At 42.6% G+C, this 115,343-nt stretch carries 74 protein-coding genes, 2 tRNA genes, 1 other RNA gene and 4 pseudogenes (2 of these 81 running past the window's edge); 10 read left to right on the plus strand and 71 right to left on the minus strand.

Translation table 11 applies throughout. The features are described 5' to 3' along the window. The 11 genes from gap to rsgA form a co-directional block, all read right to left on the minus strand. A protein-coding gene (gene gap, locus QM968_RS05685) for a type I glyceraldehyde-3-phosphate dehydrogenase (protein WP_009731746.1) crosses the window boundary here: on the minus strand, positions 1-722 show its 5' portion. The gene continues 289 nt to the left of window position 1, outside the view; 722 of the gene's 1,011 nt are visible here — the first part of the coding sequence; it begins with the start codon at positions 720-722; its stop codon lies off the left edge, out of view. Positions 723-1,008: 286 nt separating this feature from the next. Beyond that, entirely contained in the window at positions 1,009-3,090 is a 2,082-nt protein-coding gene (fusA, locus tag QM968_RS05690) for an elongation factor G (protein ID WP_009731747.1), read from the minus strand. 267 nt (positions 3,091-3,357) lie between these two features. Next, a complete protein-coding gene (rpsG, locus tag QM968_RS05695; RefSeq protein ID WP_003003105.1) occupies positions 3,358-3,828 on the minus strand; it encodes a 30S ribosomal protein S7 in 471 nt (156 codons plus the stop codon). A gap of 19 nt (positions 3,829-3,847) precedes the next feature. Further along, the gene (rpsL, locus tag QM968_RS05700; protein WP_001142332.1) at positions 3,848-4,261 is read right to left on the minus strand and encodes a 30S ribosomal protein S12; all 414 of its coding nucleotides are present in this window, start codon (positions 4,259-4,261) and stop codon (positions 3,848-3,850) included. A gap of 204 nt (positions 4,262-4,465) precedes the next feature. Then, positions 4,466-5,044, minus strand: a complete 579-nt coding sequence (locus tag QM968_RS05705; protein ID WP_414382898.1) for a hypothetical protein — start codon at positions 5,042-5,044, stop codon at positions 4,466-4,468. A 23-nt stretch (positions 5,045-5,067) separates the two neighbouring features. Continuing rightward, positions 5,068-5,883: a pur operon repressor gene (gene purR / locus QM968_RS05710; RefSeq protein ID WP_037613949.1), complete on the minus strand. Its 816-nt coding sequence runs from the start codon at positions 5,881-5,883 to the stop codon at positions 5,068-5,070. 132 nt (positions 5,884-6,015) lie between these two features. Continuing rightward, positions 6,016-6,963: a 3'-5' exoribonuclease YhaM family protein gene (locus QM968_RS05715; protein WP_315377232.1), complete on the minus strand. Its 948-nt coding sequence runs from the start codon at positions 6,961-6,963 to the stop codon at positions 6,016-6,018. Next, the gene (locus QM968_RS05720; RefSeq protein ID WP_414382900.1) at positions 6,950-8,200 is read right to left on the minus strand and encodes a DNA recombination protein RmuC; all 1,251 of its coding nucleotides are present in this window, start codon (positions 8,198-8,200) and stop codon (positions 6,950-6,952) included. The genes QM968_RS05715 and QM968_RS05720 overlap by 14 nt, the downstream gene beginning before the upstream one ends. Position 8,201: 1 nt before the next feature. Further along, on the minus strand, positions 8,202-8,834 hold the full coding sequence (locus QM968_RS05725) for a thiamine diphosphokinase (protein WP_414382902.1): 633 nt from the start codon (positions 8,832-8,834) through the stop codon (positions 8,202-8,204). Continuing rightward, positions 8,827-9,486 carry a ribulose-phosphate 3-epimerase gene (gene rpe, locus QM968_RS05730; RefSeq protein WP_414382904.1) on the minus strand — a complete coding sequence of 220 codons (660 nt, stop codon included), beginning with the start codon at positions 9,484-9,486 and terminating at the stop codon, positions 8,827-8,829. Before rpe ends, QM968_RS05725 begins: the two co-directional genes overlap by 8 nt. Positions 9,487-9,500: 14 nt before the next feature. Further along, complete coding sequence (gene rsgA / locus QM968_RS05735) at positions 9,501-10,379, minus strand: ribosome small subunit-dependent GTPase A (RefSeq protein WP_414326417.1); 879 nt, start codon at positions 10,377-10,379, stop codon at positions 9,501-9,503. A gap of 198 nt (positions 10,380-10,577) precedes the next feature. Here rsgA and QM968_RS05740 point away from each other — a divergent pair. Both QM968_RS05740 and QM968_RS05745 read left to right on the plus strand, forming a co-directional pair. Continuing rightward, positions 10,578-10,660, plus strand: a tRNA-Leu gene (locus QM968_RS05740). 4 nt (positions 10,661-10,664) lie between these two features. Beyond that, a tRNA-Ser gene (locus QM968_RS05745) sits at positions 10,665-10,753 on the plus strand. 446 nt (positions 10,754-11,199) lie between these two features. Here QM968_RS05745 and rsmA read toward each other — a convergent pair. The 32 genes from rsmA to QM968_RS05905 form a co-directional block, all read right to left on the minus strand. Continuing rightward, positions 11,200-12,075, minus strand: a complete 876-nt coding sequence (gene rsmA, locus QM968_RS05750; protein ID WP_061564432.1) for a 16S rRNA (adenine(1518)-N(6)/adenine(1519)-N(6))-dimethyltransferase RsmA — start codon at positions 12,073-12,075, stop codon at positions 11,200-11,202. 63 nt (positions 12,076-12,138) lie between these two features. Further along, complete coding sequence (locus tag QM968_RS05755) at positions 12,139-12,765, minus strand: DUF2185 domain-containing protein (protein ID WP_414382906.1); 627 nt, start codon at positions 12,763-12,765, stop codon at positions 12,139-12,141. A 20-nt stretch (positions 12,766-12,785) separates the two neighbouring features. After that, positions 12,786-13,346 (minus strand): ribonuclease M5, encoded by a 561-nt coding sequence (gene rnmV, locus QM968_RS05760; RefSeq protein WP_414382976.1) that lies wholly within the window; start codon positions 13,344-13,346, stop codon positions 12,786-12,788. 17 nt (positions 13,347-13,363) lie between these two features. Next, positions 13,364-13,837, minus strand: a complete 474-nt coding sequence (locus tag QM968_RS05765; RefSeq protein ID WP_414382908.1) for a hypothetical protein — start codon at positions 13,835-13,837, stop codon at positions 13,364-13,366. A 10-nt stretch (positions 13,838-13,847) separates the two neighbouring features. Continuing rightward, entirely contained in the window at positions 13,848-14,630 is a 783-nt protein-coding gene (locus tag QM968_RS05770; protein WP_414382910.1) for a TatD family hydrolase, read from the minus strand. A 125-nt stretch (positions 14,631-14,755) separates the two neighbouring features. Continuing rightward, complete coding sequence (gene rpmH / locus QM968_RS05775; RefSeq protein WP_003003086.1) at positions 14,756-14,890, minus strand: 50S ribosomal protein L34; 135 nt, start codon at positions 14,888-14,890, stop codon at positions 14,756-14,758. A gap of 147 nt (positions 14,891-15,037) precedes the next feature. Continuing rightward, complete coding sequence (locus tag QM968_RS05780) at positions 15,038-15,667, minus strand: HI_0552 family protein (protein WP_414382912.1); 630 nt, start codon at positions 15,665-15,667, stop codon at positions 15,038-15,040. A 76-nt stretch (positions 15,668-15,743) separates the two neighbouring features. After that, on the minus strand, positions 15,744-16,691 hold the full coding sequence (gene jag, locus QM968_RS05785; protein ID WP_009731760.1) for an RNA-binding cell elongation regulator Jag/EloR: 948 nt from the start codon (positions 16,689-16,691) through the stop codon (positions 15,744-15,746). A gap of 15 nt (positions 16,692-16,706) precedes the next feature. Then, complete coding sequence (locus QM968_RS05790; RefSeq protein ID WP_414382914.1) at positions 16,707-17,522, minus strand: YidC/Oxa1 family membrane protein insertase; 816 nt, start codon at positions 17,520-17,522, stop codon at positions 16,707-16,709. A 1-nt stretch (position 17,523) separates the two neighbouring features. Beyond that, the gene (gene rnpA / locus QM968_RS05795) at positions 17,524-17,865 is read right to left on the minus strand and encodes a ribonuclease P protein component (RefSeq protein ID WP_009731762.1); all 342 of its coding nucleotides are present in this window, start codon (positions 17,863-17,865) and stop codon (positions 17,524-17,526) included. A gap of 78 nt (positions 17,866-17,943) precedes the next feature. Next, positions 17,944-18,621, minus strand: coding sequence for a lysostaphin resistance A-like protein (locus QM968_RS05800; RefSeq protein ID WP_414382916.1), 678 nt, complete (start codon positions 18,619-18,621; stop codon positions 17,944-17,946). A gap of 83 nt (positions 18,622-18,704) precedes the next feature. Then, on the minus strand, positions 18,705-19,598 hold the full coding sequence (locus tag QM968_RS05805; protein WP_414326403.1) for a TDT family transporter: 894 nt from the start codon (positions 19,596-19,598) through the stop codon (positions 18,705-18,707). Positions 19,599-19,991: 393 nt separating this feature from the next. Beyond that, positions 19,992-20,216, minus strand: a complete 225-nt coding sequence (gene asp5, locus QM968_RS05810; protein WP_009731765.1) for an accessory Sec system protein Asp5 — start codon at positions 20,214-20,216, stop codon at positions 19,992-19,994. 1 nt (position 20,217) lies between these two features. Then, positions 20,218-20,409, minus strand: coding sequence for an accessory Sec system protein Asp4 (gene asp4, locus QM968_RS05815; protein WP_037613955.1), 192 nt, complete (start codon positions 20,407-20,409; stop codon positions 20,218-20,220). Beyond that, the gene (gene gtfB / locus QM968_RS05820) at positions 20,402-21,757 is read right to left on the minus strand and encodes an accessory Sec system glycosylation chaperone GtfB (protein ID WP_414382918.1); all 1,356 of its coding nucleotides are present in this window, start codon (positions 21,755-21,757) and stop codon (positions 20,402-20,404) included. Before gtfB ends, asp4 begins: the two co-directional genes overlap by 8 nt. Continuing rightward, positions 21,741-23,255, minus strand: coding sequence for an accessory Sec system glycosyltransferase GtfA (gene gtfA / locus QM968_RS05825; protein WP_414382920.1), 1,515 nt, complete (start codon positions 23,253-23,255; stop codon positions 21,741-21,743). Before gtfA ends, gtfB begins: the two co-directional genes overlap by 17 nt. 11 nt (positions 23,256-23,266) lie before the next feature. After that, positions 23,267-25,651 (minus strand): accessory Sec system translocase SecA2, encoded by a 2,385-nt coding sequence (gene secA2, locus QM968_RS05830; RefSeq protein WP_414382978.1) that lies wholly within the window; start codon positions 25,649-25,651, stop codon positions 23,267-23,269. A gap of 25 nt (positions 25,652-25,676) precedes the next feature. Beyond that, positions 25,677-26,147: an accessory Sec system protein Asp3 gene (gene asp3, locus QM968_RS05835; protein WP_009731770.1), complete on the minus strand. Its 471-nt coding sequence runs from the start codon at positions 26,145-26,147 to the stop codon at positions 25,677-25,679. Then, positions 26,144-27,688, minus strand: coding sequence for an accessory Sec system protein Asp2 (gene asp2, locus QM968_RS05840; protein ID WP_414382922.1), 1,545 nt, complete (start codon positions 27,686-27,688; stop codon positions 26,144-26,146). Before asp2 ends, asp3 begins: the two co-directional genes overlap by 4 nt. Next, positions 27,681-29,270 carry an accessory Sec system protein Asp1 gene (asp1, locus tag QM968_RS05845; protein ID WP_414382924.1) on the minus strand — a complete coding sequence of 530 codons (1,590 nt, stop codon included), beginning with the start codon at positions 29,268-29,270 and terminating at the stop codon, positions 27,681-27,683. The genes asp2 and asp1 overlap by 8 nt, the downstream gene beginning before the upstream one ends. Before the next feature lie 8 nt (positions 29,271-29,278). Then, positions 29,279-30,496: an accessory Sec system protein translocase subunit SecY2 gene (secY2, locus tag QM968_RS05850; RefSeq protein ID WP_009731773.1), complete on the minus strand. Its 1,218-nt coding sequence runs from the start codon at positions 30,494-30,496 to the stop codon at positions 29,279-29,281. Positions 30,497-30,723: 227 nt separating this feature from the next. Next, positions 30,724-31,725, minus strand: a complete 1,002-nt coding sequence (locus tag QM968_RS05855) for a sugar transferase (RefSeq protein ID WP_009731774.1) — start codon at positions 31,723-31,725, stop codon at positions 30,724-30,726. Between the two features lie 187 nt (positions 31,726-31,912). Then, entirely contained in the window at positions 31,913-37,675 is a 5,763-nt protein-coding gene (locus tag QM968_RS05860; RefSeq protein WP_414382926.1) for an accessory Sec-dependent serine-rich glycoprotein adhesin, read from the minus strand. Between the two features lie 196 nt (positions 37,676-37,871). Beyond that, positions 37,872-44,543: a KxYKxGKxW signal peptide domain-containing protein gene (locus QM968_RS05865; protein ID WP_414382928.1), complete on the minus strand. Its 6,672-nt coding sequence runs from the start codon at positions 44,541-44,543 to the stop codon at positions 37,872-37,874. 180 nt (positions 44,544-44,723) lie between these two features. Continuing rightward, a complete protein-coding gene (locus QM968_RS05870; protein WP_414382930.1) occupies positions 44,724-50,498 on the minus strand; it encodes an accessory Sec-dependent serine-rich glycoprotein adhesin in 5,775 nt (1,924 codons plus the stop codon). A gap of 237 nt (positions 50,499-50,735) precedes the next feature. Continuing rightward, positions 50,736-52,193 carry a glutamate--tRNA ligase gene (gene gltX, locus QM968_RS05875; RefSeq protein ID WP_070594326.1) on the minus strand — a complete coding sequence of 486 codons (1,458 nt, stop codon included), beginning with the start codon at positions 52,191-52,193 and terminating at the stop codon, positions 50,736-50,738. 434 nt (positions 52,194-52,627) lie between these two features. After that, positions 52,628-53,410, minus strand: a complete 783-nt coding sequence (locus QM968_RS05880) for an alpha/beta hydrolase (RefSeq protein WP_070594325.1) — start codon at positions 53,408-53,410, stop codon at positions 52,628-52,630. Between the two features lie 72 nt (positions 53,411-53,482). Beyond that, positions 53,483-55,144 (minus strand): ribonuclease J, encoded by a 1,662-nt coding sequence (locus QM968_RS05885; RefSeq protein WP_070594323.1) that lies wholly within the window; start codon positions 55,142-55,144, stop codon positions 53,483-53,485. Positions 55,145-55,349: 205 nt separating this feature from the next. Further along, positions 55,350-55,892 carry a hypothetical protein gene (locus QM968_RS05890; RefSeq protein WP_414382933.1) on the minus strand — a complete coding sequence of 181 codons (543 nt, stop codon included), beginning with the start codon at positions 55,890-55,892 and terminating at the stop codon, positions 55,350-55,352. A 913-nt stretch (positions 55,893-56,805) separates the two neighbouring features. After that, entirely contained in the window at positions 56,806-57,570 is a 765-nt protein-coding gene (locus tag QM968_RS05895; RefSeq protein WP_414382935.1) for an ABC transporter ATP-binding protein, read from the minus strand. Then, positions 57,567-58,433 carry an ABC transporter permease gene (locus QM968_RS05900; protein WP_009731788.1) on the minus strand — a complete coding sequence of 289 codons (867 nt, stop codon included), beginning with the start codon at positions 58,431-58,433 and terminating at the stop codon, positions 57,567-57,569. Before QM968_RS05900 ends, QM968_RS05895 begins: the two co-directional genes overlap by 4 nt. 154 nt (positions 58,434-58,587) lie before the next feature. Next, positions 58,588-61,200 (minus strand): GbpC/Spa domain-containing protein, encoded by a 2,613-nt coding sequence (locus QM968_RS05905; RefSeq protein ID WP_414382937.1) that lies wholly within the window; start codon positions 61,198-61,200, stop codon positions 58,588-58,590. A gap of 612 nt (positions 61,201-61,812) precedes the next feature. Between QM968_RS05905 and QM968_RS05910 the strand changes: the two genes are divergently transcribed. Next, the gene (locus QM968_RS05910) at positions 61,813-65,700 is read left to right on the plus strand and encodes a glycoside hydrolase family 66 protein (RefSeq protein WP_009731790.1); all 3,888 of its coding nucleotides are present in this window, start codon (positions 61,813-61,815) and stop codon (positions 65,698-65,700) included. 433 nt (positions 65,701-66,133) lie between these two features. On the opposite strand, the gene QM968_RS05915 is transcribed toward QM968_RS05910, so the two are convergent. The 6 genes from QM968_RS05915 to QM968_RS05940 form a co-directional block, all read right to left on the minus strand. Next, a complete protein-coding gene (locus tag QM968_RS05915) occupies positions 66,134-77,512 on the minus strand; it encodes a Spy0128 family protein (protein WP_414382939.1) in 11,379 nt (3,792 codons plus the stop codon). 237 nt (positions 77,513-77,749) lie between these two features. Next, positions 77,750-78,244, minus strand: a complete 495-nt coding sequence (locus QM968_RS05920; RefSeq protein ID WP_009731794.1) for a beta-class carbonic anhydrase — start codon at positions 78,242-78,244, stop codon at positions 77,750-77,752. Between the two features lie 134 nt (positions 78,245-78,378). Further along, the gene (gene radA, locus QM968_RS05925; protein ID WP_414382980.1) at positions 78,379-79,740 is read right to left on the minus strand and encodes a DNA repair protein RadA; all 1,362 of its coding nucleotides are present in this window, start codon (positions 79,738-79,740) and stop codon (positions 78,379-78,381) included. Positions 79,741-79,753: 13 nt separating this feature from the next. After that, entirely contained in the window at positions 79,754-80,269 is a 516-nt protein-coding gene (locus tag QM968_RS05930; protein ID WP_414382941.1) for a histidine phosphatase family protein, read from the minus strand. A gap of 18 nt (positions 80,270-80,287) precedes the next feature. Further along, positions 80,288-80,743 (minus strand): isochorismatase family protein, encoded by a 456-nt coding sequence (locus QM968_RS05935; protein WP_414382943.1) that lies wholly within the window; start codon positions 80,741-80,743, stop codon positions 80,288-80,290. Between the two features lie 9 nt (positions 80,744-80,752). Then, positions 80,753-81,199, minus strand: coding sequence for a dUTP diphosphatase (locus QM968_RS05940; RefSeq protein ID WP_414382982.1), 447 nt, complete (start codon positions 81,197-81,199; stop codon positions 80,753-80,755). A 426-nt stretch (positions 81,200-81,625) separates the two neighbouring features. On the opposite strand from QM968_RS05940, the pseudogene QM968_RS05945 reads away from it, so the two are divergent. The 3 genes and pseudogenes from QM968_RS05945 to QM968_RS05955 all read left to right on the plus strand — a co-directional run. After that, positions 81,626-83,230 (plus strand): annotated as a pseudogene (locus QM968_RS05945) (Ig-like domain-containing protein); the annotation flags it as partial. A gap of 48 nt (positions 83,231-83,278) precedes the next feature. Further along, positions 83,279-84,634: pseudogene (locus QM968_RS05950) on the plus strand (MSCRAMM family protein); the annotation flags it as partial. A gap of 9 nt (positions 84,635-84,643) precedes the next feature. Further along, positions 84,644-84,904, plus strand: a complete 261-nt coding sequence (locus tag QM968_RS05955) for an LPXTG cell wall anchor domain-containing protein (protein ID WP_414382984.1) — start codon at positions 84,644-84,646, stop codon at positions 84,902-84,904. A gap of 254 nt (positions 84,905-85,158) precedes the next feature. Here the strand turns inward: QM968_RS05955 and QM968_RS05960 are convergent, their stop codons facing one another. Continuing rightward, positions 85,159-85,848, minus strand: a complete 690-nt coding sequence (locus QM968_RS05960) for a gamma-glutamyl-gamma-aminobutyrate hydrolase family protein (RefSeq protein WP_003002057.1) — start codon at positions 85,846-85,848, stop codon at positions 85,159-85,161. Positions 85,849-85,999: 151 nt separating this feature from the next. Next, positions 86,000-90,568 carry a SpaA isopeptide-forming pilin-related protein gene (locus tag QM968_RS05965; RefSeq protein ID WP_414382945.1) on the minus strand — a complete coding sequence of 1,523 codons (4,569 nt, stop codon included), beginning with the start codon at positions 90,566-90,568 and terminating at the stop codon, positions 86,000-86,002. Positions 90,569-90,842: 274 nt separating this feature from the next. On the opposite strand from QM968_RS05965, the gene QM968_RS05970 reads away from it, so the two are divergent. After that, complete coding sequence (locus tag QM968_RS05970) at positions 90,843-91,859, plus strand: NAD(P)H-dependent glycerol-3-phosphate dehydrogenase (protein WP_009731800.1); 1,017 nt, start codon at positions 90,843-90,845, stop codon at positions 91,857-91,859. A 45-nt stretch (positions 91,860-91,904) separates the two neighbouring features. Beyond that, positions 91,905-92,813, plus strand: coding sequence for a UTP--glucose-1-phosphate uridylyltransferase GalU (gene galU, locus QM968_RS05975; RefSeq protein ID WP_414382947.1), 909 nt, complete (start codon positions 91,905-91,907; stop codon positions 92,811-92,813). An 89-nt stretch (positions 92,814-92,902) separates the two neighbouring features. Here the strand turns inward: galU and QM968_RS05980 are convergent, their stop codons facing one another. The 16 genes and pseudogenes from QM968_RS05980 to QM968_RS06055 all read right to left on the minus strand — a co-directional run bounded on the left by QM968_RS05980 (position 92,903) and on the right by QM968_RS06055 (position 111,020). Continuing rightward, positions 92,903-95,422, minus strand: a complete 2,520-nt coding sequence (locus QM968_RS05980) for a C69 family dipeptidase (RefSeq protein WP_414382949.1) — start codon at positions 95,420-95,422, stop codon at positions 92,903-92,905. Between the two features lie 353 nt (positions 95,423-95,775). Beyond that, positions 95,776-96,453 carry a rhomboid family intramembrane serine protease gene (locus QM968_RS05985; protein ID WP_009731803.1) on the minus strand — a complete coding sequence of 226 codons (678 nt, stop codon included), beginning with the start codon at positions 96,451-96,453 and terminating at the stop codon, positions 95,776-95,778. After that, a complete protein-coding gene (locus QM968_RS05990; protein ID WP_009731804.1) occupies positions 96,437-96,976 on the minus strand; it encodes a 5-formyltetrahydrofolate cyclo-ligase in 540 nt (179 codons plus the stop codon). The genes QM968_RS05985 and QM968_RS05990 overlap by 17 nt, the downstream gene beginning before the upstream one ends. A gap of 109 nt (positions 96,977-97,085) precedes the next feature. Continuing rightward, positions 97,086-98,219, minus strand: coding sequence for an N-acetyldiaminopimelate deacetylase (locus QM968_RS05995; protein ID WP_009731805.1), 1,134 nt, complete (start codon positions 98,217-98,219; stop codon positions 97,086-97,088). A 208-nt stretch (positions 98,220-98,427) separates the two neighbouring features. Further along, on the minus strand, positions 98,428-99,126 hold the full coding sequence (gene dapD, locus QM968_RS06000; RefSeq protein WP_009731806.1) for a 2,3,4,5-tetrahydropyridine-2,6-dicarboxylate N-acetyltransferase: 699 nt from the start codon (positions 99,124-99,126) through the stop codon (positions 98,428-98,430). A 65-nt stretch (positions 99,127-99,191) separates the two neighbouring features. Further along, the gene (locus tag QM968_RS06005; RefSeq protein WP_009731807.1) at positions 99,192-100,427 is read right to left on the minus strand and encodes a hypothetical protein; all 1,236 of its coding nucleotides are present in this window, start codon (positions 100,425-100,427) and stop codon (positions 99,192-99,194) included. Positions 100,428-100,476: 49 nt separating this feature from the next. Further along, a complete protein-coding gene (locus QM968_RS06010) occupies positions 100,477-101,436 on the minus strand; it encodes a hypothetical protein (RefSeq protein ID WP_414382952.1) in 960 nt (319 codons plus the stop codon). Beyond that, positions 101,400-102,089, minus strand: a complete 690-nt coding sequence (locus QM968_RS06015; protein ID WP_414326995.1) for a hypothetical protein — start codon at positions 102,087-102,089, stop codon at positions 101,400-101,402. The genes QM968_RS06010 and QM968_RS06015 overlap by 37 nt, the downstream gene beginning before the upstream one ends. 5 nt (positions 102,090-102,094) lie before the next feature. Next, the gene (locus QM968_RS06020) at positions 102,095-102,793 is read right to left on the minus strand and encodes a hypothetical protein (protein ID WP_009731810.1); all 699 of its coding nucleotides are present in this window, start codon (positions 102,791-102,793) and stop codon (positions 102,095-102,097) included. A 118-nt stretch (positions 102,794-102,911) separates the two neighbouring features. Further along, positions 102,912-103,997: a hypothetical protein gene (locus QM968_RS06025; protein ID WP_009731811.1), complete on the minus strand. Its 1,086-nt coding sequence runs from the start codon at positions 103,995-103,997 to the stop codon at positions 102,912-102,914. 114 nt (positions 103,998-104,111) lie between these two features. Further along, positions 104,112-105,461 carry a glucose-6-phosphate isomerase gene (locus QM968_RS06030; protein ID WP_009731812.1) on the minus strand — a complete coding sequence of 450 codons (1,350 nt, stop codon included), beginning with the start codon at positions 105,459-105,461 and terminating at the stop codon, positions 104,112-104,114. A gap of 653 nt (positions 105,462-106,114) precedes the next feature. Further along, an RNA gene (gene ffs / locus QM968_RS06035) (signal recognition particle sRNA small type) lies at positions 106,115-106,209 on the minus strand. Positions 106,210-106,248: 39 nt separating this feature from the next. After that, the gene (tadA, locus tag QM968_RS06040; RefSeq protein WP_003016809.1) at positions 106,249-106,758 is read right to left on the minus strand and encodes a tRNA adenosine(34) deaminase TadA; all 510 of its coding nucleotides are present in this window, start codon (positions 106,756-106,758) and stop codon (positions 106,249-106,251) included. Between the two features lie 302 nt (positions 106,759-107,060). Next, the gene (locus QM968_RS06045; RefSeq protein ID WP_414382955.1) at positions 107,061-108,638 is read right to left on the minus strand and encodes an ATP-binding cassette domain-containing protein; all 1,578 of its coding nucleotides are present in this window, start codon (positions 108,636-108,638) and stop codon (positions 107,061-107,063) included. A gap of 230 nt (positions 108,639-108,868) precedes the next feature. Then, positions 108,869-109,513, minus strand: a pseudogene (locus QM968_RS06050) (HAD family hydrolase). Between the two features lie 214 nt (positions 109,514-109,727). Continuing rightward, positions 109,728-111,020 carry an adenylosuccinate synthase gene (locus tag QM968_RS06055; protein WP_009731816.1) on the minus strand — a complete coding sequence of 431 codons (1,293 nt, stop codon included), beginning with the start codon at positions 111,018-111,020 and terminating at the stop codon, positions 109,728-109,730. Between the two features lie 375 nt (positions 111,021-111,395). Between QM968_RS06055 and hslO the strand changes: the two genes are divergently transcribed. Further along, complete coding sequence (gene hslO, locus QM968_RS06060; protein ID WP_009731817.1) at positions 111,396-112,268, plus strand: Hsp33 family molecular chaperone HslO; 873 nt, start codon at positions 111,396-111,398, stop codon at positions 112,266-112,268. Then, on the plus strand, positions 112,255-113,232 hold the full coding sequence (gene dusB / locus QM968_RS06065; protein ID WP_009731818.1) for a tRNA dihydrouridine synthase DusB: 978 nt from the start codon (positions 112,255-112,257) through the stop codon (positions 113,230-113,232). The genes hslO and dusB overlap by 14 nt, the downstream gene beginning before the upstream one ends. A gap of 122 nt (positions 113,233-113,354) precedes the next feature. Here dusB and QM968_RS06070 read toward each other — a convergent pair. The 4 genes and pseudogenes from QM968_RS06070 to QM968_RS06085 all read right to left on the minus strand — a co-directional run. Further along, a pseudogene (locus QM968_RS06070) lies at positions 113,355-113,733 on the minus strand (hypothetical protein). Between the two features lie 10 nt (positions 113,734-113,743). After that, the gene (locus QM968_RS06075) at positions 113,744-114,286 is read right to left on the minus strand and encodes a DUF3278 domain-containing protein (protein WP_009731821.1); all 543 of its coding nucleotides are present in this window, start codon (positions 114,284-114,286) and stop codon (positions 113,744-113,746) included. Between the two features lie 17 nt (positions 114,287-114,303). Continuing rightward, positions 114,304-114,498: a helix-turn-helix transcriptional regulator gene (locus QM968_RS06080; RefSeq protein ID WP_009731822.1), complete on the minus strand. Its 195-nt coding sequence runs from the start codon at positions 114,496-114,498 to the stop codon at positions 114,304-114,306. Between the two features lie 117 nt (positions 114,499-114,615). Next, positions 114,616-115,343 carry the 3' portion of an NUDIX domain-containing protein gene (locus QM968_RS06085; protein WP_414382958.1) on the minus strand. It continues 49 nt past the right edge of the window, so the window shows 728 of its 777 coding nt (coding positions 50-777); its start codon lies off the right edge, out of view — the gene reads right to left on this strand; its stop codon occupies positions 114,616-114,618.

Here is a 115,343-nt window from a genome sequence, read left to right on the forward strand (position 1 = left end):
CCAGTTGGAGTTGGAACGCGTTGTGCAGATCCATCCAATTTACCGTTCAATTCAGGGATAACCAAACCGATTGCTTTAGCAGCACCAGTTGAGTTAGGAACGATGTTAGCAGCACCAGCGCGTGCACGACGAAGGTCACCACCACGGTGTGGTCCGTCAAGGATCATTTGGTCACCAGTGTAAGCGTGGATAGTAGTCATCAATCCTTCAACAACACCGAAGTTATCTTGAAGAGCTTTAGCCATTGGTGCCAAGCAGTTTGTAGTACATGAAGCACCTGAGATAACTGTTTCAGTACCATCAAGAACATCGTGGTTAGTGTTGAATACGACTGTTTTAACGTCATTTCCACCAGGAGCAGTGATAACAACTTTCTTAGCTCCACCTGCATGCAAGTGTTTTTCAGCAGCTTCTTTCTTAGCAAAGAAACCAGTTGCTTCAAGAACGATTTCTACACCGTCGTTAGCCCAGTCGATTTGTTCTGGATCACGTTCAGCAGAAACTTTAACGAATTTACCGTTAACTTCGAATCCACCTTCTTTAACTTCCACAGTACCGTCGAAACGACCTTGAGTTGTGTCATATTTCAACAAATGTGCAAGCATAACTGGATCTGTAAGGTCGTTGATGCGAGTAACTTCAACACCTTCTACGTTTTGGATACGACGGAAAGCAAGACGACCGATACGACCGAAACCGTTAATACCAACTTTAACTACCATTCGTGATTTCCTCCTTATGAAAATCAAAAAATTTTTTGTGAAAAAAGTAACTTGACACAGCGCCAAACATCTTTTAACAGTCTCTATTATATACTTTATTGCATTAAAAAGCAACTATTTCCCCAAGAAAAGCACGATTTATCGCAGAGTATATCCTATTTTATTAAAGTTTTTCACAAAGTTCTCGGTCATAGAAAAAATCTTATTTTCATCCTCAAACCTAATTTAATCTTTAAAAAAACAAAAGCCCTTCCCTAACTGGGAGGAGCTTTTGAGTTTAGATGAATTATGCTTCACCTTTAGCTTTTTTAATGATTTCTTCTTGTACTGATTTCGGTACATCTTCGTAGTGGTCAAATACCATCATGAAAGTACCACGTCCTTGAGTTGCAGAACGAAGGACAGTAGCGTAACCGAACATTTCAGCAAGTGGTACATAAGCGCGAACGATTTGGCTTGCACCGTGTGCTTCCATACCGTCAACACGTCCACGACGAGCAGTTACGTGACCCATAACGTCCCCAAGGTTTTCTTCAGGAACTGTGATGGTTACAAGCATCATTGGTTCAAGGATAGCTGGTTGTGCTGATTTAGCTGCTTCTTTAAGAGCAAGAGATGCAGCGATCTTGAAGGCAGTTTCAGATGAGTCGACATCGTGGTATGAACCATCATAAAGCTTCGCTTTCACGTCAACCATTGGGTAGCCAGCAAGGACACCGTTTGCCATAGATTCTTGAAGTCCTTTTTCTACTGCAGGGATGAATTCACGTGGAACCACACCACCGACGATAGCATTTTCGAACTCGAATCCTTTACCTTCTTCGTTTGGAGTAAATTCGATCCAAACATCACCAAACTGACCTTTACCACCAGATTGACGTTTGAAGAATCCACGTGCTTGTGTAGAAGCGCGGAATGTTTCACGGTAAGATACTTGAGGAGCACCAACGTTTGCTTCAACCTTGAATTCACGTTTCATACGGTCAACAAGGACATCCAAGTGCAACTCACCCATACCAGAGATAACTGTTTCACCAGTTTCAGGGTTTGTTTCAACTCGGAATGTTGGATCTTCTTCAGCCAATTTTTGAAGGGCAATACCCATCTTATCTTGGTCTGCTTTAGATTTAGGCTCAACCATCAATTGGATAACTGGTTCTGGAACTTCGATTGACTCAAGGATAACTTTTGCTTTCTCATCAGTCAATGAGTCACCAGTTGTAGTATCTTTCAAACCAACAGCTGCAGCGATATCTCCAGAGTAAACTGTTTCGATTTCCATACGAGTGTTGGCGTGCATTTGAAGGATACGTCCGATACGTTCACGTTTACCTTTTGTAGTGTTCAATACGTAAGAACCTGAGTTCAAGACACCTGAGTAAACACGGAAGAATGTCAAACGACCTACGAATGGGTCTGTCATGATCTTGAAGGCAAGCGCTGCAAATGGCTCTTCGTCAGATGCTGGACGTTCCACTTGTTCGTCTGTATCTGGGTCGATACCTTTAATCGCTGGGATATCAAGTGGGCTTGGAAGGTAGTCAAGGACTGCATCCAACATCAATTGAACCCCTTTGTTCTTGAAGGCTGAACCACACAATACTGGGAAGAATTCAACGTTGATAGTTGCTTTACGGATACCAGCTTTCAATTCTTCATTTGTGATTTCTTCACCTTCAAGGTATTTCATCATCAAATCTTCATCAGTTTCAGCAACTGCTTCGATCAATTTTTCACGGTATTCTTGAGCTTGTTCAAGGTATTCAGCTGGAATATCTTCTTCAAGAATATCAGTACCAAGGTCGTTGGTGTAGATTTCAGCTTTCATCTTGATCAAGTCGATGATTCCACGGAAGTCATCTTCTGAACCGATTGGCAATTGAATTGGGTGAGCATTTGCTTGAAGACGGTCATGAAGAGTGCTTACTGAGTAAAGGAAGTCAGCACCGATTTTATCCATCTTGTTGGCGAATACGATACGAGGAACTCCGTATTCAGTTGCTTGACGCCAAACTGTTTCTGTTTGAGGCTCAACACCTGATTGTGAGTCAAGAACGGTTACAGCACCGTCCAAAACACGGAGTGAACGTTGTACTTCGATAGTGAAGTCCACGTGTCCTGGTGTGTCGATGATGTTTACACGAGTGTCTTTCCATTGAGCTGTTGTCGCAGCAGATGTGATCGTGATCCCACGTTCTTGCTCTTGCTCCATCCAGTCCATTTGTGACGCACCTTCGTGAGTTTCACCGATTTTATGAATCTTACCAGTGTAGTAAAGGATACGCTCAGTTGTAGTTGTTTTACCAGCATCGACGTGAGCCATGATACCGATATTACGAGTTTTTTCAAGTGAAAATTCGCGAGCCATGAGGTTTTGTTCTCCTATATTTTTTATTTCTATACTATTATAACATGATTTAACAAAAACGGATAGGCAGGACCTACCCGTTCTCATTGTTTTCATGATTTGTTGGTTTCAACTCGTTGGTGAGTTGAATAGAAGCTAAGAGCTGACCGAGCTAAATTGAACCCGGGCTAAAAGCTCGGAAAATAGATAAGCTTTCCTAGAAACTTTAATTCTGCGTCAAGCTTCCTAATTTTCAGTCGCTTTTTTAACGCCCTTAGTATCTTAATCTTACCAACGGAAGTGTGCGAAGGCACGGTTAGCTTCAGCCATACGGTGAGTGTCTTCACGTTTCTTAACTGCTGCACCAGTGTTGTTCGCTGCATCCAAGATTTCTTTTGCAAGGCGATCAACCATTGTGTGTTCACCACGTTGACGAGCGATGGTTACCAACCAACGAAGTCCAAGTGTTGTACGACGTTCTGGACGAACTTCAACTGGGACTTGGTAGTTAGAACCACCGACACGGCGAGCACGTACTTCAAGTACAGGCATGATGTTTTCCATAGCTGTTTCGAATACTTCAAGAGCATCGTTTCCAGTAGCTTCTTTAATTTGTTCGAAAGCTCCGTAAACGATTGAAGCAGCTGTACCACGTTTACCATCAAGCATAACGCGGTTGATAAGACGAGTAACTAATTGTGAATTGTAAAGCGGATCTGGCAATACATCGCGCTTTGGAGCTCTATTTTTACGACTCATTTCTCTTTATCCCCTTTCCTTATGCTTTTGGACGTTTCGTACCGTATTTAGAACGGCCTTGTTTACGATCGTTAACACCTGCAGTATCAAGTGCACCACGGACGATATGGTAACGTACCCCTGGAAGGTCTTTTACACGTCCACCACGAAGAAGAACCACGCTGTGTTCTTGCAAGTTGTGTCCGATACCTGGGATGTAGGCAGTAACTTCGATCAAGTTGCTCAAACGTACACGAGCGAATTTACGAAGGGCAGAGTTCGGTTTTTTAGGTGTCATTGTTCCAACACGAGTTGCAACACCACGTTTTTGTGGTGAAGAAACGTTTGTTTGAACTTTTTTATGACTGTTGTAACCAACGTTCAAAGCTGGTGATTTAGATTTTTCTACTTTTGATTTACGCGGTTTGCGAACCAATTGGTTAATTGTAGGCATCTACATTCTCCTGTGATTTTTTTATTTTTGGTGATGATACACTTGGTGACAGCTACCATCTGTGTGTACTTTTGCAACATTTGTCAGCACGTCCCTGTACACTCTTGAGAGACCAAAAGTAAAAAGTACCGTCTATTATTATAACATGACGGCACTTTGATTGCAAGATATTTTTTTATTTTTTCAAGAAGTTAGGAAGGTTGATTATTGTCCTGTTTCAACTACTTCTTCTACCCCAGCATCTGCAACTGGTGCATACTGTGGTTGTGGTTGTATTGGGACTGTCGCATTGCTTACACCCGATTCTACGTTCGCATTGACATTTGCGTTCGCATTTGAATTCACATTGGCACTTGCATTAGCATCCGTTTGATTTTGCTGTGTAGTTGCTGCATCGCTTGTATAGGTAAGACCATAATAGTTCGCGATGTACTGGATACGAGCCTCAAGTGATTGCTTTTGAGTCGAATCTTTTACTTTCTTCACAGCAGTCTGGGCAGCATTTACAGACTCCTGACTTGGAGCCGTTTCCATTTGAACGACTGCTTTTTCTGCCGCTTCGATATTTTTCTTATCTTCCTTCTTTTCCTTTTCTTCCTTTGTTTCTTTTTTCACTGGAAGGGAACCTGTTTTTTTAGCAGGTTGGATCTCTGTCGTCACTTGGGCTGCTGTGTTCTTTTTGACTGTATACAAACCAGCGACTAAAATAAAGGATAGAGACAGAACTGTCACCAAGCGAATCCACAAAGGGCTATTATCAAATCGATCTAAAATTCTTTTCACTTTTTGATCCTCCTTTGTTCTTCTTAATCAAAGATATTCCCAATTTCGACGTTCAATTTGTTTTCTTTCACATCGATCTTGGTCACGCGCAATAAGGATTTGTGCTCAAAGAATTCACGGTCGGTTGAAGCATTATCCGCAAAGACTGCCACTCCTGCTAATTCAGAATCGAATTCAGACAAGAGGCTGACCATTCCGTTAATCGTTCCACCACCTTTTAGGAAGTCATCAACAATCAAGACCCGACTTCCTGCTTTTAGGCTACGTTTTGAAAGGAACATTTTTTCAATACGATCTCCACTGGAACCTGATACATAGTTGACACTGACGGTTGATCCTTCTGTGATTTTCAAGTCACGACGAACAATAACAAATGGAACATTCAAGACATTTGCAACTGCATTGGCTAGGGGAACCCCTTTAGTCGCAACAGTCATAACAGCATCGATCTTCTTATTACGGAAGGCTTTGGCAATGATGCGACCGATGCTATTTAAAATCTTTGGATTGCTCAATAGATCGGATAAATAAATGTAGCCACCTGGAAGAATACGATCACTTTCAGACAGCTGTTTACATAAATCTTCAACGATTTCTTTAGATTCCTCATCGGAGATAGACGGTGTAAAGACAACTCCTCCTCCAGCTCCTGTAATGGTTTCAATATTTCCGATCTCCATCTCTTCAAAAGCCCGTTTGATAATCACGATATCTTCTGAAATAGAGGATTTAGCCGACTCGTACTTTTCCGCAAAAGTATTGAGACTCGTTAATTCATAAGGATGATTGATCAAGTAATTAGAAATTACGACCATCCGTTCACTTCTTCTTAATTTCATTTTCTCACCATGTAGTTTTTTCTACCATTATACCATAAGAAGCGAAAAAAACGAACATTCTGATTTACAGAAGGCCGTTTTTCCCTAATTTTTTTCTTTTTTTTGGAATCATTTCCGTATTTATCTCTATTTTTACTGATCGATATTCGGTTTATAGAAAGATCGGTTTTCCATAGCGAAGATTTTATTTGTCATCTCGCCAGGTCCAATTAAGCCAAGAGCTGTCGTCATCATCATCATTTCTGCATCCAAATTATCGATCATATGAATAATCTCTGCTTCCATGATCTTGGGGCGAACAGGGCTACCGTATTCGAGCAAGCCATGGTGACTCAAGATCACATGGCGAAGGACAATCACTTCTTCTTTTTGGTCATCAATTTTTAAGTCTTGTAAGACCTTGGTGATTTCTTCATCGATCAGCGCAATATGGCCAATGAGGTTGCCTCGAACAGTGTATTCTGTATTTTCAGGTCCCGTCAACTCGATCACTTTGGCCAAATCGTGTAACATAATCCCCGCAAAGAGCAAGCTCTTATTCAACTGAGGATAAATATCACCGATACTATCTGCCAAGCGGACCATGGTCGCCGTATGATAAGCAAGGCCTGCTTCAAAGGCATGGTGGTTGGTCTTGGCAGCTGGATAGCTATAAAACTCTTTCTCATATTTTCCATAGAGGGCACGGACAATCCGTTGCCAGACTGGATTTTCAATTTTGAAAATCATGTTTGACAGGTATTCATGCAATTCCTTAGGATCTACTGGTGGTTTTTCCTTGAAGTCTGCAGGATTGTTGGGTTCTCCTGCTTGTGGCAATCGCATGTTCAATTGATTGACCTGCGGAGTATTATTGTAGACTTCTCTGCGCCCAGACATGTGGACCACACGACCTGCTGTGAAGCTCTCCACATTATGGGGCTGAGCATCCCACAGTTTTCCTTCAATCGTGCCGGTCTCGTCCTGAAAGACGAAGGCTAAGTAATTCTTACCGGCGCGCGTCTGACGCACTTCTGCTGACTTGATCAAATAGAATCCTTCAAACAGCTCATCTTTTTTCATTTGGCTAATTTTGACCATCATCTTCTCCATCTTCTATGTATATATCTAGTCCCAGCAGGTCCTCATCACTTTCGATTTGGCGGAGCGTCCGCTCGATGGCACTGGTCCGTCTGGTTAGTAAATCATCAATATTATTGGAAGCATTCTTTAAATGCCGTTGGGTCTTGGCGAGAACACCTCCAAATTTATGGAATTCTGATTTGACAGATCCCAGTACTTTACTGATATCATCTGCACTCTTTCGAATATTAAGCGTCTTAAAGCCAACAGACAAGGAGTTCAAAAGGGCAGATAGGGTGCTTGGACCAGCCACTAAAATTTGTTCTTCCCGACGCAAACGATCGAAAAATTCAGGATTTCGAACCACCTCTGAATAGAGTCCTTCAGTCGGTAAAAAGAGAATCCCGAAATTGGTCGTCGCTGGTGGAAAGAGGTATTTTTGTTGGATATCTTTGGCAAAACGCTTGATACTAGCCAAAAGAGCCTTGCGGTAACGCTCGATCTCCTCTTTTTGCCCTGACTCATACGCCTCTTCCAGACGATAGTAGTCTTCCAATGGGAACTTAGAGTCAATCGGTAGATAGACTGGCTCCTCTCCTTGTCCCGGAAGCTTGATGGCATATTCCACGCGCTCACTGGACTGAGGAACTGTGATAAATTCCCGCTCATACTGGGTTGGCGTCAAGATATCTTCAATGATTTGGCCCAGTTGCAATTCGCCCATGATTCCACGAGTCTTAGTGTTGGAGAGAACTTTATTGAGGGTTCCAACATCCCGTGCAACTGACTGCATTTCTCCCAGCCCTTTGTTGACCGATTCCAACTGTTTCGAAACGGTCTCAAAGGAGGTCTGCAAACGGTGCTGCAAGGTTTTCTCCAATTTTTCTTCAACCGTTTGGCGCATCTGCTCTAGCCTCACTTCGTTGGACTCTTGAATCTGGCGCATGCGCTCATCTGTCTTGTCCCGATTTTTGGTAAAGTGCTCGTTCATCTCAGCGCGCAGGGCTGTCGTTTGCTGGTGGATCTCCACCCGCATCTCGGTCAAGCGATCTGTCAGGGCAATCTCTAACTGCTGGTTGGCAATTTGACTCGCCTGTCTTTCTTTTTCAAAACGATAGTCTAACTGGTCTGACAAATGATCTTCATGGTCTTCTAACATCTCTCGTAGATCGGGTTGTGTAGCATCTGATCGTTGGAAAAGATAGATGAGAAGTCCCAGATTAAGCAGGCCAATCAGAAGCAAAATGATATTCATATTAACCTCTGTCTTTACTATAAACAATGACAAGATAGCCCCGATCAAGACTCACTTGAATTGCTTGATCCAAAAACTCATTGGAACCATACATAGCCTTCAAAAAATAATTCTCTGCATGGAGCGGATACTTGGCCCCTGTGATCTCTAAACGACCTTCTCCAACAGGCATAAAACCAACATAGGTCATGGTTGGATCTGGCTGGATCTCATGAGAGCCCGCTGGTCTGAAAACTAAGCGATTTTGCTCATCGACTAATTGAATCTGCTCCATATAGGGAGCTAGGTCTGGATCGGTCGGCAAAAAGATATTAGACAAGAAGTGATCCAAGCGACCACCAAAAGCACCGTAAACTGTGACTGCAGCATCTGGATAGTCTTCAAAGACTGTTTTCAAGGCCAATTCCAAATCCGTATCGTTCTTTTCAGGGACGGATTGAACAACTTGCTTGGCTTGGACCTGGATCTTGCGCAAATCAACCTCAGAGACGGAATCGAAATCCCCTACAGCTATATCTAAAGACAAACCTTGTTCCAGTAGCTTCAAACAGCCCCCGTCAACACCGAGGTAAATATCTTGATTTTTTGGCAAGAGAGAGGAATCTCCACCTGCCACTACGACAATCTTAACCATTGATGGCATCTCGGAGGATTTGCACCCGCTCATTGACATCGCCATTAAAGACATAAGAGCCCGCTACAAAGACATTAGCCCCGGCTTCTTTTGCTTGGGAAATACTTTGGCCATCAATTCCGCCATCGACTTCGATATCAAAGTCTAAGCCTTTCTCTTCACGAAGAGCCGCTAATTCGCGCACCTTGTCCATTGTTTCTGGAAGAAAGGCTTGGCCACCGAATCCTGGATTAACGGTCATGACCAAGACTTGATCCACCAAGTTCAAGACGTGTTTGATACTGTCTACAGGAGTTCCTGGATTAATCACAACACTAGCTTTCACACCGGCTTGACGAATTTTTTGAAGAGCTCCGTGGATATGAGGAGTCGCTTCCACATGAATGCTGATGATATCCGCACCTGCACGGGCAAATTCTTCGATATGGTGTTCGGGATTGGTCACCATCAAGTGGCAATCAAAGACCAACTTGCTATGCGGACGCATACTCTCTACTACTCCAGCCCCAAAGCTAATATTTGGCACAAAATGACCATCCATGACATCGATATGAGCATAGTCAGCTCCAGCTGCTTCTAAGCGTTTCAACTCACTTTCAAAATTGGCATAATCTGCACTCAAAATTGAGGGTGCTATTTTCATTGTTTTCATTCTTCTATTGTCTCCTATTTTGGCATTTTTTTAGAAACCTTTTTGTAGGTTTCGCGACGGTTTTCAATCTCACTTAGAAATTGCAAGTAATTTTCAAAACGAAAAGTCGCAATCTCTGCTGCTTCAACAGCTGGTTTCACTGCACAAGCAGGCTCATGCGTATGAGTACAGGTACGAAACTTACAAGAGTGGCTCACATCTGAAATCTCTGGAAAAGCTTGATTTAAATCTTCACTGGTTGTCACTTCATAATCAAGGGATGAAAAACCAGGGGTGTCTGCAATCTTGCCACCATTTAGATAGTAAAAGCTGACAGCTCGGGTTGTATGTCGACCGCGGCCTAAACTATCTGAGATTTCACCCGTTTCAAGTTCTAAATCCGGAGCGATTTTATTGAGCAAGGTTGATTTTCCGACACCGGTCTGTCCCATAAAGACAGTGGTTTTATCTGTCAAAAGTGGCAAGAGTTCCTCAATCGACAAGACAAAGTCATAGCCAATAGCCTGGTAGATTCCTTGGTAATAGTGAATAGGCTCCAGATTTTCTAGCAAGTCTAGTTTGGAAATATAGACAATGGGATGAATTCCCTTATGCTCCAAAAGGACCAGGAAACGGTCTAAAAGATTGGCGTTGAAATCCGGCTCCTTAGCTGACATGATGACTACTGCCTGATCAATATTGACAATCGGAGGACGCACGAGGCTATTTTTTCGAGGCGCAATGCTCAAGATGTATCCTTCTGAATTCTCTTCAGCTGAAAACTCCACCTGATCCCCCACATAAGGAGTCTGTCCTTTTTTCCTAAAATTTCCACGAGCCCGTGTCTGGTAAATGTGACCGTCTGACTCTACATAGTAGAAGCCAGCCAAGGCCTTGACGATTGTTCCTTGCAAATCGCACTCCTTTGAGATTAATACTATCTATTATACCAAAAAATGAGAAATAAGGCTGGATTGCTTGATAAGAAAATCTGCCAGCATTTCCCGTAACAGGTTGTAGTCTCATATTGTTTATGGTTTTCCTGTTAGGGACTTTAATGTGATTCCTTTTTTTCTTTGGTATTTTTCCTAAAAAGTGTATAATAGAACTATGCGGAGGTGGTGGAACGGCAGACACGCATGCTTCAGGCGCATGTGCCCCTTCGGGCGTGAGGGTTCAAATCCCTTTCTCCGCATCTTGGAAAGGTGGCCCAGCTTGGTACGGCACCGGACTCGAAATCCGGCAAGTGGATTTTCTTCACGCGCGGGTTCAAATCCCGTCCTTTCCTTACGATACAAATAAGAGAGTGAGACAGAAATCGGTAATTCGTTAGAATTCGATTTCGTCGTCCCACCTCCGCACAGTTGAGTAGGGCTGTAAAAGCTGATGAAATCAGCGTAGTAGAGCCCACTCAACCACTGCGTCTTGCTCGACAATCCAAAAATAGTTGAGAGGCTAGGACTTTTGTCCCAGCCTCTTATTACTTATAAAACTTCTTTGAGACTTTCCTTAGGTGAGTACGGGCGTTAGCGAACTTCTCCGAAGTTCCATAACTAATTTTTGAGCCTTAAGTCTCAAAAATTCCGAGAGCCTAAACTACCTTTTATTTAGGCTCTTTTCTCACAGCGGAAAGTCTCAATTTATACCCGATATCATTCGAAAACACATAAAAATATAGTACTTCATAACACACTTAGGACTGAGAAAGAAGATTACGAACCTATGTCTTTTCTATTATTTTATTCCTGCTTCTAGAAGACCATCAGCTAGACGGGCGAAGTCTTCTAGGCTAAGGGCTTCTCCTCGTACAGAAGGTTGCAGGCCTGCAGCTTGGATTCCTGCTTCCAGTATGGCTTTGATTTCTTCGGTCTTGCCAAAGCGACTGGTCAAGTTGTTCCAAAGAGTCTTGCGACGGTGGACAAAGCTAGCCTTGCTGACAGAGAAGAAGAAATCTTCATCCTTGACTGCCACTGCTGGTTCCGGGCGACGCACCATCTTGAGGATGGCAGAATCGACGTTTGGCGCTGGCACAAAGACGGTGCGAGGCACGATAAAGGCTACCTTAGCGGTCATATAGTATTGGACTGCAATGGACAAAGACCCGTAAGCCTTGGTATTAGGTTCGGCTGAAATACGGTCTGCCACCTCTTTTTGCATCATAACCACAAATTCTTGGAAAGGAATCTTGGATTCGATCAAGTGCATAAGGATGGGAGTCGTGATGTAGTAAGGAAGATTAGCCACTACCTTGATCGGAAGCTCTGGATTTTTGAACTCTGCGATGTACTGGTTGAGGTCTACCTTGAGGATGTCTTGGTTGACAACTGTGACATTATCAAAATCCCGCAAGGTATCCGCTAAGATAGGAACCAAGCGGTCATCAATCTCAAAGGCCATGACTTCTGCGGCATTTTCTGCCAAAAACTCCGTCAAAGCTCCAATTCCGGGACCGATTTCAATGACATTGACTTGCTTATCAATCTCAGCAGTATCCACAATCTTTTGAAGGATGTTGGTATCGGTCAAGAAGTTTTGACCGAAGGATTTTTTAAAGGTGAAGCCATGGCGTTCAAGGACTGCCTTGGTCACGCTATAATCTGCAATTCTCATTTTTTCTCTTTTCTAATCCGTTTAGTGTGAGATATACTATCTCTTTTTTCTCCGAAGGCTAATCTAACAGTCTTCTACAAAGGCATTTTGCTCCGCTTGGTAGACATAAGCTTCCCCATTATTATCTAAGACAGTCTCCAACAAGGGCTCCATTTCCAAGGCGTCTTCAAGACTGATGATGGTAATCTTAGACGGATCGTCCAAGTCTTCCTGGGACTCATAACCTGTAAAGAACTGCCAACCACTATCTTGTGGATGATGAGGTACATCGTGAATCGCCCAATTAATCTCACGTCGTAGGAAGCAATCCTTGGTAATCATGGCTCCTTTTTGTGTATCAAGATTCAGCGGAGGAACCATCAGGCTTGCAATATGTTCCCGTGCAAAATCCAGCTCATCTCCAAGCTGGATGGAAGTAATATAAGCGGGTTGATTGGTTAAACGTCCTTTGAACTTCCCATCGTGGATTTCAGTGAGTTCGACCCACATACGCTCTGCTCGACACCCATTCTCCAAGACTGTATCTAGCACAAAGATGAGGCGAACCTGGTCCCCAAGTTTCAATTGGTTGATTTCTTCTTGGCTCGGAATCAAAAAATGTCGCGGGTTCTTTTGGTGCTCTGCTTGAACATTCTCCAAAGAAAAGCCTATCTCTTTTTTCTTATCTTTAAATAGGTCGAACAATCCCATCTTCTACCTCTATCTCTTTTTTAATAACTGGCCATCGTTTCTTCGACTTGCGCCAAACAAATTCCAAACAACTCCAAGCGTTTGAGCAATTGCTTGCCATTACAGTAGCCGATACGCAAGGCTTCGCCTAGATATTCCCGTCGTTTGCGACTGTCACTGCCCATCAACAGACCAAGACGCATCAGGTCAGTCTTGGTAATATCGAAAAAATACTCATCTTCATAGGAGCCCACTAGTCCAGATAGGGCCTTTTCTAAGTCTTCAAAGCTGGCATGCTCCACTCCCAAGGAACGCCCCTTGGTTTTGGATTTTGGTACTGCTTCGCCACGATTTAAAAAGGCATGCTTGGCTTGCGGAATTTCTTGCATGATAATCTTACGAATGCGCTCCCCATTGTAATCCGGATCCGTAAAGACAATGACTCCACGCAACTCTTGCAAGATAGCAATTCGTTCTAGGTCATCCTGGTCAATCGCAGAGCCTCGGGTTTCATAAGTATCTACTTCATAAAACCGACGGAGATTGGCTGTGTCGTCCTTACCTTCAACGACGATGACTTGAGGGATTTTTATTCTATTTATCACTATTGTCCTCCAATTCAATCATAACCTGACAAAGTTAAAAGAACGATTTCCTCTGGAAATACCAACAAGCGAACACTGCCAGTCACGGCACCCGATTCTAAAAATAATAATTCTCCATTTTTTTCTTTTAAAGAATAAATAAGCGGTCGTTTTTCTTTAATTTTTTGGCATAATTTCTGAAATCTTACCTCTAATTCAGGATCATTGTTTATTAAATATTTGAAAAAATTCAGCAAGCTTTTTTCTGCGATTAGATTATCATCATAGCTGATTTCTCCTAATTCATTTAAAAGCTGGATTGTATCTGGCAGATTTTTCAAACTATATCCAAGGATTTCAAAAGTGAGAGGAGAAATCAAAATCTCACATACATTCATTTCTTGTAGTAAGTTATTGAAAGCAATAGTTGATGTTTTATTAATCCTTGCCAGCATATCTTCGGAAATACCTCTAAAATAATATATATCATTATTTTGTATATCAGACAATCGTTCACTCCTATTCATCCATGTTTCTCAGACCAAACAAATTTCTCGCATTGGCATAGGTAGCTTGAGCTACTTCTTCACTAGTCATTCCACGAAGCTCTGCAATAAAGTCTACGACATAACGGGTGTAGGCTGTTTTATTTTCTCGGCCTCGCTTAGGAACTGGAGCTAAATAAGGAGCATCTGTTTCGACCAAGATTTTGTCCAAAGGTAACTCTTTGGCTGCCTCCTGAGTGTCTGTCGCTTTTTTAAAGGTTACCACTCCCGAAAAAGAGATCATCATTCCCAGATCCATGAAGCCTTTAGCGTCCTCCAAAGTCCCTGAGAAAGAATGCATGATCCCACCGCGTGGACCCACTCCTTCACTCTTGATAATGGCATAAGTGTCTTCTAGTGCATCACGGGTGTGAACCACAAAAGGTAAGTCCAGTTCCTTAGACAGCTGAATCTGACGACGGAAAACCTTTTCTTGAATGTCTTTTGGTGCCGTCATCCAGTGGTAGTCCAGACCAATTTCTCCTAGAGCAACGACTTTTGGATGTTTCAACTGTTCCAGTAGATAGGCCTCTACCTCAGGACTATAATCGGCCGCCTCAGTGGGATGCCACCCAAGCGTCAGATAGAGTTCTGGGTACTGGTCTGCCAATTCTAATGCTCGCTCAATGGTCGGTTTGTCAAAACCAACGATATTGTGAGCTACAACCCCCATTTCCTTGGCTAAGTCGAGTTCTTCTTGTTCTTTTCCTGCGAATTCTTCCACATTGAGATGGGTGTGGGTATCAAAAATCTGCATGATCTTCCTTTTCTTCCGATTTTTTCTTCTTTCTATTATAGCAGAAAGCGCCTCTAAATTCACTTTCGGACAAAACAAAAACCAGTAGTCTCGAGTTTCTACTGGTTTTTAGTTTTTTATCTGAATTACGCAGCCAAAACTTTGCGTCCTTTACGACGACGAGCTGCCAATACGCGACGGCCATTTTTAGTTGCCATACGGTGACGGAAACCATGTTTGCGCGCACGACGAAGTTTACTTGGTTGATAAGTACGTTTCACGATGAATACCTCCTCATAGATTTTGTATTCGTTTAGCCGGCTAGTTGTGATCAGTTACTAAACATACTTTACTATTCTATCTGATTCGACTCTATTTGTCAATAGCTATGGCAAAAATGTTGCAAATATAGGCTAGACAAGACTTGCCTATCCTTGACGCGTCGCTAGATAATAGGGTTCTAGTGCTGTCATCGCGCTCTGGAGTTGATCCAAGACATCTTCGATAGATCCTACCTCAACTAAGGGAATGTCGTATTTGACCAGAACCTTGCGAACTACTCCATCTGCTACTGCTTGGAGAAGAGAGAGGCGATTCTTTTCTATTCCTTCGATCCTTCGACTCTCTCCATTTTCTTGAGCAAGATAATAGACTGGCTGAGAAATGGGAAGGGTGAGAACCTTGTGTTGCTTTTGAAGGCTCTGCTCATCTTTTTTTCGCTCGATAAAGCTCACCTCTAAGGAAACACCAAAATCAGCTGCATCTCCATAGAGCCTCAAGGCATACATGGGCTCTGCCAGAGTCCCTTCTCCTTTTAAATAGGCCCAAAAATGAGGCCTTAGGACCTGTGCCTGGTTCATCCACTGGCTGGTTCGCTCCTGCTCTAAGTAAGAATACCGTTTTTGAAAGGCTGATACTAAATCCGTAAATTCCTTACGAGCCGCCTGTCCCATTGCGCGGTACCGTTCCATCTCTTGGGCTAACACTCCTGCCTTTTCTGGTGACTGGTATTTGATTCCTTGAAGCTTTAAAAACTCTCGAATCGCTGCAAATGCCATCTGTTTCCTTTCTACTCCTAACAAAAAGAGAGAGCGGTTCTATCCCGTCCCTCTCTCATGGGCAATAATAGCTAGATTATCCTTCGATGTCCACAACTACATAGCGGTTTGGTTCTTCCCCTTCAGAATAGCTAGTGACCCCTTCCATCTTGGAGACAATTCGGTGAATGATTTTACGTTCACTATTGGACATTGGATCGGTCTGTTGGGCTTGGCCATCCTCGAGGGCCCGTGTTGCTAACTTCTGAGCATAGCTTTGGAGAACTTCTGCACGATGCTCTACATAGTCATTGACATTAATGGTAATGTAAAAATTCTTTGAGTAGCGGTTATAGAGATAGTTTTGTGCCAAGAGTTGAAGAGCTTTCAAGACTTTACCATGGTAACCAATCACGCGCCCTGGCTCATTGGTATCGATCTGCATATTGACCGTACGACGGTTATGGCTACTTGAAAGCGTTGCATCGACATCCATCTCATCAACAACAGTTTGAACATAAGCAGTTACATCTGTAACAACTTCTTCGATGTCGTAGTTTTCTTCTACTTCAATACCAAGATTTGAGAAATCAGACTCGTTTGCTTCTTTTGCGACTGGTTCTTTAACCTTCTCAAGAATATGTTCATGCCCTTTTTCTTCCAGAACGGTGTCTGCTTCTTTATCATGTTTGAGGATTTCTGTCTTGATTTCTTCAGAGACAACTTCTCCTTCTTCTTCGACCTTTTTGATCGCTGCAACGACACGTCCTAAATCAACTGTTGCTTCACTTACGGTCTTAACCGGTTCGTTCTGCGCGTTAATTTCTTCTGGTACACCCTTTACAGCTTGTTGATTGGCTTTGACAACTGTTGTTTCTGCAATCGGTTCAATCTCTACTTGGGCTGGTTTTTTACCAAATAAGCCAAGAAAACCTTTCTTCTCACGAGCCACAACCGTAATATGTGCCTTCATACGGGGAATATCTAATTCGTTCAAGCCATTTTGGATAGCTTCTTCTACAGTTGCTCCGGTATATAGGACCATATGTCCACCTCTTTCTTATTTTCTTTTTTTCTGTGCTTTCTTTAAGGCACGACGTTTTTGTTTTTCTATTTCTCGAGTAGCTTGCTCTTTTGCTTCACGCTCTGCGATAATCTTGAATGGGTTGTTCAAGAGATAGGTTTGTCCGACTTGGTAAGCATTTGAAGTCACCCAGTATAGAGCAACCCCGCTGGCTGAGAACAAGGCGAAGAAGAAAATCATCACAGGCATCACATACATCATGGTTGTCGCACTCCCGTTACGCTCTGGCAGGGCTTTATTGGTCAACCAACTGCTGAAAAATGTGAAGAGGGCAGCAAGAAGAGGCAAGATATAAGTCGGGTCAATCGCTCCAAGGTCCAACCAAAGGAAGTGACCGACTTTAAGGAATTCCACACGGCTCAGCGCTTGGAATAGGGCCATCAAGACCGGCATCTGGATCAAGAGAGGAAGGAAGGCTGAAGATGTTTTGACACCTTTTTCCTTATAAAGGGCCCGCATCTCTTCAGAAAGCTTGGTCCGACTATCTAGATCCTTGCCAGGATACTTGGCTTGCAATTCCTTGAGTAAGGGTTGAATTTCCTGCATCTTGCGGGTTGAATTCATTTGATACTGGAAGAGAGGCAAGAGGACCGTCCGAATGACAATGGTAAAGACAATAATCCCAACACCGATACTGCCACCAAACGACAAGAAGCGGATGGCTTCTGCAAAGAAGTAGACGAAGCGTTCCCAACCACCTGTCGATTCGGCTGTCACTTGAGAGGTCCCACAAGCTGTCAAGACCATTAAGGCCGCTCCTAATAATCCAATTAACTTCAGTTTCTTTTTCACATTATTCCCTTTCTTGGTAGACATGCGCTAATTTTAAGACATGTACGAGATTTTTCTCTACTTGATGGAAGTCGAGCTCCTCCACTCCTTTACGAGCAATGACGACAAAATCATCGGTCGTAAGGCAGGCTTGGTGTTTGATTAAAACATGGCGAATCAAACGTTTGATGCGATTTCTAGTCACAGCATTTCCCAGTTTCTTACTAACAGACAGGCCGACTCGAAAATGCGGTTGGTCTTTGCTCAGACGGTAAATAACGAATTTCCGATTGGCAACATTTTGACCACTTTTAAAAATAGCATTAAAATCTTTGTCACGTTTGACGCGGTAGCTTTTTTTCAAACCTCCACTCCCTCTATTAAATTTATTCTATTATACCACATTTTCAAAAAAAACCAATCTCCCTTAGGAAATCGGTTGCTACTGGAATACGGATAAAAGCAATGGCAAGGTATAATAGAGATTGAGCAAGATATGGCCTAAAAGCGGAGAAAGAAGCGCCTTGCTCCGATAATAAAGAGTCCCAAAAATAAAACTCGGCAAGAGATAAATCATAAAAGCTCCTAGCGAAAAAGGATGATGGACAAAATGTAGCCCACTGTAGATGAGGGCAGGGAGCCAAATCTCTGCATAGATGGGCCAACCTTTAAAATAGGCATTTACCAAGGCCCCACGAAAGATCAGCTCTTCTGTCACAGGCCGGATAACGACCATCGCGACCACTAGGATGACCACCCCTGTCGGGCTGATTTCTCGAGGAAAGAGACTCAAAACGGCTGCACGCCCCTGAACAAAACCACTGATAAAGTAGTCCAACCAATAGACCAAACAAGCCGCAAAGATAGCTTCCAGCAAGGATTGAAGCGAGTTCTTCCCCCATGAAAACTGGGACTTCTTGGAAAAACGGTAGACCAAAAATCCTGTAAAAACTGCATAGATGGTCTCCAAGCCAAATAAGGTCCAATAATAACTATTTGCGCTCGCTAAGCTATTAGAGACATATTGGGCCAAGGGACGAAATTGGGGCCGGATATAAAAATAAAACAAGAGGAGAAAGAGGGGGTAAAGCAGAGAGAGCTTTTCTTTAATAAATTTCATAGATACCTTTCCTAGAGCATGACAGATCGTATAGTGCATCTTACCATAATCATAACAAGGTTTCAACGAAAAAGGATGCCGTCCTAGTCTCTAAGATAAACCACATATCCCCCCAATACAGCGACTAAAATCAAGAGACATAGAAGAGTTTCCATCCATACAAGACCTGTCAAAAAAGGAATCTGTAGCAGACCTTGAGCCATTTTCAGAGAGGTCGCTGTGATAACGGTTGGAAAGGTAAGAGCTGAAAAAGCAGGTTGAAAACCTTCTTTAATCATTCTTGGCAGGCGCGTCAAAACAAAGAAATAAAACCCTTGCGAGGCAACCACCATGATCAGTAAGAGCCAGGTAGGAAGGCTTGCTCCACCCACACGAACCAGGGCTGCTAAAAGAAGAGAAAAGGGAGCACAATAGATACCTTCTTGTCCCAATAAGTGGCTCGGTAAGGGATTGCTTTTCAAATCCTGATAGATAAGCGGGTACAGACACAAGGTCAAAATAAAGCCAAACCCCAGGGTAAGATAGGCTAGCTCCATCACTCCTACCACCGGATAGGTCAAGGCAGCCACTGCAATACCCACATAGAGAACCGTCCAACTCGGAGTAGCTTTGGCCCTTGGTCGCGCCATGACATGGGTCTTAGTAAAATAGAGAATCAGACACAGATCCAAAAGGAAAGCGAACCACCATACCAACTGAGATAGACCTGTAAAGCTAGGAAAGAGACGAAAAAGATAGGTCGATAAAATCATCCCGGCCATGGGAAAAGTGGCCATCCCAGATAAAAGAGTGGCTTGTTGGAGTTCTATCTTGCTTTCTTGCCAGCGAATCACATGATAAACTAAAAAGAAAAACCAGAGCAATAAACCTGTTAGACTGAAGGCATGACCCAGAAGGGGTAGCGAGTCTGCAAGAAGGTTTCCAGCACCACCCAAACCTAACAGACAACCTGAAAATACTAAAGGAATCTTTTTCATCTTGATCTCCCATCATTTTGTCGCTTTCAGTATACCATAAAGGAGAGGGATGCATGATAAAAAAGAAGTTGGAGAATACCAACTTCTTTTAGAATGTAATCTACCTGTTTCTTACATAATACAACCTAAATGATACTTAAAAATTTAAAAAGATATCAACTATTAGGCTCACTTAGACATCTACTGAAACTTTCCGACGTGAGATAAGTGCTAGAAACATTCTTGTTTCTAGCACTCGGGAGTTTTGGAACCTTAGGTCCAAAACTAAGTCATGGAACTTCCTCGAAGTTCGCTGACGTCCGTACTCACCTAAGGAAAGTTTATAAGATGACTCTATCTACAATTTGAAAGAAGTTGGAGAATACCAACTTCTTTTATCCATTCTATTAGAAACTAGGCCTGTACGACCATCATATAAAGAAACAAGGATAAGAGAAAGACGATACTAACAACCAGGGTCGCTAACTTAAGCCCTCGGTGGGAGCGCCAATAGCTTGGTTTTCCTAAGTTACTGGTTGCATCTGTTGACAAGGACTGTTGTTGACGCGGTTGCAGCGTAATGAGGACTACTAGCGCCAACGATAGGAACGCGACGACAATCGCAAATACCATTTCCATATTAGGATCCTCCCAACACTCTCAAGAGGGTAAAAATAACTCCCAGCAAAATGACCAAACCAATGACCACATTAAAGATGACATTGATTTTTTCAGAACGCGTCGTCTTTTCTTTCTCGGCTGGACGGCGTTTAAGAGACTCCATCCGGCCTTCTACTTCTTTGTAAAATAAATCTTTCTTACGATCACTCACTGTGTCCACCTATCCCTTCTTGCAAGCGAGCTTTGAAATCAGCTGGCTCGATGCTACTTGATTGGGCAATTTGTTGTGCCACTGCTTCTCGATAGCTATCAACTGATTGGTAGATTTCCTTGATACGGGCTACCATATCTGCTTCTTTTCCTTGGTCAAAGATATTAGCTTGCGCTAGGAAGTGGCGATCATGCAGAGTGTGACTAAAGGCAAGAATAACTTGCTGGTGTTCAAAGGCCTTGCGGACAATTCCTTGCACTTCTGCATAGTGATTGATATCTAGATAAATACTAGAAACCTTGAGCAATTCTTTGATCCGTTCTTGGCTGATGTTTTGATACAAGACCACATTTGGATAGCGGACCATGGACAAGAGACTCGCAGACATCTCTGTCAAAGCCGCTACACGGAAGGTCACATTCGGCAAGTTTTCTACTAGGTAGGTCAAGGCTTCGATCTGATCCGAGTTAGTCAAGACAAATGCATCTTTGCGGATATCATCTTTCACCTTGAAGTCATACAGGTAGCCAAGAGGAGCAAAGTAGGCATGCTGGTCTTGTGAGGTCAACTGCAATGCGCGATGGTAGGTTGCATTTTGTGGAATCAAGATCTTCTTGGTCCGGATTTCTGGGCTATTTAGAATCAACTGCATGTTGCCTGGAAGACTATCATGAAGAGGTTCTTGCCATACCAAGACGTCGCGCCCTTTGATCCCTTTATTGCCCAACTGAAGACTAATGCTAAAGGAGGTGGCAAGGGTATTGTAGACCAATCCATCCAAATCAAAACCACGATGCTCTAGATAAAAGACAAAATATTCTAAACGATTCTTGAAAATTCGCATAGGTTGATGGTCCAAGGTCAAGATCAAATCCCCTGTTTGGTGATTCTCTGTCAAGCGCTCGATATCCCCTTCAAAATAAGTGGTTACCAATTGCTGGCCTTGATCGCCACAGGTTGTCACGGCAATCTTACGACCGTATTGGTCATAGCGCTCGATCATGACCACTTGCCCCTTGTCATCCAACCACTCCAGGCGCTCAACGATGCGTTTATAGGAAGCAGCATGGTAAGCAATCCGAGCCTTTTCTTGACCATAGTAGGTCACTTTTCCCGAACTGTTATCCCCAGAAACTTCCCAGAAATCAGGCACTGGTACTTCATTAAAGTAGCGACCGCGCTTCTCCCCTTTTGGTTGACCCAAGAAATAGATGAATGGCGATTCAACACCGTCAGACAGGAAACCGTTTGGCTCTAAAACAACAGTCGGATGGTTAAAGCCAGACTCTCTCATAGAGTGGAGCAAGTCTTGGCTTTCACGAGAATAGCTATCAAATACGTTCAGCATGTGTCACCTCTTCTATCAATTGTGCCCAAGCTTCTTCTACTCGGCTGGTCAAAAAGTCCTCTGCACGCGCATAAGATGCTTGACGCATGCTGGCTAGGTCATCTTTTTTGTAAAGCTGGATGATTTTTTCAGCAAAGGCAGAAGCGATATGGTCTACTACTTGGTCTGCTGATGGTGGAATGAGATAGCCATTTTTCCCTTCTGTGACAAAGGTTTGGTTGCCATAAGGAACATCAAAACCGATAATCGGAAGTCCAGAACCAATCGCCTCCATCAAGGTCAACCCAAAGCCTTCGCTGGTTGACGCTGACAGGTATACTTCATAATTCTTATAAATTTCCTCTAGATTGGCATGCCCTTTGAGGTGGATATAGTCTGCCGCCCCCAATTCATCAATCAGAGAACGCAATTTGCCTTCTTCTCCACCTTTTCCATAGATGTCAAAGGACAGCTCTGGCAATTCTTTTTTGGCACGAACCACTGCTCGCACCAACCAGTCAATATGCTTTTCAGTCGCCAAACGAGAGGCTGTGATGATAGAAAATGGGGTGCGCTTCTCGTTTTGCGGCAAGCTTGCAAGACTACCAACTGGAATGGTATAGATGGCCGGCTGATGGTTGGTGTATTTGGCAAACTGCTCGGCCAAGATTTCTTTTTGGCGGTCGGTCGCAACAATAAAGAAGTCCACCTTGTCTGCATTGGTAAATTGGTACTCGTAGTAGTTGTTCCACAGGATATACTGATCGTCGACATTATTGGCACTGAAGTGCTCTGCATGAACGACCACACCCAGGCGGGCCTTTTGCGCTTCTTCAAAGATAGGCTGACCGATGTTGGTTTCCCGATCCAAAATCACCAGATCTTGTTTGGTCAATTGAAGAGTTTGCATGAAGTAGCGGATCAATTCTTGGCGACCAACCAGATAGCGATCTGGGAAACGATAAACCTCTCGGCCATCTGCCATCTGCATGCTGTAGGCAACCGTCCCGTCTTCGTTGTAAAAACGGCGCTCAATCAAGTTAGCTTGGTTGTTCTTAGGAATGAAATACTCTGTACAATAGCGGGTATAGGAGAAATAATCCTTTCTCACCAAGATTCCTCTAGACACATACTCGCAGCGTTCGACATAGGGACTGTTTTCAGACCGCAAGTAGCAGGTCAAAAAATTGTCCTGGTCCTCATAAAAGAAGCGCTTGATCTTGCCGTCGACTTCTTCACGAGTCGGTTTCCCGGCAAATCCTGCTAAGACCTGATCAATGGTATAGGTGGTTGGTGCAATCTTAATATCTGTAAAATGGCTGTAGAGCCAGATGATTTCATCATTTTTAAAACCGATATTTTCTGTCAAATGCTGGATATTATCGGCTAGAATCATATCCATAAAAACAAATTTAGCTGGTTGATGGATATTGCGTAACAACTGGGCCCGGTAGGCTTGGGCGTACTCAACACCACTACTGGCCCAACCGATTCCAAGGTTGATATTGTATACTGTCATAATGTCCTCTTTTATGGGAAATGCAAGACAATTTCCCCTTTTTTATTGATTTCTACTCGACTCAGTAAAAGATTGCGGACCATTTGCTCTTTGGCCGCTCCTTTCATTCGATCAAAGGATTGGTAGGCTTCTTGGAAAAATTCTACCAAAGGATTTTTCTGACTGGTGTATTGACCAGAGAGAGCCATCCGCAATTGTTGCAGATAGTCTACCTGCTCTACCCAGTTTTCATCGATGGCTTTTAAGATGGCCATGCGTTGGAACTGTGCGATCACCTCATCGGTGCCTAAGACCTCATACTTAGCCTCTAACTCACTTTTAGCGATTTCCCACAAGAAATTTTCTTTTGCTTTCTTGCTACGGAAGGTTTGGTGGGCCTTTTCAGGATCCACCTGGTAGCTGACATTGTCTAAAATATAGCGATAAAAGGCTACTGGTTCCTTGTATTCTTTTTTGTGGACTACGCTTAAAAAGACGGAACGAAGCGCTTTTTCAACGATAGCATCCAAGCGGCCTTCTTGCTTGATCAAACGATCGCGCTCTTCGTAAACAATCGCACGCTGAATGTTCATGCTTTCCGCAAATTCTAGCGTCATCCGACGACTAGCCTGACCAGAACTTTCACTAGCATTTTGAGCTCGTTCCACCAAGTTTCTATACTTGCGCTTGGTCAGGGACTTAGCTGCTCCAATTCGCTCATCCACATCATAGTCTTGATAAGTATCCTGGATCCAGTCTGGCCCCCAGTTTTTCATCAAATCATCTTCTAAAGAGACAAAGAACTTGGTCAAACCAGGATCTCCTTGGCGACCTGAACGCCCTCGAATTTGAAGGTCAATCCGCTGGTTCATCATCCGCTCAGTTCCGACAACCACCAAGCCACCTAACTCAGCGACTCCTGGTCCCAACTTGATATCAGTTCCCCGACCGGCCATTGAGGTCGCTACGGTCACGGCACCTTTTCGGCCAGACTCCTTAATGATCTGGGCCTCTCGAGGAGCATTGTTGGCATTGAGAAGATTGTGTGGAATTCCTTCACGCAAGAGAAGATTCGAATAAAGAATCGACATTTCAACCGATCCGGCAAAGACCAGAATCGGATTACCTTTTTCGTGGATTTTCTTCACATAGTCCAAAGAAGCCACGATTTTCTCTGGCAAGGTTTGATAGATTTCATCCGGCAAATCCTTACGGATCTTCTTGCGATTGGTTGGAATCTTGATCACTGACATGGCATAGGTATCGAGAAATTCTGCCTCAGCGACCTTCCCAGTCCCCGTCATGCCTCCCAACTTCCGAAACATCTTAAAGAGGTTTTGGTAAGTAATAGAAGCCATAGCCCGTGTTTCTTGGGTGAGTTTGAGACCTTCTTTGGCTTCAATCGCCTGGTGGAGTCCTCCTTGCAAGCGGGTCATTTCCATCAAGCGACCCGTCGCCTGGTCTAGCAAAACAATCTCAGGTTGTCCTTCGACATTAGGATGGATGACATAGTCCTTATCCTTAATAAAGTTTTTATTGGCCTGCAGGGCTAGGCTGATATGGCGGACCAAGTCACGGTATTGGGGATCATAGAGATTGGGAATGGCAAGAAAAGCTTCTGCTGCATGAGCTCCCTTTCGAGTCAACCAAACCCGTTTCTTTTCTTCGTCAAACTTGAAGTCTTCCCCCTCTTTGAAGGTTTGGATCAGAGTGTCAATAATCCCATAAAGGTTGGACTGGACCCGAGGAGAACCAGAAATAATCAAGGGGGTCTGAGCACTATCTAGGAGCACCGAATCAATCTCATCGACAATGGCGTAATTGAAGTCAGCTAAAAATTGTCCATCTGCAGAAGCGGTCAAATTCTCTGTTAGATAGTCAAAGCCCAGACTGGTATTGGTCGTATAAATGACATCTGAGCGATAGATCTCACGTTTGACTTCTGGATCTAACTCTTCGTCTTCAGATTGTTTTAAAGGTACGCCGACCGTCAAACCTAAGAAACGATAGACCTGTCCCATTTCTTCTGCATCCCGAGTTGCCAGATAGGTATTGGTCGTAATAACCATAACCCCTTTGCCCTCTAGAGCATTGAGATAAACTGGCATAGTTGCCGTCAAGGTCTTCCCTTCACCGGTATTCATTTCAGCGACATTTCCCTGATGCAGGACAATCCCTCCCATGACTTGCACGTCATAAGGAAACATACCCAAGACCCGTTTATCGGCTTCACGCGCAACAGCAAATGCTTCTGGCAAGAGATCATCCAAGGTCTCGCCCTCTGCTAGACGTTCCCGAAATTCTGCAGTCTTCTCCTGTAGTTGTCGATCCGTCAAGCGGGCCATGTCATCCTTCCAGCTATTGACTTCTTTTAAGATTTTTTTGATGTTTCTTAATTTAACGTAATCCAATGTGATCCTCTTTTTTTGCAGTGATGTTCGTCTATTCGAGAACTTCTGCTCCCTCAGACGATATTGGTTGAATAGTAAAATAGTGGAAGGTAAACTCTTGCAAGCCTGCACTGAGCAAGCGTACTTCATAGGCGTAGGCTTGATCTGGATAGGTAAACTGCAAGCGACCTTCTGCGGTTACGCGACGGCCAACGACCTCTCCAAAACGATCTTTGAAGACAATTTCTACCATAACGGTATGGGAGGGAGTCGCTTCCATCGTAATAAGCAGTTCATAATCCTGCTCTCTTTTAAGCAGAGGCAGACTAGGAATTTGACGCGTCGCGCCAAAATTTGTCTGCGAATGCCAGGTTTTCAATACTTGACCAGATGGCATGAGGGGGTTCTGAAAGTGAACGCTCCCTTGGGCAGTCGCTTGAATAGTTGACCCCCAAAGATAATCTGCCAGAACGGTATCGCCCCAGTAGACGCGTCTGGCTTCATTTTCTTTTATTTGTATCATTGGTTTCTTCCAAAGTCTCTTTCCATGATTTCTTTGTACTGGGTCGCAAACCATTCAATGATCGGACCACTCGCGTCGTTGTGGCGACCGGCACGGCTAGTACTGATAATACGAACCGGCAATTCATATAAGGCTTCTAAAATATCTGGATAAGCCTGCTGGTCGTAGTCATCATCTCTCATATAGGCAAGTGCCAAAATTGTATCCTTAAAATCTGCTTGTTCAAACCGATCCCAGAAGCGTTGATTGAGCTGACCAATGCCTTCTTGTGATACTTGGCCGATGATCAACTGCATCATATCTAAGGACGTTCCAAACTCATCTGGACGTTTAAATTTCAGGTTAGCAGCGACATCCCCCAGGTTGACAATGGGTTTTCCGACTAGGATGGCATGTGGGCAATAAAGGGCCCCATAATAAAGCGCACCAAAGGTCCCCATGGACAAACCTGAAAAATTCATCTCTTTAGGCTCAAAGCCGAGCAGATCCAAATGCTGATCAATAAAAGCTGTAATTTGATTTTCCAGCTCTTCTGATCCCATGTAGAAAGATCCACCTTCCAGTCTTGGGTCAGAAAAGAGAATAAAGGGACTGCCCATAGCACGCAACATCCCAAATCCTTCAAATCCTTCGGCCGGACGATACCCAGAAAAGTAAATGTTTAAAGGTGGCTTCATATCGCCCGGATGGAAATAAGCAAAAATCTCTTGGCGCTTGTGGTCCCGAAGAGTCTGAGCGCCTACCGTCATCCCCCCTAAAGGACCATGGGACAAGCGTTTGTGTAAGGCTCCAATCGTAAGAGTTCCCTCTCCTTTTGCTTCTAGTGAGAAGGCTAGGTAATAAGGCTCTGCTCCATCCAATTCTAGTGGTTGCAGCATCTCTTCTTCTGAAAAGACCGCATCTTTGACCCAATCACCCAAAGCTCCATAGCGGTAAAATTGGATCCGCAATTGCAGCTGACAGCTTGGATCTTTTTCGTATTCCAACCAAAAATTGATGGGGCGGCTAGCGTCATACACATAATTGTAAACCCACTGGGCAATCGGCGTAAACTCTTCCCCGTATGCTCCATCAAGCTTGAGGAAATGTTGCCCCAAGACTGTTTGCTGACCAGCAAAATCAGGTCTCACTTGCAGATCACGAACTGTAAAGGCATCCCCATATTGATTGTCGTATAAAAAGCGGTCTAAAACATAGAAAAATTGATGCTTGTTTGAGAAATCCCAGGGTCTCGCTTGTTTAAGCGTTAAGAGATGGACTAATTCTGCAGAAGGCGCCTCTAGCTTACGCCTTTCGTCATAAAAAACGGTATAAGGCTGAAAATAGGTCAGGTCTTCTCCTAAAGCCAACAAATCTTCTGGATTCTCTAGGATCAAGGCTTTAAATTTAGAGATTTCCTCTTCTTCCATATAGTCTTTGAGCGATGGAAGAGCGGTGGCCTGAAAAAAGTGCCAGCCAAGTCCAGCAGGAAGTTCCATTTGATCCCGCCAGCTACTTGAGCCGATTTGGAGAATATGGGGTATCTGTAGTTTTTTATCCATGACGTTCTTTCATCCATCCTTCCCATTTCTCGATCAAGCGTTGACCGGTGTATTCTTGAATTTTTTCGATTGAATAGACCAAGGCCTCATTCCAGGGCTTCAATTCCAATAAAAAGTGAGTCAGGGCCTTCTCTAATTCCTTGTCTCCCTTAGACAGGACATAGCCATTTTTTAAATGATCCACATATTCTGTTTGAACACGATTGACCTGTGGAATCCCCGCAGAGATCCCTGCAATCTGCGTATAGAGGTTAGGTTCCTCACTCAAATCTACGATCAAGCGTGTTTTTTCCAACTCCTGAATAATGTCATTTTCATTTGAAAAATTCTTGACCACAAAACGGTAGTCCGGTGCGTCTTGTACAAACTCCTTATCAATAATCTGGTTTTCTCCAAGCACTTCTAGCTGGGCTGGCGACTGAACAAGATTCAAGTTCTGCTCACTAGAGATCAATTCCTCTAGTTGCTGTTCTACTTCTTTGACCCGCTCTGGTGCCCCATTGTAAAATGCAAAGACGACTTCAAATAAGGGATGTTGCCCCAAAACTTCCAAGATTTTTTTGAGCTGGTTCTTGGTTGGAAGCTCGTTCTCCTTGATATAATAATAAATCTTTGATTCCTTACGCTCTTGACTAGAGCCCAAACGGAGGCGAGAGTCAAAAGAGGTAATCCGATGTGTTTTTTGAGCTAAGCTAGGGGAAAAGACCGAAATCGCTTCTTTGGTTTTTTCACTGTCCGTAATTAAAAGCTGGGCATCAATCATATCAAAATAGAGGACAAAGTTTTCTGCAGACAAGGGCTGGCGATCCCCATAGAAAGAGAGGGCCTTCTTAACACCACTCGCTGTATCTTGTAAAAAAGCAAGATTGGCTGGATGAGCTGCCAAGACCAACTGATCTCGCCCTGGAATCAAAGCCATCAAGTGTTCCTTCATTTTTTCAGAGACGACTTCCCCAATATTGGCATAGCTTTCTTTTTTGAATGCATGGAAGAAAGCTTCATTGACCATGACAGAGCGATTTTCTTCAATCAACATCTCTCTCAAAATCCACTGCCCATCAAAACGCAGGTACTCATGGAAATAAGGTTTCCCCTCATTGTAGTAGAGTCTGCTAGAGATAAAGCCACGATCATCCATGTAGTCAATATAGATGATTTCCTCATCCTTATAACGGGTCAAGGAGAGGATATTCCCATCCACTCCCATATCAATCTTGGCGAGACATTTGCCTTTTCGAAAGGCTATGGCCAAAAAAGGAGTATAGGAAAAGATAGTCCCACTAGGCCATTCCATATCCTGAAGCTGGAGTGGGCGCATGGACAACTCAGATGGGACACCTTGGATCCCATCAAAAATGGAGATCACATCTGTCTCTAGTATATCTTGGCGGTGTAAAAAATAACGCAGTTGGGGATTGTACTGTGGTAACAATAAAACCCGATCCATTTCTGCTTCTTGAAAAATACGAACTTGATTAATGGTATCGTCAAATTCAATGGACTCGCGCATCCAGTACCAAGGGGTAGCTGATTGCTGCCAGATGCGGTCCGTTCCATACCAGGCTGGTACAAAATAATACATGGTTACTCCTAGAATATTCTTGTATAACGTTGGTTGACGCGAAGGGCACGAATTTCTTCTCGGATATTGTAAATCATTCCGACAAACATGAGGAAAGTCCCTGGGATCATGGTCAAGCGCAAGAGCTCCTTATCCCATAATAAGAGAGAAAAAGGAAGCGCCGTAAAGAGAATCAGATACAAGGTCCCAAAAACTGTCAAGCGGAGGACAATACCATTGATGTAGCGACGTGTATCTGCTCCCGGATAGACATGGTCGATATATTCCGAAGCCTTCATCATCTTATCTGCAATTTCTTCTCCATTTACATTGACAAAGGCAAAGGCAAAAGAAAGCAGGGCAATCATGAGAATGTAAAGTAGAATCCAGATGGGGTCTCCCATCACCAAACGCTTGGCGAGCTGAGCAGCCCATTTAGCATTGGAATCCATCGACAAAATCAAGAGCATGGCATACTGAGGAATCGACACCAAGGTCATGGCATACATGAAGGGCATTCCCCCAGCCGGATTGAGCTTGATATCTAAAAAAGTATAGCTTTTTAGGTTGTTGTGAATCCCTAATTTATTGACAGGAATTTGATACTTGGAATATTCCACTAAGACTGCAACAAAGACAAAAATCAAGAGGGCAATCACACCCACAATATAAGCGATCTCTGGAATATTATTAATATTTGAAATAGTCTTCATCACGTCTTCTGGAAGGTACATAACCATCCCCGCCATCATGATCACAACAGAACTTCCAAGACCCAGAGCAGCATTTAGATCTGAAAGCCAGACCAAAAAGAAGGCTCCAGCTACCATAATCATCGTATTAACTGCAATGACGAGTCCAGGGTTCAACCCTGTCTTCAAGGGCAGATACATGGCCACTGCCAAGGACTGGACGATGGCAAGCGCCAAGGTCACATACATCTTTCGCCGCTCCACAATTTCCGAGCTGGTTTTTTCAAGATTAAAGCGTTTTGAAACGGTAAACATCCGCCACAAAATCATGGAGGACATCCAAGGAGATAAACCGATCGAAAAGATCGACATCCCGCGGAGATTTCCACCCATCACAGCGCTTGAGAGCTGTAGACCAGTTGTCGTCCCCTCATTAAGTTTCAAGGCCTTTGATAAATCAACAAAAGGCAGAGAAATTTTACTTCCAAAAACATAAATAAAGACGAAAAAAATCGTCCAACAAAATCGCTTTCCTACTTCAGATCGTTTTAACATTTCTTTTAAACTTTCTCTTCGTCATTTTGGCTCCACCGTCTTGGGATTAGCCTATACATAGGTGCTTCTTAAGCATCTTATCTCAACTTATTTTACCATAATTTGCGACGTTTCCAAACTCATTTGTCACTAATATTTGATAATCTTCCAATTTCGCTATTTGGTACCGCATCCAACAAAAAATTCTCCAGATGTTTGTCTGAAGAATCTTGTTTGATTGGCTGTTATTACCCCAAGGCCATGATGGTATCGACGAATAATTTCTTTGTGAAATAGCCATTGCGGATCAAATAAGAAGTATAGTGAGCTTTTTGGACCATTTGGGCATACGCTTCCTCTGTGCAGTCTTGAACCAAACGATTGGCTTCTTCAAGATTGGATGCTACAAAGCCAAGCCCTTTTTCTCGAATATAGTCTGCATTTGACAAATAGTCTGGCACGACTACCGGAAGACCTGCGGATAAGTAAGTCGATAATTTGTAGGAAATATTTTCTTTGTAGTAATCTCGCTCATCCTCGGGGTTCTCTGAATTTCCCCAGACCAGCCCAAAACCACCCTTAGAAAGCTCCAAAAGCAACTCTTGCTTGGTTCGCCAGCCTTCAATATGGACCTTGGAATAATCAACTCCTTCAACTGGTTCTGCATAGACATGAAGGGGTGTATCATATTTCCAGTCGATGATATGAGGGAAACGCGACGGATTCCCTGAGAAGATCAGTTTTTTCTCAAATTGCGGGGTATAGAGATCCAAACTGTGGGTCAAATCCCACAACTTTTGTACCACATATTTTTTAACTGTAAGCCCTTCTGATACTAGACGATGGTACATTTGCTCTGATGGAACAACGACCAGATCACTCTGATTGTACATGTCGATATAGTTGGGTATCAGGTAATAATTACTCTCAAACATAAGCGGTGGGACATCGTGGATAAACATGACCAACTTGGTTTGAAGGAGTTTTAACTTATCAACCAAACGGCGGTCCCACTCAATCCCATTCCAAGAAGGCGATTGAACGAAGACGATATCCCCAAAAGCAACGCCTGCTAAAATCCCATCCATTCGCGAGTTCAATTCACTAGCTGGTTCATTGCTATGATCATAAAAGTAGATTCCTAATTCATTGACCCCAAGCTCGCGAACGACATTCATGATATCGTTTTGGGCCATCAGGGCTACACTTTGCGAAGATTGCCCAAATAGATTTGTAAAATGGATTTTCATCTCTTTCCTCTGACTCTTCTTTTTTTATCCCATATTTCCTGAAGATATGAAGGCAAACTGAGCTTTTCACAAAGCAACCTTTTTCATACCCTTCACCGAAAACTTCCTCATTCATTATAACATATTTCACAACTTCTTAGACATTCTAGATCAATAAAAGACCGGTTCATTCCGGTCTTTTAAGGTTCTATTTGCCATCTTTTTTACGAATGCCTAACAAAGTTAGTCCAGATAGAAGGAGGGAGGCCCCTATTGCAAGGATACTAGAGGAAGCAACGACTCCTGTCTCTGGGAGAGCAGGTCCTGAAGAATTTGCCACAGGCGCTGGGCTTACATCTGATGAGGACTCTGAAGGACTTGTCCCAGCAGAGAAACTTGACGCATAAGATACACGGATCCATTCAGATGTTTCATGCGATTGAGATTGGTTCACTGTTGACGATGTGCTTGTGGAAACTGAGGCACTCGTCAAAGATGATTCAGACACTAACATCGACCTTGAAAGGGATTGGCTCGTTGAAAAGAGTGAAATAGATTGACTATACGATTCAGATTTCGATGCTACAGACTCTGAATGAGATGTCCATCGCGAATCTGACTGACTCTCAGAAACAGATTGAGAGAGTGATTCGGACTCTGAAACCTGCGATTCAGATACAACATTCGATGTCGAAGCTGATTCAGTTGCAGATACAGATGATTGAACCAGCGATTCTGACTGGCTAGCTGAAACGGAGGCCTGAACCAACGAGTCCGATTGACTAACCGACACAGACTCCTGAACCAGCGATTCGGATTGGCTGGCTGAGACTGACGCTTGAACTTGCGATTCTGATTGACTAGCTGATACTGATGCTTGGACCTGTGATTCTGATTGACTGGCAGAAATCGATTCTTGAACTAGAGATTCTGATTCACTAGACGATACAGATTCCTGAAGCAAGGATTCAGATTGACTCGTTGAAACGGATTCTGACAGTTTTTTACTCATCGAAATAGATTGCGACAAGGAAACTAGTTGGGAAACTACCTCCTCCGATCCGACTGCCGATGTTGACTGAGACTGAGAAATAGACTTCGATGTCTCTTCAGACTCAATCTCGGATATGGATTCTGAATCAACTTTAGATTGTGAAGCTGACTGGCTAGCTGATACAGATGCGTGAACCAGCGATTCTGATTGACTAGCCGAAACTGACTCCTGAACTAGCGAATCAGATTGACTAGCAGAGACTGACGCTTGAACTAACGAGTCTGACTGACTGGTGGAAATAGATGCCTGTACCAATGAATCTGATTGGCTCGCTGAAATAGATTCCTGAACCAACGAATCGTATTGGCTAGCTGAAACGGATTCCTGGGCAAGTGAATCTGACTGGCTCGCTGAAATAGATTCCTGAACCAACGAATCGGATTGGCTGGCTGAAACGGATTCCTGGGCAAGTGAATCTGACTGACTCGCTGATACAGACGCCTGAATCAGTGATTCCGATCGACTGGCTGAGACTAACGCTTGAACTTGCGATTCTGACTGACTGGCCGAAACTGAGGCCTGGACTAACGAATCCGATTGACTAGCCGAGACAGACGCCTGAACCAACGAGTCTGACTGACTTGCAGAAACAGATTCTTGAACCAACGAATCGGATTGACTGGCTGAGACAGATTCCTGTAGCAACGACTCTGACTGACTGGCTGATACAGACGCCTGAACAATAGATTCAGATTGACTTACAGAGACTGACGCTTGAACTTGCGAGTCTGACTGACTGGTGGAAACAGATGCCTGTACCAATGAATCTGATTGGCTAGCTGAAATAGATTCCTGAACCAACGAATCGGATTGGCTAGCTGAAACCGACTCTTGTACCAAGGACTCTGATTGGCTCGCAGAAACGGACGCTTGTACCAAGGAGTCTGACCGACTAGCTGAAACTGAGGCTTGTACCAAGGAATCAGACTGACTTGCAGAAACTGAGGCTTGGAACAAAGACTCGGATTGGCTAGCTGAAACCGATGCCTGAACCAAGGAATCAGACTGACTAGCTGAAACTGAGGCTTGAACCAGTGATTCAGATTGACTAATCGAAATAGATTGCGACAAGGAAATCAGTTGAGAAACCACTTCTTCCGATCCAACAGCCGATGTTGACTGCGATTGAGACACAGAAATTGATTTGGATACCAAATTAGATAAGGATACCGACTGACTCAACGAAACAGATTTCGAGGCTTTTTCAGACTCACTCTTAGATGCTGATGCGGCTTTTGATTGCGAGTCTGATTGACTGACAGAAACAGATTCTTGTATCAAGGAATCGGACTGACTAGTTGAAACCGACTCTTGTACCAAGGAATCTGATTGGCTTGCCGATACAGATGCCTGAACCAAGGAATCGGACTGACTTGCTGAAACCGACTCTTGTACCAAGGAATCTGATTGACTCGCTGAAATTGATTCTTGGACTTGTGATTCGGATTGACTTGCCGAAACCGAAGCTTGAACCTGTGACTCTGACCGACTTGCTGAAGTCGAGGCTTTAATTAACGATTCAGACTGACTGGCTGAAATCGAGGCTTGAACTTGCGATTCGGATTGACTCGACGAAACCGAAGCTTGAACCAACGATTCTGACTGACTCGCAGATGTTGAAGCTTGAACCTGTGATTCAGATTGGCTTGCAGAGATTGAAGCTTGGACCAACGACTCGGACTGGCTGGCAGAAACTGATTCTTTAAACTGTGACTCAGATTGGCTTGCTGAGATTGAAGCTTGGACCAACGACTCAGATTGACTTGCTGAAGTCGAGGCGTGAACCTGTGACTCAGATTGGCTTGCTGAAATCGAGGCTTGGACTTGTGATTCGGATTGACTTGCCGAAACCGAAGATTGAACCTGTGACTCTGACTGACTTGCTGAATCCGAAGCTTGAACTTGTGACTCAGACTGGCTTGCCGAAACCGAAGATTGAACTTGTGACTCAGACTGGCTTGCCGAAACGGATTCTTGAACCTGTGATTCAGATTGACTCGCTGAAACGGACTCTTGTACCAGCGATTCAGATTGGCTTACGGAAGTCGATTCTTTAATTAACGATTCGGATTGACTTGCCGAAACCGAAGCTTGAACCTGTGACTCGGACTGACTTGCTGAAATCGATGCTTGAACTCGCGATTCGGATTGACTCGACGAAACCGAAGCTTGAACCAACGATTCTGACTGACTCACTGAAAGCGATTCTTGAACCTGTGACTCAGATTGGCTCACTGAAAGCGATTCTTGAACCAAAGATTCAGATCGACTCGCCGATTCTGAGGATTTAACTAAGGATGTCGATTGGCTCGTAGAAAGCAATTCTTGAGCCAACGATTCAGATTGACTAAGGAAAATTGATGTTTGAACTAAGAAATCAGACTGGCTCGCGGAAAGTGATTCTTGAGCCAAGGACTTCGATTGACTCGCAGAAAACATAGCTTGAATTAAAGAATCAGACTGGCTCGCAAAAACCGAGGCTTGAACCAAGGATTCTGACTGACTCGCAGATAGTGATGCTGGGGCCAAGGATTCTGACTGAGATCTTGAAATAGACTCAAAGGTTGGTGACTCACTCTCAGAGATGGAAGATGAAGTTGAAAAACTTTGAGACTGTGAGGCAGACTCAGATGCCGTCATCTTCCGATAATAGTAGTTCACACTCGTCATTGGATTAGCATAATAGTTATCTTTAATCGTATGCTTGAAACGAGAGAAGCCATCGGCTCCTTGAGGAGTCGCATCTTCCCCTACAACCATCGTTGTATTTTTTGAAAGGGACGGTGATTTTGGAACAGCTGTGAATGGTTTTGGAACCGTGTACGCTATTCCCGTCTTTTCATCAGTATAGGTCACTGTTTCATTGGCGGAAAACCAACCTGTTACGTCCAGTTCAAAGTTATGTTCATCCACACGTCTTGGAGTAACGTTTAGGAAATAATCCTTATTTTTACTTTCAATTTTACGCGTTCCACCTAAGTCAGACAATTGGCCTGGAACGTCGTGTTTAAAAGTTTTTTCATAAACAAGAGTATACTTATCAAATACTGGTTCATTTCCTGTATCCCGAGAGGTCAATGTATTTATTTTAGAAGGATCCAAGACGTAATAGCGAAGAATGTAGTCCCCATTTTGATTCGTTGTGACAACTTCACTTTTGATAAAATGCTCACGCGCATTTCCGTACAATTCTACACGTCTATCTCCAACCTTACTATTATCAAAGATCCCAGTGGTCGCATTTTGAGAAGTACTTACTACTGGTACCTGAACATAACCTGCAATATCACGCGCATTTGAAGCCGTATACTGTTGTCCCTCAATCCCAGATTGCCTGTATTCAGCAAGGATCTCTTCTTCACCAGTTGGTTTATACAGTCCATTTTGCCATTTACCCTTTGGATCCACCAAACGATACAAGGTAGACTGTTGAGACCACATGGTTGGCACTTTGACCTGGAAGAATTCATTTAACATTTGACCTTGATGTGAAGGATCCATGACATTATAGATATCTCGGAGCATAACACTTCTGACTGGAACCATAATACTAGGAAAAGATTGTAGGGTCACATAAGGAGGTTTACTTGCGTCTCCAAAAGAATAGATAAAGTTGTTGCCTGCTGGAGAATCGGCAATCAAGACTTCTTTAGGAAGTCGCATAGGACTATTCAATCTCACATTGGGTTGGAATGTTTGAGAAAAGACTTCTGATCCATCTGATTCCTTTACAATTCGGAAATAAACATTCTTCGGTTCACGAATATCTGGATTTGTTTCGCTACGATCAACAGATAGTGTCGCATAGTAGCCTAAGGATTTCTCATTTCGGTCAACAAATTCCCAAATTGCAAAAGTATAACGGTTCAAATCGTGATCTTTTGAATACTTTGCAAGCTCTTCTGGAGTTAACAAAGCATTTTTATCTAGGTTCGGGTCTTTGGCAACATTCGAGGTTGGTAGTGGCGCATCTACCACATTGGCGCCATGGCGATCATCCATCTCGGGCGAGATGGATAGATCTTCATCACTACTTCTAGCCTCTTCACTAATTGGAGCCAATTGAGCTGAGATAGCTGGTTTCCCATTTATATTGGAATTTCCCACAAAGCCTGCAGCCGTTAAGGTGGTCATCATCTCATCAACTGCTTTGCCCAAGCGATCGCGTTGCTTGGCATAAGCTTGCGCACCAGCATTTGTATGGACCAAACGATAGCTAGTAGTTACTTCCGATTGTAGCTTATTGATAACTGCTTCCAAAGCTGCCTTACGCTCAGGCACAGATATCTGAGTAGCGTATTTCCCTGCGATTTGTTGGAGCAACTCTGCTTCAGAAGCGTTTTGTTCCAATAGGGAAGCTTCATCTGTAGCTGCTGGTTCATCTACCGCTGATTCTGAAGCTAGAACTTGTGTCGATTCACTAGAAACGCTTTCAAAACTGGTAGTTTCTTGCCCACTGATGGAAATAGAAGTCGATTCACTCATAGAGAGCGAATGGCTAGCCGTTTCAGAAAGACTTGTAGAGGTTGATAGAGAAGCAGATGCAGAATCTAGCGAGGATGTCTTTGAAAGAATGACGCTATCTGCTTCTGCCAATGTCTCTTGTTTCGTTTCAGACACAGTTGGGGCGAGAGATGCCACTTCTTCTGCTTGAGCCGTCGTAGCCACAACAGCTCCTCCAAATACAGTACCCACAGCAACCAAGCCTTTTAATAACTGTTGGCCCTCCTTATGAAGACGACCGCCATCTTCTGGAACTTCGGCAATGACCATCTCCTCTACTTGCCCTCGAACCACACGAAAGAGTCCTAGAGCAGCAGTTGATGCTCGAAGCCAATTTTTTCCTGATTTAATTAATTTGAAGCGTACGACACGATCTGTCTCACGAAAGTTTCCTTTTGAACGCTTAAATTGCATGATATTCCCCTTACATTGTAGTCATTATTTATTATACAGGAATACTACATAGATTCAAGTAATTTGCTACAAAAAACTTATTTATTATTGTTTTTGTTTTCGAATTTTTTACAAGAAATTAAAAACACTTCATTCTACTAGTAAAAAAGTGAATCTCCTATGAGATTCACTCGAAAAAATGATATTTCCTACTAGATCAGTTCCCCTTCTTTTTACGTCGGGTCAGTCCAGCAATTCCAGCTAACCCTGTAACAACCCCAAGAAGAGCTGATGTCACAGTTCCTGTTTCGCCAGTATTCGGAAGCGCCACAGATTGGCTGTGTTTTTGTGAACCACTTGCTGATTCTGATGAAGACAATGATTCTGAACCAGAAGCTGATTGTGAACCACTACCAGATATTGATACTGATTGTGATTGACTCACTGAAACCGACTCAGATGTCGATACTGATTCAGACGTTGAAACTAACTCGGACGTTGAGACTGATTCTGAACTTGAAACCGATTCTGAAGTAGATACTGATTCAGAGGCTGAAACTGATTCTGAGGTTGAGACCGACTCAGACGTTGAAACTGATTCTGAGGTAGAAACTGATTCTGAGGTAGAAACCGACTCAGACGTTGATACGGATTCGGACGTTGAGACCGATTCAGAAATTGAAACCGACTCGGATGTCGACACTGATTCAGACGTTGACACCAACTCAGACGTTGATACAGACTCGGATGCTGAAACCGATTCAGAGGTTGATGCAGATTCTGAAGTAGAAACTGATTCGGACGTCGATGCTGATTTAGAAGTCGATACTGATTCAGACGTAGACACTGATTCTGACGCTGATTCTGACGTCGACGCTGACTCGGACGCTGATAATGACTCAGACGCTGACAATGACTCTGAAGTAGATACTGACTCAGAGGTTGACATTGATTCAGAGGTTGACACCGATTCAGACGTTGATACTGATTCTGAGGTAGAAATCGATTCAGACGTAGACACTGATTCAGAGGCTGACAATGACTCGGATGTCAACACCGATTCAGACATTGAAACTGATTCGGATACAGAAACCGACTCGGATGCTGAGACTGATTCAGAGACCTCGGATGTTGACAGCGATTCAGATGTCGACACGGACTCAGATGTAGAAACAGATTCTGAGGCTGATACTGACTCGGATGTTGACAATGACTCAGACGCTGACAATGACTCTGATGTCAACACCGATTCAGACATTGAAACTGATTCGGATACAGAAACCGACTCGGATGCTGAGACTGATTCAGAGACCTCGGATGTTGACAGCGATTCAGATGTCGACACGGACTCAGATGTAGAAACAGATTCTGAGGCTGATACTGACTCGGATGTTGACAATGACTCAGACGCTGACAATGACTCTGAAGTAGATACTGACTCAGAGGTTGAAACTGATTCAGATGTTGAGACTGACTCAGATGTTGAGACCGATTCTGAGGTTGATGCTGATTCAGACATCGATGCTGACTCTGACGTTGAAACTGATTCAGAGGTTGAAACCGATTCGGAAGTCGATAATGACTCAGACATCGATGCTGACTCTGACGTTGAAACTGATTCTGAGGTTGAAACCGATTCGGAAGTCGATACTGACTCAGATGTTGACATTGATTCAGATACAGAAACTGATTCAGACATTGATATAGACTCAGATGTAGAAACAGATTCTGAGGCTGATACTGATTCAGAGGTTGACATCGATTCAGACGTAGACACTGATTCTGAGGCTGACAATGACTCGGATGTCGAGACTAACTCAGATGTAGAAACTGATTCAGAGGTTGAAACTGATTCAGATGTTGAGACCGATTCTGAGGTTGATGCTGATTCAGAAGCCAATACTGATTCAGACATCGATGCTGACTCTGACGTTGAAACTGATTCTGAGGTTGAAACCGATTCGGAAGTCGATAATGACTCAGATGTTGAAACGGATCCAGAAGTCGATACTGATTCTGATGTAGATACCGATTCAGACGTTGAAACCGATTCAGATGTCGATACTGACTCAGATGTAGAAACGGATTCAGATGTAGAAACAGATACTGACTCTGATACTGATTCAGATGTCGATGCTGACTCAGATGTAGAAACGGATTCAGACGTTGACATTGATTGACTTACTGACGTTGAAACGGATTCAGATGTAGAAACTGATGCTGACTCTGACGCAGAAACTGATTCAGATGTCGATACCGATTCAGACGTTGAGATCGATTCAGATGTCGATACTGACTCAGATGTAGAAACTGATTCTGACGTTGAGACCGATTCTGAAGTCGAAGCTGACTCAGATGTAGAAACTGATTCAGATGTCGATACCGATTCAGACGTTGAGACCGATTCAGATGTCGATACTGACTCAGATGTAGAAACAGATACTGACTCTGATACTGATTCAGATGTCGATGCTGACTCAGATGTAGAAACTGATTCAGAGGTTGAAACTGATTCAGATGTCGATACTGACTCAGATGTTGAGACTGACTCAGATGTTGAGACCGATTCTGAGGTTGATGCTGATTCAGAAGCCAATACTGATTCAGACATCGATGCTGACTCTGACGTTGAAACTGATTCTGAGGTTGAAACCGATTCGGAAGTCGATAATGACTCTGACGTTGAAACTGATTCTGAGGTTGAAACCGATTCGGAAGTCGATACTGACTCAGATGTTGAAACGGATCCAGAAGTCGATAATGATTCTGAGGTAGATGCTGATTCAGAAGTCGATACTGATTCTGATGTAGAAACGGATTCAGATGTAGAAACAGATACTGACTCTGATACTGATTCAGATGTCGATGCTGACTCAGATGTAGAAACGGATTCAGATGTAGAAACTGATGCTGACTCTGACGCAGAAACTGATTCAGATGTGGAAACAGATACTGACTCTGATACTGATTCAGATGTCGATACTGACTCAGATGTAGAAACTGATTCAGATGTGGAAACAGATACTGACTCTGATACTGATTCAGATGTCGATGCTGACTCAGATGTAGATACTGATTCTGACGTTGAGACCGATTCTGACTCAGACGTAGAAACAGACGCTGATACTGATTGACTTACTGAAACTGAAGTGGATGCAGATGTACTCACTGATTCAGATGACGATACTGACTCACTCAATGAAGCAGAAGCTTCTTCTGAGGCTGACTCAGATGCAGAAACTGATTCGGAGGTCGATTCTGACTCAGACGTAGAAACAGACGCTGATACTGATTGACTTACTGAAACTGAAGTGGATGCAGATGCACTCACTGATTCAGATGACGATACTGACTCACTCAATGAAGCAGAAGCTTCTTCTGAGGCTGACTCAGATGCAGAAACTGATTCGGAGGTCGATTCTGACTCAGACGTAGAAGTGGACTCAGACGCACTTACTGATTGACTTACTGAAACTGAAGTGGATGCAGATGCACTCACTGATTCAGATGACGATACTGACTCACTCAATGAAGCAGAAGCTTCTTCTGAGGCTGACTCAGATGCAGAAACTGATTCGGAGGTCGATTCTGACTCAGACGTAGAAGTGGACTCAGACGCACTTACTGATTGACTTACTGAAACTGAAGTGGATGCAGATGCACTCACTGATTCAGATGACGATACTGACTCACTCAATGAAGCAGAAGCTTCTTCTGAGGCTGACTCAGATGCAGAAACTGATTCGGAGGTCGATTCTGACTCAGACGTTGAAGTGGACTCAGACGCACTTACTGATTGACTTACTGAAACTGAAGTGGATGCAGATGCACTCACTGATTCAGATAACGATACTGACTCACTCAATGAAGCAGAAACTGATTCGGAGGCCGATTCTGACTCAGACATAGAAACAGATTCCGATATCGAAACAGACAGCGAGCTAGACACAGATTGGCTTTCTGAGACTGAACTACTCAACGATGCTGACAAACTTTTTGACTGAACTGAGCTAAGTGACTGGCTCGTTGATGAAGATTGACTTTGTGATACGCTAGTCTTCAAGGATTCACTCAAGGAATTTGAGACACTCTGTGATTTCACAGCACTCAAGGACGCACTCGCTGAAGCAGATTGACTTTGTGAGACACTAGTCTTCAAGGACTCACTCAAGGAATTTGAGACACTCTGTGATTTCACAGCACTCAAAGACACACTTGTTGAAGTAGATTGACTTTGTGAGACACTAGTCTTCAAGGACTCACTCAAGGAATTTGAGACACTCTGTGATTTCACAGCACTCAAAGACACACTTGTTGAAGTAGATTGACTTTGTGATACGCTAGTCTTCAAGGATTCACTCAAGGAGCTTGAAACACTTTTTGAAGCAAGTGTACTCAATGAAAGGCTCATCGAAGTAGACTGCTTAGTGGACTCGCTTCGACTTTGTGAAATGGATTCTTGCTTAGACTGACTAACACTTTGCGAAACTGACTGACTATGATCACTATCTGACAATTTCACAGCTACGACATTGGTCGTACTATCTTTATAAGTAATGGTGACTGTACCATCACTATTAACCGTATAGGCCTTAATACGGTTGGCTACCTCTGGATTGACAGCTGACACAGCCTCAATCACCTTGCTCTTATCTGCATCTGTCAATGCAGTTAGGCTCGTCACCTGAATAGTACCCGTTGGGGCTACACCTGGCGTACGATCAGCTAAGCGTCCTTGGGTCATCCGAATCTCTCCCAAACCATTTGGTCGATTCATATTGGACGCCTTGTCAATAGCCGCGACGTTGCGTTGCCATGTATTCCGGTAGGTATGGTAAAGATCATCCTTCAAATGAATGGTCGTTGTGATGGTTGCAGGGTTGGCACTAGTAGCCGTAATCTCTCCCGTGATAGGTGCAATATCACCTGTTCCATACTGGCTGCCACCAAAGAAATTCCCGTTCAAGGCATTGTCGTTCAAATCTGCTCGTGCAACGACTTTCATTTCTTTCAACTTGCCACTGTCATCAGTAGCTGTAAAAGTCACAACTGCATCATCACCAGCATAAAGGACATAATTCTTCCCTCCACCTTCAAGAGGGGTTGACTTCGGTTCTACACCATTAACAGTCAACTTAGCCGTCACTTCAGGACGTGTGGCATCCGTTACAGCTACAGAATTACTGGCATCTGAATAAACCGCATGTTCACCATAGAGGATTCGAGCTTTGGCTGTTACTCCACCTGTTTGCAACTTCACTGTCGGTGTCACAATCGCTTGACCCGAAGCATCTGCCACTGCTGTTCCGATTTCATCATCATTATTGTATAAGACAACAGTAGACCCTGGCTCAGCCCCCGTCACCGTTACAGGTGTTTGAGTATAGGCTTTCTCTAGTAAGCGAGTCTCAACCGTCGGTGCTGCTAGGCGCTTAACAGGAGCGGTTACATCATTTGTGGTGTTATCTTTATAAGTAATAGTCACCACACCAGATGATGAAACCGAATAAGATTTAAAATCCTTTGAAGTGGCAATATTTGGGTTAGCAGTCTTAAAGGCCTCCCAAACCTTATCTTTTTCGGCTTGAGCGAGATTACTTGTGTCATTAACATAAGTCCCCGTTGTCACAGCCGTAATCGGGTTTCGAATGCCATCATTTTGTGGCAAAACCTGAATACGAAGCGTACGTGTCACTGATTGCCTAGCCGTATTAGTCACCACAAAAGAAAGATTATAAATTTTCCCAGGCGTTACGACCTCTGTCTGGCCAACGGTTCCCACAATATTAAAAGCCACTGCACTATTTTTTAGTGCCGACGTCTGAGGAACGTTGATGCCATTCACACGATCACTACCAGAAGCGTAGCCAATGCTTTTAATACTATTTCGTGTAGGAATCGTTTCAACAACATTATAAGCATGATTGATATAATCTGAATTATAGACAGAAATCAAAGCATTATTGGCTGGCCCTAGATTGTATTGGGGCGCACGAAGGCTGGTATCTGTGTCAATACGGTTCCCATTTCGAGGGTCGCGCTGACCAGATGTCGCGCGCAGCACCGCGTTGACCAAACGATTCCGAGCGGTTTTTGCTTGACTTTCTACTGCGTCGATTTGGATGGCTGGATTAGATAACCCTGAACGAATAGCTTCTAAAGCCAGATCTCCATACTCAATAGCAGATTCGGTCCCCGGGATTTCCATGGCTTGAGCGCGATAAGTATATAAATCTAATGCCAAGACTTGCAGACGCTTCACCTGGTCTTCCGAGCGAGTGGTCTGAGCATTCCCGGCCGTTTCACCCTTTTCACTAACCGTTTCGCTATGAGAGATTTCCTCCGAACGACTACTGCTAGCTACTTCAACCGAAGACTGACTCTCCACATGATGAGCTGAACTGCTTGTAAGATGTGATTCACTGATAGAAATCGACTGAGAGAGGGAGGCGCTGACAGAAGAAGACTGACTTCTGAACTCTGAGAGAGATTCCGATTCACTAATAGACTGACTCACTGAGACAGAATCCACAGCAGACATCGTACCCAAAACAAAACTATCCTGATCAACAATGCCGGTTGATGGACTGATCTCAGACTCAAGAGTAGAATTCACCCCATTTTCCTCTGCTAATACTCGATTAGCAACTGTTGTTGCTCCAGCAAGAGCCCCTAGTACAACCATACCTTTTACTAGGTCTGCAGGCATTTGACGTGAAGAATCATCATATCTAACCATGATTTTTTCATCCACACCAGCTCGCATGACACGAAAAAGCCCTAGTCGAGAGACCGATGCTCGTACCCAATTCTTTCCTGATTTGATTAATTTATAGCGGGTAACTCGGTCCGTTTCACGAAATTCACCCTTCGAACGTTTAAAAAACATGTCCGCTCCTTAAATTTTAGATATCAAGTTATTATACCTTATTTTTCCCCTAATGTAACTAATTAAGACCATTTTCTGACACGAAAACCAAATACAAAAAGAGAACCCGAAGGTTCTCTTTCTTGATCCTTTTTCATTTCCCACATACTTGAAATGACCGAATCAAATTAGGATAGAAGATTATTTTTCTTCTTCTTTGCGACGTCCAAGTGCTGCAACCCCTGCAACCCCTGCAACTGCTCCAAGAAGAGCTGAAGCTACAGATCCTGTTTCACCAGTATTTGGAAGTTGTTCAAGAGCTGGAGCTGGTTGAGCTGGTTGCTCAGGAACTGGGTTCACTGGTGTGTTTGGTGTTGGATCCATTGGTTTATTAGGCGTTGGATCTACAGGAGTATTTGGTGTTGGAGTTGGTGGTACTGGTGTGTTTGGTGTTGGAACGGTTGGCGTCTTCACAAGTTTATAAACGTAAGTAACGTTCTTATCACCTTCGATGACTTTACCAGTTGTTGGGTCAGTTGTTGTCAAGTGACCTTCACCGTCAACCTTACCTACTGGGTAGTTACCTTGCGGTACCAATTCATAGACTTTACCATCTGGAGTTACGATTGTCTTAGGACGGTTATCCACAACTGTATCGTAGTCTTTACCTACTGGTTGGTCTTTCTCATCAACCACTGATGTCTTGATGGTCTTACCATTTTCATCCACATAGTGAACGTAAACATTACCCTTAGGTTGAGTTGGTTCTTCTTTAAGTTTGTAGATGTAAGTTACGTCTTTACGTCCTTCGATAACTTTACCTGTTGTAGCGTCTGATGACTCAAGGTGACCTTGTCCATCAACTTTACCTACAGTGTAGTTTCCTGCTGGCACCAATTCATATGTCTTACCATTGTATTGGATTTCTTTTGGACGGTTGTCTACGACTGTATCGTAGTCTTTATCAACTGGTTGATCTTTTTCGTCAACTACTGAAGTCTTGATAGTGTTACCTTCAGTGTCTTTGTAGTGTACGTAAACGTCACCTTTCACTTCTTTGTAAACGTATGTGATGATTGAACGTGGTTTATCAACTTTACCTTTAATTGGATCAGATGATTCCAAGTGTCCATCGCCATCAACTTTACCTACTGGGTAGTCACCTTTCGGTACGATCTTGTATGTCTTACCGTCTGGAGTCTTGATAGTATTAGGTTTTTCACCTTCCTCAGTTGTGTTATATGGTGTGTCATATGGTGAGTTTGGTGTGTCTTGACGAGGTTTCTTGATTTCTTTACCTTTTTCGTCTACGTAAGTGATGATAACGTCACCTTCTTTAGGTTTCGTTGGATCTTCCTTAAGTTTGTAGACGTAAGTGACATTCTTATCACCTTCGATTACTTTACCAGTTGTAGCGTCATCACCTGTCCAGTGACCTTGTTTGTCGACTTGACCTACTTTGTAGTTACCTGCTGGTACCAATTCGTATGTCTTACCTTGGAACTCGATTTCTTGTGGACGGTTATCTACTACTGTATCGTAATCTTTATCAACTGGTTGATCTTTTTCGTCAGTGACATCGTCTTTAATCTTGTTACCATTGACGTCTACATAGTGAACGTATACATTACCCTTCACTTCTTTATAAACGTAAGTGATAGTTGATTTAGGTTTGTCAACTTTACCTTTAATTGGATCAGATGATTCCAAGTGTCCATCGCCGTCGACTTTACCTACTGGGTAGTCACCTTTCGGTACGATCTTGTATGTCTTACCGTCTGGAGTCTTGATAGTATTAGGTTTTTCACCTTCCTCAGTTGTGTTATATGGTGTGTCATATGGTGAGTTTGGTGTATCTTGACGAGGTTTTTGAATTTCCTTACCATCTTCTTCACGGATGTAAGTGATGATTACTTCACCTTCTTTAGGTTTCGTTGGATCTTCCTTAAGTTTGTAGACGTAAGTGACATTCTTATCACCTTCGATTACTTTACCAGTTGTAGCGTCATCACCTGTCCAGTGACCTTGTTCATCGACTTGACCTACTTTGTAGTTACCTGCTGGTACCAATTCGTATGTCTTACCTTGGAACTCGATTGTTTTCGGACGGTTGTCTACTACTGTATCGTAATCTTTATCAACTGGTTGATCTTTTTCGTCCGTTACAGATTCCTTGATCTTGTTACCTTCAGTGTCTACGTAGTGAACATATACATTACCCTTAGGTTGTGCTGGTTCTTCTTTAACCTCTTTATAAACATAAGTAATCTTAGAAACTGGTTTTTCTACTTTACCTTTGATTGGATCAGAAGTTTCAAGATGTCCTTCACTATCAACTTTACCTACTGGATAATCACCAGCCGGTACACGTTCGTATTTCTTACCTTCAAACTCAATGTACTTAGGTTGTTCATCGTTCTCAGTAGTGTCATAAGGCGTGTTGTAGTCTGACTTAGGAGTATCTTGACGTTGGACTTTAATTTCCTTACCATCATTCTCACGGATGTAAGTAATAATAACTTCACCTTGAGGTTTTTCACTTTCAGAATTTGATGAAGAGTTAGATGCTGATGCTGATACTGATGTAGAAAGTGAAGTTGAAGTACTCAATGATTCTGAAATGGATACAGAAGTTGATACTGATTCAGACGCTGATACTGATTCTGAAACTGATGCTGATTCAGATGCTGATACTGATTCAGATACTGATGCTGATTCAGACGCTGATACTGATGCAGATGCTGATACTGATTCAGACGCTGATACTGATGCAGATGCTGATACTGATTCAGATGCTGATACTGATGCAGATGTTGATACTGATGCTGATTCAGACGCTGATACTGATGCAGATGTTGATACTGATGCAGATACTGATGCTGATTCAGACGCTGATACTGATGCTGACGCTGATACTGATTCTGAAACTGATGCTGATTCAGATGCTGATACTGATGCAGATGCTGATACTGATTCAGATACTGATGCTGATTCAGACGCTGATACTGATGCAGATGCTGATACTGATTCTGACGCGCTTGCTGACTCTGATGCTGATGTTGAAGCAGATTCAGATGCTGATTCTGACGCGCTTGCTGATTCTGATGCAGATGTGCTTGCTGACTCAGACGCTGACGCTGATGCAGATTCTGACGCGCTTGCTGACTCTGAAGCAGACTTAGATGCTGATGCTGACTCAGATGCAGATTTAGAAGCAGATTCTGATTGTGACTCAGATACACTTGCTGATTCAACTTCTGATTGGCTCAATGATGCAGATGCTGATTCTGATGCAGATGCTGACTCAACTTCTGATTGGCTCAATGATGCAGATGCTGATTCTGATGCTGATTTAGAAGCTGATGTTGTATCAGATTCTGATTGTGATACAGATTGTGACTTAGATACTACTTCTGATTCAGATTGTGACACTGATTGTGATTTAGAAACTACTTCTGATTCTGATACAGATTGTGACTTAGACGCCACTTCTGATTCTGATTGTGACACTGATTGTGATTTAGAAACCACTTCTGATTCTGATACAGATTGTGACTTAGACGCTACTTCTGATTCTGATGAAGATTGTGATTTAGACACTACTTCTGACTCGGATTGCGAGTTTGAAGCAGAGGTAGAGAAAGATTGTGATTGAGAAGCTGATTCAGAATCACCCATTTTCTCAAAGTAATAGTTTACATCAGTTGATGGTTTAATCGCAGTAGGAATTGAGTAGTTGTTTGAGAATGATGAATAACCCTTCAAATCAGAGTATACTTTACCATTTGGTGCTGTTGGGTCATTCGCAACAGATCCTTCTGCTTGGATTTCTGGAACTTTACCAGCAATGATGTTGTAACTGTTATTACCAGCTCCGGCAGGTGTCAATGATGTGCTTGGAGCACCTTTGAATGGACGTGGATAAGTATGTAGAGTTCCGTCCATTTGTTTATAAGTATCTGTCTCAGTAGGAGACGACCAACCAGTAATAATGAGTGATTTGCTTCCAGCTGTTTCGTTGACTTCAATGTAGTAGTCACCATTTTTGCTGTTTACTTTTGTAACTTTAGTCTCATCAGACTTCCACTCTTCACCAGCCTTATTAACTTTACTTGTGTAGATGAGTGTGTACTTAGATACATCTTCAGTACCAATATCAGATGTAGCAAAATTGTTCACTTGAGATGGATCAAGAGCGTAGAATTTCGTTACAGTCGAACCATTTGTATCCACGATTTCAGAAATACGTTTCACATAGTAGTGGTTGGCTCCACCTTGAAGTTCGACCAGTTTTTGACCGACAACACCTTTACCAAGGATACCAGATGTTTTTTGAGTAGAATCTGTTGTAGCAGCTACATGCTTGTAACCAGGGATATCACGGTTGTTTGAAGCTGTAAATTGTTGTCCTGCAAGACCTGTTTGTGTGTAGCTTGCAAGATCTGTTTCATTTCCAGTAGGTTTGTATAGTTGACCTGGAGTAGAGTTACCTTGGATAAGCTTATAGTGAGTTGTTTGATCAACTGTTGCATAAGGAACAGAAGTTTGAACGTTTTGTTTGTCTTCACCTTCATTACCAGGATAGTTAGTATCACGGATTTGAAGTGTTTCATACTCAAGCTTCGCATTTACCAATGAGAAGGTAACGTTTCCTGGATCAGTGCCGTTAGCACCTGTATAAGTCAAAGTATTGGTTACATCAGAGTTGTTGTTGGTGATGTAGCTTGGAAGTGAGATGTTGCTTTCTCCAGCTTTGAGGGTACGAGTGTAGACTTCTGATCCATCAGATTTCTTCACAATACGCAAGTAAACATCTGGATTAGCTGAAAGACTACCAGTGATGGCAGAACGATCTACTGCAAGAGTAGCATAGTAATCAAAGTTTGTTTTCGCACCAGTAGAATGGTCTGTTTTAAGGAATTGCCATACACCGAAAGTGAAACGATCAGCGTTTGGATCCAAAGCATAGCCAGACTTGCTGAAGGCTGCATCCTCAATCGTTGCACCGTTCGCATCTGTAATAACTGGAACTGTCGTTCCATTAGTACTTGTTGAGATTGGTGACAACTGAGCTGAAATGGCTGGAGCACCATTGACTGTTGTATTACCAGTAAAGCCTGCTGCAGTCAAGGTTGCCATCATGTCATCTACTGACTTGCTCAAGCGTTCGCGTTGGTCTGCGTATGCTTGCGCTGATGCATTGGCATTGATCAAGCTGTTGCTTGCTGTCAATTCAGTTTGAACTTTAGAAATTGCCGCATCAAGTGCTGCTTTCTTCTCTGGAGCCGATACAGTTGCTGAGTAGTCTCCTGCAATCTTGTTCAACAATGCTGCTTCTGAAGTGTTTTGTTCCAAAACAACTTTATCTTCAGCTTTCGCTACTGTTGTAGTAGCTTCTACCCTTGCTTCAGAGCCAGCTGCTACAGTTGATTCGCTTGAAGCTGCTGAAAGTTCTGCTGAACCTTGTTCGCTCAATGAAACTGATAGAGATGCTGATACTTTTACAGATGTTGAGGCAGAAGCGCTAGCTGATTCTGTTGTTGATTGAGATTGAGATTCAGTAGTTGACTCAGTTGTTGATGCTGTTGTTGATTCAGACTGAGATTCTGTTGTTGATGTTGTTCCAAGGACTGTACTTCCTTGGTCTACAAGTGCTTCGCTTGAAAGTTCAGATGCAGTCGCAACGTCTGATCCAGTTTCATCAGCTTTTGCAGTATTTGCTACTGTAGCTGCACCAAGAACAGCCCCTGCTGCTACGATCCCCTTGAGCAAGCCTCGGCTTGTCATTTCCTTCACTGATACTGCGTCTTCACGGACTTCAGCTACAACTGTCTCTTCGACTTGACCACGAATGACTTTCAAAAGACCAAAGTTTGAAGTCGCTGCACGCAACCAGTTTTTACCTGACTTGATCAATTTGAAACGAGTCACTCGATCCGTTTCACGGAATTCACCATTAGAACGTTTAAAAAACATTTCTATCTCCTTATTGCATTTTTTATTTCCCTAACATTATAGACTAATCTGTCGAATTTTGGAAGCAATTATTCTTAATTATTGCTATTTTTTTATAATTTTTGTTTTAAATAGTGATAAAAGCGTTTTCGGTCGTGTCAATTTGTCAAACCGGGGCAATTTTTTGATAAACTCCTATAATACTTTTACTTTAGAGCTAAAACAAAAAGCCCCTTTTAATAGGGACTTTTCTGATAATTATCTGATTTTTTCCAACATATTTTCAATATGCTGGATAGATTTTTCACGTCCAAGTAAATAGATGGTATCTGGCAATTCAGGACCATGCATCTCCCCTGAAACAGCGATACGGATTGGCATAAAGAGATTTTTCCCTTTGATACCAGTTTCCTTTTGGACTGCTTTGATTTGTGGGAAGATATTTTCTGCCACAAACTCATCGTCTGACATGGCTTCCAATTTCGCTTTGAAGGCTTCAAGTACAGTCGGAACCGTTTCACCAGCCATGACTTCTCGCTCAGCTTCAGTCAATTCTGGGAAGTCAGAGAAGAAGAGGTCTGTCAATGGAACGATTTCATCCACTGACTTCATTTGTGGTTTGTAGAGCTCCACTAATTTTTCAGCCTTGTCTGTCAAACGACCTGCTTCTTCAAGGAATGGTTTAGCCATTTCAAAGATGGTCGCAAGGTCTGCATTCTTGATGTAGTCATTGCTCATCCAGTCTAGTTTCTTCTGGTCGAAAGCTGCTGGAGACTTGCTAAGGCGGTTTTCATCAAAGAGCTTGATCAGTTCGTCGCGAGAGAAGATCTCATCTTCCCCACCAGGGTTCCAACCAAGAAGGGCGATGAAGTTAAAGACTGCTTCTGGAAGGTAGCCCTTCTTACGGTAATCTTCGATAAATTGAAGGGTGTTAGTGTCCCGTTTAGACAACTTCTTACCAGTTTCAGAATTGATGATAAGTGTCATGTGACCAAACTCAGGTGCTTCCCATCCAAGCGCTTCATAAACCATGAGCTGTTTTGGTGTGTTGGCAATGTGGTCATCTCCACGGATAACGTGAGAAATTTGCATATCGTGGTCATCGATGACAACGGCAAAGTTGTAGGTTGGGTAGCCATCTTTCTTCTGGATGACCCAGTCACCACCGATATTGCCACCTTCAAACTCGATATCACCCTTGACCATATCATGCCACTTGTAGATACCAGACTCATTCACTGCCAAACGAACCGTCGGGATGATGCCCGCAGCTTCACGTTCTGCAACGTAAGCTGCTTTTTCTTCTTCGCTCATGCCAAGGTATTCGTTGATGTAGCGAGGTGTTTCACCGGCTGCTTCTTGACGTTCACGTTCTGCCGCTAACTCTTCTTCTGTCACATAAGATTTGTAGGCTTTTCCTTCCGCCAAGAGTTGGTCAATGTATGTTTGATAGAGTTCCAAACGTTCAGACTGGCGGTAGTTTTCATGCGTCTCAGGACTTTCATCCCAGTCCATGCCTAACCAACGAAGGTTTTCAAGCTGGGAACGTTCACCGTCTTCGACATGACGTTTGCGGTCCGTATCTTCGATACGGATGATAAAGGTTCCACCATGGTGGCGTGCATACAAGTAGTTAAACAATGCTGTCCGAGCATTTCCGATGTGTAGTAGTCCGGTTGGACTTGGTGCATAACGCACACGAATATCTTTTACCATGTTTCTCTCCTCTTGTCTTGTTCGCTATTTCTAGCTCATTTTTCAATCGTTCCTATTATACCACAAAGAAAGCGGGACTGAAATGAATAAGTGACAATTCCAACTTTTCTTCCTATATATAAGAAAAGAGAGTGGGACAGAAATCGGTCATTCGTTAGAATTCGATTTCGTCGTCCCACCTCCGCACAGTTGAGTAGGGCTGTAAAAGCTGATGAAATCAGCGTAGTAGAGACCACTCAACCACTGTGTCTTGCTCGACAATCCAAAAACAATTAAGAGGCTAGGACTTTTGTCCCAGCCTCCATATGATGATTGTTTCCATCTTAATAAACGAACACGCCCTAAATGCTGTGTGAAAAAGATAAATTCTCTTGTGAGCATCGCTCCCTGCGACAATTTCCTTTTTTCACTTTGCATTTTACGGGCTTTGTATCTTATTTTAACCGTTCTTCTAATTCAAAGTCAATTGGCAGGGTTTGTAAAAAGTGTTCCAACTCCCGTTCCCAATAAAACCATTCGTGCTTGCCTGGACTGTGGCTATAAGTGACATCCATGCCTAATTTCTTTAATGCCTTCACTTCATATTGATTAGCTTCATAGAGGAAATCCTGCTCCCCACACCAGATCCAGAGCTTGGTCTTTTTATCTGAAAACTTCTTCGCAGCAGTCTCAAGGGAGTAGGGACTCGTCGTCCAATCTTCTATATCCCCAAAGATTCCCTTCCAAAAGGCCGGTTTCTCCAAGTCATTGTTTTCAAAGTCTCTATCGTGAAAACTAAGTGCTCCAGAGAAACTCGCAGCTCGAGAGAAACGATTTGTCTTGAGGGCCAAGAGCATCGAGCCATAGCCACCCATGGACAGACCTGCAATAAAGGTTTTCTCTCGTTTTTTGGTCATATTCGGGAAGAAGCGAGAAAGAGTCTCTGGCAACTCTTCCGCGATGGCCGTGTAGTAGTTGTAGCCATACTGGGTATCTGTGTAGAAGCCATTATTGGTATTGGGGAGGACCACGATCAGATTGGTATTTCGCAAAATGCGTTCTACATTGGTCCTCTTCAACCAAGAATGATGATTGCCATTCATCCCATGCAAAAGATAAAGGACAGGAATATCCGTATCCGCTGGATCCTCCACGCGCGACGCGTCAGGATAAAGGACGGACACACCCCACTCCATCTTCAAGGCTTCTGAATAATACTCAATCTGCATAACTGCCATTTGATTTCCTCTTTCTACTGTTAAAAACACTCGGCAAGCCTCCGGCCGCCAAGCGTTCCCTTTTCTTCTACTTTATTTCACTTCCATCACGACTGGTAGGATGGCTGGACGACGTTTGGTTTGTTCAAATAAGAACTTAGACAAGTTGTCGCGTACCAAACCTTTTAACTCACCCCAGTCAAAGCTGTCTTGTGTCAAATAGTCTTCAACGCTTTGGTTGACCAAGTCGCAACTTTCACGAAGAATATCCCGACTCTTCTTGACGTAGATAAATCCACGGGTATGCACGCGCGCTTTGGAAATAATCTTCTTGTCCTTGCGATTCACCGTAATAGCGACGATGAAGATCCCATCTTCTGACAAGACTTTACGGTCACGAAGGACGATATTGCCCACATCGCCAATGGCATTCCCATCAATCATGACATCTCCAGACGAGACACTTCCCGCAGGAACGAAGTCACCCTTTTCATATTCCATCACGGATCCACGTTTTGGAATAAAGATATTTTCAGGTAGGATACCGACTTCCATCGCCACCCGCGCATGGGCATCCAACTCACGATACTCACCTTGGATTGGGAAGAGATATTTAGGTCGAAGGAGGTTGATCATCAACTGCAAGTCTCGTGCGTTACCGTGACCAGACACGCGCAAGCTTGACGTGATCAATTTAACAATTCCACCAGCTTGGTAAATCATATTTTCCACACGTGCCACCACTGCTTCTTTGGCAATAGACGGTGTAGTGACGATGTAGACCAAGTCCCCATCTTTAATTTCCACATAACGGTGGCGGCCGATAGACATCTTACGCAAACCATTGATCGGCTCACCCATCCGGCCTGTTTCTAAAATAATCAATTCATGATCCTCAAACCGGCTCATTTCTTTGGGTTTGATCAAGAGTTTTTCGTTGGGAAGAGACAATTTGTTCAAGCGAATGGCTGTTCGGACGATGTTTTCCACATCAAATCCTGTCAAGACCACCCGACGTCCAGTCTCAGCAGCAGCATCAAAGACCTGCTGGATCCGAGAAAGGTTGCTGGCTACGGCTGCCACGATCACACGACCATCCCAGTCCGCAACGGTATCCAGGATTTCATCCCCTACTTCTTGCTCACTGGCAACTTGAATGGTACTATCCGCATTGGCTGAATCACTCAAGAGAGCAAGCACCCCTTCACGTCCGATCTCAGCCAAGCGTGCAAAGTCGGTCGCATAAGACTCGCTTGCAGTTTGGTCAAATTTAAAGTCTCCTGTGTAGACGATATTCCCCTCAGGAGTACCGATCACAATCCCAATACTTTCAGGGATCGAGTGGGTGGTTTGAAAGAAGGATACAACAGCATCGCCAAAATCGATCTCCGAATTTTGATCGATGATATGGAAGTCATTGAATTTCTTGACACTGTCATTACTTTTTACAAAGAGTTTGGCCAACTCAATGGTCAACTCTGTCCCGAATACAGGGACTTTCGCTTCAGCTAGAAGATAAGGCAAGGCTCCAATAGCATCCGCATGACCGTGGGTCAAGAAAACACCCGCAATGCGCTCCTTATTTTCAAAAAGATAGTCCATATTTGGGATGACGACATCCACCCCAAGTTGCTCATTTTCTGGATACTTCAATCCCGCATCCAAGACAAAAATCGATTCGTTCACTTCAGCGACGTAGAGATTTTTCCCATTTTCTCGAACACCGCCAAGAGTGACTAATTTAATACTACTCACTGTTGTCTCCTTTAGTGTAATTTTTTTAATACTTACGGTCCTTGGTTCCCCAAGTCGAATTACAGCTTTGCAAATACTTGCATATCCACTCTATTATACAATTTTTTTCTATTTTTTTCAAAAAGCTTTCCCACAGCAAAAAAGCCTCCCCATCTAAAGTAGATGAGAAGGCTTCTAGGCGCCTATTTTTAGGGGGAAAAGACCCCTAAAGATGGTAATCTCCCCGTTTATTTTCAATAATCCGCATAGCCGCCTTGATCACATGGAACTTAGCCAACAATTCCTCTAGGCGCTTGCTATTTCGAACACTCAATTGACCGTTCTTGATTGCTTGGGACAGACGATAAAAGTCATCCAAGTCCTCTCCAATATTTTCAAACAGTTCTTTGGCTTCCTTGAGCCGGTAGCGGTTGACCAAGTGGTGCAAGTCCTTTTTGAAAGAAGTGACATTGTTTTCATGAATGTCCGTGTAAACTTCCTCTTCTTCCTTTGGTTCTTGGTAATTAACCGCCTTGAAACAAGTGATGAACTCACGACTTTTGATGTTGCAGACAAAGATGACTCCATCACTAGCTACATAGGCTTCCGTGTTGGCTGGTTGAACCACATCACCATCATAAGGAGAGAGGGAAGGGAGGTGTTGGTTGATCCAGCGGTTCAGGTGCTGATCATCTATGCCAAAGCGCTCAAAAGCCCTTTGCCGAAAATGGTCACGACAACTGTACTCTTGCCCATACGACAATCCCATACTCTCACCCCCTCCTTTGTATCTTTATAAAAATGGCCTCCAGTCTTACGGGACTAGAGGCCTGGTCTGCTTCGCTGACTTGGTGCAATTAACCTATTGGCTAACAAAACAATGTTTATGATGTTGATTTCATTTAATAGTATTTTTGTAAAATACCAGAGGTTTTCTTTGCTTTCCAAATCTAAATTTATGAGCTTTCGACTGGACGCGTTGAAGTTTGAAAACCTTTATAAAAAGCTTCTACCTACTATTTCCACGTTTTCTTATGTCTTCGGACAAGCTAAGCAGGCTTGCCCGACCGTCCAACCGATCCGACACACACGACATAACTGCTCTTTTACGTTAAGAGCATGAACAGCTATCAGCAAAACAGGCCTAAAACGAAGTAACCTAAAAACTATTTCGATAAGGCATTGGAATCAATCCCTTCTTCATCTTTCTATCTATATTATACTCAACCCCCTTAGCGATTGCAAGCGATTCCATCTGAAACTAGTTTCTATTTTTATGCAGTTTTCTTCTGAACTCTTTCTAAGCTTTTTTGTTGTATAAGGCAGTCATTGAAGGGACGACGTATATTTATAAACAGTAGCTTGTGTTTTAGAAAGAGAAAAAGCTAGAGAACAAGCTCTCTAGCTTAGCATGTAGACAAGGCACTGTAGCTGATTGAACTCTTCTCTCGCTTGATCAGTTCGGAAGAATCCTAATCAGACTTGTGGGGGTAGGACGACGAAGCGTTCATAAATCATATCGCTTCTGTCCTACTCCCTATTTTCACTGTATCCGCTACGCCCTTTGTATCTTATTAAATGAACACGCCCTAAATGCTGTGTGAAAAAGATAAATTCTCTTGTGAGCACCACTCACTGCAAGAATTTCCTATTTTCACTTTGCATTTTACGGACTTTGTATCTTATTCTTTCTCAAACAATTCATAGTAGTCTGCGATGGTCATTTGGGCTTTTTCTTCTTGATTGAGATCTTGGACGATCTGTCCATCTTTCATCACAATCAAGCGATTGCCATATTTCAAAGCATCTTCCATATGGTGAGTAATCATAAGGGCAGTGAGAGCATCTTGTTTCACAAACTCATCGGTCAAGGTCATCAGAGCCTGACTCGTTTTTGGATCCAAGGCTGCGGTGTGTTCGTCTAAAAGCAAGAGTTCTGGACGTTTTAGTGTAGCCATCAACAGACTCAAAGCCTGGCGTTGTCCCCCTGAAAGAAATTCAACTGCTGTGTCGATATGATTTTCTAAGCCATTGCCAATCTTAGAAAGAACTGCTTGAAACTCTTCTTTATAGCTTGCCAAGTGGCGCGGAATCAAGCTACGTTTTTCTCCACGAAACTTCGCTACCAAGAGGTTCTCTGCTACTGTCATCCGGGGTGCAGTTCCCATTTTAGGATCTTGAAAAACCCGCGATAGGTATTTGGCTCTCCTTTCTGGAGAGTATGTGGTCACATCTTCCCCAAGAATATAGATCTTTCCACTGCTAACTGGAAGGGTTCCTGCAATCGTATTAAAGAGGGTTGATTTTCCAGCTCCATTGCCCCCCAAAATCGTGATAAAATCATGTTCTCGAATTTCCAAGGAGACATCATCCAGAATGACTTTTTCTTCATTCATCCCATTGCTCACAGACTTGGTTACATTTTTTAATTCTACAATCGCTGTCATTTACTGAGTTTCGCTCCTTTCATGATTTTTTCTTTAAAGGTCGGAATCATCAAACAAATAGCTAGGATCAAGGCACTGAAGATTCGAATATAGCTGGTATTGATGCCAAGGGCAATCACAGCCCAAATCAAAAATTGGTAGGCGATCGATCCGATCGCAATACTGAGCAAGCGCTCTGTCAAGGTGACATTTGAAAAGAGAACCTCTCCAATAATGAGGCTGGCAAGCCCAATAACAATGACACCGATTCCACGCGAAGCATCCGCATAACCTTCTTGCTGGGCCATCAGTGCACCAGATAGAGCAATAATACCGTTTGAAATGACCAAGCCCATCAGTTCCATCCGGTCGGTATTGATCCCAAAACTTCTAGCCATATCTGGATTGTCTCCTGTTGCGATATAAGCCTGACCCAAACGCGTATCCAAGAAGAAAATTAAACCAAACACCACAAGAGTTACAAAAATCAAGCCAATGAGGATCTCATTGAACCCACTGGCAAAAGGAAGAAATTCCTGAATTTTTTTATAACCCAAAAGCCCCAGATTGGCCCGCTGCATCACAAAGAGAATAACCGAGTTACAAGATGTCATCACCAGGATCCCTGACAAGAGTGTGGGGATTTTCCCTTTTGTATAAAGAAGTCCCGTCGCAAGGCCCGCCAAGCATCCTGCTCCAATAGCAGCCAGGGTCGCTATAAGCGGATTGACCCCTTTGGTGATCAAGGTCACCGCCACCGCTCCTCCAAGCGGGAAGGAACCTTCTGTCGTCATATCTGGAAAATCTAAAATTCGGAAGGTCATAAAGATTCCCAATCCTAAAATAGCCCAAATCAAACCTTGTGAAACAATTGAATTAATCATAGTCTCTCCCTTCGATAATAATAGTTTTATTGTAACATAAATATGAAAGAGAACCTACAAGAAATTTCCAACATTTCACATAAACCGTATTCAAAGACTTCAAAAAAACCAAAAGATTAATACCTTCTGGTTTTTTAATGATTGAAGAAAGATATTAGTTTTCTTTTTTCTTTCGAGCAAGACCAAAGCCCGATGCAATCATACCAAACAAGCCAATGCTCATTAGGGTCATTGCAGATTCTGTACCGGTATTTGGCAACACTTCTTTCACCTCAATAACATCAGATACCGGATTTTCTTCAACCTTTTGCTTCACCATTGGCGCAGGCGTATGATAGCCAATAGTTGGTTTAGGCTCTGCCTTAGGTGTTGGTTTCGATTGTGGTTCCGGTTGTGGTTTCGGTTGCGGCTCTTCTTTTGTAACAAGAATATTATTTTTATGCCATTCCACTGTCGGTTTGATAGTTTCTTTTAGCACAGGATCCTTTTCCAATTCAGGGGCTGTTGGCTTCACCGGTTGTTCTGGAACTTTTGGTTCCACCTTATAAAGTGGGGAAGCTGGTGGAACTGGAACTTCCTTTTCAGCTGGAACATCTTTGATTTCAGGTTTTTCAGGAGCTGTTGGTGCTGTTGGTGCTGTTGGTTTTACTGGCTCTTCTCCTGGATCTTGTGGAAAGGCAACGTTTGAATTGATTGAGAACCAATAGAGGGTTGCTTCATCCGTAGCATTTGCTCCCTTAGCAGTGAACTCAAGATGGCCGTCTTTCAAGATAACTGCACCGCCACCATAGTAGAGATACGGACTTTTTGGATCATCCCATCCCTTAGTTGAACTTGAAGGATCCGCATTAAAAGTTGCACCTTCGTTCATATACTGGTTTTGTTCCTTGGCAAATACTTCCTTTGTAGTTGGATCTTGGTCAACACTAGAGTTTGGCAACTTAATAAACTCTTTATTCCCAATATTTACAGACTCTACGTGAGGTGTATTTTGGTGCTTCATCCGTGGAGTATAGGTCAAAATCCCTGATCCCGCATCAACTGAATATGCACCGACAATATCAGAACTACCCCCAAATTCATAGTCTTCTGTTCCGATAGAATGGCCATTCCCTCCACCTGAAGCATTGACTGTCGTCACATCAAGGACAGTTTCTTCACTGACTGAGAAACCATTCCCATCCCAAGTTGCTTTTTGACTAACGATCTTCAATGGATTGTCAGCATCATTAAAGACTTGAGCGCTACCGAAGTTTGCATAGCCACGCTTCACAGCAACATCTGCTCCGTCAAGACTAGGGTTACTACCATCTGAATAAGGATCCCAAGTTCCACGAACAGTGTTTCCATTGATATCTTTAGCTTCTACAAGGAGGGCGCGAGGTTTGTCATTTTCAACATAAGAAGCTCCATTCCAGTGGTTTAAGGAATTCAAAGCCAAAATGGCATTATAGTTAGCTAAATTAATCAATTGATCATTTTCATCATAAAATTCAACATCAACACCAACTGTGACGGGTTGGTCTGTGTCAGTTGAGCTACCGATTGTCATTGTCACTGCTGGATCATTGTAAATTTGAACGATTCCTCGTCCGTCATTAGATGGCAAGCTTTTCACTTCATACTTGTAGACCACTTTAGCAATACGCTTGATATCACGACCTTCTTTGATAGTAGCCTGGCTAAGACCCTTGTAGGTTACATCGAACTTATCTCCAACTTTGACCACTGCCCATTCGATTTCATTATCCGCATATGGGTTCGTTGTTGTCAAATCTGAATCTTGTAGGTTCTTAGTTTCATACATCTTGGTAGCTTTACCGTCCCCATACAAGCGAGATTGACCTTCTTTTGTCAAATACGTAGTAAGTCCTGTTGTTTGGTGGTAAAGCGTTGTTGTTTCCCCATCTTCCAACTCTTCTGGAAGGAAGGTCAAATCTTGTTTGTACTTCTCAGGGTTTCCTCCACGCTCTTTAACCATCTTATTGAAGGCATCTTTAGCATCATCGTATTGCGCTTTTTTCTTCTTGTATAGTTCATTATCAATCAAGTAAGCTGCTTGCGCTTCATCATAGAGACGCTTTTTCTCCTTGTAGTCAGCCAATTTGATATCGTAAGCCTTTTGGGCTAAATTGTTTTCTGTCTCAACGGCTTGTTTGGCTTTAACAGACTCAATATAAGCTTTAAAAGCCGTTTGGTATTCTTCAAAAGCTTTTTCATAAGCCACTTTTGCAGCCTGATTATCTGCTAGGGCTGCAGCATTTTCAGCCACTGCTTTCTCGTAAGCAGCTTGCTCTTTGTTATAGGTTTCAACTTCCTTGTCATAAGCTGCCTGAGCCGCAGCATTTTTCGCATCTACAACTGCTTTTCCCTTCTCATAAGTTGCTTGATTCGCTGCAACTTCTGCCTTATAGTCTGCTACAATCTTATCAATAGCAATGGCTTGCTTCGCATAATCTTGCTCAGCAGTTTTTTCATCTGCTTGGGTCTTTGCTTCTGTTTCTGTAACTTCAAGTCCAGTAGTCACCGCATCTGTTTTCGCAGTCTCTAAATAATCTGGTACAGCAACTTCTTTAGCCTCAGTTGTCGATTTTGTTGGAGTAGCCGTTGTTGAAGTGACTGCTGTAGTAGCTGAAGCAACTTCATCTGCAGAAACAGATGTAGCTCCTGCTACTGCAATAACCGTAGCTACCGCTACGGAACCAAAAGCGACAGACGTTTTACGCAAGGCATACTTAGTAGTCTTGCTATTTTTAATTAGTGACATATAGTTCCTTCTAACCTCTTTTTCAAATTTATTCTCATCAAAATCAACACATTGAATTTTAATGTCTATTTTGGTAAAGCGATATTAACACTTACCCCCATATGTGTCAATATTATTTTTTAATTTTTTTCACATCTCCATTCAAATTTTGCTTCTTTTTTGACAAAATCCCTTGTTTATAAAAGTATTCTTTTTAATTTTCTTCTATATATGTCAAACGTTTGATATCTAATTTTTGCCAGTTTTTTTTTCTAAAAAAAATTTTTTAACTTAATCTAGAGTAATGAAAATAGAATAAATTGCAGAATGTCCTTTAGTAACGAGCTTTCCCCAGTTTTACAACTGATTCTTCTTATTTTGTATTTATCACTAATTTGTACCATTTTTTAGATGCGGGGAAATTTTATGTCAAACGTTTTTTGTTTTTTTATTTTTCCGAACCAAAAACCCTTATTTAGTGCTGTTTTCTAATACTTTTATGAAAACTTCCAATCTCATTTACTTTTTTAAATTGACACTATCTAGTGGAAAGTCGTATACTGGGGTATACAAAATCAACTTTTTTTTAAATAATGTTGAACGAACTGCATAGACAGTATTGGGGAGGAAGAAATGAAACAAGCACAAAGCAGTATCTCTGAAAAAGGCCACGGCTATTTTCGCAAACGCAATAAGGCACTAGTCTCTATGATTACTCTTTTCGGAGCCTTGATACTAAGCTCTGTTGCCACGGCTGACGAAATCAATAGCAATCAGACTTCTGAGATCACAGCAAGCAATCAACCAGTAGCAACCACTAGGAGCACACTTACCCCTACTAGTGAAGAAGTTGCAGCTACAGATGCTACACCTTCACCAGCTGAATCAACACCAACAGTGACTACCACTCAAGCAGTCAGTCCTACTCCAGCAACTACTTATAATACCCCAAAAATCACTAACGACGTCACCTTTGATAAAGCAACTTATAAAAGTGGAGAAGATGTTCGGATCTCCATCAACAACCCTGAAGTGGTTACATCTGATGTCACTGTCTCCCATTTGGATCAGATCATTTATGAAAAGAAAAACCTTGAAGGAAATGCACTAACGATTCCAAGTACTGTCTTTTCACCTAATGCTGGATTTATCGTAGATGTCCTTGGTAAGAAAGCAGATGGTTCCCAAGCCTTTCATAAGGCAGCGGGTCTTGCTGTTGAAGATGACTGGACGATCTACCCACGTTATGGGGTAGTTGCCGGCTCAAAAGACAATCACAACTCCATCACCAATGATCAGGTAGAAGGCTACAAGAATAGTATTGACCAATTGGCCAATATGCACATCAACAGCTATTTCTTCTACGATGTCTACAATACACCTGCCAACCCATTCCCAGCAAATGTTGAACGTTTCACTCAAGATTGGGCGACTTTCTTGATTCCAAATAGCGAAACAGATCCTGACAAGCGCAAGTCCTACTTACCTGTCATCGATACAGAAGCAGTCAAAGAGCTGGTGGATCATGTCCATACTACTGGTGCCAAAGCCATGCTCTATAACATGATTTATGCGGTTTCCCTCGAAGAAGGGGTCCCAAATGAAGTGAAAAGTGCCATCGTTCGCAATCTAGAAGACCATTTCAACTTTGGTAAGAAGGGAGATGTCACAGCGACCGATATCCAACAATTTCTCGATCCAGGCGATCCAAATTGGCAAAAATTTATCATTGAAGTCATGACCAAAGCCATGAAAGAAGGCAATTTTGATGGATGGCAAGGGGATACCATGGGTTCTAACTGGGTGGAAAAAGTCAGTGAACCTGGAAAAGGCTTCTCTTTGAGCGAGCACTATCCAGAACTAGCCGTGGCTGCTGCCGAAGCTCTCAAAAAAGAAGGCTATGACTTCATGATCAACGATATCTCCACTGGAGACGCTGATCGACTAGGTAAGACCAATGTCTCTGCTCCTTATGCAGAAGTTTGGGGTGATAGCATTTACTATGACTCTACCTACCAAGCCTTGACTCGCCTCACCGAACGGATGCGTGATTTATACAAGGGAAAATCTCCCATCATCGCAGCCTATACTCACCGTGGTAAAAATGCATCGACCCTCAGCAAAGACAACGAATTGCTGACAGATGCTATTATCGCAGCGAGTGGTGGTTACCATATGACGACTGCAGCCCTCAATACTTCTCAAGATGCCAAAGGTTTTGGGGTGATTCAAGCCGAATGGTATCTCAATCAAAACTTACCGGTCAATGCTGACTTTGCCAATGCAGAATTCAACTACCAAGAATTCATCGTTGCTTATCAAGAACTTCTTCGTGGTCGCGACACCTTGGCGCATGATACTCGTCGGATTGTAGACAATACCAATGTACTGGTGAACGGCAACTTCATCGGATCCAACCTGGATAACGCAGATAGGGTTCAACCTGGAACCATTTATACCATTACAAAAGAAACCAAGATGGGTGATCGAATTGCTCACTTGATCAATTTGGTTGGCATCACTGAAAACAAATGGAACAGTGCTGTGAATACAACCGAAAAACTAACCAATATTCAAGCTTTTGTTCCACTCGGAAAAATCACAAAAGACCAGGCTGAACACGCCAGCATTTACTGGGCCACACCTGATGCTGTTGAAGGAACATACAACATCAACCTCCGGGAAACAAGCGCAAATGTTTATTATGACGGAGGAGCTGGCCAATGGATGGCTGCTATCGATGTTCCTAGTCTAGATGTATGGGATATGCTCTACGTCAAACTCAATGAAGCCGCTCATGTTCTTTATCAAGATAAAAACGGAGTTGAGCTCAAGCGTTCCAGTGACTTGGTTGGGCATACAGGTGAAAAGATCAATTACTCGACAAAAGAAACCATTGCCAACTATTTGAAGAAAGGCTATGAACTAGTAGAGAATGGCTTCGATGCAGACGGACAACCAAACTTTGACCGCGACGCTAACAACACAAATGAAGATGGCGTTCAAGAGTTTATTGTCCGCTTGGCACCAAAAATTGTAGAATTTTCAGAAGCACAACCCATCCAAGCCGGTCAACTTGTCCCAGGAGATAGCGAGGGTCGTGTCTTTCCAACTCCTCTAGCTCCAGCTGGTCAAACAACTGCTGATCTGGATCATTTATCTGAAACAGTGACTCGTACAGTGACCTATGTAACAGAGGACCAGGATGGATCTAACCGCCGGCCTGCAGGAATAGCTGACCATACTGACAGCCTTCATTTCGCTCGCAAAGGAAGCATCAATTTGGTGACAGGCGAGACGAAGCTTGAAGACTGGACAGCTCAAGACGGCACGAGTTTTATAGCTCTCGAAAATCCCGTCAAAAAAGGCTATGTTGTCGTAGCAGAAGAATCGACTGATGCCGTCTCTTCTGATCTGACAAAAGCAGGTCACCATACTGGCATTCATGCTGATGCAGCAGATATCACAGATACGGTCATCTATCGACCAGTTGGTGTCTATAGGATCAGCTATGCCACTGGTAAAGAACCAGCCAATGCTCTTAAAGAGATCACTTATCTAAATGATTCCACAAATCCAACTGCCATCGCATCTCCTACTGCTATCCTACCTTACGTGGAGGAATTAGAGCCAAAAGACGCTAATGGACAAGTCTTAAACCTTGTCGATCCTCTTGACGAGACCAAAGGCTATCTTCTTCCAATCCCTGAGTCTCCAACAGCTGATAACGCTATTTCCTATACCATCACCAAAGGATCTGTCAGAGTACGATTCCTCACTCAGGGAAGTGACACTGATCTGCAAGAGGCGCAAGACCTTGCTACAGAGGTAGATTTCGGTACCAAGTACACCAGTGAGGCACCAACAGAAATCACAAAAGATGGCCTCGTCTACCATCTAGTTGGGCACCGTGCTGATTCTGCGGATCCAAGTGGCACCGTCACGAAAGGAATGAAAACTGTCATCTATGATTACAAGTTAGCTACAGGAACGGTCATCGCGCGATTTGTCATCCAAGATACTAGCACTGAATTGCAAGCAGAGCTTGCTGTTGCAACCAATGTGGACAATGGAACCCCTTACGTCGCTATCGCACCAGATGAAATCTCCTACGACGGCCACATCTACGAACGGATCGGTGCAGCTGAACAAACTGGGAACGTAGAAGTGGGAACAACCATCTTGATCTTTGCCTACAAGGACAAAGAAATCCCTACTCCACAACCATCCCCAGAAACCGAAAAAGAAGAAACAGTTAGCCCTCTTCCTTCCGTGACAAAAGCAAACACAACTGGCGTTCATGAAGAAAAGGGGTCAATACTTCTCTCTAACAAAGAAGAGGAGAAACCTCTTGAAAATATAAGCCAAACAGAGGATCTCCTTGAAGCTGTTCCTAATACTCCCCAAGAAGAAACGCACCTACCTGCAACAGGTGAAAAGACCTCTCACTTAGCCCTACTTGGACTTGGTCTCTTAGCAGGTTTGGCCAGTCTTATCTCTTACAAAAAGAAACAAGATTAGATCCCAAACACAAAGAAACTTCCTATGGAATTCTGTTCCAAGGAAGTTTTTTATATTTATACAAATCATTCGGAATCTATGTCCCGTTTATGAGGGTAACCGACGACAATAAGGGTGTGAAGTTCTTCCACTCCAAACCCTACTGTAATTCCAATTCAAAGTGGCTTCATTCCCCTTGTTGCCGGCAGTTTGAAAGATCAAATTACTTTACTAGTATACTGTTTTCCATATTTTAAGTCAACAAAAATCGGTTGAAACTAGTAACAGAATAAAATAACTAATCGAATAATTTCTGAAACATTTCATAATATATATGCAATTTTTCTAAGTTTTCAACAACAAACAAAGAGGCCTTGCTCTTTCGAGCAAAGCCTCTTCCTGTTGGATCTAAAATTGTCACCTCATCAACTAGTTTGTCGATGTCACCTCAATTTTAGTCTTCGCGTTTTTTGCGTTTTGCAAGTCCCGCAAGGCCAACCATACCAAGTGCAGCACCTAACAATGCAGCAGAAGCTGATTGATCTTCACCAGTTTCAGGAAGTGCTGGAGCTGGTGGAGTTGTTGGTGTTGGCGGTGTTGGCGGTGTTGTTGGTGGTGTTGTTGGTGGTGTATTAGGTGGTGTTGTTGGCGGTGTTGGTGGTGTATTAGGCGGTGTTGTTGGTGGTGTTGGCGGAATAACAGTGTTGTTAAACTCTGTATCTTCTGGCAACTGAGTAACAGCCGTCAATACTTTACCGTCTTTATTAATCATAATACCCACAGTAGCAACCATCTTATCGTATTCAACGCTAGAATCTGTGCCACGGATTTCTTCTACATGGTAGAGATGAGTTCCTTCTTCACCACGCTTGAATTCAAGTGCTGAGAATTGGATCTTACCAGCCGCATCATTAGTTACGGTTTCGATCACATTTCCTTTTTCGTCCTTAAGAACGAAGCTGAATTCACCAGCCTTCAACTCACGACCTTCCAATTTCTTAGTAAATTGGAATTGAACTTTAACTGGAATGTTGACTACACGTTTTTCAGTTGGTTTTTCTGGTTTTTCTACAGACTTCTTAGTTGGATCGTATTGGTGTACGATTTGTGAAGCTGTATTTTCGATATCCACACCCTCTTGAGCAGATTGTTTAATTTCTGCAGGGATTTCAAACTTGTAGTAACGTCCGAAGGCCAACTTAGTTGTGTCGATAACTTGTGTATTTTCTGCGTCTCCAAGTGACTTAGTCAAGTCTGCTTTAGAAGTTGCAGTAATCACACCGTTTTCAACCTTGATATCAAACTTAGCTGTTACATCTTCTCCTGTTACAGAGTCGTATGCCTTAATATCAGCTCCGTTGACATTCAAGTTTGCACTGTCATATTTATCTGTAACACCAACAGATTGAATATTGTGTGCTTCAGTGAATTTAGTTGTATCCAACCATACTTGGTAGTATACTTTATCACCCTTCTTGAGTGTTTTGGTATTGATATTTTGAGCTTCGTTGTTATCAGTCTTATCAACGTAAGGATTTGCGTTTGTTTCCGCAACTTTATCCTTCAACTCTTTATCATCGTCGAGAAGTTTCACACCTGTAAGATCGAATTTAGATTCATTCAGGATATACTTCTCTGGGTTGAATTCTGGAGTTTCTGGTGGAGTCACCTTGTTGTTGAACTCTTTGTCTGCTGGATCTGTTACGTTAGTGATGAGAGCTTTCGCTGTTCCGTCATGTTTAACTTCTACAGTTACTACTGCTTTCATCTTATCATAAGTAACAGTTCCGTCAGTACCTTTCACTTCTTCAACTGTGAAGTTGTGAACTCCTGCTTGTTCTTTCTTGAATTCAAGTTTAGAGAACTTAACGTTACCTGATGCATCGTTGCTTACAGTTTCAACAACTTTACCTGTTGAATCTTTCAGTACGAAGCTGAATTCGTTAGCTTTCAATTCACGTCCTTCTAGACGTTTAGTGAAGTTGAATTCTACTTGTACTGGTACGCTGTTTACACGTTTTTCAGTTGGTTTGCTTGGTTTTTCAACAGTCTTGCTTACTGGGTTGTAGTAGTTTACAACTTGAGCCGCAGTATTTTCGATGTCTACTCCGCCTTTAACATCCGCTTTAACAGTTGCTGGAATATCAAACTTGTAGTAACGTCCGAATTCGAATTTAGTTGTATCAATGATTTGAGTGTTTTCTGCGTCGCCAAGTGACTTCGTGAAGCCATCTTTAAGAGTTGCAGTAATCACACCATTGTTCACAGCGATATCGAATTTAGCTGTTACATCCGCACCAGTCTTACCATCGTATGCTTTAATAGCTGAAGCTTCAACGTCGACTTTTGCCTCATCGTAGTCATCTGTGATTCCTACTGATTGGATGTTGTCTTTGTTGTTTGCGTCGAATTTAGTTGTATCCAACCATACTTGGTAAACAAGTTTTTGACCTGGTTTAACTGATTTAGTATTGATATTCGCTGCTTCGTTATTAGATGCATCATCCGCATATGGGTTCGCATTGGTATCTGCGTACTTGTCTGCCAACTCTTTATCATCATCTAATAATGAAGTTCCAGTCAAATCAAATTCTTTTTCGTTTAAAACATATTTTTCTGGATTGAATTCTGGAGTTTCTGGAGGAGTCACACGGTTGTTAAATTCTTTATCCGCAATGTCGCCTACAGTCGCGATCAGAACTTTAGCAGTACCATCGTGTTTAACTGTGACTGTTACATTCGCTTTCATTGTGTCGTATGTAACGGTTGCGTCTGAGCCTTTAACTTCTTCTACAGTGTAGTTGTGTACGCCTTCTTGGCCTTTCTTGAACTCAAGTTTAGAGAACTTAACGTTACCTGATGCATCGTTGCTTACAGTTTCAAGAGTCTTACCTTCTGAATCTTTAAGTACGAAGCTGAATTCGCTCGCTTTCAACTCACGGCCTTCCAAACGTTTAGTGAAGTTGAATTCCACTTCAACTGGAACGTTGTTTACACGTTTTTCAGTTGGTTTGTTTGGTTTTTCAACCTTCTTAGTCGTTGGGTTGTAGTAGTTGACTACTTGAGCCGCAGTATTTTCGATATCTACTCCGCCAGGAACATCAGCTTTCACTGTTGTTGGGATGTCGAACTTGTAGTAACGTCCGAAGGCGAATTTAGTTGTGTCGATCACTTGAGTGTTGTCCGCATCGCCAAGTGACTTCGTGAAGCCATCTTTAAGAGTTGCAGTGATCACACCGTTGTTCACAGCGATATCGAATTTAGCTGTTACATCATCACCTGTTACTGAATCGTAAGCTTTGATCTTAGTAGAATCAAGATCCAACTTAGTTTCATCGTAGTCATCTGAGATTCCTACTGATTGGATGTTGTCCTTGTTAGCTGCGTCGAATTTAGTTGTATCCAACCATACTTGGTAAACCAACTTGTCGCCACGTTTAACAGTCTTAGTATTCAAGTTTTGAGCTTCGTTGTTTGATGCATTGTCCGCATATGGGTTCGCATTTGTATCTGCGTACTTGTCTGCCAACTCTTTATCATCATCAACGAGCTTGTCACCTGTGATATCGAATTTCTCTTCAGAAACAACGTATTTCTCTGGTTGGAACTTAGGTTCTTCTGGAGGAGTTACACGGTTGTTAAATTCTTTATCCGCAATGTCGCCTACAGTCGCGATCAGAACTTTAGCAGTACCGTCGTGTTTAACTGTGACTGTTACATTCGCTTTCATTGTGTCGTATGTAACGGTTGCGTCGCTTCCTTTAACTTCTTCTACAGTGTAGTTGTGTACGCCTTCTTGGCCTTTCTTGAACTCAAGTTTAGAGAACTTAACGTTACCTGATGCATCGTTGCTTACAGTTTCAAGAGTCTTACCTTCTGAATCTTTAAGCACGAAGCTGAATTCGCTCGCTTTCAACTCACGGCCTTCCAAACGTTTAGTGAAGTTGAATTCCACTTCAACTGGAACGTTGTTTACACGTTTTTCAGTTGGTTTGTTTGGTTTTTCAACCTTCTTAGTTGTTGGGTTGTAGTAGTTGACTACTTGAGCCGCAGTATTTTCGATATCTACTCCGCCAGGAACATCAGCTTTCACTGTTGTTGGGATGTCGAACTTGTAGTAACGTCCGAAGGCGAATTTAGTTGTGTCGATCACTTGAGTGTTTTCTGCGTCGCCAAGTGACTTAGTGAAGCCATCTTTAAGGGTTGCAGTAATCACACCGTTGTTCACAGCGATATCGAATTTAGCTGTTACATCATCACCTGTTACTGAATCGTAAGCTTTGATCTTAGTAGAATCAAGATCCAACTTAGTTTCATCGTAGTCATCTGTGATTCCTACTGATTGAATGTTGTCCTTGTTAGCTGCGTCGAATTTAGTTGTATCCAACCATACTTGGTAAACCAACTTGTCGCCACGTTTAACAGTCTTAGTATTCAAGTTTTGAGCTTCGTTGTTTGATGCATCATCCGCATATGGGTTCGCATTTGTATCTGCGTACTTGTCTGCCAACTCTTTATCATCATCAACGAGCTTGTCACCTGTGATATCGAATTTCTCTTCAGAAACAACGTATTTCTCTGGTTGGAACTTAGGTTCTTCTGGAGGACGAACAGTATTGTTGAACTCTTTATCAGCAGGATCTGTCACGTTTGTGATCAAGGCTTTCGCTGTACCATCATGACGAACTTCAACTGTAACGACAGCTTTCATTGTATCGTATGTAACGGTTGCGTCGCTTCCTTTAACTTCTTCTACTGTGTACTTGTAGGTACCTTCTTGACCCTTCTGGTATTTAAGGGCAGTGACAGTTTTACCAGCTTTATTGGTGTACTCTACTGGAGCAAACTTGATCTTACCAGCTTTGTCGTTGGTTGCAGTTGCGATCACAACATTGTCGCTGTCTTTCAACTCGAATGTAAATTCGCCAGCTTTAAGGTCGCGACCTTCCAATTTCTTAGTGAAGTTGAATTCAACTGAGATTGGAACACTGTTGACACGTTTTTCAGTTGGTTTGTTTGGTTTTTCAACAGTCTTACTTACTGGATTGTAGTAGTTAACAACTTGAGCTGCTTTGTTTTCAATATCGGCACCAGCTACAACATCGTCTTTCACTGTTGCTGGGATATCAAATTTATAGTAGCGTCCAAATTCGAACTTAGTAGTATCAATGATTTGAGTGTTTTCAGCGTCGCCAAGTGACTTAGTGAAGCCTGCTTTCAGGTTAGCTGTCAGAACACCATTGTTATCAGAGATATCAAATTTAGTTGTTACATCTGCACCAGTAACTGAATCGTAAACCTTGATATCTGAAGCATTAACAGTCAATTTATCCTTGTCGTAGTTATCTGTGATTCCTACTGTTTGGATGTTGTCTTTGTTGTTTGCGTCAAATTTAGTTGTATCCAACCATACTTGGTAGTAAAGTTTTTGACCACGTTCAACTGTCTTAGTATTCAAGTTTTCATCTTCGTTGTTGGCAGTTGTATCGACATATGGATTGGTGTTTGTTTCACCATATTTATCTGTCAATTCAGAATCGTCATCAACGAGCTTCGTACCTGTGATATCGAATTTCGCTTTAGAAACAACGTATTTCTCTGGTTGGAACTTAGGTTCTGTTGGTGGAGTGACACGGTTGTTGAATTCTTTATCGGCAGGATCTGTCACGTTTGTGATCAAGGCTTTCGCAGTACCATCATGACTTACTTTAACAGTTACAACTGCAGCCATTTCATCGTAAGTAACAGTTGAATCTGTACCCTTAACCTCTGTTACAGTGTAAGTGTACGTACCTTCTTGACCCTTCTGGTATTTAAGGGCAGTGACAGTTTTACCAGCTTTGTTTGTGTAGTCAACTGGAGTGAACTTGAAGTTGCCGCTTGCGTCGTTGGTTGCCGTTGCGATCACAACATTGTCGCTATCTTTCAACTCGAATGTGAATTCGCCAGCTTTAAGGTCGCGACCTTCCAATTTCTTAGTGAAGTTAAATTCAACTGAGATTGGAACATTGTTTACACGTTTTTCAGTTGGTTTTTCAGGTTTTTCAACTTTCTTAGTCGTTGGGTTGTAGTAGTTTACAACTTGAGCCGCAGTATTTTCGATATCTGCACCAGCTACCACATCGTCTTTCACTGTTGTTGGGATATCGAACTTGTAGTAACGTCCAAATGCGAATTTAGTTGTGTCGATGACTTGTGTGTTTTCTGCATCGCCAAGTGACTTCGTGAAGCCAGCTTTCAAGTTAGCAGTGATCACACCGTTGTTCACAGTAATATCGAATTTATCTGTTACTTCTGCGCCTGTTACAGAGTCATAGGCTTTGATGTCAGCTTTATTAAGATTTAATTTAGCTTCATCATAGTTATCTGAGATACCAACTGTTTGGATGTTGTCCTTGTTAGCTGTATCAAATTTAGTTGTATCCAACCATACTTGGTAAACCAATTTAGAACCACGTTCAACAGTCTTGGTATTCAAGTTTTCTGCTTCGTTGTTTGATGCATCGTCCGCATATGGGTTCGCATTTGTATCTGCGTACTTGTCTGCCAACTCTTTATCATCGTCAACGAGCTTGTCACCTGTGATATCGTATTTCTCTTTAGAAACAACGTATTTCTCTGGTTGGAACTTAGGTTCTTCTGGAGGTGTTACACGGTTGTTGAATTCTTTATCAGCAGCATCTGTTACGTTGGCAACGATTGCTTTAGCTGTACCATCGTGTGAAACAACCACTTTAACAGTAGCAACCATTGTGTCGTATGTGACAGTTGCATCTGTACCAGGAGTTTCTTCAACTGTGTAGTTGTAAGTCTTACCAAGATCATCGCGACCAAATTTAAGAGTCTTGAAGACAATCTTACCAGCAGCGTCGTTCTTCACGCGTTCAACTTCAACGCCGTCTTTCTTCAATACGAATTCGAATTCCTTGGCTTGAAGTTCACGACCTTCCAAACGTTTAGTGAAGTTCATTTCCACTGGAACTGGAACACTGTTGACACGTTTTTGTGTTGGTTTTTCAGGTTTTTCAACTGTCTTGCTTACTGGGTTGTAAACGTGAACTGTTTGGTTAGCTGTATTTTCAATATCAGCACCAGCTTTAACAGATTCTTTCACAGTTGCTGGAATATCAAATTTATAGTAACGTCCAAATTCGAACTTAGTGGTGTCGATAACAGGAGCGTTTACTTTGTCTTTGATAAATGCTTCCTTAGAAGTTGCAGTGATGGTGCCGTTTTCAACTTTGATGTCGAATTTATTGGTTACTTCTGCACCAGTTACTGAATCGTAAGCTTTGATATCCGCTGCATTAACGTCCAATTTTTCTGCATCGTATGTATCAGATACACCAACGTATTGGATGTTGTTAGCTTCTGTGAATTTAGTAGTATCAAGCCATACTTGGTATACCAATTTAGAACCGCGTTCAACAGTCTTAGTATTCAAGTTTTCTGGTTCGTTGTTGGCAACACCATCAACATATGGATTGGCGTTTGTTGCTGTGTACTCGTTACCAGGAACATCATCGTCATCATCAGTCAATTTATGACCAGTGATATCATATTTTTCTTTGCTTACAACGAATTTTTCTGGTTGGAATTCTGGAGTTTCTGGAGGAGTAACTTTGTTGTTGAATTCTTTATCTGCAGCACCATCAGTAGCGTTACCATTGGCATCTTTACCACCAGTTGATGTCACGTTTGTAACAGTTGTCAATGAATGACCGTTCTTCGCAACTTCAACAGTCACTATAGCCTTCATTTGGTCGTAAGTCATTCCAAATTCTTTGTTTGCCGGAATCACTTCTTCTACAGTATATGTGTGGGTACCAACTTTTGTATTGTCAAATGACAATTCTGAGAAGGTAACATTACCGTCAGCATCATTCTGCACAGTTTCAACTTCTCTACCAGTTGAATCTTTCAATACGAAGCTGAATTCACCTGCAGCCAATTTACGACCAGCCAACTTCTTAGTGAAGTCAAACTTAGTCACAACTGGTGAAACCACATAGTTGTTGAATTCTGTATCTTCAGGCATTGTAACAGCTGCGCTCAAGATACCTGTAGCTGCATTTTTGGTTACATTAACAGTTACGACTGCATTCATTGAATCGTAGTCGATGTTTGTATCTGTGCCAGCTACTTCACGTACAGTGTAAGTGTGTTCACCCACAGCGTTGTATTCAATCGCATCAAATGTGATAGATCCATCTGCTGCATTTTTCTTGGTTTGGATCACATTGCCGTTTTCAAGCAATTCAAATGTGAAGGCATCCTTTGTAAGTTCTTTCCCTTCAAGACGTTTAGTGAACTTGAATTGAGCTTGAGTTGCAGCAGGTGTGAAGGCATTGTTGAACTCTGTATCTGCAGGAAGTGATTTGGTTGCTTTAAGAACGTGACCTTCTTTAGTAACAGTGATTGTTACTTCAGCTTTCATTGTGTCATAAGTCATTCCTGCTTCAGAACCTTGAACTTCTTCTACAGTATACTTGTGAGTGCCAACTTGTGTGTTATCAAAGGTCAAATCATCAAAGGCTACAACACCTGATTTAGCATTGGTCTTTGTTTGAAGAGTCTTACCATTTGCATCTTTCAATACAAATGTAAATTCGCCTTCTTTCAACTCACGACCTGCAAGGGCTTTGCTGAAGTCGAAACGAGTCTTAACTGGAGCTACTGCAAAGTTGTTAAACTCTGTATCTGCAGGCATTGTAACCTTAGCAGTCAAGACACCAGATGTAGCATCTTTCGTAACGTTAACTGTTACGACTGCATTCATATCATCGTAGTCGATGTTTGTATCTGTTCCAGCTACTTCACGTACAGTGTATGTGTGTTCACCTACAGCGTTGTATTCAATCGCATCAAATGTGATAGATCCGTCAGCCGCATTCTTCTTAGTTTGGATGACATTGCCATTTTCAAGCAATTCGAATGTGAAGGCATCCTTCGTAAGCTCTTTCCCTTCCAATTTCTTCGTGAACTTGAATTGAGCTTGTGTAGCAACAGGTGTGAAGGTATTGTTGAACTCTGTATCTGCAGGAAGTGTGTTTGTTGCTTTAAGAACGTGACCTTGCTTGGTAACAGTGATGGTTACTTCCGCCTTCATTGTATCGTAAGTCATACCAGCTTCTTTATTTTCTGGGATAACTTCTTCAACAGTGTACTTGTGAGTACCAACTTGTGCATTTGTGAATGTCAAATCATCAAAGGCTACAACACCTGCCTTAGTATTAGTCTTAGTTTGAAGAACAGTTCCGTTGGCATCTTTCAATTGGAAACTGAATTCACCATCTTTAAGAGTACGACCTGCAAGAGCTTTGGTGAAGTCGAATTTAGTCTTAACAGGAGCTACAACGTAGTTGTTGAAGATCTTATCAGTTGCGCTTGAAGCAAAACCACCAGCACCACTGTATTTAACTGAAGCTTGCAAATCACCTGTTGCATTTTCAGTAACCGTAACAGTCATGGTTACTTTCATAGCATCATAGTCGACATCCTTATCTGCACCTGGTAATTCGGTAATAGTATAAGTATAAGTACCTACTTTATTAAATGTTAATTTAGGGAAGGTTGCCTTACCATTTTTATTTGTGACAGTTTCTTCCACACCAGGTGCAGAAGAGTTTTCCTTAATCTTAAAGCTAAATTCACCATCAACAAGCACACGTCCTTCCAATTGTTTTTCAACTTCTGGAGTGACTGTTACTGGTTCTTGCTTCACGTAGTAGTAAACAGGTTGTTTATACGGTGTCAAAGAGTTGAGCAAGTCAACGTTGGTACCGATACCTCCTACTCCACGTTCCAATTGTGAGTTAGCTGAGCCGTGTCCAATTCCATCTCCTAAGAATGGCACGAATACAGTATGATATGGTGCATATCCAGAAGCTGTTTGGAAGTTAAATGGAACTTCTTTACCATTAGGATATTGTGTGACTGCTCCAGTTTTTGGATTAGTTTCTGTATATGAAATTGTTCTAAGAGGTGTTTTCTTAACAACTAAATCCTGTGAATTCCATTCACCTGGTTTAATCGGCTTCGTTTCTGCTAGCAACATATAGCCATCGGTACTTAATGAACCATCAGAACGTTTGCTTTGTTGTCTTGGATCTAGCAAGTAAACACGAATAACGACTGAACCGTCTTCTCCAACAACTTCTTTGATACGTTTGATACCGTAACGGTCCGCATCCATGAATTTCGTACCAACGGTGTAAGGACGACTTACAGTACCTGATTGATCATTTGCGTCAGCAGTTTGGTAAAGTTTGTATCCATCAAATTGACGTTCGCCAGATGCTGTGAAACGTTGTCCTTCTTCAGCTTTAAGAGTGTATCTAGCTAACTCAACTTCATTACCATTTTCTTTATAATCTTGAACAGTTTTATCTGTTTTATTGGCGTTAAATGTTGGATTGTTTTTATCAACTACTTTATAGTAAGTTGTTTTATTAATTGTTACTGGTATTTTAGCGTTTGAATCAGTAATTGTACGACCATTGTAAGCTGGTTCAACAACGTTGATAATATCAGTTGTAGTACGAGCGTTATAAACCGCAGTATAAAGTGCTTGCTCTGCAGGCGTAAGTTGGTGCCCCGCAGCTACTAAGTCTGTGATGCTCTTTCCAACTGCATAACCATTTTGAATAAATGGTTGAGCTACTTTACCTTTTTCACCAGTACCTGCTTGATAATCAACTTGGAAAGTTAATTGGCTATTAGACGCTGCCGTAGTAGTCGTAAACTTTTGAACACCACTAGAAGCGGTAATAGTTCTTGTTTCTACTACACTACCAGTATTTTTGTCGAGCAATTCAACAGTTGTATCGGTAGAGTCATCAAATCTCTTATAGGCACGCGCATAATATTTTGTACCATAACGATTATTGAATTCAGTAAGGTCCCAAATAGCATAAGTATAGAAGTCGCCTTCTTTAGCTTGGTATCCAGCTGGTACAGTTTGAGATGCAACACTTGCACCATTTGGATCCATCATCTCAGGTGTAGCAACTTCACCGTCTTTTAGGAAAGTTGCTACAGCAACCGGCTCGTTATTGTGGTCTGTAGCAGCACGACGTCCACGACGGCTACGGCTACTTACGGCTAAAGCTCCTGCATTTGTACGTTCCACATTGGCTGTTGCGATAGTCGCTGCCGCTTCATCGCTAGCTTCCCGATCTGCTCGTACAGCTGCTTCCGTACCAGTGATCGGAGCTGCTGGATTTACAGTAGCTGAAAAAGTATTCGGTGCTACTCGAGCCGCTTCACTTGTAGTCGCTGCTTCTGAGTTTTCACTAGCTGCAGCACGAGTTGAAGTTGTTGGTGCTGTTGGTGCTGTTGTAGCTGCTGTTGTAGAGGCAGGTTTAGGGCTTGCCTCTTTTTTCTCTACAGGTTTGCTAGTTTCTGTCGATGCTGCTTTTGGAGCTTCTTCAGATTTTTTAGTTTCTGCTTTTTCTTCTTTTTTAGATTCAGCTTTCGCTTCCTTGTTTTCTGTAGCAGCTGGTGTTTCAGCTACTTCAGCTTTTTCAGTTGCTGGAGCTGGTGTTTCTGAAGTTGCAGCAGCAGTCCCAGAAAGGTCAATTTTTGGAACTGATCCCCCTTCCCCGTATGCCTTAGAAGCAGCTGGTGCTTCTGCTTGACTTGACTCTGTTGTAGCAGGTTGTGCTGCTTCTGAAACTGCTGTTCCCGCAGATTCAGAGGCTGCTGTTGCTTCATCCGCTGACGCAGATTGGGCTCCTGCAGCAAATAGTGCTGTTCCTAAAAGAACTGAACAAACCCCAACGCTATACTTTCGCAATGAAAAGCGCTGGCGCTTATTAAATACATCCTTCATTTATAGGATCTCCTTTTTCATATTTCATGATTCCATGATACAAATAAAATTGTAACATGATCGACACAGAGAATCAATGTGTCGAAATAAATATGTCATAATTCTGTAAAATTGTCATATTTTACACCGATTTTTTAATCATTTTGTCACATTTTTTCCTAGCCGGTTCAATTTTTTTACACCAATTAAAAAAGCCCGAGAAAACAAAGTTGTGTTGTTTTCTTGGACTCTTCTATTTTATTTCACTTCGGAGATCAATCCGGTATCCACATCATACACAGCTCCTGAGATAATGACATCCTCTGGAATCAAAGGGGAAGCCTTGAGAAGCTTCATATCCTCGCGGACACTTTCTTCAATGTCTTGAAAGGGGAGGAAATCGCGATCTCCCACATCTACTCCCAGCTCTTTCTTTAGATGCTGCCGGAAACCTTCGTTTTCAAAGGTTTGTGCCCCACAGTCTGTATGGTGCAAGACGACAATTTCACGGGTTCCCATTTGCTGCTGGGAGATAACCAAGGAGCGAATCATATCATCAGTCACGCGCCCTCCAGCATTCCGCAAAATATGGGCATCTCCAAGGGCCAGACCTAGTGCAGGCGCCACGTGAAGGCGGGAATCCATACAGGTCACGATGGCGACTTGTGTTTTTGGCTTAATCGGCAGACGGAGGTCTCCATGCAACGCCACATAAGCTTGGTTGGCTGTTAAAAAATTATCAAAATAAGACATGGCCTCTCCTTTATTCCTTTGAAATTCAAACCATCTATTATTTTACCATATCCACTCTTTTCTGTCAGGTGCTATCTGCATGTATTTGTCACATCGGAAAAGGCTCTAAACTTTTCCATTTAGAACCTTTTCTTCTATTGAAATACTTTTTTTAGGACTTCACTTAGTGTCGTCACACCGATCACCTGAATCCCCGATGGCGTCGTGATCCCAGTCAGAGAGTTTTTCGGAACATAAATCTTGGTAAAACCGAGCTTAGCCGCTTCATTGATCCGTTGCTCAATCCGGCTAACCCGACGGATTTCTCCTGTCAAGCCCAGCTCCCCTACAAAACATTCCTGCGGGTTGGTTGGCTTGTCCTTATAGCTCGAGGCAATTGCTACTGCTACGGCCAGGTCGATAGCAGGCTCATCTAGTTTGACACCACCTGCAGACTTGAGGTAGGCATCCTGATTTTGAAGGAGCAAGCCGGCACGTTTTTCTAGCACTGCCATGATGAGGCTAGCTCGATTAAAATCAAGTCCCGTCGTCGTCCGCTTAGCATTCCCAAACATGGTCGGAGTCACCAGGGCCTGTACTTCTGCAAGAATTGGACGCGTCCCCTCCATGGTGACCACGATAGAAGAACCCGTCGCCCCATCTAAGCGTTCCTCTAGAAAGACCTGACTCGGATTAAGAACTTCGACCAGCCCACCTGATTGCATCTCGAAGATCCCAATCTCATTGGTGGAGCCAAAGCGGTTCTTGACCGCTCTCAGAATCCGGAAGGTATGGTGGCGCTCCCCCTCAAAGTAGAGCACCGTATCCACCATGTGCTCCAACATACGCGGGCCCGCCAAGGTTCCTTCCTTGGTCACATGTCCGACGATGAAGATGGCGATGTTATTGGTCTTGGCTAGCTGCATGAGCTCTGCCGTCACTTCCCGCACCTGAGAAACCGATCCCTGTACTCCTGAAATCTCCGGAGACATAATGGTCTGAATAGAGTCGATGATAAGAAAGTCTGGTTGGATGCGTTCCACTTCTGCTCGCACGCTTTGCATATTGGTCTCGGCATAGAGATAAAACTCACTGTCGATATCCCCCAAGCGCTCTGCACGGAGTTTGATCTGTTGAGCAGACTCCTCTCCACTGACATAGAGGACTGTTCCCACTTGAGATAACTGAGTTGATACTTGAAGGAGCAGGGTTGATTTCCCAATCCCTGGATCACCACCAATCAGGACCAGACTTCCTGGGACCACACCGCCCCCAAGGACGCGGTTAAATTCTTCCATCTCGGTCTTGGTACGATGGACATTGATGGAGGTCACATCCGCCAATTTCATGGGTTTGGTCTTTTCACCTGTCAAGGATACCCGGGCATTCTTAACTTCTGCAACTTCGACTTCCTCCACAAAGGAAGACCAAGAACCACAGTTAGGACAGCGCCCTAGGTATTTGGGTGAATTATAGGCACAATTTTGACAAATAAATGTCGTTTTTTTCTTAGCGATGATAAACCTCTTTCTAAATCTCTATCTCACACTCAATCACTTGGCAAAAATCAATCTTCTCATTTGGCACAAACTGGCGCATGAGCATGCGATGGGCTACAACTACCACAGTTTGATGTTCCCGATACTTAGCCATGCATTCTAGAAAACGAGACTTCATCTCTACAGCTGTCTCATATTGAACAGGAGAATTTGGGAGCAACTCCCCCTTGTTTTCTAAAAACAGACATCTAGCTGTTTCAAAGTTCTCTATACCTGTTTCATAAACCTGCCATTCATGCAATAATGGCTCTACCCTCAAGGGAAGGCCAGTAGCACAGGATACATAAAAAGCCGTTTCTAAAGCTCGCGTCACTGCAGAAGACACCAGGATATCAGCTGAGCCAAACAAAGGATTTTTGCAAAGTTCCTGAGCTTGTTGTCTTCCTTTCTCAGATAAGGGTGCCAAATCTATCCCGAATCCAGTATAGGAACGCTCCTCTAACTCACGGTAATCTGGCTCCCCATGACGGATAAAAATAATTTTCATATTAAGATCCCCATAAAACTATCCAATCTTGATTCCGCAATCTTGCCACTGCTTCAGTGTTTTAGAGAATTTCTTCTGGTTGACAACTCCGACAGCAGACAAATCTACAGAAACCTGATAATTCTCCTTGGCAGCTGCGAAAACGGAAGCCTTAACACAGCCATTGCCATCTACCCCTATAAACTCTATGCTTTTAGCACCGTTTTCCTCTAAAAAATCTTTTAAATCTGGATTAGTAAAGCACGAAGCCCGACGCTTCTCAAAGATACGAGAAGATACAAGCAGCAAGCCGGTCGCAAATTTCTTCTTTCTATCTTTTCTCTCCCAGAAAAAACGATTGAGAATATAGATAACTCGGTCGCTGGGATAGGTAGCAATTTTGTCATTTACAGCTGCAGTCAGTTCTTCATGATATGCTTTTCCTACAGCAACATAATCTGACTGCATGTCTACAACTAATAAATAGTCTGCCATTTTATTCCTCTATTTCCCAGTTGATCCAAAACCACCAGTTCGAACACCGTCTGCTTCATCTCCATCTGCAATTAAGAAAGGAGCAAAGACAGCCTGGACTACACGTTCCCCAACTTCAAGAACGACTTCCTGATTAGTAATGTTTTTCATCTGAGCAAAGATATGGCCTTCATTTCCTGGATTCCCATAGTAGTCGCCATCAATAACCCCTACAGAGTTGATCAAGACCAGACCTTTTTTGCGAGGGTTGGACGAACGGTCGTAGAGATAGAGCACCTCAGTCGGCTGCATATAGGCCTTGACCCCAGTTGGGACGAGGACGATTTTTCCTGGTGCAATCACTGTGCGCTCTGCCACCTTTAAGTCGTAGCCAGCTGCATGGGCTGTTTCCCGTTTTGGTAGCAAGTCCTGATTGGTATAGCTTGATACGAGTTCAAATCCACGAATTTTTGTCATCATAATTCCTCTTTCATTCTAATTCGTTTCCATCTCTTCTATTATACCATCACTTTGGCCTAGCGTCTCTTCAATTCTATTATTCGAATTTTTTTAATAATATCATCTGTATTTTTGAATTATTTTTGATACTTTCATGTATGTTTTCTGTATATTTTAGACAGTCAATGAAAAAATAATTTAATATATGTTTTGTACTAAAAATCGTCATTTTTAGCTTGAAGCTACTCATTATTTTTGCTATAATTCCCTGTGTAGGGAATAATTTTAAAAGTAAAATATTTTACCCTATAAAATTATTTTATGGAGGTCGTGTCTCAGCACTCAATTCTTATTACCAACAGATAGGATTTGGACGTTCCTATCTTTAAGAGTAATCAGGCATTGATAACTAGGCACTAATTTTTTATGAAAAGGGAAGATAAGATGAAGAATAGAAATATTAAAATTTTCTCATTTGTCCTTTGTTTAGTGGCCATGCTTTTCGCTTTAGGTCTAAATCGCACTTCAGCAGAAACTCCTGGAGTGACCGTTAGCGGAAAATTGGTCGATACGATCAAAAATATCAAAGTTACCAATAATGAAGGTGGCAACCTTGATTGGGAATTACAACAATGGGCAACATTCCGAATTAACGCTGATTACGATTTGTCTGGAAAGAATGTTAAAGCAGGAGATTCAACTGTAGTTACAGTTCCAGATGCTTTAATGATTACTTCAGCTTCCTTTAAAATTCGTGATATCAATACAAATGAAATCATAGCGAATGCTGATGTAAACCCAGACAATAAATCCATTACAATTACCTATACAGATTATGTTGAAAAACACTCAGATACAAGTGGAAATTTCTTCTTCTATGCTCGTATAGATTTCAAAAAACACCCACAAAAAGGTGAAATTCCGATAGAAATCACCATTAACAAAGAAACAAAAGTTGGTGGTAAAGTATCATTTACTGGTATTGGCGATGGTAATCCTTATCTTTTAACAAAGACTAGTTGGGTTAATGAAGGTGATAAAAGAGAGGTCCAATACACTATTTCAGTCAATCGTACAAAACAAAACATCAAAGGTGTAACGATTGAGGACCACTTGCAATTTACAAATGCTTCTTACGTAAAAGATAGCATTAAGATTATTAAAGGTAAATTCTCATATGATACTGGTGAATGGGTATTCTCTGATAGAGTTGATGTAACAGACCAGCATAAGATTACAATTAGCGAAGATGGTCAATCATTTGTTATTGATTTAGGTGACATTACAGATCAAGATCAGTATCGTATTAATTATAAAGTTCGTTTAAATTATGATCCTGCCGACGGAGAAGTCTTGAAAAATGAAGCAACTCTTAAAGGTCTAGGTATTGAAAGCAAAAATGTAACTAATGCTGCTGCTGTTCAAATTGCTGGTGGTGCTGGTGTTGGTTATGTTTACTCAATCAATATCCATAAAGTAGATGATGCGAATCAACCACTTAAAGGTGCTAAGTTTAGAGTTGTTCGTCAAGCGAATAATCAAGTTATTGGTGAGTTTGAATCAGACGAAAATGGAAATATTGCTGTTGGAAAACTCTTAAAAGATAAATATATCTTAACTGAAATTGAAGCCCCTTCAGGTCATATCATTAAAGAAGCTGATACTGTAGTTAATGTTGAAGATTTTGGTGCTGATCATTCAGTAACGAAAACAATTATAAATCCGAAAGATAAGCCAAAAGAAACAAAAGCTACCATCGAACTTGATAAAACTCTTACCGGTCGTGATCTAACAGATGGCGAATTCAGCTTTGAATTGTACGAGGGTGCAACTAAGCTTCAAACTGTTACAAACAAAAACGGAAAAGTAACATTTGCACCAATTGAGTACACCGAAGAAGGTGAACATACTTACACTGTTAAGGAAGTAGCTGGAAATACCCCAGGTATTACCTATGACAAGACTGATAAACAAGTAACTGTTAAGGTGAAAAAAGATGGCGACAACCTGAAAGCAGATGTTGCTTATCCAGAAAATAAAACCTTCTCAAATACTTATACGGCTCCTCAACCAGCAAAAGCTAAAATTTCAGCGAGCAAGATTTTAGAAGGTGCTGAATTGAAGAATGGCGAATTCAATTTCCAATTGTTGGATGAAACCGGAAAAGTTCTTCAAACAAAACAAAATGCTGCAGATGGTACGGTAGCCTTTGATGACATTTCATATTCATCAGAGGACGCAGGAAAAACCTTCCACTACACGATTAAAGAAGTCATTCCTGAAAGCAAAGCAAAAGGAATGACCTACGATGAAGGAAGTATTGTTGCGACTGTAACTGTCACAAAAGATGATGCAAGCAATACACTCAAAGCTTCTGTGGCATATGGTGATAAGACATCCTTCACTAACAAATTGGTAACAACTTCAATTCCACCAACACCACCGACTGTTGACAAACCTGAATTGAAGCTTTACAACATTCAATTGCACAAGGCTAACGCAGATGGAAATGCTCTTGCAGGTGCTGTATTTGGTCTCTTTGAAGCCGACGGTACGACTCCTGTAGCAAACCCATACGGCGAAGGTCAAGCGACTGCAACTTCAGATGCCAGTGGTCTGGTTACCTTTACAGGATTTGAAGCAAAAGATTATGTAGTGAGAGAGCTTACAGCTCCAGAAGGTTATCAACTATCAACAGATGTGATTAAAGTTTCTGCTAGCGAGTTGAAAGCTGCGACTAACCTCGTCGTAGACAAAGGAACAGTGGTCAATAAACCATTCACTTCAATCCCACCAACACCACCGACTGTTGACAAACCTGAATTGAAGCTTTATAGCATTCAATTACATAAAGTTAACAATGAAGGAAAACCGCTTGTTGGAGCCGTCTTTGGACTCTTTGAGGCAGATGGTACAACTCCAGTTGCCAACCCATATGGAGAAGGCCAAGCGACTGCAACTTCAGATGCCAATGGCCTCGTTACCTTTACAGGACTTGTAGCCAAGGATTATGTGGTAAAAGAAATCACTGCTCCAGAAGGTTACCAACTTTCTGAGGAAGTGATTACTGTTTCAGCTAGTCAATTGATTGCCTCAACTGACCAGGTGCTTGATCAAGGAAAAGTAGTCAATAAACCGTTCACTGCGATTCCACCAACACCACCGACTGTTGACAAACCTGAGTTGAAACTTTACAATATTCAATTACATAAGGTGAATAAAGAAGGTAAAGCACTTGCAGGAGCTGTCTTTGGACTCTTTGAAGCAGATGGTACAACTCCGGTAGCTAATCCATACGGTGAAGGTCAAGCAACTGTATCTTCGGATGCAGATGGTCTTGTAACCTTCATAGGATTTGAAGCAAGAGATTATGTCATCAAGGAGTTAACAGCGCCAACTGGCTACCAACTATTAACGAATCCAATCACTGTTACAGCGGAAGACTATGTACAAGCTACAGACTTGGTTGTAGATAAAGGAAATGTAGTTAATGAACTAACTCCTCCGACACCTCCGACCCCGCCAACTACTCCTCCAACTCCACCAACTACTCCATCAACAGACAAACCAAAAGGTGATAAGCCTTCTGGAAGTCAACCAAAAGAAGAGAAGAAACATACTCTTCCTTCTACAGGTGAAACAGTGAGTGAGGGACTAGTGGCTGCAGGACTTGCTTTGGCAGTAGCTGGAAGCGCCTTGGTTTACAAAAAACGTGAAAATTAATTTCTAAAACAGGTTTTGTTCTAGCCCTGCTAGACTAACCTGTTTTTTTACGCGATAAATAGTAGTTGTCTTTATCTATCGCCTATCGTGAATCAGGACATATCCTATCTTATTCTTTCACACATACATTGGGAAAGCTCCCTATCTTTAGTCTTTTGCCTGTTAACACACACGACAAGAGTCAGGAAAACATGGAGTAAAATATCCTATGTGCACTAAAAGAGAGGTTGATACCAATTCAACCTCTCTTTTTCTTATAATTCCTGTAATAAATAACGGAAGAGTTCTAAATTCCCTTTTTCTTCATTGACCAAGTATTCTGGATGCCACTGCAAGCCCATAATGCGATGACCATCTACTGCTTCAATGGCTTCGATGGTGTGATCGCGCGGATCAAAGGCGGTCGCACGGAAATTCGGTGCGAGATCCTTGATACTTTGACGGTGCACGGAATTAATTCGACTGGCCTGCCCAAAAAGTTGCTCTACCACACTACCTTTTTTCGTCTCTATAGAATGGGAAGTCCCAAACGGAAGTCCTTGCCAATGCCCTTCGATCTCTTGGTTGAGTGTTCCTCCAAAAGCCACATTGATCAACTGAACCCCACGGCAGATTCCTAGAACCGGTTTGTTTTGGCGAACCGCTTCCTTCAGTAGGGCAAGCTCAAATTGGTCCCGTTCGATATTGTAATCGTCGCTCTCGATCGTTTTTTCTTCACCATAAAGACTCGGGTCCACATTTTGGCCCCCGCTTAAGATCAATTTGTCAATCGTTTCAACATAGTCCTTAACTAAGGAAGGATCCCCCATTGGGATGACCATTGGAAGCCCGCCTGCTTGACGAATCCCTTCCGCAAACTGACTAGATACGGAGGAATGAAGGTTTTTCCCTTCCGGGTCCACCGGACAGAGATTAGCGGATACTCCAACAATTGTTCTGCACATATTCATTCCTCCTTCATTTTAACTACTACTTATCTTACCACCCATTAGTGATAGTGTCTAATATGTATTTTTAAAGGAGATGATAAATAATATTTATCGCGTAAAAAAACAGGTTTGTCTAGCGGGGCTAGAACAAAACCTGTTTTAGAAATTAATTTTCACGTTTTTTGTAAACCAAGGCGCTTCCAGTTACTGCCAAAGCAAGTCCTGCAGCTACTAGTCCCTCGCTCACTGTTTCACCTGTAGAAGGAAGAGATTTCTTACCTTCTCCCTTTGGAGGATTTGATGGAATCTGTTTTTTAGGCTTGTCAGTAGAAGGCGGTGGGGTCTTTCCTGTTGGAGGAGTCGGAGGAGTTAGTTCATTAACTACATTTCCTTTATCCACAACCAAGTCTGTAGCTTGTACATAGTCTTCCGCTGTGACAGTGATTGGATTCGTTAATAGTTGGTAGCCAGTTGGCGCTGTTAACTCCTTGATGACATAATCTCTTGCTTCAAATCCTTTGAAGATGACAAGGCCATTGGCATCTGAGGTCGCAGTTGCTTGACCTTCGCCGTATGGGTTGGCAACTGGAGTTGTACCATCTGCCTCAAAGAGTCCAAAGACAGCTCCTGCAAGTGCTTTACCTTCTTTATTCACCTTATGCAATTGAATATTGTAAAGTTTCAACTCAGGTTTGTCAACAGTCGGTGGTGTTGGTGGAATCGCAGTGAACGGTTTATTGACCACTTTTCCTTGATCAAGCACCTGGTCAGTTGAGGCAATCAATTGACTAGCTGAAACAGTAATCACTTCTTCAGAAAGTTGGTAACCTTCGGGAGCAGTGATTTCTTTCACCACATAATCCTTGGCTACAAGTCCTGTAAAGGTAACGAGGCCATTGGCATCTGAGGTCGCTGTCGCTTGACCTTCTCCATATGGGTTGGCAACTGGAGTTGTACCATCTGCCTCAAAGAGTCCAAAGACGGCTCCAACAAGTGGTTTTCCTTCATTGTTGACTTTATGTAATTGAATGCTATAAAGTTTCAATTCAGGTTTGTCAACAGTCGGTGGTGTTGGTGGGATTGAGGTAAATGGTTTATTCACAACGGTTCCCTTGTCTACTACAAGGTTGTCAGCTGCTTTCAATTCGCTAGCTGATACTTTAATGACATCAGTTGATGGTTGGTAGCCATCTGGTGGGGTCAATTCTTTCACTACATAATCTTTAGCTGCAAATCCTGTAAAGGTCACGAGACCATTGGCATCAGAGGTCGCTGTCGCTTGACCTTCGCCGTATGGGTTGGCAACTGGAGTTGTACCATCCGCTTCAAAGAGGCCAAAGACGGCGCCTGACAAGACTTGCCCTTCATTGTTAACTTTATGTAATTGAATACTATAAAGTTTCAATTCAGGTTTGTCAACAGTCGGAGGAGTTGGTGGGATTGAAGTATATGGTTTATTCACCACATTTCCTTTATCCACTGCCAAGTCTGCCGAAGCTGTCAATTCAGCTTCAGAAACGGTGATTGAAGCAGTTGAAAGTTGGTAACCTTCTGGCGCTGTCAATTCTTTGACCACATAATCTTTCGCTGCAAATCCTACAAAGCTGACAAGACCGCTCGCATCTGAAGTTGCTGTCGCTTGGCCTTCACCGTATGGATTAGCTACCGGGGTTGTACCATCTGCTTCAAAGAGGCCGAAGACAGCTCCTGCTAGAGCTTGGCCTTCACCATTAACCTTGTGAAGTTGGATGGTATAAAGCTTAGCTTCAGGTTTATCGACAGTCGGTGGTGTTGGTGGGATTTCACTCGTCACAAAAGTATTGATAAAGGATTTCTTTTCACCATAGGCCACTGTAGCGTTGATGGTATTGCTTGCTTCATCTTTCGTAACCGTTACTGTCACTTCGATGCTAGCTTGATCGTAGGTCATTCCTTTTTCTTGAGTTGTAGGGATCACTTCCTTAATCGTGTAGTGGAACGTTTTTCCTGCATCTTCTTGTGAATAAGAAATTTCATCAAAGGCTACGGAACCATCTGCAGCATTTTGTTTTGTTTGAAGGACTTTTCCAGCTTCATCCAATAAGGTAAAGCTGAATTCACCATCTTTCAAGGCACGGCCTTCCAAAATCTTGCTTACTGAAATCTGAGCTTTTGCTGGACTTGGAGCTGAGTAAGTATTTGTAAAGACCTTGCTTTCTGGATAGACAACTGTTGCTTTTAGGTTGTTTCCATCTTTTGTTACCTTAACGGTGACTTGTTTTTCAGAAGTATCGTATGTGATACCTGGGGTAGTTCCCTTCACTTCCTTCACAGTATAAGTGTGTTCTCCTTCTGCTGTGTAAGGAATCGCATCAAAGCTTACTTTGCCAGATTTGTTGGTAACAGTTTGAAGCTTGTTCGCACCTTCGTACAATTCAAAGCTAAACTCACCGTCTACCAAGTCACGACCTGTCAACTCTTTTGTCAACTCAATTGTTGCATTCGCCGCGTTTGGTGTGAAGGCATTGGTAAATGTTTTGCTTTCTGGATAGACAACTTCTGCCTTCAAGGCATCTCCATCACGAGTGACTTTAACAGTCACTTGTTTTTCAGAAGCATCGTAAGTAATAGTGGCATTATCCCCTTTAACCTCTTTCACAGTGTAAGTGTGTTCACCTTCTGCTGTGTAAGAAATGGATTCAAAGGTTACTTTGCCAGATTTGTTGGTGACAGTTTGAAGCTTGTTCGCACCTTCGTACAATTCAAAGCTAAACTCGCCATCTACTAATTCACGACCTGTCAACTTTTTATCCAACTCAATTGTTGCAGTTGTTGCGTTTGGTGTGAAGGCATTGGTAAATGTTTTACTTTCTGGATAGACGACTTCTGCCTTCAAAGCATCTCCATCACGAGTAACTTTAACAGTCACTTGTTTTTCAGATGCATCGTAAGCAATCGTAGCATTATCCCCTTTGACCTCTTTCACAGTATAAGTGTGTTCACCTTCTGCTGTGTAAGAAATAGATTCAAAGGTTACTTTGCCAGATTTGTTGGTAACAGTTTGAAGCTTGTTCGCTCCTTCGTACAATTCAAAGCTAAACTCACCGTCTACCAAGTCACGACCTGTCAACTCTTTTGTCAATTCAATTGTTGCATTCGCCGCGTTTGGTGTGAAGGCATTGGTAAATGTTTTGCTTTCTGGATAGACGACTTCTGCCTTCAAAGCTCCTCCATCACGAGTGACTTTAACAGTCACTTGTTTTTCAGAAGCATCGTAAGCAATAGTGGCATTGTCGCCCTTCACTTCCTTCACAGTGTATGTGTGTTCACCTTCTGCTGTGAACTCAATCGGCTCGAATGTAATTTTCCCGCTTTGGTTAGTCGTTGTTTGAAGCTTGTTTGCACCTTCGTACAATTCAAAGCTAAACTCGCCGTCTACCAAGTCACGACCTGTAAGAACTTTATCCAGCTCAATAACAGCTTGGGTTTTGGCCGGCTTCTCTTTCTTGTTTATAATGGTTTTGCTAACAGGTTTCGTTGGTGTCGTAAATTCACTAGCTTCAACAATTGTATCTTCTGCCAACTCATACCCTTCCGGAGCTTGAATTTCTTTGATGATGTATTTATCTCTCAAGAGTTCCTTAAGGCTAAATTCACCTTTAGCATCTGATTCAAACTCACCTAATACTTGGCCAGTTGCTTGACGGATAACCTGGAATTTCGCACCTTTCAGCGGTTCATTACTTTCGTCAACTTTATGAACTTGAATGCCGAAGGCATAACCAACACCTTCACCACCCGCGATTTGGATATTTACTTTACTATTTGAATCGTATGGTTTTTTATTATCACCTACGATAGTCGCCTTATTTTTGATCACCTCACGGTCAACTGCATCATAGTTAACAACTGCTTCATATTCAACTGCAAAGTGATCGTTAGCAGAAATGTTCCCTAGATTAATCGTAAATGTAGTATCTGTTGCATTTACAGTGTATTGAGAGGTGACATCTGTTTTGTTTTTAAGTTGCCATGTTCCAGTGCTGTAATCCCAAGTACCTTTGTAGATCTTAAAGCTACCAGCCTTGTAGGTGACACCTGGTGATTCCATAGAATCTGAAAGAACTGCATTGCTGATTGCCTCGTTGGTCCTATTTACAGAAATACGAAAACCTAGGCTCTTGTGATCTCCATTATCCCAACCAGATTTGATAATAGTATACCGTTTACCTTCTCCGACAGTCCCACTTTTTACTGTACCATCGAATTTCACTTTGTTATTAACAGAGACCTTAACTGGCGCATTACCATCATTTGGAAACTTATCTTTATTAACACCAGCATAGAAGAAGAACGAACCTGAAACATCATTTTTTTCTTCCACAAATTTGGTAAAGGTCAAGATAATTTTACCAGTCGTAGCATCAACCTTTGCGTTAGCGATCAATTTATTGGTGATTGCATCTTTAATCTCAAAATCTTGAGATTTGATGTCAATTGGAGAAGCAATAACTACTTCCGTCGTATCTCCTGCTTTAACGTTTTTTCCTTCCAAAGCAAACTTTGCATTAAGACGGAAAGTATCGTATCTTCCAAGCGGAGCTGTTAAATCCCCGCCATCATTGTTTTGAACTTTTACATCTGTGATGACATCCACTTTTTTTGACGTTTCTGCATTTACCTTTTTAGAAAAAAGCGTAAAGCATACTATCAATAATGAAAGCATCATCAATAGATATATTGCCAATTTTTTCATTTTATCTCCCCTTATATTCATAATAATAGGCAAAAAATATTATATCACAAATTAGTAGTAATGCAAGTAAAAGGTAGCTTTTTTTATTTAGCATCTTGTCAAAATGAAATATCTTCACAAAACAATTGATAGTTATACAAGTTTTTTTACCTATATTATGTTAAAATAGAGAGGAAAATAGAATCATCTTCAAGGCCCTTTTGAGGCGGTTTTGAAGAGGCAAGTCCTAGATTTATAGCCTTGCTTAAAAATAGACATAGAAATGGAAGATACAATGGAAAAACAAACCGTTGCAGTATTGGGTCCTGGTTCATGGGGAACAGCCCTTTCACAAGTCCTCAATGATAACGGCCATGAAGTCCGTCTCTGGGGAAATATCCAAGAACAGATCGATGAAATCAACACTGATCATACCAATCAGCGCTATTTTAAAGACATCGTTATTAGCGATCAAATTACAGCTACGACCGATCTAAAAGCAGCCTTGGACAGTGTAGATGCCATCCTCTTTGTGGTCCCGACTAAGGTAACCCGCTTGGTAGCGAAACAAGTCGCTGAGACACTGGATCATCCTGTAACAGTTATGCACGCATCTAAAGGGCTAGAACCCGGTACACATGATCGAATTTCTCAGATCCTTGAGGAAGAGATCCCTGCTTCTCTTCGCAGTGAGATTGTGGTTGTTTCTGGTCCGAGCCATGCTGAAGAAACCATTGTCCGTGATATCACTCTCATCACAGCCGCTTCAAAAGATCTAGAAGTTGCACGCTATGTTCAAGAACTCTTTAGCAACCACTATTTCCGCCTTTATACCAATACCGATGTCATCGGGGTGGAAACAGCTGGTGCCTTGAAAAATATCATCGCTGTTGGAGCTGGAGCCTTACATGGACTTGGATACGGGGACAATGCCAAAGCAGCTATCATCACGCGCGGTTTGGCTGAGATCACCCGCCTGGGAGTGAAGCTCGGGGCCAGCCCTTTGACCTACAGTGGCTTGTCTGGTGTCGGAGACTTGATCGTTACTGGAACGTCTGTCCATTCCCGCAACTGGCGTGCTGGGGATGCGCTTGGACGTGGTGAAAAATTAGAAGATATTGAAGCCAATATGGGCATGATCATTGAAGGGATTTCTACAACCAAAGTCGCCTATGAACTCGCACAAGAGTTGGACGTCTATATGCCGATCACGCAGGCCATTTACCAAGTCATCTACGAAGGGCAAGATATCCGAGAGGCCATCCACAACATGATGAGCAATGAATTTAAAGAAGAAAATGAGTGGAAATAAGTCAACCACTCTCTTATCAATCATACCTTTTAGAAAGGAATCTATATGACTAAAGTTAGAAAAGCAGTCATTCCTGCAGCTGGCTTGGGGACCCGCTTCCTCCCAGCTACCAAAGCTTTGGCAAAGGAAATGTTGCCAATCGTTGACAAACCTACGATCCAATTTATTGTAGAGGAAGCTCTCAAATCAGGTATCGAGGACATTCTGGTCGTAACAGGGAAATCAAAACGTTCGATCGAAGACCATTTCGACTCAAACTTTGAACTTGAGTACAACCTCAAGGAAAAAGGGAAAAATGATCTTTTACGATTAGTAGACGAAACAACAGGCATGCGCCTCCACTTCATTCGTCAAAAACATCCTCGTGGACTTGGAGATGCAGTTTTACAAGCTAAAGCTTTTGTTGGAAATGAACCCTTCGTCGTAATGCTTGGAGATGACCTCATGGATATCACGGATGACAGAGCCACCACGCTCACCAAGCAATTGATGAATGACTATGACGAAACACACGCTTCAACCATTGCTGTCATGAAAGTTCCCCATGAAGAAGTTTCTGCCTATGGAGTCATCGCTCCTCAAGGAGAAGGAATCAACGGGCTGTATAGCGTTGAAACCTTTGTCGAAAAACCAGCACCCGAAGAGGCACCAAGTGACCTTGCCATTATCGGACGCTACCTGCTAACTCCTGAAATCTTCCAAATTTTGGAAAATCAAGAGCCCGGCGCTGGAAACGAAATCCAGTTGACCGATGCCATTGATACCTTGAACAAGACCCAACGAGTCTTTGCCCGTGAATTCAAGGGACGGCGCTACGATGTAGGAGACAAGTTTGGGTTCATGAAAACATCTATTGATTATGCCTTGAAACACCCACAGGTTAAAGATGATCTCAAACAATACATCATCAACCTTGGAAAACAATTAGAAGAAAAAGGAAAAGTGACCGAGTAGTAAAAAATACTCACCACGACTTTTCGACTATGAAGGAAAGAGACCGGACTAACCGTCCGGCCTCTTTTCATTTCTTAAAAAATTGCTTTTTAGACTTTGCTATGTTTGCGTTTTTCTACATAGAAGGCAAATCCAAGGGCACTAATCAAGACACCGCCGATGATACCAACCATTGAAATGGTTTGTCCAGTAGATGGCAATTTCTTGCTTTCTATTTTTTCTTCTACCTTAGTTGCCGATTTGTAGACAACGCCATAAGATGAGAAGTGATTGGTTGTGAAGGTTACCTTGCTCTTGTCTTCATTCAAGCTGAACTGGTAGGTTTCAACCTTGCCATCTTCTCCAATACCTACAACCGATTCTACTTCTTTCTTAGGATCAACTGGCATGGTCACTACAGTTGGGCTGAATTGATGAACAGGTCCATTTTGATTTGACAATTGAATGTCGTAAATCTGATAGTCTTTATCTTTGAGGGCTTGTACATCCTTCAATACAGAAGCTGCCAAATTAAAGCCACCTTGGGCAAAGTCTGGATTTTGTAAAGTGATTCCAGTAACAGGATCTACTAAAATGTAGGAATTCGTAGGAAGAACTGGACGATTGTTTGTAGTTGGAGCAGGGACAATCGTAGTTGGCTGAGTTACATCCTTGCTTGGTTCAGTAGTTGTAGTTGTAGTTTCATCCTTACTTGGCTCAGTACTTGGTTCAGTTGGCTTGGTTTCATCCTCGCTTGGCTTAGTACTTGGTTCGCTTGGCTTGATTTCATCCTTACTTGGATCGGTACTTGGCTCAGTTGGCTTGGTTTCATCCTTTCTTGGATCAGTACTCGGTTCGCTTGGCTTGATTTCGTCCTTACTTGGCTCAGTACTTGGCTCAGTTGGCTTGGTTTCATCCTTGCTTGGATCAGTACTCGGTTCGCTTGGCTTGATTTCGTCCTTACTTGGCTCAGTACTTGGGTCGCTTGGTTTGCTTTCGTCCTTGCTTGGCTCAGTACTTGGTTCGCTTGGTTTGCTTGCTTCCGTTGGTTCCTTGTAATCATCTGGAAGAGATGCCCGATGCGGATCATCTGTTCTACCCGCTTCTTTCAAGGTTGCTGAAAGCTCAGCTTCGTATTGTTTAAATTGTTTGAAAAGACGTTCAGAACGCGCTATTGATTCAGCAGTTACTTGATCTTCTGCCCCTTTTGCAGCTGCTTCATCAGCTTTCAAGGCAGCGTATTTTGCATCGCTCACTTTTTGTTCTATAATGAGCTGTTCTTCTAGTGCTTTCCAGTGATTTTGGATAGATTTTCCGAATAGATCTTGGTTATGGATGGCCATTTGGTCGATGTGCCAAACTGTCCAATACCATGAATTTGGATCATAAGTAGCTGTTTGAGGTTTAAAGGCTTCGTAAGTATCTTTTACATTTCCATAGAATGGAACATAAGGGGTATTCCGTGAAGGTCCCATGCCGAGCCATACAGTTCCACCAAATGATTTTGGAAGGTTTGGATTGATTTGATAGACATGGGCATCAATCACATTTTCATTTCCTAAAGCATACTTGTATTGGTCTTTACGAACAGTATCGTTGCTACCATCATCACCTTGTTTCTTAACACCAATTTGATCATCTGGTACAAAGCGTCCATTTAAGTGTTCAAAACGATTCCGTTGCAAAGCAAAAGCATCTTCTAAGGTGTATTTTTTGTTTGGATCGGTTGGTGAACGGAAGAGCTCATACTCATCATCCTCATAAGTGACTTTAGAGTCTGGATCTAGTAAGGTGATACCTGCATAGGTCCGTGAGCGGTCCCCTTCAGCATATTTTTCTGGTCCATAAGATTTAGCAATATGGAAATTGCCATCTTTATCAGTCTTGTAGTTGCCAGATTCCTTGGCTACTTTTTCTACATCTTTAGAGGCAATGACATTTTCAGTGTCATTCAAGTCTACATGGCCAAGGTAGTAGGTATTGGCAAAAACTGCATATTTATCTTCTGGCACCTTCACCGCTACATATTGGTGACCAGATAGAATTTCCATATACCAAGTTTCATTTTGGTCTGCAAAGACAACCACATTCCCTTCAGCTGAACCTTTTTCTTCGATGACTTTGGCCAGTAATTCAACCCCTTCACGGGCAGTCTTCACACGTGGCAAAATCACATCTAGCATAGCTGCTTCTGGTAGGCCATTCTCTTTCAAAGGATCCGTCGTCAAGACTTTCTTATTTGGGATTGCTGTTACTGTCGCAGTCATGGATACACCGGCTTCATTAAAACCGTGTTCCCCGAAAGCCCCGTTGCTACCGTCACCACGAGCAGAGTCATAAGTAGCTGTGTATTTCATTTCATTGACAGCATGCGGGTAGGTGAATCCGTTGGATTCATCCTCGATTTGATCTCCCTCATTATAGGTCTTGGCATCAACCACAACATAGTTTTTGTTGTGTTTTCCACCATTTGGATAATAAGGATAGTCCTCAGTCCGGCCAAACAGGGTCGTTCCATCCTTGGTCAACTGGCGACCAATGATAAATCCACAGCAGGCCTGAACGGCTTGAATTGGTAAGAGTAAGAACGTCATCGCTACCAAAGCTAGTTTAAACAACCATTTTTTCATGGCAAATCTCCTTTATGTTTGAATGTTCCTTTAGGAAAAAAGGTAGAATACCCGATTTTTTATACCTTAAGTCTATCTTTTTTCCACCTCTTTTGCAAGCGCTTTCTTCATTGAATGTTTATACTCTTTTATTCAGGACCTCCTAAGTTATCATCCTTCCAATACAGGATTCACTTACTTATCACAAGAATGTTATAATAAATATATATAATTACCGGTAATTTCATCAATTATCTGTTAGTTTACGATTTCGCTACATTTTTTAGTAAAAAAGAGGGAGTAGGAAAAAACTCCGTAAAATAAAAAAGATTGAAAAGGTTCTTCCAAACCTTTTCAATCTGCCCAGCCCCTTCTTAAAATAGGTTTAACAATTTGCCTAAAAAACAGAGGAATAGTAAGAGGTAAGACAAGGAGGCGCTGATCTGATAGCTTCGCTTCATAAAGAGGGCCTCCCCTCTTACTGGAAAGACATAAGCCAACATCACCCCAGCTACTAAGCCACCAATGTGGCCCGCCATACTGATGTCTGGCATAAAACTAAAGATCAGATTGACCACAATCAAGCTGGTATAGGACTGACTCAAGTGGCGAATATAGGGACTTTGGACAATAAAGCGCAGAGCGCCAATGGTCCCAAAAAGTCCAAAGAGGGCTGTAGAAGCGCCTGCTGCAATCACATCTGGCGTAAAAATAGCAACAAAGACATTGCCCATCATGCCTGATAAGAGATAAAGAGCTAAGAAAGCCTTGGAACCAAAGAGATCTTCTGCCAAACGTCCCAAGTAATAGAGGGTGATCATATTGAGCACAAAATGTTCTAGGCCGATATGAACAAAAGTAGCTGTCACTATTCGCCATAACTGGCTAGGATCGACTTTCACAGCCTCTCCAATAATACCACCGCTATAGTAAACAGCAGCACCCGTTTGGTAGTCGCCTCCAAATCGGATAAACATTGAAAGAAAAACTGCCGTTGTGACGAGCAACAAGATACTAGTCACAGGATAACGATGATCATAGAGTAATTTCATGGACTAGCACCTCCTGAACTGCTATATCAAATGTATTTGGCTGGAACTCCCCTTGCTGGATGGAATAAATGGTGCTGACTGTTTTTCCAGTAAAACCCTCTAAATAACGATCATAATAGCCACCACCATAGCCGATCCGATAGCCTTTAGATTGGAAAACCAAGCCCGGGACATGGATCAGATCAATCTCTGCTTTATCCACAACCTTGCCCTGTTCATTGGGCTCCAGCAAACCAAAGCGCGTTTTTTCCAAAATGTCAGGATCGTATTCCACAAATTCCATCCGACCTTGTGGATAGGTACGGGGAACACAGACGCGTTTTCCAAGTTGAAGAGCAGCTTGGATCAAGCCAGCTGTGGAAAATTCATGGTCAAAAGACAGATAGGTCGCAAGGGTCTTTGCCTCCTGAAAGGCTGGAAGCTCCAAGAGACGTTGAGTGAGCTGTTCATCTGCTTGAGTTTTCACGGATTCCGGCAACCGTTTCATGGCTGCGATGGTTTCTTTTCGTAGTGTTTTCTTCATTCCCTACTCCTTTTGTATAGCTTTAATTGTATCATTTTTTATGAAACATCCGAACAGTTTGCACACGAGAAAATAAAAATCCAACTCCAGGCGGAGTTGGAACAAACGCTTATTGGTTGGCTTTCACTTTCAAAAATTTACCAATGTTTTCCACAGCAAAGGGAAGGGCAGCCTCATTTGGGCTCATCTTCGGATGGTGCAGGGCATAAGGGGTATCAATTCCCAGCCAGAACATGACCCCAGGGACCTTGCTCAAGAGAAAGCCAAAGTCTTCTCCCGTCATCGCTGGCAAGATATCAATCAGGTTCACGTCTTCCTCAGCTGTGAAAAAGTCCATGAGTTCTTTGGCCAACTCTGGTTGGTTTTCCACAGGCAGGTAACCTCCTTGCTTGAGTTCCAGATCTAATTCTACATCAAAAGCGGCTGCAACCCCTTCCGCAATCGTTTTGACCCGTTTTTGAGTCAGGAGGTTCATCTCCATGGTCAAGGTTCGGATGGTCCCGTGAAGGAAGGCCGTTTCAGCAATCACATTATTGGTGGTTCCTGCATGCATGGAACCAAAGGTCACCACAGCACCTTCAATTGGATCAACATTTCGACTCACGACCGATTGGACTTGGGTAATGAAGTAAGAGGCTGCTACAAGAGCATCATTGGCCTCATGTGGAAAGGCAGCATGCCCTCCCTTTCCTGTAAAGGTGATCTTGACTTCACAGGTCCCTGCAAAAAGGGTACCGGTATTGGTCGCAATGTCCCCCACCTTCAAATCAGGGCGTACATGCAGACCATAAAATTCATCAGGGAGCCAGTCACCAAAAGCATTGTCCTTATACATGAGCATCCCACCTGCTTCATTTTCTTCAGCCGGTTGGAAGAGAAAGAGCAGGTTATTTTTTGGTTGCACTTGGACCAGTTGATCCAAAAGCCCGAGGGCTGTTGTCATGTGCATATCATGACCACAAGCATGCATCCGTCCTTCATGCTTAGAGGCAAAATCAAGGCCCGTTTGTTCCAAAATCGGTAAGCCATCGATATCCGTCCTCCAACCAATGGTTTTTTCAGGTGCAGCCCCATGGAGATAAACTAGGATCCCTGTCCGCCAAGTCCGTTTCTCTACAAACTCCTTGCCGGCTGTAATCTCTGCGATTCGCTCTAAGAGGTAGGCTTGGGTTTCAAATTCTTCCAGGCCAATTTCAGGGATTTGGTGCAAATCCCGTCTGATTTTGATTAAGTCCAATGTCATCGTTGTCTTCTTTCTATTAGAATAGGGAGTGGGAAAGAACTCTGATTAATTAAAAAGAGTTCGTTTTCCCACCCCCGCACAGTTGATTAGGTAGTCTTTGGAGCTTAATCAAGCGAACAAAGATGCCAATCAACCACTGCGTCATACAATTATTCCCTTTAAACACCAAAGGCTGGACACTTTTTGCCCGGCCTCTACTATCAATATGTTACAAATTACGCAAAGCGTCTTCCAAGGCTGTTTTTTGTTGTGTTTTTTCGTCAATTTCCTTGATGATGCGAGCTGGGACACCAGCTACAACCACATTTTCAGGGACATCTTGAGTAACGATCGCTCCAGCGGCAACGACTGAACCGTTTCCAACTTGAACTCCTTCGATCACAACAGCATTGGCACCGACCAAGACATTGTCCCCAATCCGAACAGGCTCCGCAGAAGCTGGCTCAATGACACCCGCAAGAACGGCACCCGCACCGATGTGGCTGTTTTTACCAACAGTGGCACGACCACCAAGGATAGCGCCCATATCAATCATGGTTCCTGCACCGATTTCAGCACCGATATTGATCACTGCTCCCATCATGACTACCGCATTGTCCTCAATCGTTACTTGATCACGGATAATAGCACCTGGTTCGATACGGGCATTCAGGTAGCGCTTGTCCAATAATGGGACAGCTGAATTACGACCATCTTGTTCTACCACATAATCCTTGTTCTCTGTTAAGTTGGCAAGAAGAGGCTCGATATCTTTCCAATCACCGAACAAAACATTGCCAAGTTTCGTAACAGAAGCAGGAACAGCTGTTGACAATTCCCCTTCAAAGGTTACTTTCACATTTGTTTTCTTTTCTGCATTTCCAATAAAAGCAATAATTTCTTGAGCAGACATTTTTTGTGCTGTCATAAGATTCTCCATTCATTTCAATTAAAGGTATTCATATTATACCACAATCCTAGTGGGATAAACACCTAAGGCGATGTGGATGTCGCCGAATCATCGAGACCCTTGATTTCACTGATAGTCCGATTACTTCCAAAACGAATAATGACTGATCGCGAATCAGAAAGTTTATAGTGAAAGGTTAAAAAAGACTCAGAACTCATTATACTCGACCAGGAAACACGGTTGGGGATTCCGACAGTATTCACAAGATCTGCATAGCTAGTTCCTATTTTAACACTCGCAAAATCCTCTCTGTTCAAACTGCCATTTTTATTGGCTAATTGCTCACTGTTTAAGTTCTCAAAATTAAGAGAAGATAGACGGTTACCAATCATATTTGAAAGCAAAACAGATACAGAAGAAGGGGATCCTTCAGCCTCATAATCCAAGCTTGTCATGAAAGGACCGACACTACCCTCTTGGTAGGTTTCTTCCCCACTACTAGCCTTGCCCAGTACAGCTACCACATCCTGCGGAGACAGATAAGTTGAAGAGGTACGGCCTTGATCCCCCTCACTTAAACCAGGAATCAGGGAAATCGCCTTCTCATAGGTCACTTGAAACTGAAATTCCCCCTCCGGAGCAATCAAGGTACTCGTGCCACTCTTCAAGGTTTCCTTTCTGACTCCATAAGACCGGCCAGTGCTTCCGTATTCACTAGTAGAAGAAGGATGTTCCTCTCTATGGATGCCTCCTGAAGGCATAAAAACAAATAATCCCACCATGGCCAATAAACCAAAAATAGCTGCAAGGAGAGAAGCTCCACTGCTTGAGGAAGAAGGATAGGCTCTCGCCGTATCCGATAGGACGTCCAGTCCAGTTTTTCTTGGTTCTTGGCGCCGGCCTCCTCCTAACGAAGCTAGATCTGCTTCTGAAATCAAGCGGGTCCCACCCTGGTGCTCTACTCTTTCCTCGCCCTTAGGGAACTGCTCTATTGCATCTTGTGTTGGTGGTTGTGATGTTAGCGGTCTGTCAGGAGAGTCTTCAACCAATACTTCGTTTTGCTCATCTATAGCTTTCTCAGTACCAAGCTCTGATTGGTCTTTTAGCTCCTCTACTTGCTTCACTGGTTCAGGAAAAATGGAGGAGTCTATCACTTCTGTCTCTTTTGGAAGCTTTTCTTCCAGCCTTTCATCCCTATTTTCAATGCTCTGGTTGGTTGAAGCGGAACTTTTCACTAGACTAGTTTCTTCTTCTAGCTGGCGTTTCGCAAATCGACTCTTGTGTTCATTTCGTAGGGTTGACCAGTCTTTCTTTCCCATTGTTCCCTCCTTAATTATTCTATAGCAAATTCATTCGGGCTGACCGTTTTTACGGTGCTGTAGGTGTCGAAGAAGAAGCTGGTGTGCTCGCTTCCACTTTAGGTGTGATATCCTTGATGGTTTGCCGGCTATCAAAATGGATTTGAACCGTTTGGGAATCAGCCAATCGATAAGTAAAGGTCGGTGCTTCACCGTAACCTAAAAGTCCGGACATATCTACCTCATCTGGAATCCCCACCGTATTAAGCAAATCTAAATAAGGCATCCCAACTTTGATATTAGTAAAATCGTCCTTCGTTAAACTGCCATTCTTATTTGCAAAACGATCACTTTTTAAGTGTTTCAAACTTAAAAAAGAAATCCTGTAATAGGCACCCATTTTTTCAAGGAGAACCTTCCCATATGCATCATCTGATTGGTAATCTAAGGTCAGCAAAAAAGGACTTGAACTGCTGTCACTATACGATGCCTCTCCACGGGTTGCTTTACCTAATGCTGCAACGATACCTTGCGGCGTAATCGTTCCAAAAGATGTCTTTTTTTCTTCTACTGCAAAATCAGGAATGAGAGACATGGCTTTTTCATAGGTTGTCTCAAATTGAACTTCCTTAGCAGATGCAACATAAGAACTATTTTCACTATTGAGATATTCTTTTCTGATACTATGCCGTGAAAAACTGTCAGCTCCATTGCTTGAGGAAGATGAAGAAAGATTCTTGTTGCCTGTGTTTTGAAGTACGAATACAAAGGCGACTAACAAGGCTAAGCATCCAAAAAATCCTAAAAGCGAACCGGTCCCTTCTTCTTTAGAAGAAGGTGAAGAACCAATAGTATCTGAATGACTTCTCATTTCTTGATGATTTTCCATCCCTAAAGAAGCTAGATCTTCTTCTGAAATCAAGCGAGTCCCACCCTGGTGAGATGAAGCCGCTTTTATGTCCGTCCGATGATTGTCCAATGATTTCTCCCTTCCTAAATCAAGACCAATTTTGAACCCTTTTTCTTCCATTCCATCACCACTTCTGGCTGACCTGGTATCTGATAACTCGCTCGATAACCCATTTCGCCATCTAGTAATTCCCCCCAGACCAAGCGTTGAGGATTTCCTAGCTTCTGAATGAGCTGGGCGAATTCTGTGCCTTTTTTGCCCTTTTCAGTAGTGATGTCTTTCTCACTGCTTGACTTCTCTGTTGCATCCAACAAATTCGTCGCATCCACCATCGTCAGGCGAAAACCTTTGGCCTGGTCCTGTTCAAACCATAGAGTGACACTTTTCTTGCCCTTATCTGACTGCTTGGCTGCATACGTCAAGACCAGAACAGTTTTATCCCCTTGAGCTGTTTTTGTGTACCGAACTTTTTGTGCTTTTCCCCATTTAGCTACAAGCGTTTCCAGGCGAGTCCCTGGTTGCTGACCTTGCTTAAGTCGGACTTTCAAATTTGCTACGGCTTCGATCGTCCACTGAAACTGCTTGACTTCTTGTTCATCAGTTACCAAATTCTGGTAATCTTTCGGCTGGAAATGGGTGAGTTTTTGATCCTCCTTAGTATCAGTCCCCTGCTCTTGCACCTGGATGGTTGCAATGGCAAGCAAGAGTCCTAGGAGCAAACACAAAAAGGGCAGTAAAAATTCTTTTTGATTTTTTTTTATCCATTCGATCATACACTTCACCCCTTCTTACTCAAACGATACTGACCACTCTGATCGCGTTCAAAGGTCAAAGAAACCAGCCCATCTGTTACCTGATAAGACAGGGCCAATACTTGTTTGTCCTTTATAGTGGTCAAACTAAGAGAATTGGGAAGGCCTGATCTTTTCAAGACGTCCTCTACTGCCGTTCCCTTTTCTTTCTTACCATCCAAGGGCTGATAGCTTGTAAAATCAGTCCGTTTCAAATTCTTTTTACTCTGATAGCGAGACGACTGGGGCGCAAACCCTTGAATGGCACTCAGATAAAAAGCACCCTCCTGCTTTTGGAATTCTATTGTAAAAGGATTAATCCCCTGGACAGCAGTCCCATAACCTAGCTGGACTTGTGCTCCAAAACTGGTTTCTTCTTGTGTAAAACTCTCTGCTTTCCCAAATTTCTTTACGAAGGCAGCCAAGGTCACCCAGTTCTTTCGAGTCTTGCTATCTTCCTTTGTAAGTTCTAACGATAAGAGGTCTTCTATTGCCAGTTCTTTGGTGGTTTTCCCAACATATTGTTGGCTTGTTTCTTGCATCTGAGGAAAGGTTAGTAAGCGATCTTTGGGCACGGTTTTAACCGGATGAATCATGAATACTAAGCAAGCACCGATCATAAAAGCTAGCAAAGCTATCCCAGCTTTTCGGAGGAGCCTTTTATGATTTTCTATCCATGTTTTCATTTCTTCCATCCTTTGTTCTCTTTCTATTCAAACTCCTTCTATTGTATAGAAAAATAGCGCATTTGTCTTGTCTTATCTGAAAGAAAAAAGGCTTGCGCCTCTTTCTTTTCTTATCCTGTTAATAGCTGTCTTTACTGCTCAAGAGGAAATCCCCATTGGATTGGCGAACAAAGGTCAAATCCACATAGTCCCCATTTTTCTTTTTGAAGTCCATGAGCATTTCCACCTTGCCTGAATAATCAGATGCTCTCACACTCAGATTGACACCATCCCCGTATTTATCCAAGAGCTCTTTATAAGAAGTGCCTCCAACACCTGTCTCACTATCTCCAACTTTTAAGCCATCTGCAAAATTATCCTCTACTATGAGATCTTTCTCATACTGATTGAATTCAAACTTAGAAAGCTGCAATTGTTTCCCATTCTTAGTATAAATGGCTCTGACCTCTTTATTATAAGAGCTATTATCCCAGTTTAATTTCAACTCTCCATCATCAAATTGAACAGCATTCGCTTTCCCATAAGCCTCTACCATTTCTTCAGGACTCATCCCATCATCTTCTCCAGTCAGAAATTGAAGTTTCTCGACATCTGACTGCTCCCAGCTAAAATTGGACTCTGCATCTTCAGAAGTCAATTGCTCCAAATCAATAGTATAAGGAGAACCTGACTTGTCAGCTGATAAAGAGGTGTCCTGCTTTCTTGCTTGAGAGCTACTAGGAGCGGCTTGGCCGATGAGATAGCCACTAATACCACCGATTAAGAGACCTACTAAAATGCCAAGCGCAAAACGAATAGCCTTTTTATCTGCCGGATCCATCGGTTTTCGGACAGGAGGAGTTTGCTGGATCTGGATAGCTGGACCAGGCTGTGCTTGTGAATCAGCTCGTTCAGAAGCAAGACTGTAAGGAGCTTCAGCTACAGGCTGGAATGGAGGAATAGACTGGGGAGGAGCAACTGCTTGCAGATCTTTTTCGACAGTTGGTTCACCCACATCTGGGATCTCGACGGTGTCTGAAATAGCTGCTTCCGTTGTTTCTTCCTTCATTTCTGTCGCTGGCATCCCTGGTATTCCCCCTGGTTCCGAAACGACGACATCTTCTGATGCTTCTTTTGGGACAAAGGCTGGCGCAGCTACATCAAAATGAGGCGCTCCATCCAACGGAGCATCGTTTATCAATTTTTCTTGATCTTTCTCTGACATTTCAGGTTCTCCTTTTTATTCTTCTCTTCTACTATAACATAAAACCAACCTAGGACCAACTCCAATCTATAGGGAGCAAAAAAACGACCTCTTTCGAGATCGTTTTGTTGTCTATTATAGACGAGCGTTGAGTTCTTTGCTCAATTCTTCAAATCCTGGTTTACCAAGAAGGGCAAACATGTTACGTTTGTAAGCTTCAACACCTGGTTGGTCAAATGGGTTGATGGCATTCAAGTAACCTGAAAGGGCGATGGCCAATTCGAAGAAGTAGATCGTGTAACCAAGAGTGAAGGCATCTTGCTCAGGAAGAGTCACGTACATGTTTGGCACGTCACCGTCAGTGTGGGCAAGAAGAACACCGTCAGTTGCTTTTTTGTTAACGAAGTCAACGTCTTTTCCTTGAAGGTAACCAAGTCCGTCAAGATCTTCTTCCAAAGTAGGGATAATCACGTTCTTACGTGGTTTGTCAACACGGACAACTGTTTCAAACATGATACGAGTTCCTTCTTGGATAAATTGACCCAATGAGTGCAAGTCTGTTGAGAAGTTAGCTGAAGTTGGGTAGATACCTTTTTGGTCTTTCCCTTCTGACTCACCAGCCAATTGTTTCCACCATTCTGAGAAGTATTGAAGCGATGGCTCGTAGTTTACCAATATTTCAGTTGCATAACCTTTACGGTAAAGGATGTTACGAACAGCTGCGTATTGGTAAGCTTCGTTTTCTGAAAGTTTGTCTGAAGTGTAGTCTTTACGAGCAGCATTCGCACCTTCCATAAGGGCTTTGATATCTGCACCTGATGCAGCGATTGGAAGCAATCCAACTGCTGTCAAGACTGAGAAGCGTCCACCGATATCATCTGGAACCACAAATGTTTCCCAACCGTTCGCATCTGCTTCAACCTTAACAGCACCTTTTTGGCGGTCAGTAGTTGCGTAGATCCGTTTGTTAGCTTCTTCTTGACCGTATTTCTTCACCAAAAGTTCTTTGAAGACACGGAAAGCGATAGCTGGTTCAGTTGTTGTACCTGATTTAGAAATCACGTTTACTGAGAAGTCTTTGTCTGCTACGTACTCTACCAAGTCAGCAAGGTAAGTAGATGAGATGGAGTTTCCAGCGTAAAGGATTTGTGGCGCTTTGCGTTCTTCTTTTGTTTGCAAGTTTGCAAAGTGGTGGTTCAAGAAGTCAATGGCAGCTTTCGCTCCAAGGTATGATCCACCGATACCGATCACGACCAAAACATCGCTGTCTGCTTTGATTTGTTCAGCAGCTTTCAAGATGCGGTCAAATTCTTCACGGTCATAATTTTCAGGAAGGTCCAACCAACCTAGGAAGTCACTACCAGCACCTGTTCCTTTACGGATCAATTCATCAGCTGCAGTCACTTGTGGTTGCATATATTCCACTTCATGTGGGGCAACAAATTTACCCAAAACTTTTGAGTAGTCAAATTTAATATGAGACATGTTATTCCTCCAAATTTCTTCTTCTCTATGATATCGCTTTACAGGAATTTTATCAAGGGAAACCACCCTGTAAAACGTTTTCATTTGCTGATTTTTTTATTTTCACAAATCAAGCAACGACGCAATAGCAATCGTTTGCATATTTGCACTATTTTTGACTAGAAAATCCAAAAAAAGAAGCTTCTCACGAAACTCTATTTTTTCTCTTTTATTCTTTGAATATAAACAGGACTCTGGTAAGTGATAGCCCTCACGTCGCTTCACTCCTCAGGATCAATATCTCTAAGTTCGGTTACGCCTTACAGGCTTTTTTCATTTTACGCTATAGCCCTCACGTCGCTTCGCTCCTCAGGATCAATATCTCTAAACTCGGTTGCGCCTTACAGGCTAATTTCATGTTACGCTATAGCCCTCACGTCGCTTCGCTCCTCAGGATCAATATCTCTAAGCTCATCTGCGACTTCCAGTCTTGATTCGTTAAGAGCTTTTATCGGTTTACAGCTTTTTCCCTAACGGGAAAAACTGCATCCATTGCTCTAGGATTCGTCTGCGTCCCTTGGACTTGACTCATCAAGAGCAATAGTCCTCACGTCGCTTTGCTCCTCAGGATCAATATCTCTAAGTTCGGTTGCGCCTTACAGGCTTACCTCACTAAGAGCTATAGAAAAAGAGCACACAGTTCACTTCGCTTAGGGCTGCTGGATTCCTCCCCTGACCCGCTTCACGCAGAACTGTTGCTCCGATAGGTATTATATCATAATTTGTTCGATTTGCAAAGGTCCGGTTTTTATTCTTGTGTTTCGGCCTTGGCTGCGAGTTTGGCTTGTTTTTTTCGTTCTCGACCTTGGCGGAAGAAGGTCTGCATGATGGCTGCACATTCTGCTTCCAAGATTCCTGTTTCTACTTCGACTCGGTGATTGAGGCGTTCATCTGCCAAAATGTCGTAGAGACTACCTGCTCCACCGAACTTCTGATTGGTCGCCCCGTAAATCACCTGGGGAATCCGAGCTAGACCAATGGCACCACTACACATGACACAGGGCTCAATCGTGACAAAAAGCGTCGTATCCAGCAGGCGCCAGCTATTTTCACGCTGATTGGCCTCCTCGATCGCCATGATTTCCGCATGCATGACCGCCCGCTGCAGCTCCTCACGCGCATTATGTCCACGCCCGATAATCTGACCATCCTTGACCAAGACACAGCCAATCGGTATTTCATCATTGGCGAGGGCAATCTCCGCCTCCTTCAGGGCTTCCCTCATAAACATCGCTTTTTCCTCTATCGTGTAGTCCATCTCTTCCTTCTTCCTTTTAGTTTCTTTGTTCATTATACCATAGGCAGCTTACGACTCACAAAAAAAGCCGCCGATTGGGCGACTCTTATGGGAGATTATTATGAAAAAGTTTAGGAGGTTTAAACAAAGTTAGGAGGTCTTTGTTTATGCTTCTAGTATAGCTGGCCTATCTTAAATAAAGCTTAAGTTCTCTGAGTATTGATGATTTTGGAAATATCACCACTTAGAATCTCAAAAATATCTGACAAATTGCTGGCTTACTACTATCCGCTTTGTCGCAGAACCAACTATTGTGGCATCGCTCATCCTTTACGTAACTCAAGGATTTGGTCATAGCGCTCTTCTTCATCAATATGATGGGCTATTTCTAGTACCGTGATCGGCAAAGAAAAGATTAGGTCTCTAACCAGACGACTATTTTTTTCGTCCAAAGCTGATGTCACTTCGTCCGCTAATAAAATATCCTTCTCGCGTAAGAGAAAACGAGCCAACTCTAATCTGACACGCTGACCTCCTGAAATGTTTTCACCATTATTATGAATTTCTACATTCAAAATATCCTGAAATTCATCTATTAAGCCAACTCGGTCCAATACCTCCAATAATTCATGGTCCTGAAAAGGCTGACCAAAAGTTAGATTATAGCGGATAGTATCGTTAAACAGGAAGGGATGCTGGCTAATTAAACCGATATTCCCTTGGAAATGACTCGTTATTTGATTTCCATCATACTGAACGAAAATGTCATCCTCATCACATACTTCTTCTCCTAAAATCAAGCGAAAAAGAGTCGTCTTTCCAGACCCGCTCGGTCCTTTGATTAAGACCTTCTGACCTACTGAAATCGTCGCCGTCAAATCAGAAAAAAGCTGACGTTCAGCAAAACTTTTTGAAATATGATTTAAGCGCAACGATTCGAGATTTTCAACAAATTGATCCTTTGTCTCTTCGAAATCAGGTTCTTCCTCGATAATCTTAAACAGGCGGTTCGCAGTCGGCAAGGCACCTTGGAGATTGGCTGCACTGTACATCAGAGTTTGGATCGGTTCTACCAGCATCCCCGCAGCAACATACATAGAGATGAGGCTTGTAATAGAAATAGAATTTCCCTGTAAACTCAAATAAAAGCCTAAAGCAAGAGGAACAACCTGACTAAAAAAGACCATAAATCCATTAAAGAAAAAAATAATATTATGTGTGAAACAAAATCTTTGGATGGCTTTTTGATATTCTCCGTTTAAATCATTCACGCGCTCTTCATTCAGCCTCATGGCCTGATTAATCCGTAAGGTTTGGCTGCCTTGCATACTATCCGAGACAAGCCCATGTAATTTCGTTCTAAGCTTGGACCAGCTGTCTCCCGAATCTTGTAAACGACGATTCATGATGAACTGAGGAATAGGTCTCATAATCGTAAAAATGACAAAAATAAGTCCTAAGAGAAAATTTTGTGAAACAATATAAATGGCTGTAACAAGGGCGACAAATCCCCAACTCACCATAACATTTATATTTTCCAAATAATTATCGCCCACATATTCCATATCTTGAGTTAGCAGACTAACTTTTTCATCATTGGAAAATTTAGGATTCAATATGACTTTCTTAAATAAAAGGGCACGGACACTTTTGTTGATTTCTCTTCGGAATATATTGTGCGAATAGTTTGAAAACAGCATCAGACTATAAATAACAAGATAGACAGACAAACCAAATAAAACAAAATTGAGAATTTTTCCATAAGAAAGGCCGTCTTGATCTAACTTCAAGGCCTTCGTTAAAATCAGAGGTTGCGCCAACACCAAACCACTATTCACAATACGCCCTAAAAAAATAGGAAAAAGATACTTCTTATCAATGTACTTATAAATATTTCTCATAATTATCATCCATCAAAATAGAGGGCTAGCACAACCCTCTTCTCTAATTTATTTAAAATCGTGATTATTTACAATCACAATTATAGTTAAATACTCTAGGTTTAGCATTCATTTTGTCATCGAATTTGTTATTCACTTTAACCTACAGTAAGTATACACCGATAGAAATATTAAATCAAGCAATATTCAGCAGATTAGAACAGTTCCAACTTTTAATATTTTGGAAAAGGTTATCCTATAAAAGCTGCAATTTCGCCAACTTCTTGAGCAATATAGGTGGCGCCGGCTTCTTCCAATTCTTCCCTGCTTCCAAAGCCATAAAGGACACCGATAGAATCAAGCTTTTGCGCTTGAGCGCCAAGCACATCGTGCTCCCTGTCTCCAATCATGATGGTATGCGCCAAATCTGTAATCCCATTTTGCTCCAAGGCATACTGGATAACATCGCTTTTTTTACTACGTTTTCTATCCATGGTCGCACCAGCGACAAAGTCAAAATAATCATACAAACCAAAGTGTTTGAGAATTTGAATGGAAAATTCTTCAGGCTTTGACGTAGCTACAATCAACTGTTTGCCAGCCTGCTTGAGAGAAGCCAGCTAGTCAGGAACGCCTAGATAGACCTCATTTTCATAAAGGCCTTTTTCGGAAAAATACTCATGATAGTAGTCAATGGCCTTTAAACATTCTTCCTTAGAAAATCCATAAAAGCGCTCAAAAGACTCCTGCAAGGGCGGACCGATGAAAACTCTCAATGCTTTCTTGTCTGGCACTTGAATCCCATATTTTCCTAAGGCATAGGCCACCGAGTTGGTAATCCCTAGTTCTGAATTGGTCAAGGTGCCGTCTAGGTCAAATAAAATCGTTTGATACATTTTTTCCTCTTTCTGCTTTCAAAAAGAGGCTGGGACAAAAGTCCTAGCCTCTCAATTGTCTTTGGATTGTCGAGCAAGACGCAGTAGTTGAGTGGGCTCTACTACGCTGATTTCATCAGCTTTTACAGCCCTACTCAACTGTGCGGAGGTGGGACGATGAAATCGAATTCTAACGAATGACCGATTTCTGTCCCACTCTCTTATCTTCATTTGCTTATAAACTAGACCACACACTTTCAAGGATATTGGTTTGGTCACGATCTGGTCCGACTGAGAAGGTTGAAATGCGCACACCAACTAATTCACCGATCCGGCGGACATAGTTGCGGGCATTTTCTGGAAGCTCATCCAAGTGGCGAACACCTGTAATATCTTCTGACCAACCTGGTAATTCTTCATAGATTGGTTTGCAACGTTTGAGTTGCTCCAAGCTTGCTGGGTAGTGATCGATGCGTTCTCCATCCAAGTCGTAAGCCACACAGATTTTCACCGTATCCAAGCCTGACAAAACGTCGATTGAGTTCAAGCTAAGGTTGGTAATTCCTGATACACGACGGCTATGGCGCATGACAACAGAGTCAAACCACCCGACACGACGAGGACGACCTGTTGTTGTCCCATACTCATGGCCGACTTCACGGATCCGATCACCCACTTCATCGAAGAGCTCCGTAGGGAATGGTCCATCTCCAACACGGCTGGTATAGGCTTTACATACACCGACAACCTTATCGATCTTACTTGGGCCGACACCTGATCCGATGGTCACCCCACCTGCAACAGGGTTTGATGAAGTAACAAATGGATAAGTTCCTTGGTCGATATCCAACATAACCCCTTGGGCTCCTTCAAAGAGCACGCGCTTACCGTTATCCAAAGCATCGTTCAAGATGACGGAAGTATCGGTTACATATTGCTTGATTTGTTGACCATATTCATAGTATTCTTCGAAGATATCATCAAATGAAAGAGCCTCTGCATCATAGAGTTTGGTAAATTGACGGTTCTTTTCTTCCAAGTTGATGCGAAGGCGTTCCGCAAAAACATCGCGATCTAAAAGATCCGCGATCCGGATTCCCACACGTGCAGCCTTGTCCATATAGGCTGGTCCAATCCCTTTAATCGTCGTTCCAATCTTGTTGTCGCCTTTAGACTCTTCTTGGAGACGGTCCAATTCGATGTGGTAAGGAAGGATGACATGGGCACGGTCAGAGATTCGAAGGTTATCTGTTGTTACCCCTTCTTCATGAAGATAAGCCAACTCTTTGACCAATGATTTAGGGTTGACCACCACGCCGTTTCCGATGACAGAGATCTTTTCAGGGAAGAAGATACCAGAAGGAATCAAGTGCAACTTGAACTTTTTGCCGTCGATCACGATGGTATGGCCGGCATTGTCCCCACCTTGGTAGCGAGCAATGACTTCTGCATTGGCTGATAGGAAGTCTGTAATCTTCCCTTTTCCTTCATCACCCCATTGGGTTCCTACTACAACAACTGATGTCATAATTCTTTTTCATATACCATAGATAGTTCCCTATCTATGCCTTTCTTCAAACTAGGGGCAGGAGTCTCACCTGCAAGTTTGTCTTACACCCTATTATAAGAAATTTCCTCGTTTTTTTCAAGGTTGGCTATTTCTTTGCTTGGTTTTTTACCCTTAAAATCCGCTTCTCATTTTCCGAACATCCATCTTTTGATCGTCATTTTAAACGTTAAAGAATGATTGTTCGTCTTTTGCCTTCTTTACTTCCTAAAACAGATCCTATTCTATTCAGTTTCTAAGCGAAGCTCTCCCCTGAAAATTTTTATCCCTTCATCGTCTAAATAAATCAAGTTACTCCCTTCACCTCTTTTCCTTTTTTATGCTAAAATAGAAGCTATGGACAAAATTATTAAAACTATCTCAGAAAGTGGCGCTTTTCGTGCCTATGTACTAGACAGTACAGAAACTGTACGAACAGCCCAAGAAAAACATCACACACAAGCTAGCTCCACGGTCGCACTTGGCCGTACCCTCATTGCCAGTCAAATCTTGGCGGCAAACGAGAAAGGAGATACTAAAATTACGGTCAAAGTCCTTGGAACTAGCTCACTGGGTGCTATTATCACTGTGGCAGATACTCAAGGAAACGTCAAAGGCTACGTGCAAAATCCCGGTGTGGATATCAAGAAAACAGCGACCGGTGAAGTTGTGGTCGGACCATTTGTCGGAAATGGGGAATTTTTAGTGATTACCGACTATGGCACAGGCAATCCTTACCACTCCATGACGCCCCTGGTCACTGGAGAAATCGGTGAAGACCTGGCTTATTACTTGACTGAAAGCCAACAAACCCCATCTGCGGTTGGACTCAATGTCCTACTTGATGAAGAAGACAAGGTCAAGGTTGCTGGTGGTTTCTTGGTCCAGGTCTTGCCAAATGCCAAGGAAGAAGAAATTGCCCGCTTCGAAAAACGGATCCAAGAAATGCCAGCCATTTCTACTCTTTTAGACTCTGAAGACCATATTGAAGCCCTTCTTGCCGCTATCTATGGGGATGAACCTTTCAAACGCCTCTCTGAAGAAGAACTTCGTTTCCAATGCGACTGTAGCAAGGAACGCTTCATGGATGCCTTGGCTAGCTTGCCAGTCAAAGACCTTCAAGAAATGAAGGACGAAGACCAGGGAGCAGAAATTGTTTGCCAATTCTGTCAGACAGCTTATCACTTTGACGAAAACGACTTGGAGGAACTCATTCGTGACAAATCTTAATACACCATTTATGATTGGGAACGTCGAGATCCCAAACCGGACGGTCCTAGCACCCATGGCCGGTGTGACCAACTCAGCTTTCCGGACCATTGCGAAAGAACTCGGAGCAGGGCTTGTGGTCATGGAAATGGTCTCTGATAAAGGAATCCAATACAACAACGAAAAGACCCTGCATATGCTCCATATCGATGAGGGAGAAAATCCTGTATCGATCCAACTTTTCGGGAGCGACGAAGATAGCTTAGCACGCGCAGCTGAATTTATCCAAGAAAATACCAAGACCGATATCGTCGATATCAACATGGGCTGCCCGGTTAATAAAATCGTTAAAAACGAGGCGGGTGCTATGTGGCTCAAGGATCCTGATAAGATTTACTCCATTATCAACAAGGTCCAATCCGTCCTTGATATCCCTCTCACTGTTAAAATGCGGACAGGTTGGTCGGACCCTTCTCTAGCAGTGGAGAATGCTCTCGCAGCTGAAGCTGCAGGTGTCTCTGCCCTTGCCATGCACGGACGGACTCGGGAACAAATGTATACGGGGCACGCGGATCTTGAGACCCTTCACAAGGTTGCGCAAGCTCTGACCAAGATTCCATTTATTGCAAACGGAGACATCCGTACGGTTCAAGAAGCGAAACAACGCATCGAAGAAGTCGGTGCCGACGCGGTCATGATTGGCCGTGCCGCTATGGGCAATCCTTACCTCTTCAATCAAATCAATCATTACTTTGAAACAGGAGAAATCCTACCTGATTTAACCTTCGAAGACAAGATGAAGATTGCTTATGAGCATCTGAAACGCTTGATTGATCTCAAGGGCGAGCACATTGCCGTCCGTGAATTCCGCGGCTTGGCCCCTCACTACCTCCGTGGAACATCTGGCGCTGCCAAACTACGCGGAGCCATCTCGCAAGCTAGCACCCTAGCAGAGATTGAAGAACTTTTACAATTAAAAGCATAAGAAGCATAAAAATAGGACCTTATATGAACTACACCCCCAAAGTCAGACTCAAAAAATCTAGCTTTGGGGGTGTTTTTATTATGAAATTGACAGATGAAAGATATTTCGAAGTAAGCGAGTTGTTAAATCTTCTTTTTGCATGGATAATTTCTCCTAAATGAACGATGTGACTTTGTTTCTTTTACGAATTGATAGAGATAATAAAGATAAGTGATAGAAGAAAGGGTAGCGATAGTGAATAGTAAATAATAGTTCCAATTGCTTGAAACGGTTTTCAGCTGTGGTAAAGATAGAATCATGAATCATAAAGCATAATGCTAAGTTCAGTATACGCGTTTTTTGGGAGTCTATCTTTAGATAAGTCAGTCCTTTATTGAGTGCTGGAAGAAAGACTAGAACGAGGATTATATCGTAGATGGGCAAGTTTCCTAAAATGATGATGAAAGTGAGTAAGGAAGCAAACAAAAGATGATAGGTAAGCAGGGTTACTAGTGATTTCATAAGCTTTCTCCTAATTGTCATCTTGATCTTCCTTGGCTTTTCGAATGCGAAATGAGACACTCATTTGCATCACCAAGCCGAAAAAGAAGGCTGCGAAAAGGATTGATATAAAATGGCCTAGATTGAAAAGAGAGGTAAGATAGTTTTTGCTATTATCCGTTAAGACATTGAGAAGTGGTATTCCAAAGAACATAAAAACTCCATAGAGCAGACCAGCTTTAATGCCAGGATAGCGTATCTGTTTTCTTTCTTTTTGGCTCAACATTTCGGGATCAATGGCTGTGATGCCCGTTTTCTTGGTTTGGGAGACCACATAGAAAGCAGACATCATCGCAATGCAAAACACTACAAGAGGATAGCCAATAGCGACAATTTGAGGATATTTATAAGCAAGGACAAAAGGAATGAGATTGCCAAATATCATCAGGTAAAAGAGAACCATAAAGACTTTATTTCCAATGCGATCTGCCTCGCGTCGTTTGTGTTCATCAAGTGGTCCAGAAATGCCATATGTGCGTTTAATCAGTTTTTCAGTAAAGGTTTCTTGTTTCATTTTCTTTTTCCTTTTTGTTAAAAATCATCTTCCCAAAAGAGATTGTTGAGGTCCGTTTGGAGGCTGTGAGCGAGATTGAGACAGAGTTCCAGGGTCGGATTGTACTTGTCGTTTTCAATCATATTGATGGTTTGCCTCGAGACACCAATATCCTTAGCAAGCTCAAGCTGAGAAATCCCCAATCTCTTGCGGAATTCTTTCACACGGTTCATGTTTGCTCCTATTAAATAAATGTCGTATATATTTGACCATAATATAGTATTTCTTGCTAAAAAAAGCCCTCAGCTACGAAAAGTAACTGAGGACTGCTAGAATGGACCTCGCTTGATCTAGTCTTTTAAGCGATAGGTCTTCCGTGGTTTTTTCTTAGGAACCCGCTTGACGCCCACTTCTTCTACGAATTCTCCGAACTTCACGAGGAAGTTATTGCTAACCATCGGACGTCCCGGATTGATCAGATTGACCAATTCCGTTGCTTCATAGACGGTAAAGGGCTCCTCTAACAGATAGAGGAAGGTTGGATTCCAGTCCAGACGTCCCTGAATCCGCTTGATCGATTCTTGAATGATTTGATAGTGGTCAAAGGCAAAATCAGAAGCAGTTAAAACCTTTCCCTCTAGCAAGCACTGGGACTTTTTAAAATCGACGTCTAGAAAAACAACTTCCTTGGCATCGTCACCTGCATGGGCTAGCTCCACTGCTTCTGCTGGCAGATAGACCAGATGAGCGATGGTAATGACCCAGCCTCTGGGGTCCCGCCCAGGGGTGGAAACGGTCAAGAGCTGCTCCACCTTGTTTACAGTGAGATCAAGTCCGACTTCTTCTTTGACCTCTCGGATGCAGGCATGGGTCGCATCTTCATCCTTGTTCACAAAGCCACCCACTAAAGCTAGACGGTGTTGATAAGGGTGGGCCTTGCGTCGAATAGCTAAAAGCTTGAGCTGGCCTTCAACAAAACAGTAGGCCACCATATCGGCTGTGACACTTGGGGTTTCATAAGTCGGTAGGTCTTGTTCCTTGTACCACTTGAGAAAGTCCGCTTCACTAGCAACTGTCT

The organism is Streptococcus sp. OMI870 (genome assembly GCF_047460295.1).
Classification (GTDB): domain Bacteria; phylum Bacillota; class Bacilli; order Lactobacillales; family Streptococcaceae; genus Streptococcus.

Excerpts from the sequence above, each read along its gene's own strand:
- fusA (WP_009731747.1), bottom strand. The coding sequence starts at position 3,090 with ATGGCTCGCGAATTTTCACTTGAAAAAACTCGTAATATCGGTATCATG.
- rpsG (WP_003003105.1), bottom strand. The coding sequence starts at position 3,828 with ATGAGTCGTAAAAATAGAGCTCCAAAGCGCGATGTATTGCCAGATCCG.
- rpsL (WP_001142332.1), bottom strand. The coding sequence starts at position 4,261 with ATGCCTACAATTAACCAATTGGTTCGCAAACCGCGTAAATCAAAAGTA.
- purR (WP_037613949.1), bottom strand. The coding sequence starts at position 5,883 with ATGAAATTAAGAAGAAGTGAACGGATGGTCGTAATTTCTAATTACTTG.
- QM968_RS05715 (WP_315377232.1), bottom strand. The coding sequence starts at position 6,963 with ATGGTCAAAATTAGCCAAATGAAAAAAGATGAGCTGTTTGAAGGATTC.
- QM968_RS05720 (WP_414382900.1), bottom strand. The coding sequence starts at position 8,200 with ATGAATATCATTTTGCTTCTGATTGGCCTGCTTAATCTGGGACTTCTC.
- QM968_RS05725 (WP_414382902.1), bottom strand. The coding sequence starts at position 8,834 with ATGGTTAAGATTGTCGTAGTGGCAGGTGGAGATTCCTCTCTCTTGCCA.
- rpe (WP_414382904.1), bottom strand. The coding sequence starts at position 9,486 with ATGAAAACAATGAAAATAGCACCCTCAATTTTGAGTGCAGATTATGCC.
- rsmA (WP_061564432.1), bottom strand. The coding sequence starts at position 12,075 with ATGAGAATTGCAGATTATAGCGTGACCAAGGCAGTCCTTGAACGCCAT.
- QM968_RS05755 (WP_414382906.1), bottom strand. The coding sequence starts at position 12,765 with ATGGGATTGTTCGACCTATTTAAAGATAAGAAAAAAGAGATAGGCTTT.
- QM968_RS05770 (WP_414382910.1), bottom strand. The coding sequence starts at position 14,630 with ATGCAGATTTTTGATACCCACACCCATCTCAATGTGGAAGAATTCGCA.
- QM968_RS05780 (WP_414382912.1), bottom strand. The coding sequence starts at position 15,667 with ATGGCATTTGCAGCGATTCGAGAGTTTTTAAAGCTTCAAGGAATCAAA.
- jag (WP_009731760.1), bottom strand. The coding sequence starts at position 16,691 with ATGGTCCTATATACCGGAGCAACTGTAGAAGAAGCTATCCAAAATGGC.
- QM968_RS05800 (WP_414382916.1), bottom strand. The coding sequence starts at position 18,621 with ATGAAATTTATTAAAGAAAAGCTCTCTCTGCTTTACCCCCTCTTTCTC.
- QM968_RS05805 (WP_414326403.1), bottom strand. The coding sequence starts at position 19,598 with ATGAAAAAGATTCCTTTAGTATTTTCAGGTTGTCTGTTAGGTTTGGGT.
- asp5 (WP_009731765.1), bottom strand. The coding sequence starts at position 20,216 with ATGGAAATGGTATTTGCGATTGTCGTCGCGTTCCTATCGTTGGCGCTA.
- gtfB (WP_414382918.1), bottom strand. The coding sequence starts at position 21,757 with ATGCTGAACGTATTTGATAGCTATTCTCGTGAAAGCCAAGACTTGCTC.
- gtfA (WP_414382920.1), bottom strand. The coding sequence starts at position 23,255 with ATGACAGTATACAATATCAACCTTGGAATCGGTTGGGCCAGTAGTGGT.
- asp3 (WP_009731770.1), bottom strand. The coding sequence starts at position 26,147 with ATGATACAAATAAAAGAAAATGAAGCCAGACGCGTCTACTGGGGCGAT.
- asp2 (WP_414382922.1), bottom strand. The coding sequence starts at position 27,688 with ATGGATAAAAAACTACAGATACCCCATATTCTCCAAATCGGCTCAAGT.
- asp1 (WP_414382924.1), bottom strand. The coding sequence starts at position 29,270 with ATGTATTATTTTGTACCAGCCTGGTATGGAACGGACCGCATCTGGCAG.
- secY2 (WP_009731773.1), bottom strand. The coding sequence starts at position 30,496 with ATGTTAAAACGATCTGAAGTAGGAAAGCGATTTTGTTGGACGATTTTT.
- QM968_RS05855 (WP_009731774.1), bottom strand. The coding sequence starts at position 31,725 with ATGAAAATCCATTTTACAAATCTATTTGGGCAATCTTCGCAAAGTGTA.
- QM968_RS05860 (WP_414382926.1), bottom strand. The coding sequence starts at position 37,675 with ATGCAATTTAAGCGTTCAAAAGGAAACTTTCGTGAGACAGATCGTGTC.
- QM968_RS05865 (WP_414382928.1), bottom strand. The coding sequence starts at position 44,543 with ATGTTTTTTAAACGTTCGAAGGGTGAATTTCGTGAAACGGACCGAGTT.
- QM968_RS05870 (WP_414382930.1), bottom strand. The coding sequence starts at position 50,498 with ATGTTTTTTAAACGTTCTAATGGTGAATTCCGTGAAACGGATCGAGTG.
- gltX (WP_070594326.1), bottom strand. The coding sequence starts at position 52,193 with ATGGTAAAAGATATTCGTGTGCGTTATGCACCAAGTCCAACCGGACTA.
- QM968_RS05880 (WP_070594325.1), bottom strand. The coding sequence starts at position 53,410 with ATGGCAGTTATGCAGATTGAGTATTATTCAGAAGCCTTGAAGATGGAG.
- QM968_RS05890 (WP_414382933.1), bottom strand. The coding sequence starts at position 55,892 with ATGGGATTGTCGTATGGGCAAGAGTACAGTTGTCGTGACCATTTTCGG.
- QM968_RS05895 (WP_414382935.1), bottom strand. The coding sequence starts at position 57,570 with ATGACAGCGATTGTAGAATTAAAAAATGTAACCAAGTCTGTGAGCAAT.
- QM968_RS05900 (WP_009731788.1), bottom strand. The coding sequence starts at position 58,433 with ATGATTAATTCAATTGTTTCACAAGGTTTGATTTGGGCTATTTTAGGA.
- QM968_RS05905 (WP_414382937.1), bottom strand. The coding sequence starts at position 61,200 with ATGTCACTAATTAAAAATAGCAAGACTACTAAGTATGCCTTGCGTAAA.
- QM968_RS05910 (WP_009731790.1), top strand. The coding sequence starts at position 61,813 with ATGAAACAAGCACAAAGCAGTATCTCTGAAAAAGGCCACGGCTATTTT.
- QM968_RS05915 (WP_414382939.1), bottom strand. The coding sequence starts at position 77,512 with ATGAAGGATGTATTTAATAAGCGCCAGCGCTTTTCATTGCGAAAGTAT.
- QM968_RS05920 (WP_009731794.1), bottom strand. The coding sequence starts at position 78,244 with ATGTCTTATTTTGATAATTTTTTAACAGCCAACCAAGCTTATGTGGCG.
- QM968_RS05930 (WP_414382941.1), bottom strand. The coding sequence starts at position 80,269 with ATGAAAATTATTTTTATCCGTCATGGGGAGCCAGATTACCGTGAGTTA.
- QM968_RS05935 (WP_414382943.1), bottom strand. The coding sequence starts at position 80,743 with ATGGCAGACTATTTATTAGTTGTAGACATGCAGTCAGATTATGTTGCT.
- QM968_RS05940 (WP_414382982.1), bottom strand. The coding sequence starts at position 81,199 with ATGACAAAAATTCGTGGATTTGAACTCGTATCAAGCTATACCAATCAG.
- QM968_RS05960 (WP_003002057.1), bottom strand. The coding sequence starts at position 85,848 with ATGTGCAGAACAATTGTTGGAGTATCCGCTAATCTCTGTCCGGTGGAC.
- QM968_RS05965 (WP_414382945.1), bottom strand. The coding sequence starts at position 90,568 with ATGAAAAAATTGGCAATATATCTATTGATGATGCTTTCATTATTGATA.
- QM968_RS05970 (WP_009731800.1), top strand. The coding sequence starts at position 90,843 with ATGGAAAAACAAACCGTTGCAGTATTGGGTCCTGGTTCATGGGGAACA.
- galU (WP_414382947.1), top strand. The coding sequence starts at position 91,905 with ATGACTAAAGTTAGAAAAGCAGTCATTCCTGCAGCTGGCTTGGGGACC.
- QM968_RS05980 (WP_414382949.1), bottom strand. The coding sequence starts at position 95,422 with ATGAAAAAATGGTTGTTTAAACTAGCTTTGGTAGCGATGACGTTCTTA.
- QM968_RS05985 (WP_009731803.1), bottom strand. The coding sequence starts at position 96,453 with ATGAAATTACTCTATGATCATCGTTATCCTGTGACTAGTATCTTGTTG.
- QM968_RS05990 (WP_009731804.1), bottom strand. The coding sequence starts at position 96,976 with ATGAAGAAAACACTACGAAAAGAAACCATCGCAGCCATGAAACGGTTG.
- QM968_RS05995 (WP_009731805.1), bottom strand. The coding sequence starts at position 98,219 with ATGACATTGGACTTAATCAAAATCAGACGGGATTTGCACCAAATCCCT.
- dapD (WP_009731806.1), bottom strand. The coding sequence starts at position 99,126 with ATGACAGCACAAAAAATGTCTGCTCAAGAAATTATTGCTTTTATTGGA.
- QM968_RS06005 (WP_009731807.1), bottom strand. The coding sequence starts at position 100,427 with ATGGGAAAGAAAGACTGGTCAACCCTACGAAATGAACACAAGAGTCGA.
- QM968_RS06010 (WP_414382952.1), bottom strand. The coding sequence starts at position 101,436 with ATGGAAGAAAAAGGGTTCAAAATTGGTCTTGATTTAGGAAGGGAGAAA.
- QM968_RS06015 (WP_414326995.1), bottom strand. The coding sequence starts at position 102,089 with ATGATCGAATGGATAAAAAAAAATCAAAAAGAATTTTTACTGCCCTTT.
- QM968_RS06020 (WP_009731810.1), bottom strand. The coding sequence starts at position 102,793 with ATGAAAACATGGATAGAAAATCATAAAAGGCTCCTCCGAAAAGCTGGG.
- QM968_RS06025 (WP_009731811.1), bottom strand. The coding sequence starts at position 103,997 with ATGTCAGAGAAAGATCAAGAAAAATTGATAAACGATGCTCCGTTGGAT.
- QM968_RS06030 (WP_009731812.1), bottom strand. The coding sequence starts at position 105,461 with ATGTCTCATATTAAATTTGACTACTCAAAAGTTTTGGGTAAATTTGTT.
- tadA (WP_003016809.1), bottom strand. The coding sequence starts at position 106,758 with ATGGACTACACGATAGAGGAAAAAGCGATGTTTATGAGGGAAGCCCTG.
- QM968_RS06045 (WP_414382955.1), bottom strand. The coding sequence starts at position 108,638 with ATGAGAAATATTTATAAGTACATTGATAAGAAGTATCTTTTTCCTATT.
- QM968_RS06055 (WP_009731816.1), bottom strand. The coding sequence starts at position 111,020 with ATGACATCAGTTGTTGTAGTAGGAACCCAATGGGGTGATGAAGGAAAA.
- hslO (WP_009731817.1), top strand. The coding sequence starts at position 111,396 with ATGGACAAAATTATTAAAACTATCTCAGAAAGTGGCGCTTTTCGTGCC.
- QM968_RS06075 (WP_009731821.1), bottom strand. The coding sequence starts at position 114,286 with ATGAAACAAGAAACCTTTACTGAAAAACTGATTAAACGCACATATGGC.
- QM968_RS06080 (WP_009731822.1), bottom strand. The coding sequence starts at position 114,498 with ATGAACCGTGTGAAAGAATTCCGCAAGAGATTGGGGATTTCTCAGCTT.